Genomic DNA, 115343 nt, shown 5'->3' with positions numbered 1-115343 from the left:
CCAGTTGCACTATGTAGTTTTCCAGGCTTTCGGCCATGTGCAGCTTTAAAATATCCTGACGGGCGGCAAAAATATCGGCCTGACTGATAGGGCTTAATTTGGCTTTTTCGTGAGCTAAAGCTTCACCCCGGGTTAAACGCAAAATAGCCAGTTCAGTGGCTGCATCCGGATAATCCACTTTCAGATGTAATAAGAAACGGTCTAACTGAGCTTCAGGTAAAGGATAAGTACCTTCCTGCTCCAGTGGGTTTTGGGTGGCCATCACTAAAAACAGCTCAGGCAACGCATAAGTTTTTCGGCCTACAGTGATTTGTTTTTCCGCCATAGCTTCTAACAAAGCTGACTGCACTTTAGCTGGTGCGCGGTTTATTTCGTCCGCCAGGATAATATGGTGAAACAAAGGGCCTGCCTGAAATTCAAATTGACCTGTTTCAGGACGATAGATATCTGTGCCTGTTAAATCGGCTGGTAATAAGTCGGGAGTAAACTGAATGCGATGAAAACGACCTTCTACCCCATGTGCCAACGCATTGACTGCTCTGGTTTTTGCTAAACCCGGTGGACCTTCCACCAACAAATGACCATTGGCCAATAAAGCTAACAAAATACCTTCCGTCAGCGCATGCTGACCTAAGACCTGACCGTCCAGATAGTCTTTTAACGCGGAGAATGCCTTTACCATAATGCTCACTGCTACTTGTAAGTTATTGTCTTCAGTTAATGTTGTTTATTTTCCAAGCAGTTAGCTTGAAAAAAAGCTAGGCTAAGACCACTTGCTTTTATATAAGGTTCAACACCTTTTAAAACAAGTGTTTTAATTTGCCTGATCTCTGGTTACAATCGAATTATCTACAGGTCAGACCTGTCACGGTAAACACAGAAAGAGGACTTTTATGGCCGCGCCAATACAACTTACCACACGTCAGGGAGACCGTATCGCCATAGTGCGTGGTCTGCGTACTCCATTTGCGAAACAAGCGACCGAATTCCATGGCATTTCAGCGCTGGAACTGGGCAAGCTGGTGGTCAATGAACTGCTGATCCGTAGCGAATTGTCGCCCAAGTTAATAGATCAATTGGTTTTTGGTCAAGTTGTACAAATGCCGGAAGCGCCCAACATAGCCCGCGAAATAGTCCTGGGCACTGGTATGAATGTGCATACTGACGCTTTTAGCGTGACCCGTGCTTGTGCCACCAGCTTCCAGTCTGTGGTCAGCGTGGCTGAAAGTATGATGGCAGGCCACACTGAAATCGCAATCGCCGGTGGTGCAGATTCAAGCTCAGTATTGCCTATTGGTGTCAGCAAAAAATTAGGCCGTGCTCTGGTCGATTTAAACAAAGCCAAAACTTTTGGTCAGAAACTGGCGATCTTCCGCCGTTTAGGTTTAAAAGATTTGTTGCCAGTGCCACCAGCAGTGGCTGAATACACCACAGGCTTGTCTATGGGGGATACGGCTGAACAAATGGCTAAAACTCATGGTATCAGCCGTGCCGATCAGGATGCGCTGGCGCACCGTTCACATAGCCTTGCTGCACAAGCCTGGAAAGATGGCCTGTTAAAAGATGAAGTGATGGCCGCTCATATTGAGCCGTACAAAACCTTCCTTGAAATCGACAACAATATTCGGATGGATTCCAAACTGGAATCGTACAGCAAGTTAAAACCAGTATTCGACCGTCAGTTTGGTACTGTCACTGCAGCGACCAGCACGCCTTTAACTGATGGTGCATCCGCTGTACTGATGATGACGGAAAGCCGTGCTAAAGCTATGGGTTATGAAGTGCTGGGTTATATCCGCAGTTACGCTTTTGCCGCTATCGATGTGTGGGAAGATATGCTGATGGGCCCATCTTATGCGACGCCAATCGCTTTAGATCGTGCCGGTTTGAAGTTATCTGATTTAACCCTGATTGAAATGCACGAAGCTTTTGCCGCTCAGGCGCTGGCCAATATGAAAATGTTTGGTAGCAAAACTTTTGCCGAACAAAAACTGGGCCGTGCTGAAGCTATAGGTGACATTGATATGGCGAAATTTAACGTGATAGGTGGCTCTTTAGCTTACGGCCATCCTTTTGCGGCTACAGGTACCCGTTTAATTACCCAGACGTTAAATGAATTAAAACGCCGTGGTGGTGGTATTGGTTTAACCACAGCTTGTGCTGCCGGTGGTTTAGGTGCAGCTATGATAGTGGAGACTGAATAATGAGCCAGCCGACTCTTGATTCAAAGCCAACTTTTAGCTTAAGCATTCGCCCTGATCATATTGGTGTGATCAGCATGGATGTGGCAGGCGAGAGCATGAATGTGCTCAAAGCTGCTTTTGCTGATGAAATTAAATCTCTCCTTGGCGAAATTAAAAACAATAAAGACATCAAAGGCTTAGTTATTATCAGTGGTAAGCCTGATTCTTTTATCGCAGGTGCCGATATTTCGATGCTTGATGGCTGCACTACAGCTCAGCAAGCCGAAGACATAGGTCGTATGGGCCAACTGGTGTTTAACCAGCTTGAAGCTTTATCTATTCCGTTAGTGGCTGCTATTCATGGCCCTTGTTTAGGCGGTGGTTTAGAGCTGGCTTTAGCCTGTCACGCCCGGGTTGCGACTACAGACAACAAAACTGTATTGGGTTTACCTGAAGTGCAACTGGGTTTATTACCAGGCAGCGGTGGTACTCAGCGTTTGCCTCGTCTGGTCGGTATCCAAAAAGCTCTGGATATGATTTTAACCGGCAAGCAGTTGCGTGCCGCTCAGGCGAAAAAAATCGGTTTAGTGGATGCCGTGGTACCTAAAAGTATTTTGCTGGAAGCCGCAGTACAACTGGCGCTTAAAGGCAAACCGGCAGCCCGTGAAGTCAAACTGAACTTTGTTGGTAAAGTGCTGGAAAAAACGCCTTATGGCCGGGCTATTGTATTTAGCCAGGCAGAAAAACAAACCTTAGCCAAGACTCATGGTAATTATCCGGCACCGCTGAAGATCCTCAAAGCCATTAAAGCTGGTGTGGACGGTGGTTTTAATAAAGGCCTGGATGTGGAAGCCAAAGCTTTTGGTGAGCTCTGCATGACCAATGAGTCCAAAGCTTTACGTTCGTTATTTTTTGCCACGACTCAGATGAAAAAAGAGACTGGGGCAGGGGATGTTCAACCCCGTAAAGTACGCAAAGCCGCTATTTTAGGTGGTGGTTTGATGGGCGGTGGTATCGCCAACGTTACAGCCACTAAAGCTGGCGTGCCGGTGCGGATTAAAGACATCAGCCAGCAAGGTATTTCCAATGCAATGAAATATAGCTACAGCCTGCTGGAGAAAAAGCTGCGTAAACGTTTTGTCACTAAGACTGAAGTACAAAAACAAATGTCTTTACTGACAGGCACGACCGATTACAGTGGTTTCCACGATGTGGATTTAGTAGTCGAAGCTGTGTTTGAAGATTTAAATTTAAAACAGCAGATGGTGGCTGATATTGAAGCAAATTGTTCAGAACATACGGTCTTTGCCAGCAATACCAGTTCATTGCCAATAGGTCAGATCGCGGCCAAAGCGGCTCGCCCTGAAAATGTGATTGGTCTGCATTACTTCTCTCCTGTGGATAAAATGCCACTGGTCGAAGTCATAGCTCATGACAAAACCTCGGCTGAAACTATTGCAACTACTGTAGCTTTTGCCCGTAAGCAAGGCAAAACGCCTATCGTCGTCAAAGATGGTGCAGGTTTTTATGTCAACCGTATTCTGGCGCTGTATATGAATGAAGCCGCCAATATACTGCTTGAAGGCGAACCAGTTGAAGCGCTGGATAAAGCGCTGGTGAAATTTGGTTTCCCTGTAGGTCCTATTACCTTGCTGGATGAAGTGGGTATAGACGTAGGCGCTAAAATATCCCCAATTCTGCTGAATGAATTGGGTGAGCGTTTTACTGCACCAGCTGCATTTGACCGCTTACTGTCGGATGGCCGTAAAGGCCGTAAGACTGAAAAAGGTTTTTACCTGTACGGCGCCAAAGCCAAAGGCAAAAAGCAGGTCGATGCTTCGGTTTATACAGTGCTTGGTTTAAATCCTGCAGCTAAGCTCAGTGGCGATCAAATAGCGTTGCGCTGCGTGGTGCAAATGCTGAACGAAGCAGTACGCTGTTTAGAAGAAGGCATTATCAGCAGCGCCCGTGACGGTGATATAGGCGCCATCTTCGGCATAGGCTTCCCGCCGTTCTTAGGCGGTCCGTTCCGTTATATCGATCAGATGGGTGCCGCCACTTTAGTAGCGCATCTGCGCAGCTTTGAGAGCCGTTTTGGCGCACGTTTTGCCCCAAGCAAGCTGTTACTGGAAAAAGCAGAACAAAACACGACTTTTTATTAAGTTATGTTTTGACTTTAAAAAGGCTCCTGCAGGTTAGGGGCCTTTTTTGTTATTTTCTTTGCCTCTCGCATTTTAGGTTCTGACACCGTCTTTTTTTGTTACATCTTATTCGTCGCATAAGTACGCTCCTGCTGTGGTTGTGAAATCCTCGTTGTGTTAACGTTTTGTTGTTTTTTAACCACCGAATCCATACACAGAAGAGAGAGAAACATGCCCAATCCGGTCCGTATCCTTGGTTATGGAGTTGCTATGCTCACCAGTTTGCACATTATGGCTGCGATGCCTGCATCAGCGCCTGTCGCGCCTATAAAACCTTATGTCGTGAAGTCAGAACATGGCGACAGGCAAGACCCCTATTATTGGTTGCGGGACGATAAAAGGCAGGCGCCCGACGTATTGGCTTATCTGAATGCTGAAAATCAGTATTATCAGCAGTATGCAGACCAGTATAAAAGTTTGAGTAAAAGCCTGGCCGATGAAATTATTGGCCGGGTCAAACAAGACGACAGCACAGTGCCTGTGGTGAAAGGCGATTATTCCTACTACACCCGCTACGAGCAAGGCAAAGAGTATCCGATTTATGCGCGTAAGCCCAAAGCAGGTGGCTCTGAGCAAGTGATGCTGGACGTCAATAGCATGGCAGAGGGCAAAGATTTTTATCAGATAGGCAACTATCAGGTGAGTCCCAATCAGCAGTTGCTGGCTTATGCTGAAGACAGCACCGGTCGTCGTAATTACAACCTCAAAGTTCGTGACCTGCGTACAGGCAAAGACTTAACCACCACTATTACAGGTGCGGAAGCCTCTATCGCCTGGTCGGCTGATAACAGTCAGTTGTTTTATATTGAAAAAGACCCGCAAACTTTATTAGGGACCAAAGTTCGTCGTCATACCTTGGGTCAGGCTGTGGCGCAAGATGAAGTGCTGTACGAAGAAAAAGACAGCAGTTTTTATATGGGCGTCGGCAACACTTCGGATGATCAATACGTGGTGATTTGGCTTGGCAGCACAGTATCCAATGAAATGCTGGTGCTGAAATCTGACGATAAAAAAGGCAAATTTACCGCCATAGCACCCCGTCAACGCGATTTTAAATATGAAGTGGAACATATAGATAACCGCTGGGTGATCATGACCGACTGGGATGCGCCAAACTATCGTTTAATGACGGTTAATGACGACAAGATAGGGGATCGCAGTCGCTGGCAACCCTTGCTTGCGCATAACCCCGATGTGTTTATTGAGTCCTTCCAGCTCTTTACCGACTATCTGGTGATTAACGAGCGCAGCAATGGTCTGGACAGAGTGCGTTTGATGCCATGGTCTGATTTAAGCAAAGCACAGTATGTAGAATCCGATGAAGCCGCTTATGTGGCCAAAACCGACAATAACCCGGAGCAAAACAGCCTGTGGTTGCGTTACAGCTATACCTCTTTGACGACTCCACCTTCCGTCTATGAAATGCATATGAAAACAGGTGAAAAACGTTTATTGAAACAACAGGAAGTCTTAGGTGGTTTTGATAAAAACAACTACCAGACAGAGCGGGTTTGGGCCACAGCCAAAGATGGCACCAAAATTCCGGTTAGCCTGCTGTATAAAAAAGGTCTGAAAAAGGACGGCACTGCACCTTTGTATCAATACGCCTACGGCTCTTACGGTATATCCAGCTCTCCATCTTTCCGTAGCACAGTCTTGTCTTTAGTAGATCGTGGTTTTGTTTATGCTATAGCTCATATTCGGGGTGGTCAGGAAATGGGCCGCAGCTGGTATGAAAACGGCAAGTTGCTGAAAAAGGTCAATACCTTCACCGACTTTATCGATGTGACGGACTATCTGGTGGCACAAAAATACGCTGCGAAAGATAAGGTCTTTGCGATGGGCGGCAGTGCAGGTGGTTTGCTAATGGGTGCTATTGCCAATATGGCTCCGGATAAATACCGTGGCCTGGTGGCTCATGTGCCTTTTGTCGATGTAGTCACCACTATGCTGGACGAGTCTATTCCTCTGACGACCAATGAATTTGACGAGTGGGGCAATCCAAAACAAAAAGTCTATTACGACTACATGTTGTCCTATTCACCTTATGATCAGGTCAAAAAGCAGTCCTATCCGGCCATGTTGGTTACTACAGGCTTGCATGACTCACAAGTGCAGTATTTTGAACCGGCAAAATGGGTGGCTAAGCTGCGTACCGTCAAAACCGATCAACACCCTCTATTATTTCGCACCAATATGGAAGCGGGTCATGGCGGCAAATCCGGGCGTTTCTCGCGCATGATTGAAATTGCTGACGAATACGCTTTTATTTTGTCTTTGTTGCCAGTAACACAAACAACACCAGCAACTCCGGCTTCTTAGTCTAAAGCTATAAAATGGCGGCGCTGCATTTGTGATGTGCGCCGTTTTTTCTTTTTTAGCACCATGACTCAGACTTTCGTCGCATTTGTTGGTGTTTTTCGCAGTCAAGAGGTTATCTGTCTGGTATAGTGCGGCGGTTTTTTAAGCAGAGTTACTAAGCGGGAGTTCAGTGTGGTTTTTATCCTGAGTCTTTTATGTCTGAGCAGTGTCAGTGTTTATATTGCGGCTTTACGTGCCGGAATGGCGGCTAAACGCTGGGCTTTGGCGGCTTTATGTTTAGGACCTTTAGTGCTTCCTCTGTTTCATAATCATAAAAGACTGACGCTACGCCGTGCCTTTGGTCGTTTTTCTAATTACTTTTAACATTGATCCTGCCTGATATTCATTACGTATCAAAATTTGCAATTTGGACGGATTAAAAGGGTTATTCGTCAACCAGTTGCGATTGTTTTCTGAACAAAATGCGGCTTCTGTGGCATTCCAAAATCATTTCTTTTGACAAAGCAAAATTTTTGTTTGACGAGTCTGATTTTGTTTACCATACTGCGCACAGTTTGATTCGGATAGCTGTAGATACAACAAAATTAGAGGAAAAAAGTGATGCAGCAAAGTTTTGTCGCTAATCGTCGCTTTTTCGATGACCAGAATTTCCCTAAGGGATTCACCAGGTCCGGGCGCTTTACTCTGGCAGAGGGTAATCTGCTGGAAAAACATGGCAACGCCATGCAGGAACTGGAAGCAGGCTCACGCCAGCCAGTCAATGAAGAAGAACAACGTTTTATCGCTGTTTGCAAAGGCGAACAGGAAGCAGCCAGCCAGTATGAAAAGGTTTGGTTGAAGTACAAGCAACGTTTGCAGGAAAAACGCAAATTCCATACCGTGTTCGGTAAGAAGCGTATTGCAGATGGTGGCGAAGACTTCTCTTTTGTAGATAACGACGCAGATTAAAAGTAATACGCTGAAAAGAGGGTTAGTACAGAGCCGGTACTTGGTATTGGCTCTGTACTAACCCTTTTTTTGTTTTGTGTTATTGATGCTACCCAGCCGAAAGACCAGAGCCTTTTTAACCTGGCACAGCTGTTAGTTTTGGTTTTTGTTGTTTTTGTTGTTTTAAGAACAAACCAAAATCATGGGCTGACAACGGTTTACTGTAGAAATATCCCTGAATAATCTCACAGCGCAGCTGTTTAAGCTGCTGCAGCTGCTCTGCTTGCTCTACCCCTTCGGCTACCACGGTCAGGTTCAGGTTGTGCGCTATGGTGACTATAGTGTCTACCATATTGCGGCCACGGGCTGTGTTCATATCGTCGATAAAAGCTTTGTCGATTTTAAGTGTATTGAGCGGAAACTGCTTTAAATAAGCTAAAGACGAGTAGCCGGTGCCAAAGTCATCCATGGCTAAATGAATACCGCGAGCCCGTAGTTTCTTCATGGTATCTATAGCCAAAGTGGGCGATTGCATCACTGTGCCTTCGGTGATTTCCAGCTCCAGGTGATAAGAGGGCAGCTCAGAGCGCTGCAGTATGTCGTCTATCTGCTCACACAAAAATGGCAGCATAAACTGCTTGGCTGATAAGTTCACGGCAACGCGGCCATGAAACAGACCCATATCTATCCAGCGTTTGACGTCTTCACAGGTTTTTTGCAAAACCACTTCACCAATTTCAAGAATTTGGCCTGTCTCTTCTGCCACAGGAATGAAAGAGGCCGGGCTGATTAAGCCTTTTTTCGGTGTGATAAATCGCACCAAAGCTTCCATACCCACGAGCTGACCTGTGACTATGTCCATCTTGGGCTGATAGAACACCGTAAAATAATCTTCTTTTAAGCCATGACGGATCAGGTTTTCCACCTGCAATCGTTTAACCGCCAGCTTGTTCATCGAATCATTAAAAAACAGGTAACGGTTGGCGCCTTCGTGTTTGGCATGATACATGGCCGTATCAGCGTTACGCAGCAGTGCCTGAGGGTCGTGACCATCTTCCGGATACAGTACTATGCCAATACTGCTGGTGATCGCCAGTTCATGCTGTTCAATAAAAAATGGCAGGTTAATTTGTTTCAGTAAGTCTTTAGCCAGGCTGGTAATGCTGTGAATATCATTGGTGTTTTCCAGCACTACTGCAAATTCATCTCCGCCTAAACGATAGAGTTTGGCTTTAAAGCGGGTAAAAAGGCTTAAACGTTCCGACAACTTACAGAGCAAAGTATCGCCAAGTTCATGCCCAAGTGAGTCGTTAATTTTTTTGAAGTTGTCTAAATCGAACACCAAAAGTGCATGTTCGACCTGCTCTCGCACTAACTGGCTTAAATGGCTGGAAAAACGAGCTCTGTTTGGTAAGCCAGTTAAGGTATCCGTATCGGCCAGACGATTAAGCTCAGCTTCGCGTTTTTTTCGCTCACTGATATCAGAAATCACACCAACAAACTGCTGCACCTGGCCCAGTTCGTCTTTAATCACATCAAAACTCAATTCGGCCTGATAGAGCTCACCGTTATGTCTTTTATCTTCAATTTCACCAGCCCAATAACCTTGCTCTAATAAGGATTGCCGGATTTCATGTAAAAAGCGGGCAGGGTAGAGGGAAAGTTCAAACACGCTGTGCAACACAGATTCACGGCTTTTACCTGTCATGCTGACAAAGGCCGGGTTGACTTCTAACAAAGCGAAATGGGTATCACAGACCATCACCGCATCTGAGATGTTATCCAGACAGCGGGCAAATAAGCTTAAGCGCTCTTCCGTTTCTTTGAGCTGTTGAATATTTTTTAAGGTACCGGTCATACGAATGGCCTGACCTTGTTCATTCAACTGCACCACTTTGCCACGATCCAATACCCAGACCCATTGGCCATTGGCCGCTTTAATACGGTAGCTGGCTTCAAAAATTGGGGTCATGCCATGCATATGCTGTTGCAGCGAGCTGGTGACCCGTTCTACGTCTTGTGGATGGATTTCAGAGCGATTCGGCGGAAATTGTTGACTATCGCCCGGTTTTTCAAGAGGTTGATGCCAGGAGCTGGAGCGATACAGCTGGCCTGCCTGCATGTCCCAATCCCATAATTCATCTCCGCTGCCCCATAAGGACAAACGTAAACGCTCTTCACTTTGCTCCAGTTTGGACTGATAACGCCGCATCCGTACTATGCTCAGATGAGCCAGCGTCAGGGCGACTATAGAAAGGGCGGAGATGACAGTCAGCACATAAGGTTGCAATTGTTCCCAACCTGCGGCTAAGGCAGGCGAAGGTACAATAAACACAAGGCTTAATGGCAGTGATAAAACAGGAGTCAGGCGCACAGTCAGACTTTTTTAATTGATATCAATTCACGGTAACCAATGTCATCCACACTGTCAAAGCCATTCCGCTAATAAAGGTAATTTCTCTAATAATTTGAAAGGGTTTTGTTCAGTTAAATGACTGTGATCCGGTTTATCTCCTGTTGCAAGGAAAATTGCATCGTAATCCGGTGCCAGCAACTGGTAAAAAAACGCAATAAAGTCTTTCAGGCTCAATTGTTCCAAAGCTAGTTCTATCTGCTCGTTTAAATCAAACTGATGATCTCCCTGGCCTATCGCCAGCCACAAGCGTTTGGCCCTGGCGCCTAAGCTGCTGTCACGCTCTTTTATTTGAGTAGCGAGACCTTGTTTCATCTGCACAAACTCTTCTTCATCCAGTTCTTCCAGTTCGGACAGAAAGTTTTTATAAAAAGCCAAAGTGGCTTTATACAAATCGGCGCAGGAGGCTGCAGGGCTTTGAATATAAAAAGCGATGCCGGGCAGCAGGTTCATAGGCACATAACCTGTACCCACCAGGTAACCCAATTGCTGTTCGGTGCGCAGCACATGGAAATATTCAGGTGAGAGTAAATGATTGGCCAGCATAAAAAGCGCCATATCCACAGGTTGTTTTTGCCGTGACGGCAAATAAATCACCAGCGCCTGATCGCTGTGTTCAACCGGAACCTTAACCCAGACCGGACCTATACCCTGCGTATTGTAACGCTGGCGGGGTAAGGCTTCGCCCTGGTTCTGCTCTGAAAGCCAACCTTTTAATGCCTGACTTAACTGAGTAGCATCCGAAGCCTGCCAATTGCCAACCATAAAGGCATCCAGATGCACTTGTTGCAATAATTGATGGTGAAACTGAATAAAATCGCTGTAGCTCTGTTGTTGCAGGGCCTCTGCCAGTTGGTCGATATCCGGATTTAACGGTTGCAGTAAAGAAGACAATTGGCTAAAGAGTTTGGACACTGGTTTATTTTTGCTGTGGTTTTGCCAATGCCGGATCAACTGACGTTTAATTTCATCAAAACGTTGTTCATCAAACTGACAAAAGGCCATCTGAGCCAGTAAATCAGCCACTAATTTAATCTGATTGCCTGCCAAACCACTGCTGTGCAAGCTAATGCCATTGTGCTGCACATGCAAATGGTAGGTTAAACCTGCTGTAGTGGCGGCATAAAAACTTTCGTTGATCTGATCCTGAAACAATTCCAGCCATAAACGACTACTTGCCATTTGTGTCACAGACCGGATGCAATTGGGCAAATTCAACTGAACAAAAATATGACCTTTTGGTGTTTTAAAGTCAGTGTCGGCTTTAAACCACAACTTAAAGCCAGGGTCTTGCACCAGAAGTTGTGGTTTGGCCATATGGTCAGCATCAGCCAATAAACTCAGCTCTGTCACCAGATAAGGGTTACTTTGCGGCAGATGGTTGCCTTCTGGCACCTTCGCCTGCAGGTAATTATCGATCCGGCTTTGTTCCAGAGGTTGCACACTATAAGGAGTCTGGTACCAGCGGGCTTCACGGTTGGCTTGGATGTCCGGGGCAATAAACATCACCCTCATATTGTCGGGACGGAAATGCCCCAGCAATTCACGGTAAAGCTGCTCTGGTGGTACATCCATGCGGTAGTCACCATAGACATAATCATCGACCGGATAATGCTGCATATTGACTGACAAATCGCAGGCGCCTTGCAAGGCAGTGCTGGGCTCCTGATATAAGTAGCTCCATTGCACTAAACGCTGACGCTCCAGAAACAAATGCTCTGGAAATGGCGACTGCCGTAGTAAGTGCAACTGACCAAACATAGCCTCTAAAATCTGCTCTTTGGCAAACACGCCTTGCTCTGTTAGCTCAAACGACAAGGTGAAATCTTTATAGTTGCTGCCGTCTATACCACCACCGGCGCTTAGCTGGTTCACCCAGCCCTGGTCTTTTAAATAAGCTAATAAAGAACCGGAGCCTTCATCGCCTAACAAATGCGCCAAAAAGGAAATTAGCTTGTATTTGTACCAGGGCTGGATATCGGGTAAGGCGAAACTGGCGACCAGACGCTGGCTGAATTTGTGTGGGGCTATATCCAGTTGTAAGGCCTGATGTTCAGCCAGGTATAAAGGTTCTGACAAAGGGGCTTTGGCACAGACATGATTCGGCAAAGCAGCAAAATACTGATGCACCAGCTGTTCCAGTTGCTGCAGCGGTAAAGGCGACACCAGACACAAGGTCATACGGCGCGCGCCATAATGGCTATCAAAAAATTGCTGCACTGCTTGTTGTAGACTTTGTTCTGGTGTGTCACACAAGGTCAGTAAATTACCGACTGAAAACTTAGCAAAAGGGTGGGCCGGATTGACCGTTTCTTTGTGCACCTGATAAATACGTCTGCTGTCATCTTTAAGTTTTAAAGAAAATTCAGCTTCAATAGCCTGACGTTCTTTTTCAATATAATCGGCGTGAAACAGCGGCGCACGGAACATATCGGCAAACCTGTCCAAAGCCTGTTCAAAGTAGTCGGTATCTATATCAAAGAAAAAACTACTATGTTCAGTGCCCGTCCAGGCGTTGTGGCTGCCACCATGATGATTGATAAAATGCTGGTACTCGCCAGCGTCTGGATATTTTTCAGTGCCTAAAAACAGCATATGCTCAAGAAAGTGTGCCAAACCTTGGCGTTCTGCCGGATCGTCAAAGTGTCCGACGTTGACCGTCAGCGCAGCGGCACTTTTTTCTGCGTCTTGTTGATGCACTAAGAGTACAGGCAGATCGTTCGATAAGGTCAGCGCCAAATACTGGCGCTTATCGTTAGGGCTTTGCATTAACTGGCTTTTTTTCAATTTATGCCTCGTGACGGGAACCCTGAAAATACGGAATGCGAGGGTTCATCATAGCGATTAGGAATATAGTAACGCAATTTTATGCTTTATTAGCAGTTACTGTCGGCATTAACTTTCATTATCATAGCGCACTCTTTTCGCGAGCGTCGCGAAGTTGTAACTGGTAGCAACAATGGTTAATTTGGTTATTATGCGGCACGGTGAAGCTGAACCGCAGTACTTGAGCGACAGTGAACGACAATTAACAGCAGCAGGTCAGGCCGAAGTCAGTCAAATGGCTGAGTGGCTGCATCACCACTATAGTGCATTTGATCAGATTTTCTCCAGCCCTTATCGCAGGACTCAGCAAACCGCCGCACTTTTAGTGCAAAAAGGGCTGACAGCCCAAGCTGTTGAACTGAATACGGATCTGGTCCCTGAGGGAAATTCGCAGCTGGTGGTCGATTTTCTCGATACGCTTTACGCTGAAAATCCGCACGCCAAAATTTTATTGGTTTCTCATATGCCATTGGTGAGCTTTTTAGTCGAAGCTTTTACCCGTAGTGGCCAGACCCCAATTTTTGATACTGCTGGTGTGGCTTGTATTGATTACCATCAACACAGAGGTGTGTTATTGGAATATGCCTGTCCCAGTTTGATCCATCTTGTTAAGTCGGTGTCTTAAGCAACACCAATAAAGCACCATCCCGGCCCCATTCTGTTGGGGCTGTATGAAAAGCCCGGACATTAGGGTGTTGCACCAGCCAATTTGGCACTCGTTTTGCCAGAATGCCCAAACCTTTACCATGCACCACACAAGCGCAGTTAAAATGTTGTTGCTCGCAATAAGCCAATAAACCAGCCAGTTCGGTTTTGGCTTGTTGTTGGGTTAAACCATGTAAATCCAGCACCACGGCAGGGCGGAATTCGCCACGTTTCAGTTGCCTGGCTAAGGTTGGATCGTCTCCGCTCTGCACAAAAGCCAAAGTTGAGCTTTCGCTGAAAAAACCTTCGTACTGGTCTGAAAAGTAAAACAAATGGCTATCTGGACTGCTATTTGTTAAAGTGGCCGCCATTCTGACCTTGCCGGGTTGGCGGGCAAAAGGTATCTTGTCCTGCTGCAAGGGGCGTGCGCCTGTTACCGAGTCACGGAACAGCTGTTTTTCATCATCTGGAAGATCTGGAACTGGTGTTTTTTTTCGCATGCCCGAAGTCTAACCAATCACTAGAGTAAAACACAATGACAGAGCATCAAAGCAGCCATCTGACTGCGGAAATTATCGACGAAGCTATCCGCGAGCTGCATTCCATCCATGACTGGTTACGCTGGTCTGTCAGCCAGTTTAATAAAGCCCATATCTATTTTGGCCACGGCACCGACAATCCATGGGATGAAGCCGCCTTGTTGCTGGCTCATAGTCTGGATATGGCGCGTATTACTGAAAACCTGTTGCCGCTGCGTATGACCAGCTCTGAAGCCAAAGTTTTTTGTGATTTGTTACTGCAACGTATTGAACAACGTATTCCGGCCGCTTATTTAACTCAGCAAGCCTTTTTCTGTGGCTTAAGCTTTTATGTGGATGAGCGGGTGTTAGTGCCACGTTCTCCTATAGGCGAGCTGATTAGCCGAAGCTTTGAGCCCTGGTTTAAAGAACATGAACCGGCGCGTATTTTGGATTTGTGCACAGGGTCTGGTTGTATTGCTATTGCCTGCGCTAAACAGTTTCCGAATGCCGAAGTGGATGCGCTGGATATCAGCGAAGATGCATTGGATGTGGCGATATTTAATATCGAGCAGCATGAGCTGGAGCATCAGGTGTTTCCTATGCTGTCTGATGGCTATAACGCCATTAAAGGCCAGACCTACGATTTGATTGTGACTAATCCGCCTTATGTGGATGCAGAAGATATGGCCGACTTGCCGGATGAATACCATCACGAGCCTGAATTAGGTTTGGCTTCTGGCCATGATGGTCTGGAGCTGACCCGCCGTATTCTGGCGCAAGCCGCAGAGCATTTAAACGACGGTGGCTGGCTGATTTGTGAAGTAGGCAACAGCATGGTCGCACTGCAAGAGCTGTATCCGGATTTACCATTGCAATGGCTGGAATTTGAACGTGGTGGTTTAGGTGTATTTGCCATCAGCAAAACCGATTTGGTGAAACATCAGGATAGTTTGGAAGCCTAGTTTAGAAACATAGGTTAGAAGCATAATTTAGAAGCTTAATTTTCAGAAAATACAAAGATACGCAGAGGTGAAGGATGTCGGGTAATTCTATAGGCCAACTCTTTAAAGTGACCACCTTTGGTGAAAGCCATGGCCCGGCCATTGGTGGCATAGTGGATGGTTTGCCGCCCGGCTTAAAGCTCGATCTGGAACAAATTCAGCTTGAGCTGGACAGACGCAAACCCGGCACTTCACGCTACACCACAGCACGTCGCGAAGACGATATCGTCAAAATTTTATCTGGTGTGTTTGAAGGCTATAGCACAGGCGCGTCTATTGGTTTACTGATTGAAAATACCGATCAGCGCTCACAAGATTATTCCGCTATTAAAGACTTGTTCCGGCCTGGTCATGCGGATTACACCTACTGGCATAAATTTGGTATTCGTGATTACCGTGGGGGTGGACGTTCATCCGCCCGTGAAACTGCGGTTCGTGTGGCCGCTGGGGCTATTGCCAAGCAGTACTTAAAAGCCAAGTTTGGTATCGAAATCCGTGGTTATCTGGCACAGCTTGGCCCAATCAAAGCGCAAAAGCTGGATTGGGATCAGGTCGAGCAAAACGCCTTTTTCTGCCCTGATGTTGATGTGCTTGAGCAGTTAGATGAGTACATGCGTCAACTGAAAAAAGACGGTGACTCAGTCGGTGCCCGCATTAATGTCGTGGCGTCCGGTGTGCCTGTGGGGTGGGGAGAGCCTGTGTTTGACCGGATTGATGCAGATATAGCCCACGCCATGATGAGTATCAATGCAGTTAAAGCCGTCGAAATTGGTGATGGTTTTGCTGTGGTCGAGCAACGTGGTTCTACCCATCGCGATGAACTGCGCTTAGCTGGCTTTAGTGCTAACCATGCAGGTGGCACTTTAGGTGGTATTAGCTCAGGTCAGGATATTAATGTCAGCATTGCGTTAAAACCAACGTCCAGTATCAGCATTCCTGGTAAAACTATTACCACCAGCGGTGAAGAAACAGAAATGATCACCAAAGGCCGCCACGATCCTTGTGTCGGCATTCGTGCAGTGCCTATTGCTGAGGCGATGCTGGCGATAGTGCTGATGGATCATTTCCTGCGTCACAGAGCACAAAATGCAGATGTGATAGTAACGACACCAGATATAGCCCGACAGCCGTAACGCTTTGGGATAGAATAGAAACGTCGCTTTATGCGGCGTTTTGTTTTTGTACATCGCGGTGATGTGCTTTTAATTTTGTAGTGGAAATCTGATGAAACTTGCCACCACCCCAGCCCTGGGACTTGCTTATTTTGCGTATTTTGCTGTGTTGGGCATTTTTGTACCTTACCTACCCATGTTTCTCGATGGCCGCGGTTTTAATTCTCACGATATTGGCTTGCTGCTGGCGATAGTCACCACCACTCGTATTATTGGCCCTAGTCTGTGGGCTATGGTGGTGGAGCGTAAAGGCGATCCAATCAGCGTCATGCGCTTTGGTGCTGTGCTGGCATCCATTGGTTGGTTAAGCAGCTATGTTGATCTGGGTTATTGGCCTTTGGTATTTGGTCTTGGTTTATTCAGCTTATTCTGGACTGCGATTTTGCCGCAGCTGGAAGTCAGTGCTTTTCATTATCTGAATAATGACAGCAGCGTTTATGGTCGGGTCCGCAGTTTTGGCAGTGTGGGCTACATAGTGGTCGTCATGCTGGGGGGGTTGTTGTTGCAGTATTTTGGCTCCGAATTTTTACCTTGGGGCGCCACTGTGTTTTTGGCTCTGCTGCTTGGTACTTTGTTTTTATTACCCTCTTTTACGATGAAAAACACCGAAGGGCAGCAGTCTATACGTTTTCGCACCTTATTTAAGCACCCGGTGTTTTTGCGTTTTATGGCAGCGACTTTTTTAATGCAAATCAGTTTTGCGCCTTTTTACGGTTTCTTTATTTTGTATTGCCGCGACTTAGGCTACAGCGGTGTCACCTCTGGTTTGATGATAGCGCTGGCTGTGCTGGCGGAAATTATCGCGTTTTTTTATGCAGGCAAAGTGCTGAACCGCTTTAGCTACCGTGTACTACTGACCTTTTGTTACGGCCTCACTATAGTGCGCTGGCTTATTGTGGCTTATCTGGCAGAGCACTGGTACTGGCTGGCTTTTAGTATGTTATTTCACGCCGCTAGTTTTGCCCTGGCGCACAGCTGCGCTATGCAGTTTATTCAGAGCTTTTTTGCACCAGCGCAGCGCAGCCGTGGTCAAGCCTTATATGCTGGTGTGGTCTACGGCGGCGGTGGTGCTATAGGCGCTTATTGTGCTGGCGTATTATGGGCTGACGGACCAGGCGCTACTTTAACTTTTGTCAGTGCTGCAGTGGCGGCTTTAGGCGCCACCTTAATGGCCTTTTCTTTGCCAAAAACCTTGCGACAACAGCAAAACCTTTAGTGCAGTATTGAGTTCCCGCTGGGCATTGCAGGCTTAAAAGGCTACAATGCGGCGTTTTTTTTACGCTGTAGAGGGTGTTGTGGCCAGTCTGTTTCGTTTAGGTTTAATTATCAATCCTGTAGCCGGAGTAGGTGGTGCTGTTGCGCTTAAAGGCAGCGATGGCGTAGTGGAACAAGCTCTGGCATTAGGGGCTGTGCCTCAGGCGCAGAATAAAACTGCTTTAGCCTTAGAACAGCTGTTGCCTCTGAAAGAACAGCTACAAATACTGACGGTTGCTGGTGCTATGGGTGCTGATTTATTGGCATCTTTAGGCTTTCACTTTCAGATTTGTTATACACCAGGATCCAGCCACACCTCTGCCGAAGATACAGAACAAGCAGCTGCTGCCATCGCAGAGCAGGGCGTAGATTTATTGTTATTTGCCGGTGGCGATGGCACAGCCCGCAATATCTGCGCTGCTGTTGGTGAACGCGCTACTGTGCTTGGTGTGCCAGCAGGGTGCAAAATTCACTCTGGTGTTTATGCCATCAGCCCATCGGCAGCTGGCAAAGTCATAGCTCAGTTGGTCAAAGGCGAATTAGTCACCTTAACTGAAGCCGCTGTGATGGATATAGACGAAACCGCTTTTCGCCAAGGCATAGTGCGCGCTAAACGTTTTGGCGAAATGCGTATTCCAGCCGAGCTTCGTTATATCCAAAGTGTGAAAAACGGTGGTAAAGAGTCTGAAGAGCTGGTGCTGGATGATTTAGCGGCTTATATAGCCAGCTCCATGGACGATGATGTGCGTTACGTGATGGGCTCGGGCTCCACTGTAGCTGCCGTGATGAAAGAACTGGATTTACCCAATACCTTATTAGGTGTAGATGTGGTTGAAAATGGCCAGCTGATTGCGTCCGATGTCACAGCCACAGAATTGCTGGCGCTGGTGCAGGATTATCCAAGCAAGCTGGTGATCACCTTAATAGGGGGGCAGGGCCATGTGTTTGGCCGGGGTAATCAGCAGTTAAGTCCTGCTGTTATTCGCGCTGTGGGCCGCGCTAATATTTGTTTAGTGGCGACCAAAACTAAACTACAGCAACTCGAAGGCCGGCCTTTATTGGCCGATACCGGGGACGCAAGCCTTGATCAGCAATTGCAGGGCCTGATCCCTGTGCTGGTCGGTTACAACGATTATGTGATGTACAGACTAGGTCTGGAGGAGTAAAAATGCAGGACGTTCAGGCCTATATTCAGCAGGTTGCCCAGTTTTTAGATGCCATGGTGCAAAAAGCCAGTGATGATGAATTATTTGCCGGTGGTTATTTGCGTGGCCATTTTGATTTAGCTGTAGGTCGTTTAGAACTGACTGAACAGCAATTTGAGCGCTCTGAGCTTGCGGCTTCTGTACAACAAAGTTTAGATCTGGCTATTGCAGGTGGTGAACTGACAGAGCAGGATCAACACTTAGTGTTAGGTCTATGGCAGCAGCTACAACAACTTTCGTGATCTGATGATGCATCAGGTTGAAACTGAAGCCGAATTTGATTTGCGCTTCTACAACGCGCTTTGTGCGCCAAACTACAAGTGAACTTTATGTCTACTAAATTTACCAGCTTAGAGCAACACGCCAGTTATGGCATAGGTCTGCAAATGGGTCAGCAACTGGCTGATAACCCGTTTGACGGTTTAGACATTCTGGCTGTAGCCGCAGGTTTAGCTGCGGCTTTCCAGGGTGACGAACCAGAAGTATCTGAACAGCAAATTGGCGCTGCATTCCAGGTGATCAGCCAGCGTATGCAGGAACAACAGGAAGAACAAGCTAAAGCTTTAGCTGGTGCTGGTGAAGCTTTCCTGGCTGAAAATGCGAAAAAACCAGGCGTGACAGTCACTGCCTCTGGTTTACAGTACGAAGTATTAGTACAAGGTGAAGGCGAGAAGCCAACTAAGGCTTCTACAGTGCGCACGCATTACCATGGCACTTTAATTGACGGTACTGTGTTTGACAGCTCGTATGATCGTGGCCAGCCAGCTGAATTCCCTGTCTCTGGCGTGATTGCCGGCTGGACTGAAGCGTTGCAGCTGATGCCTGTTGGCACTAAATTACGTTTAACTATCCCACACAATCTGGCTTACGGCGAGCGTGGCGCTGGTGGCAAAATTGCTCCATTCAGCACTTTAGTCTTTGACGTAGAACTGTTAGCTATCGTTGGTTAATAGCTCGTTTTATAAAGAAAAAGGAGCCTGTGGGCTCCTTTTTCTTTAGTCGTATGGATTGTATTTTTTCTTCTTAAACTGGCTGAAAATTAACATCAGTGACAGCAGGGTATAAACCACAAAAATAACGCGAGTCCAGACTGGCATGGACAGATCCATAAAACGCCAGGCTATATCACCACACATACCTGTTGGATTAAATACTTCCGGAAACCATTTATCTAAAGGCAAACCCAGTGGAAACTCAGGAAACAAACTGCAGGTATATAAGCCGCCGGACTGCACCAGTTCCTCTACACCTATGTGTTCCTGGGTGATCATAAAACCCCAGACGGAACTTGCCGCAAAAGTGAATAAAGCTATCCAGCGCAATAAACCATTGGTTGGAGAGATTAACGCTATCAGGGCTGCTAAAATCACACCTGTTAATGCCGCTCTGGCGTAAACACATAACATGCAAGGTTGTAAATTCATCTGATATTGAAAGTACAACGCCAGACCTAACAACACCGTGGCTGACAGAGCTAAGACGAGCCATGCCGATCGTTGTTTTGACCATTTTGCCAGACTGGATAACATTCGGATCCCTTTGTTTGATAAAACAAAACTATAAGTCGGTCAATCTAAGGCAAAAACAGTTGAAAGACAACCCACAGCGCGCTGAACAGCTATTTTTAATCCATAGCTTGTTAACTGCTTTGTCTCTGGTACAATCAGTGCCATTTATCTGACATTATAATAATGACAACGGGCCCCTCCGCATGACTATGAATTTAATTAAAGCACAAAGCCCAGCTGGTTTTGCTGAAGAATATATTGTTGAATCTATCTGGAATGGCAAGTTTGCCCCAGGTTCCATTCTGCCGGCTGAGCGTGAATTGTCAGAGCTGATTGGGGTCACACGTACGACGTTACGTGAAGTATTGCAGCGTCTGGCCCGTGATGGCTGGCTGACTATTCAGCATGGCAAACCAACCAAAGTAAATAACTTCTGGGAAACCTCAGGTTTAAATATTCTGGAAACGCTGGCTCGTTTAGATGAAGAGCGTATGCCGGAATTAGTAGACGAGCTGCTGTCAGCCCGCACCAATATCAGCGCTATCTATATTCGTGGTGCCATCAAAACTCATAAAGACCAGGTGATTGCTTCTTTTGCTGGTGCTGAAGATTTAGCGGATACAGCAGAAGCCTTTGCTGCTTTTGATTACAACCTGAACCATGAAATGGCACTGCATTCATCGAATCGTATTTATGTGCTGATTTTAAATGGCTTCCGTGGCTTGTATAACAAAATAGCGCGTTTTTACTTTTCATCGCCTGAAGCCCGTGAGCTGGCTCGTCAGTATTACAATCAACTGAAGCAATACGCTGAAGCTGGTAAACATGACGAAGTGGTGTTTGCTGTGCGTAAGTACGGTAAAGAAAGTGGCAAAATCTGGGCTGGTTTACGCTCTCAAATTCCAAAAGATTTGATCGAATAATTTAAAACCGCCGAAAGGCGGTTTTTGTTTTTTGCATCCATGCAAAAAACTCCTGCGGAGCCTGCTCAAGCAGTCCAAAAACATTCCTGATGTTTTTGTATTCGCCGCCATTTAACAAAGCCTAGCCTTGTCACAGCAGTTGCGGCTGGTTATTATATTGCTATATATAATATAACCTTTAGTTATATGGGGCGATCCATGCAAAAGCCTGACATCCGGCCACAAGAAATTTATCTGGATAATAATGCTACCACTGCTGTATTAAGCTGTGCCGCAGAAGCTGTGCAACACACCATGCAGCAGTGTTTTGGTAATCCAAGCAGTAGTCACAGCACTGGTATTAAAGCCAAAGTCGAGCTGGAAAATACCAGGCAATTGGCTCGTCAACTGATTGGTGCTGGTTCTGGCGATATCGTCTTTACCTCTGGTGCAACTGAAGGTATTCAGAGTTCCATTTTCTCCGCGTTGTTGCATGCCCGCCTGTCTGGAAAAACCGGACCAGCCTTTAGCTTGTTGTACGGCGCTACTGAACACAAAGCCGTGCCTCAGAGTCTGGAACACTGGAATCATGTATTGCAGCTGGGCGCCACCATTAAAGCTATTCCTGTGGATCAGCATGGCCTGCTGGATTTTGAGTTTATCCGTGCTGAATTACCCACTAGCTTGTTGATTTGCACTATGGCTGCGAATAATGAAACGGGCGTCAAGCAGGATTTAACCGCTTTGCAGCAGCTTATTCGCGCTGTATCGCCGCAGGTACTGTGGATGGTGGACTGCGTACAGGCGCTTGGCAAAATGCCATTACAGCTTGAACAGATGACCATAGACTACGCACCTTTTAGTGGTCATAAGCTTTATGCGCCAAAAGGTATTGGTTTTTTATATGTACGTAAGGGGAGTCCTTATCAGCCGTTGTTGGCAGGCGGCGGGCAGGAGAGCGGCTTACGTTCCGGCACTGAGAACTTGCCCGGTATTGCGGCTTTGCAGGCTATTTTCCAACAACTGAAATTAAAAGAAGGGTCGGTATTTCAGTCTGAGCAACAACTTTGGACTTACCGTGATCAACTGCTGTCCGCATTACGTCAGGTTTTTCCTGATTTAGTTCTGAACAGCGACAAGCCTTACATAGTGCCAACCACCATCAATTTTTCTGTGCCGGGTTTTGCCAGCAAAGATATTATGGATTTGTTTGATGCAGCAGGTATTCGTGTCAGCTCGGGTTCGGCCTGCAGCTCTAAAATCCCGACCAGCTTTGTGCTGAATGCGATGGGCTTGCCGCTGTGGCGCAGCCAGGGCGCTATTCGTTTATCCTTTGGCCCTGCGATGACTGTGGATGAGTGTCAGCGGGCTTGTCAGGCTATTTTGGCATTAAAAACTGTGGTGAACTCTTGTTGTTTGGTATTAAGTGACGCCAGCAGCACAGAGCTTCAGCCTGTGACTGGTTTAGTGCAGTTAAAACAAGAAGATTTATGCAGTTATTTATTGGTATCTGCTGATACGTCGGAAGTCATCATTATCGATGCTGTGTTGCCTTTGGCCAGCCGTATTGCGCAGTTAGTGCAGGGGCACCAGTTTAAAGTCCGGGCTATTCTGGATACCCATTTACATAAAGATCATCCTTCAGCACGACCTGAACTGGTGACTTTATTGGCTGATTTAATGGTTCCTGTACATACCAATGTACTGGGTTGGCCTCTGAACGAAACCAGGTTGCCAATGGGGGCTTATCAGTTGGAAACTCTGGCCACACCTGGCCATAGTCCTGAAGCTGTGACTATTCTGGTCAAACAGCAGCAACAGCAAAAATTCGCTTTTGTTGGTGATTTTATTTTACCCGGTGGCACAGGGCGCCTCGATTTAGCTGGTGGCGATAGTCAGGAGTTCCGCCGCAGCTTACGAACCTTAAGTCAGCAGCTTGCCCCTCAAACTTTGTTGTTATCCAGCCATGACTATGCTCAGCGTTTTTTCACCCGCTGGGATCTGATGCTGCAGGAACAACCTGCACTGCAGCAGGTGCTCCATACAGAAGATACGCCAGAGCTGTGGCTGAGCGAATTGCAACGTCAGACTGACTGGCTGCAACAGCAATCCGGGCATTTTTGTGGTGTAGTGGAGGTCTGTGCTTCTGATGCGACCGCTGTGATTGATAAACATCAGATCGCCGCATTGATACAACAGCACCCACACTTACAAATTTGGGATGTACGCGAACCTCATGAACAAGCTGCTGGCGCTTTATCTGTGTATTTACCTGACTTAGTTTGTAAGGAAGTTCCTTTGTCTGCGCTGGTGCAGCAGGTTGCTGATCAACAAACAGCAACGCCTCAACCTCTGTTACTGGTTTGTCGGTCTGGTAATCGCAGTTTATTGGCGGCAAAGGTGCTTAACAGGGCAGGGTTTGAGCTGGTTTTTAACCTCAAAGGCGGCGTTGCGCTTTTAGCCTGAACCAATATTTTTCGTACTTAGCTTCGGCAGATAGACGGGCGACCATAAAGGTCGCCCCTTGTATGCGCCTGTTTAGTAAAACAGATGCTGCAATGGGTTTAATAACCGCGTTAAGCCTTTTTTAAACTTCAATGGCGCAGTTAAAACTGACAAACACAAACAATCTTCACTCATGGTGCGTGGCGTGTGCGTATGATCCGGCGTGTTAATCAATAAATCACCTTCGCCATAACAGCCTACCTCATCATAGATTTTACCTTTGAGTACCAAAGTGATTTCCAGACCTAAGTGAGTGTGCTGCGGTACTTCGCTGTCTTTGCGGATATAAAGTAAAGACACATTATGCTGATCTTCACCAGCCAGTTTGGCTGTGCTAATGCCACCTAAATTGAACCACTTCAGCTTGTTTTGCAGTAATGGTTTTAGTGAGGCTGGTAATAAGATTTCGCTATTCTGAATTTGCACAGCAAAAGGCTGACGTTTTGCCATTTTTGCTGCCACTTCAGGTTGAGCCGTAATAAAATCCAGCATCTGTTGCCAATCTGTTTCAGTGCTTTGCTCTTCAGGTAAGCTTACCAAAGCAGCTCCGGCTTCAGCTTCTAAATCCATTTTTATCCGTTGACAATGTGGGCACAGATCCAGATGCGCAGCTATAGCCAGACTTAATTCAGGGGCCAGACTGGCTTCAATATATTGTTCCAGCAATTCCAGCGCCGGGTGATGTTTAACTGCGTGGATCATCAATGGCCTCTCTTAATCTGTCTAGCGCCAAACGAATACGGGATTTTACTGTACCTAACGGGATAGACAGTTCTTCCGATACTTCCTGGTGCGATTTCTCTTCTAAATACACTTTTTCCATCACGTCACGTTGTGCCGCAGGCAGCTTGGCAAAATGGGGGGCTACCTTTTCTGCCAGTAACCACAAATCCCATTCGTTGCTGTCTGTGCCTTCCTGCTCCGGGTAATCACCGTCAAAAAACAGATCGTCTGCGCTCAACTCATCTTTGCGGCTTTGTTTTTTACGCAACATATCAAAACGTACGTTACGGGCTATGGTGAAAATCCAGGTCGAAGCACAGCCGCGGCTGGCGTCAAAAAGCCGGGCTTTTTGCCAGACATTCAACATAGTATCCTGCACCATCTCCATGGCCTGTTGCTCGTTACCAAACATTTTCAGACCAAAAGCCTTTAGCCGTGGCGCAAAATAGCTAAATAATTGCGAGTAGGCTTGTTTATCGCGGTCTACTGCAATAAAAGTTAAAGCTTGTTCCCACTGTGCATTGTCTTGGGGTTGTACTGACATAGATCCTTGAATACCGGCCCTTTGATAATTCCTGCCATCATGCCTTTGAACTGATGTTGGATCCAACATTATTCCAATCCTGTCTGTATCGTTTGTTAGATGCTTAGTTTTACGCGGCCGCTTGAGCTTTAGATTGGTTCAAAAAATAGAAAGGTTTGTGTGATTTATTCTGATTTATTGTCTAAAAAATTATAGTTATTCTGTCATTACTAACTCGACAGGAGAAATTACCATGGCACATGTATTAGTAATCAATAGTTCTTTAAGCGGCGACAAAGGTCAATCGACTCAGTTAAGCCAACAGTTTTTAGCTTCATTACCAGCAGGTTTTACTACTGAAACTCTGGACCTGGTACAAGATAGCTTTACTCACTTAACCATGACAGAAATTGGCGCCTGGATGACTCCAGAGTCGGACCGTACTGATGAACAGAAAGCTTTAGCTGCTTTATCAGACGACGCCATTGCTCAAATTCAGAAGGCTGACGCTATTGTTATTGGCGTACCTATGTACAACTTCGGTGTACCAAGCCAGTTAAAAGCTTATTTCGACCGTTTGGCTCGCGCTGGTATTACCTTTAAATACACTGAAACAGGCCCTGTAGGTCTGTTACAAGACAAGCCGGTGTTTATTTTTGCAACCCGTGGTGGTTTATATCAGGGCACGTCAGCAGACTCACAAACTCCGTTTGTCAGTGCTTTCCTGAACTTCATCGGTTTAAAAGATTTAAACTTTATCTACGCTGAAGGCTTAAATATGGGCCCGGAAAGCGCAGAGAAAGCTTTAACTGCTGCAAAAGCCCGTATTGCTGAATTAGCGCCAGCTGTAGCTGCCTAATAGCAAAACCCGCTTTTTCCTCTGAAGGCATCCTCCTTCCTGCAAGCTTTGGCCACTTTCTTAAGTGGCCTTTTTTCTTTATGTTAACTTTTCTGTTGTTATTTAAAGACTTTATGTAGTTAAGGTTTTGTATCTGCTGCGCTTCTGAATTATGCTAGGTAAAACTTATGCCTCAGGGAGAGCAAGCTTTGGCAACTATTCAATCTCAACATAAATGGCGTTTTTTCCGATCTGGCGGTTTTGATCAAGTCGCTTTGGATTCAGCAGCAGACTTGCAGCACTTACACGAACTGGATCCAAAACTCTGGACAGTGCTGAACTGTCCTACCACAGGACTTGAATTTGATCACCGAACTGCAGCCTTATTAGATGCAGATGGAGATGGTCAAATCCGCGTGCCAGAAATTCTTGCCGCAGTGCGCTGGTGCTGTGAGCGTTTGCAAGACGCGGAAATTATGTTTCAAGCACCGGGTTTACCACTGGCCGTTATCCATGATCAGGATGCTGAAGGTGCGAACCTCAAAGCTGCTGCGCTTCGTGTGCTCGAAATTACCGGTAAAACTGAAACAGACTCACTACAGGTTGCCGATTTGGCTGATATGACGCTGCTGTTTTCTCCGCATCATTTTAATGGTGACGGCGTGGTGATGGCTGAATTGACCTCTGATGCTGAACTGGCACAACTGATCTCTGAAATTATTCAGACTCAGGGGGGGCAACCGGATCGCAGCGGTGGTGAAGGTATTCACAGCGACAGTCTGAATGCGTTTTATCAACAGGCCGTAGCTGTAGTGGAGTGGCATGCCGCCGGAGGTTCTGACGATCTGCTGTTTAGCCCTTTAGGTGATAAAACCGCTGAAGCTGTTGCTGCTTTTGATGCTGTGAAAGCCAAGGTAGATGATTTTTTTGTCCGTTGTCAGCTGGCAGCTTTTGACAATCGGGCCACAGATGCACTCAACCCTGCGGTTGCTGTGTATGAGCTATTAAATAATAAGGCCATCAGTAGCAGCGATATGGATGTGGCCGCTTTACCTTTAGCTGCTATTACGGCTGGGCAGTCCTTGCCGCTGGGTGATGGAGTTAACCCGGCTTGGACCAGCGCTATCACAGCTTTTAAACAACTGGTGGTAGAACCTTTATTGGGAGCAAAAGGCAAACATAAAGCCGGGCATTTAACTGCAGAGCAGTGGCAGCAGATTTGTGAACAGTTAGAGCCATGGCGTTTGTGGCAAGCAGCTAAACCTGATACCAGAGTGCATCAACTGGAGCTGAGCCGTTTGCAGGATATTGTCGCCGGTGATGGCAAAGAACGTCTGGAAGCGCTTATTGCTCAGGACATTGCGGCCTCTACTTTTGCCGATAATGTCGATGCTGTGGAACGTCTGGTGCGCTATCAGCGCGATTTAGTCACTTTGCTGCGTAACTTTGTGTCGTTAAGTGATTTTTACCAACGTAAACACAAAGCTATTTTTCAAATCGGTACCTTGTATCTGGATCAGCGCAGCTGCGAGCTGGTGCTCAAAGTTTCTGATATGGCGCGTCATGGCACTATGGCACCTTTTAGTGGCTGTTATCTGGTGTACTGCACCTGTGAGCGACAAGGCGAAGCCCCATTACAGATAGTGGCCGCCCTGACAGCTGGTGATGTGGACGAACTCATGGTGCCAGGCAGAAACGGTGTGTTTTACGACCGACAAGGCAGGGACTGGCGCGCTATGGTCACCAAAGTGGTGGTCCAGCCTGTCAGTATTGGTCAGGCCTTCTGGTCTCCCTATAAAAGAGTGGCCGCTTTTATTGAAGCCCAGTTGCAGAAGTTCGCAGCCTCACGCGATAAGGACATCGAGGCAAAAACAACCACTGGTGTCACTACAGCGACTGTGCCAACTCCGGCTGTAGCTCCAGGGGCAACAGCTGCCGCAGCTGGTTTTGATATCGCTAAATTTGCCGGTATTTTTGCCGCTTTAGGTTTAGCTGTAGGCGCTATTGGTACTGCGTTGGCGGCTGTGATGGCCGGACTTTTTTCGCTGGTCTGGTGGCAAATTCCGTTGGTTGTTGTTGGAGTGTTGCTGCTGATTTCAGGACCTTCAATGCTGATGGCATTTTTGACCCTGCGTCGCCGAAACCTTGGGCCGTTGCTGGATGCCAATGGCTGGGCCGTGAATACCAGGGCAAAAATTAATGTGCCTTTTGGTGCCGCTTTAACTGGCTTAGCCCGTCTGCCAGCAGGAGCAAAACGCAGTTTAGCCGACCCTTTTGCTGAGAAAAAACGGCCGTGGGGCAGCCTGCTGATTTTGTTACTGGTTTTAATAACCGCTGGTCTATTCTGGTGGTTCAGACTGAACTAAAAGCCAGTTGATACAAAGCCTGCGAAGCTATTTCGCAGGCTGTTTCTCACCACAACTTACCCACTTATCGCCTGCCAGCCACCATTAAACCTAAGCAGTAATAGCAGCTCTTGGTCTTTTGCTGATTTCTTTGTATAAAGAGCTTACAACCACCACTAAAAAAGAACATCAATGAAAACAAAACCATGGTTCATAGCGGCCTTTGTCGCAGCAAGTTTTATTGGTTCTGCTATTGCAGCTGAACCTCAAACCTATCAGCTCACGCCCGTCAGTGTCAAAGCACCTGAAAATGCAGCCCATGCGCCTTTTACTATGGAGCAGATTATGGCGCATCCGGATTGGTTAGGCCGTCCGGCAGAAGGGGCCTTTTGGGCAGATAGCAACAGTCAGTTGTATTTTCAGCAAAAACGTCAGGGTTCAGAAATCCGTGACTGGTATAGCTTAAAGGCAGAGCAGGGCGCTGTTGCGGCCGCAGTGCCTATGGCGGACTGGCATTTAATGGGTTCCGCACAGACAGTCTATAGCGAGAATGGTAAATCTCTGGCTTATCTGTTTGAAGGCAATGTCTTTGTTAAACATCAGGGCAAGTTAACCCAGGTGACCCGCAGCTCGACCCGTTATGACGAAGTGCAGTTTTTAGCCGACGGTCGTCTGGCATTCCGCTCTGGCTGGACTTATCAGGTACTGGATTTGAATAGCGGCGCTGTGACTGAACTGGTTAGTTTAAAAAATGCCGATAAGCCTGCAGCACCTAAAGTGGGTGAAACTTATATGGCGCAGGAACAACACAAACTGATTGAGTTTGTTGCCCTGACCCATAAAAACAAAACGGAGCAATTTAAACAACAAGAGTTGCTGGCGTCGCAAAACCCTGCGCTGGCAACGCCTGCTGTCTATCTGGATAAAACGAAGCGTATAGCTTCAGCCAGTTTGTCACCCAAAGGCGATATGTTACTGGTTGCTTTGGCGGATAAGAGTGAATGGCGCGATAAAACCGACATTATGCCGAACTACATTACAGCATCAGGTGATATAGCAGCAGAAGAAGTGCGTCGTCGTGTTGCCGATCAAAAACCTCAATCGCAGCAGCTGTTTTTAGTGGATGTAAAAACCCAACAAGCAACAGAGCTGAAATACGACACTTTGCCAGGTTTTGATGAAGATGTATTGGCTGACGTAAAAGCTGAAAATGCTAAAGCTCAAGGTAAAACCTACCAGTCGAAAAAGGCGCCTCGCGCTATCGAATTGATTAACGATTGGAGCTGGAACCAGTCGGCAATTCAATGGCATAACTCAGGTTCACAGGTTGCTGTGATGCTCAAAGCCTGGGACAACAAAGACCGTTGGCTGGCGACTGTCGATTTTGCTAAAAAGCGTTTGGTTAGTCAGCACCGTTTGCATGACGATGCCTGGATCAATTACAGCTTCAATGACTTTGGCTGGTTAAGCCAAAAAGAGACCTTGTATTACCTGTCTGAAGAGTCAGGTTATGCACATTTGTATGTCAAGCCATTAAAAGGCGAAGCGAAAAAACTGACTGCCGGTACTTTTGAAGTCAGCAACCCTCATTTAAGTAAAAACGATCAATACCTGTATTTTAAAGGCAACATGAGCCACCCAGGTATTTACGAAATTTACCGTGTTGCTTTAAGCTCTGGCCAACTGGAGCAAATGACCGCCTTAAAAGGTGCAGCCGACTATCAGTTATCGCCGGATGAACAAAAGCTGTTGCTGACCTGGTCAAACTCTGTGACACCGCCAGAATTATACCTGATGGACAACAAGCCAAAAGCCAAAGTAACCCGCTTAACTTATACCGCTTCAAAAGAACTGACTGCATTAAATCTGGTAGCGCCACAAGTGATAGCTGTGCCAAGCAGTCATGGTAAACAGCCGGTATTTGCTAAGTTGTATTTGCCAAAAGATTATCAACAAGGCGAAAAACGCCGCGCTGTTATTTTTAACCACGGTGCTGGTTATCTGCAAAACAGTGATTTGGGCTGGTCTGGTTACTTCCGTGAGTATCTGTTCCACAACCTGCTGATCCAAAAAGGTTATGTGGTACTGGATATGGATTACCGTGCATCAAAAGGTTACGGCCGTGACTGGCGCACAGCGATTTACCGTCAAATGGGCACGCCAGAAACTCAGGATTTAGTGGATGGCGTTAAATACCTGGTAGCCAATGCTCATGTCGATGAAAAGCGGGTTGGAACTTATGGTGGGTCTTATGGTGGTTTTATGACCTTTATGGCGCTGTTCACTGAACCTGATTTATTCCAGGCTGGTGCGGCCTTGCGTCCTGTGGGTGACTGGGCTTATTACAACCATGGCTATACCTCAAATATTCTGAATACACCTGATGTAGACCCTATCGCCTATCGTCGCAGCTCACCGATTTACTTCACAGAAGGCTTAAAAGGCAAGTTGTTGATTAATGCGCCAATGGTTGATGACAACGTCTTCTTCCAGGATACAGTGCGGGTGGTGCAGCGTTTAATTGAGCATGAAAATGCCAATTTCGAAACTGCGATTTATCCGGTAGAACCACATGGTTTCCGTCAGCCAAGCAGTTGGCTGGATGAATATAAACGTATCTTCCGTTTATTCGAGCAAGAGCTGTAATTCGTTGATCCGAATGCTTGTGCGATTGGGTGAAAGTCACCCGATCACACAAGCTTTTTTTGCCGATACATAATTTTGTAATTTTCCGTAACCCTGAAAAACACCCGCTTATCCCTCGTTTTCCTGCAAGCCAGAGTTGGCAAGCCCCGCTAAAAGACCCTCTGTTCAGACTGAAATGATTTCTGACATTTTGATACAACCGACATTCGCTGGTCGTTTTACTTTAGGCGGGTCAAAACAACCAGGGAACATCAATGAAACAAAAACTACTGACAGTGGCTTTGGCTGCAGCTTTATTACACATTTCTGTTGGGGCCAGGGCCGAAGGAGCCGCGCCTGCAATGCCGGATTTACAGCAGGTTATGGCTAAAGCCGGCACTATGGGCTCTAAGCTGGTGGCCTTAACTGAGGCCTATATCGATGAACAGGAGCCTCGTAATCCAATCAATGCGATGTACAGAGGGGATAACCGCTTTAATCACAGCTGGCCGAACTGGATTTCTAAAGAATTTATCGCGCAAGGACTGGCGATCGATCAGCGTTATAAGCAAGCTTTGACTCAGATAGATAAAACTCAGCTTAAGGGACAGGATCTCTACACCTACGACATTTTTGCCAATACGTTGGAACAAAATACTAAATTCAGCCAGTTCCCGTTTGAGTTGCTGCCTTTAAACCAGTTCGTCTTCAGCCCTCATAATGTGTTTATGCAGCTGGCTTCTGGCAAAAGTGCCCAGCCTTTTAACAATGCAAAAGATTTCGATAATTTCCTGCGTCGTTCTGAAGCTTTTGTGCTGTGGATGGAACAAGCCATAGAGAACATGAGACTGGGGATGAAACAAGGGATAGTGCAACCTAAAGCTGTGGTCACATCTATGTTGCCGCAAATAAAAGCTCAGATTATAGAGAATGCGCAGGAAAGCACTCTGATGCAGCCACTGCAGGCCGCGGGAGATAAGCTCAGTGCGGCAGAAAAAGAGCGTCTGACCAAAGAGTACAGTGAATTTATCACTAAGCGCTTGACGCCAGTCTTTAAGAAAACCAGCGAGTTTCTTGAAAAAGAATACTTGCCGATGGCCCGGGATTCTTATGGATTAGGTGGGCTGCCTAAGGGCAAAGCCTGGTATGAGTTGATGATTGAGTTGAATACAACCTTGCCACTGACAGCAGAACAATTGCATCAGACGGGCTTAAGTGAAGTGAACCGCATTCATAGCGAAATAAAAAAAGTGATGCAGCAGGTTGGTTTTAAAGGGGATTTAAACCAGTTTTTTAGCTTTATTAAAAAGGATCCGCAGTTTTATTTCACCTCAGAGGACGAAATTATTCAGGCTTATCAGCAAGTAAAGAGCCGGATGGATCAACAGGTAGGTAAAGTGTTTGGAGTCTTGCCTAAAGCGGACTATGTAGTACAACCTTATCCTGAGTCTCAGGCAAAATCAGCACCCGGAGCCTCTTATATTCCTGCTGCAGCTGATGGTTCACGTCCAGCCGTGTTTTTTGCTAATACTTACAACTTGCGCGGACAGCCTAAATACGGCGTAGAGACTTTATCTATACACGAAGCAGTACCAGGTCATCATCTACAGTTAAGTTTGCAGAATGAAGTCAAAGGCTTACCACGTATTCGTAGTCAGACTTTTTACACTGTGTTTGCCGAAGGCTGGGCTTTGTATGCCGAAAGTCTGGGCAAAGAACTTGGTTTCTTTCGTGATCCTTATCAGTACTACGGTATGTTAAGTGCCGAATTGTTCCGCGCTATGCGTTTAGTTGTGGATACAGGACTGCATGCCAAAGGCTGGACTCGTGAACAGTCGATTCAGTACATGCTGGACAATTCCACCATGGAAGAGTCTGATGTAGCCGCAGAGGTTGAGCGTTATATGGTGATGCCTGGTCAGGCATTGTCGTACAAAACCGGACAGCTAAAAATTCGGGAGCTGCGCACTTATGCAGAACAGGCTTTGGGTGACAAGTTTGACGTTAAAACTTTTCATAATTTAGTCTTACTGGAAGGTATGTTGCCGATGCCATTGTTAGAGCGAAAAATTAAGGAGTGGGTGGCACAGCACTCTGCAAATCTCTGATGAAAAATATGCTGCATTATGTATTTGATGCGAACCTGTGGCAGGTCCCAGGGAAAGGGGGTTGGCATATGCTGAATTTACCATTGCAGCTTTCATCGGAACTCAAACTCCTTTTTACACACCAGTGTGCAGCGAGGGGCAGATTAAGTGTTGAGGTTCAGATCGAGGATCAGCTGTGGCAGACATCGTTGCTTCGCGATGACAGCGCTTCAGTTTTTTTATTACCAGTGAAGTTTGAGGTGCGTAAAGACTTGAAGCTAAAAGCTGGCGATCTATGCACAGTGCAGTTAAAACTAAAGGCTCCGTGACGGATAATAACAGCCCAGAGTTAGGGGCTCCGGGCTGTTATTCAAAATCGGGTTCAAGCTCAAAGCGCAGTAATTGCGACGAGTAGGGCTGGTACACTTCTAAACACAAAGCCTGCAACAATAAACGTGGCGCTGCAGCATAAGCTTCATTATGGGCGTAAAAGGCATCGCCTAAAATAGGATGCCCCAGACTTTGCATATGCACCCGCAACTGATGCGAACGTCCGGTGACAGGCCTAAGCTCCACCAAACTACTTTGACCATCAAAACTTAAACGCTGAAAATAAGTCAGCGCAGCTTTGCCGGTTTTCTGACAGATTTTTTGCAGAGGAGGCTGAGTACTATCGGCAATTAACGGTGCGCTGACCATACCTTGTTCGGCAATCTGACCCCAGACGCGGGCACGATAGATTTTTTTTACAGAGCGCGACGCAAACTGCTGTTTTAACGCAGCTTCTGCTTTACGGCGAAGGGCAAATACCACTAAACCTGATGTACTCATATCAAGGCGATGCACTAACTGAGCTAATGGGAATTGTTGCTGCACCCGGCTTAATAAGCAGTCCTGCATATCTTCACTGCGGCCTGGATTGGTTAATAAGCCACTGGGTTTATTCACCACCAGAATGTCTTTATCCAGATACAAAATGTCCAGCAAGGGGTCTGCTGGTGGGTTATACACAAAAGGCCTTTGCATCCACTTACTCTTATTTATACAAATGGTTAGTACAGATATAGCTACTGCAGTTATACCCCTAATTCTGGCATACTAGCGCCAACTTTGTATCTAGTTATTTAGGTCATGAAAACTGCTATTGATGATTTGGCGATTTTACCCGCCACAAAAGAGGCCTGGACTTTAGTTTATCAGGACGAATTCCTGCTGGTGGTGAATAAACCGGCCCATTTGCTTACTGTGCCAGGCCGCCATCCAGAGAATCAGGATTGTCTGATAAGCCGCGTACAACAAGAGTTTCCTTCTGCGTCTGTGGTGCACCGGCTGGATTACGATACCTCAGGTTTGCTGGTGTTGCCTTTAACCAAAAAAGCACTGTCGACTATCAGCAAAGAGTTTCAAAGCAGAGGGACAAAAAAGATTTATCAGGCTGTGGTGTCTGGTGTGCCTACTCCTTCATCAGGCACTGTGGACAAAGCCATAACAGCAGATACTGAAAACCGGCCTTTGTATAAAATAAGTCTGGATGGCAAAGCCTCTGTAACGCACTACAAGGTGTTAAAGCTATTGCCTGAACACCAGGCCTCTTTGGTGCAATTAGAGCCTGTGACAGGGCGCTCACATCAGCTACGTTTACATATGCAAAGCATAGGACATGCGATTTTAGGCGACCCTTTTTATGCAAACTCAGAGCAACAACAGCAAAGCGGCCGTTTAATGCTGCATGCTGCTGAATTAGAGTTTACCCATCCACAAAGTGGTGAGCTGACGAGTTTTAGCGCTGAGCCTGATTTTCTAAAGGCTTTGCGCTAATCACAAACACAAATCCAAGCAACAGACCACAAATCACGCCATATAAATGAGCATCTATGGCTACATTGGCATCAATTAATTTGGCCAGTTCTGCATCTGGGCCTTGCCATTGTTCATAGGCCACCTTGGCGATCACACCGAGCAAAATAAGCCAGCCGGACAGGATTTTATGTTTGATATCGAGCAAAGCACCGACGGTAATAAAACAATGCAACCAACCGGATAAACCGACATAAATCTGAATGTCAGGACTGAACAGATACAAAAGTACGCTGATACCTATACAACCAGAGAGCAGCAAAAGGGCAAAAGAGTTCAGGCTGTAATACAACTGATGCAACATCAGTATCAACAGCAAAGCGCCCAGATTCATCACTAAATGCCAGTGGTTGCTGTGTAGCAAATGGCCGGTGACAGCGCGCCAGACTTGCTCTGGTTGAGATCTGTGATATTCCAGTACAGAGCGCAGGTTCTCAGGTAGGAAATGCAGTATGACCAGCAGCGCTACAAAAAACAGCAGGCTCCACTGAAAAGACGAAAAGGTACGGAAATTCATCAAGATCATCACCAACAGAATCAAATTGCTGCTATGCAAAAGCATTCGTCGCTTCAGGTCAAGGCTTTTAACGTGAAAAGGCAGATCAGTCATTGATCCAACTGGCCCGACTAGGTAAGGTGAAGGTCTATTGAATGCAGGAAAAATAATGATAACAACTCAATTTAAGTTTCGGGTCCTGACAGCGGCGTTGCTGTTCAGCAGCACCACTTTATTTGCCGCAATTACCGACCCTGAAGCCACCACAGGTATAGAACACAAACAACTTGCCACAGCCAAACATTATATGGCTTCTGCAGCGAACCCTTTAGCGGTGAAAGCTGGTGAGCAGGTTCTGGCCAAAGGTGGCAGTGCTGTCGATGCAGCGATAACTATGCAATTGGTGCTGGGGCTGGTGGAACCACAAAGCTCTGGTATAGGTGGTGGTTTATTTTTACTGCACTGGGATAAACAAAAAACCAGCTTAACCTCTATTGATGGTCGTGAAACCGCGCCTTCTGCCGCAGGGCCAGACTTATTTGTGCAAAACGGTCAGGTGATGAGCTGGCGTGATGCCTTTGTTGGCGGCAAATCTGTGGGTGTTCCGGGCGTTATTAAAGCGCTGGAGCTGGCGCATCAGCAGCATGGTGTATTGCCATGGGCAGAACTTTTTGCTCCTGCTATACAAATCGCAGAGCAGGGTTTTGTGGTTTCGCCCCGTTTAGCTGGTTTACTCAATGGCGGCTGGACTCCGGGTGTAGATAAATTCAGCGCCAGTCAGGCGTATTTCAAACCTGAAGGCCAGTGGCTTAAAGCAGGTTTTCTTCGAAAAAATCCAGACTATGCCGCTTTACTGAAAAAGATTGCTAAAGAGGGTAGTAAGGCCTTTTATCAGGGCGATAATGCCAAAGCTCTGGTGGCTGCAGTGCAGCAGGCTCCTATTAACGCGGGCAAAATAAGCCTTGCTGATTTAACGGCATATAGGCCCAAACAGCGTGATCCGCTCTGTATTCCATACCGACAGTTTAAAATTTGTAGTATGGCTCCACCAAGCTCAGGTGGTTTAGCCGTATTACAAATGATGGGGATGCTGGCATATCAGCCGATGGCCAAGCTCAAACCTAATTCGGTCGAAGCTATTCATTTAATCAGTCAGGCAGGTAAATTGGCTTTTGCCGATCGCGAGCGTTTTGCTGCTGATCCGGACTTTGTCAAAGTACCAGTGCAAGGTTTGTTGGCAGCAAATTATCTGAAACAGCGTGCTGCCTTGCTGACCGCAGCAGAAGGTGCGCCAGCGCTAGCGGGTGAGCCGCAAGGAGCTGAACCTCTGGCGTCAGGCAACGCCATTGAATTTGCTAATACCAGTCACTTATCTGTGGTGGACAGCAAGGGCAATGCGGTCAGCATGACCACCAGTATTGAAAATGCCTTTGGTTCGGGTTTATTCGTCAACGGCTACCTGTTGAATAACCAATTAACGGATTTTTCGCTGCAGGCTAAAGTCGACGGCTATTGGGTCGCCAACAGAGTTGAAGCGAACAAAAGACCACGCTCTTCTATGGCGCCTATGATGGTGTTTGACGAGGATGGCAAGCTGCTCTATATCACAGGCTCACCAGGTGGCAGCCGCATTATTAATTACGTGGCGCAAAACTTAGTTGCAGTCCTCGACTGGAAACTGGACGCTCAACAAGCGGCCGATTTACCGCGTTTTACCCACAGAAATGACGGTTTAGTGCTGGAGCAAAATACCAACTTAAGCCAGCTGGTTCCTGCTTTACTTGAATTAGGCTATAAGCCCAAATTAGCAGATTTAAATAGTGGTATTCATGCCATTGAAATTAAAAAAGATCACTTAGAAGGCGCTGCCGATCCACGTCGTGAAGGCATAGCTGCTGGTCACTAAAACAAAAAGAGTCAGGACAACAGATGAGTATTGAAGTATCGACAGATCAGAGCGTATTAACCCTGACTCTGAATAGGCCAGATAAAAAAAATGCACTGAACAAGCTGATGTACCAGCAGTTGGTGCAACAACTTCAGCAGGCAGCGCAAAATGACGACGTCAAAGTGGTGTTGCTGCAAGGCTCTGCTGAATGTTTTTCATCCGGCAATGATTTAGCGGATTTTTTGCAAAGTGGTGAGCTCAATGACACTCATCCAACAGTGATGTTTTTGTATGAAATGGCGAAGTTTCCAAAACCTGTAGTGGCCGCAGTGGCTGGTCTGGCTATAGGTATTGGTACTACAGTGCTGCTGCATTGTGATTTGGTATACAGCACAGCTGATTGTCGTTTTCAGCTGCCTTTTACGCAGCTGGGATTATGTCCTGAAGCGGGTTCTAGTCTGTTGTTGCCTTTATTGATTGGCCATCAGCGTGCCAGCAGTCTATTACTGCTGTCTGAAGCTATAGATGGTAACGAGGCCTGGCGTATCGGCATAGTGAATCAACTGGTGGCGAAAGAAGATTTGCTTGAATTTGCTTTTAATAAGGCGAAAAAACTGGCGGCTTTGCCGGCAGATGCTGTGCAAAGCAGTAAAAAACTGATGAAAAGTGGCAGTGCAGTACAACAGGCGATAGGTTTGGAGTTGGCTGATTTTAGCCGTTTACTGAAAGGACCGGATTGCCAGCAGGTAATTCAACAGTTTTTTAAACGTTAACTCACAACCAGAAAACGTAGGGGCGACCTTTATGGTCGCCCGTCTCTCGCCTGACTTGATATCTAAAAGGCTATCAGACCTCAGTTCGTGAATAAGGATTAGGCTTCACCCCTTCCACCAGCCAGCGGCCATCCTCTTTCACCATTTTAACAATACGCAGCTCTATCTTCTTATTGCCGTTGCTTTTGCCTTCAAACAACATGGTGATCTCTGCATGGTTACCGTATTGTTCGCGCAAATTTTTGCCTGTGCGGTCAATGCTGATATTTACTTCATCAAAACTCATATTGTACAAAGTACGCACCACTCCACGGGTGTTGCCGTAGGCATCCAGAATGCGGGCATAGGACTCAGTGCTCAGGGCTTTGGCCCGCTCTAAATCTTTAGTGGTGTACAACGAATGAAAAAATTCACCTGCAGCAAATTCGGGCGAACCTAAATCCGCATTAACTTTTGGTGCATCTTCAGAGCAAGATAACAACAGCAGTGAAAAGATCAGCACGAAAAATTTTTGCATTAGCCCAATCCGCATTAGCTCAGTCCATTAAAAACAAATCTGATGACAGTGTGATTTTTTTCCGGCTAAAAGTAAAGAAAACCCTGCATTGGGCACAGGTTTTTGCAACTTTGTCGCAACACTAATACATTGACCTGCAAGGTATTTAGCTGCGGCTAAAGCGGTTGCGAAATGCACTGGGGCTTAGTCCTGTAATGTGCAGAAAAGCCTTACGAAAGGCGCTGGCGTCCTCATAACCTACCTGAAACGGCACTTGACCTATAGGGGTTAAAGGTTGCTCCAATAATTCGCAGGCTTTTTGAATACGCAGTCGTTGCAGGTAAAGGCTGGGTTTAAAGCCTGTAGCTTTGACAAAACGCCTTAAAAAAGTACGTTCTGTTAAAAAACAAAAAGACGCCATAGCGCTAGCGCTGAGTGCTTGCGCATAGTGTTGCTGCAAATGCTGCTGTAGTTTGACGATTTGTTTATCACCATGATCCATCTGTGGGCTAAAACGTTGGTAATAACGTTGTTCACGCCGTGCTGTATCAATAATCAGATAAGCGCCAACCGGATGAATAAGTGCAGGGGAAGCCAACTGACCTATCAGCTCAAGTCCTAAATCAACCCAGGCCATTAAGCCGCCGCTACTTAGGATATCGCCATCATTAATCAGGTTTTTCTCAATCTGTAGTGTCACCTTGGGATGCTGCTTTTTAAACAGCTCTGCCAAATCCCAGTGGGTGGTCATCTGTCGTTGTTGCATCAGGCCGGTGGACGCCAGAATAAAAGCACCGGCACAAGCGGAGCAGAGCAGGCTGCCGTTGCTGTGGGACTGTTTTAACCACTGCAGCACTGAAACTTCGGGCTTTAGATAATAATCTCCCTCAATGCAAGGCGGCAGAATAATAGCCTGAAAAAACTGAGTGGGGGTCGCTAATGCATCAGGTGCCAGTTGGTGTAAGACAAAATGCTCCGGCCTGCCTTGTTCTGCACAAATTCTGTTGCAAATGCCGAGCATTTCACTCAGACCAAATACAGCACTTAACATAGCTCCGGGGTAGCTCAGAATAGCGATGTGGATCTCTGTACGCATTTGTCAGTTTGTGCCTCCTATATGTCGGTTCAGACATTCAGTCTAGCAGAAGTTTTTTCGTAGACTGTGTTTGTCGTCAAACAAAGCAGTTCAAATCAACCACAGCCTGACTAAATGAAAAAACGGAGATAAATCATGAGCAAAACAGCATTAGTGTTAATTGACTTTCAAAACGATTATTACAGCAGCTATCCAGGTGCCAAATGGCCACTGGTGGGTACTGAACAAGCCGCAGCCAATGCTGCTTTAGTACTGCAGAAGTTTCGCCAGCAGGGGGATTTAGTGGTGCATGTGCGTCACGAGTTTGCGTCAGATGACGCGCCTTTTTTCCGCCCAGGTTCAGAAGGTGCACAAATTCACCAAAGTGTGGCGGCTCTCGCTTCAGAACCTGTGGTATTAAAGCAACAAATCAACAGTTTTAAAGGCACCAATTTAGCTGAAATCCTGCAAAAAGCCGGAATAAAAAAGCTGGTGATCGTAGGCGCCATGAGCCATATGTGTATTGATGCGATGACTCGCGCCGGTAAAGATTTTGATTATGACTGCACCGTATTACAGGATGCCTGCGCTACGTTGGATTTAGAGTTTAATGGTGTCAAAGTACCGGCTGCTCAAGTACACGCCGCTTATATGGCCGCTTTAAGTTTTGCTTATGCCAAAGTGATTGATACCAAAGTTTATCTGAATAGCTAGGTGAAAATCAGACAAAAAAAACGGCTCAATAGAGCCGTTTTTCCACTAAGCAGAATGCAGGTTAAGCTTGCAATTCGCTTTCGGTGAAGAAGTCTGCAAACAGCGCGCTGGATAAATAACGCTCTGTTGAACTAGGGATAATCACCACAATGTTTTTACCGGCATTTTCTGGCAGCTCTGCTAAACGTTTAGCGGCAACTACGGCTGCACCAGACGAAATACCGGCCAGAATACCTTCTTCTTTCATCAGACGGTGCGCCATTGCAATGGCATCGTCATTACTGACGGTTTCTACCGCATCAATGATGGATAAATCCAGGTTGCCCGGAATAAAACCAGCGCCTATGCCCTGAATTTTATGTGGACCAGGTTTAATTTCCTGACCAGCCAGCGCCTGAGTGATCACAGGTGAATCCACAGGCTCTACTGCCACGCTAATCAGCGGGTGTTTTTTCTCGTGTTTAATATAACGGCTTACACCAGTAATAGTACCGCCTGTGCCTACACCAGCCACGAAAATGTCAACCTTGCCATCTGTGTCATTCCAGATCTCAGGGCCTGTAGTGTCAAAGTGAATTTGTGGGTTTGCCGGGTTTTCAAACTGCTGTAAAAACACGTATTTGTCAGGATCTGACGCCAGAATTTCTTTGGCTTTTTCGATAGCACCTTTCATGCCTTTCGCGCCTTCGGTCAGCACTAAGTTGGCGCCCAGAGCTTTAAGCAGCTTACGGCGCTCTAAGCTCATAGTGGCTGGCATGGTCAAAGTTAAAGCGTAACCACGGCTGGCGGCAACAAAAGCTAAGGCAATACCAGTGTTACCAGAAGTAGGCTCGATAATTTCTTTACCTGGGCCTAACAGACCTTTTTTCTCAGCGTCCCAAATCAATGCAGCGCCTAAACGACATTTCACAGAAAAACTAGGGTTACGGGATTCGATTTTGGCAAATACATTGGCACCTGAAGTGACGCGCTTTAAGCGCACCAGAGGGGTATTACCAATAGAGAGTGAGTTATCTTCATAGATCTTTGACATAATAAAAAACCTTCAGGGTCTGTTGAATGGTTATAAGAATACTCGGGCCTTGTTAAAACGAAAGAAAAGATTTGATATAAGATATTCCCATCTTAAGCCTGCACTCTAAAAAAAGAAGTAATAACAGATGATTTTTCAAAGTACAGAACACTATATTTTATCGCCAGAGCTGGCCTTGGCAGTAAATGCCGCCGTCACCTTAGAAAAACCTTTATTGATCAAAGGTGAACCTGGTACTGGTAAAACCCGTTTAGCTGAAGAGCTGGCAGCAAGTTTAGGCACTGATTTGATTAACTGGCAAATCAAATCCACCAGTAAAGCTCAGCAGGGTTTGTATGAATACGATGCAGTATCGCGTTTACGTGATGGTCAGCTTGGTAGTGAGCGGGTGGCCAATATCAGTAACTATATCAAGCCGGGCAAACTCTGGACTGCTTTTACCGCAGAAAAACGCCCTGTGCTGCTGATTGATGAAATCGACAAAGCGGATATTGAGTTCCCAAATGACTTGTTGCATGAACTCGACCGTATGTCCTTTGATGTGTACGAAACAGGTGAGCGTATTAGTGCAAAGCAACGGCCTATAGTGGTGATCACGTCGAATAACGAGAAGGAACTGCCAGATGCTTTTCTTCGTAGATGTTTTTTTCACTACATACGTTTTCCGGACAAAGACACCTTAACTCAAATCGTTTTGGCGCATTTCCCGACTTTGCAGGCCGATTTACTGACCGCTGCACTGGAGGTGTTTTTTGACTTGAGGGCAGTGGACGCTTTAAAGAAAAAGCCGTCGACCTCTGAGTTACTGGATTGGTTAAAACTCTTGTTAGCCGAACAAATAGCGCCGTCGGTATTACAAGATAAGCAGCATCAAGGCGGTTTAATGCCGTTGTATGGCGCCTTACTGAAAAACGAGCAAGATGTAGCTCTGCTGGAAAAACTGGCCTTTATGGCCCGTCGCGCTGGCCGTTGATATGCTGATTTCGTTCTTTTTAACCTTGCGAAAATATGGCCTCAAATCCAGCATTACGGAGCTGCTGGATTTACTCAAGGCGTTGCAGCAGCACCTTATTTTTGCAAGCCTGGATGACTTTTATCTGCTGGCCCGTTTGTGTCTGGTCAAAGATGAAAGCCAATACGATAAATTTGACCGTGCTTTTGCGGAGTATTTTGAAGGCGTTGAAAGTCTGGATTTAGCCTCACTTATTCCGGATCATTGGCTACTGCCTGGGCTTATTCGTCAGTTAAGCGAAGAAGACAAAGCCAAACTGGCCTCTTTAGGTGGGCTTGAGCAACTGCTTGAGCAATTTAAGCAGCGTTTAAAAGAGCAGCAAGAAAAACACGCAGGTGGCAATAAATGGATAGGTACAGGCGGCTCGTCACCTTTTGGGGCTTATGGCTTTCACCCTGAAGGTATCAGAGTGGGCCAGCAGGGCAGTGGCCAGCGCCGTGCGGTCAAAGTATGGGATAAGCGTGATTTTAAAGATTTTGATCAAAACGCTGAGCTTAATCACAGAGCGATGCAGCTGGCACTGCGACAATTGCGGCGTTTTGCCCGCACCGGACAAGCCACAGAACTGGATTTAAACGGCACTATTAAAGCCACAGCTCAGCAAGCGGGCTGGCTGGATTTAAAGTTTCAGGCGGAGCGGCATAATGCGGTTAAAGTGCTGATGTTTTTTGATATAGGCGGCTCAATGGATGATTATATTCATGAATGCGAGCAGCTGTTTGCAGCGGCCCGTACTGAATTTAAGCATCTGGAGTTTTTTTACTTTCATAACTGCCCGTACGAGCAGGTATGGCGCACTCATCAAAGACGCAGTGCAGATGCGGTATCCATTACTCAGCTGTTGCAGACTTACCATAGTGACTACAAAGTTATTTTTGTAGGGGACGCCACTATGGGGCCCTATGAAATTACTTATCCGGGTGGCAGTGTCGAGCATTTTAATCCGGAGTCAGGTGAAGTCTGTTTAAAACGGCTGTTGGCGCATTTCCCGAATGCGGTCTGGTTAAACCCACAACCTCAAGCCTGGTGGAACCACTATCACTCTATTGAAATACTGCAAAAGCTGATGCAAAACCAGATGTATGGCATGACGCTGGACGGTTTAAGCGGTGCCATCCGGCATTTATCAAAGCGGCATTGAAAAGGTCAATCGAACTGATTAAAGTGGTTTATTCATCAGGCATTTACGGGAAATTTAATGCAGCACGAACAGCCGGACCATCAGGATATCAGAGAAGTAGCGCCTGACACTTTTGTCGACGAGACAGGGCATCAACTGACCAAAAAAGAAGTGCGGCAAATAGTCACGCCTCATGCCTTTACGGTGGCTGATGAGCTGATAGGCCAGCCTTTGGCCAAACCTCTGCGCCGCGGTATAGCTATGGGCATTGATGGAGTGATCATTAGTGGTTTGGCATCGGCCAGCCTGGTTTTTGTTTTTCCGGCTATGTTGTATTTATGCTGGAACAGATACAAAGCCCAAAACAGAAATCATCTGCTACTGATGGTGTTTGCAACCTTATGTATGTTAGGTACTTTAAGTTGGACGCCGCAGTTGGTGCAAGAGCAAGAGACTACTTCGGCTGCCGATCTGGATCTGACGCCAACGGCTGCTGCTGCGCTGGCACAAGTATCCTTAGAGCTTTCGACCAAAGAATGCGATGCGATTTGTGCTGAAGAGAACACTAAAATGCTGGCGCTTGAGTTGCAAAATTCTGGCGTTAGCATGAAGCAGCAAAAAGATGTGTTGGACGGATTACTGGAGTTAACTGAGCTCAAAGGTACAGAAAAACGAGCTTTACTGGCGAAGTATGTAGCACAACCAAAAGTGGTTGCTGTGGCTGCAGTAAAAGAGCCAAAGGAAGAGTCATCTTATTCAGTACTGGATAAACTAAAAAACTCCGATTACAGCCTGATCAAATGGGTGAAGGGGATACTGGCCGACTTTGGTTTAGGTTTTGGTTGGGCCATGGTCTATTTCACCTTTTATATCAGTTGGAACAATGGCCAGACTATAGGCAAGATGCTGACCCGTATCCGTGTAGTACAGTTGGACAATCAACCTTTAACTTTATGGGCTTCGTTTAGCCGGCAGGGCGGTTATGGCGCTGGTCTTGCGACAGGTTTGATTGGCTTTGCACAGATTTTATGGGATCCCAACCGTCAGGCGATACAAGATAAAGTCGCCAGCACAGTGGTGATTTATCAGCCTTGATCCGACAAAAAATCTCGGCAGGCGTTGGGGTTATTAAGCTAGAATAGCGACCAATTCAGCAACTCATTAAAAGAAGTTGCACTTATGACAAAGGTATTCTGAATGAAAAATGTGCTGATCAGCGGCTCAGGCCTGTTTACACCAACCGAAACTGTCACCAACGAAGAGTTAGTGGCCAGTTTTAATCAGTATGTCGATTTGTTTAACGAGCAATATGCTGCCGACATTGAAGCCGGTGAATTAGCCGCATTAGAGTATTCCAGCTGCGAGTTTATTGAAAAAGCCTCAGGCATTAAATCTCGCCATGTGCTGCACAAAGAAGGTATTTTAGACCCTGCTGTGATGATGCCTGTTTTCCCGAAACGTGGCGAAGATGAACACCCTGAAATGGTCGAGATGGCCATAGTAGCCGCACAGGAAGCTATGGTTCAGGCTGGCAAAACGGCGGCAGATATTGATCTGATCATTTGTGCTGCGTCCAATATGCAGCGGCCTTATCCGGCTTTGTCTATTGAGCTGCAACAGGCTTTAGGTGCTACTGGTTATGCTTTTGATATGAACGTGGCTTGTTCATCTGCAACTTTTGCCATCAGCAATGCAGTCAACGCCATTCGTGGTGGTATGGCCAAAGTGGTGCTGGTGGTCAATCCTGAATTTGCGTCGCCGCAAGTCAATTACACCAGCCGCGACAGCCACTTTATTTTTGGCGATGTCTGTACTGCCACTATTATTGAAGCGGAAGACACTGTTACCTCCGACAATGCTTATCGTATTCTCGGCATGAGTTTAAAAACTGAGTTTTCTAATAATATTCGTTGTGATGTAGGTTATACCGAACATTGTCATCCGGAAACTGATCCGGACGCGCCATTTTTCAAACAGCAGGGCCGCAAGGTATTTAAAGAACTACTGCCGATAGTAGCGGAAGTGATTTTAAATGAGATGCAGCGTTTGGCTGTTGAGCCTGATGATTTAAAACGTTTATGGCTGCATCAGGCCAATATTAATATGAACCTGTTTGCTGCGAAGAAAATCTTAGGTCGTGACCCTTTGCCTGAAGAGGCTCCACTGGTGTTGGATACCTATGCCAATACGGCGTCTGCAGGTTCAGTTATTGCATTTCACAAAAACAAAGAAGGCATTCAATCCGGCGAAAAAGCCATTTTATGCTCTTTTGGTGCAGGCTACTCAGTAGGTTGTCTGGTGCTGGAAAAACGCTAATTAAAAACAGGGGTCAGTTCAGATTATTTACCTGACAAATAATCTGAACTGACCCCCGGTTATTTTTACAGTTGGACTACTGAATTCTGGTCGTAGCTGACCTGAGTCGGCACATACGCATCCGCTTCATCATCATTGAGCCATGTCTGGCCATCTACCACATATCTGAATTGATACTGCTTTTCTTTATCCAGATTTAAGCTGGCAGTGAAATCGCCCGTTTTGGTCTTTTTCATTAAAACTGCTTGTGGGTCCCAGTTATTAAATTCTCCTGCCAAAGCCACACTTTGGGCTTGAGGATACTGATGACCTGCAAAAGTAAAAGTCACTTTGCATACTGGTTTGGTTTTTAAATACTGTTTACTAATACTCATAGCCGCTTCCTTCCTGAATTACTTTGGGTATACATAAAACTACAGTGTATTGCTTTGTGATGACAATAAAGTGTCTAAAAAACAACCAGACTTTGGTCTTATCCACCATAACTAAGCAGCAGCAGTCCCCAAAATAACTTTCTGGAATTTATATAGACGAATTAGCTATTTACATATCGCGTAAGTGCAGAAGTTGTAACTAAATATGTCTGAACTTCACATAACTCTGTCTTATAGACCACTATTTACAGGTGGACGATCTTCTGTAAGGCCTTTGGCTTATGGCTTTGGCATGCAATGAAGCCAAAAAATACAAAAAACAGTTGGTGGATTAGACACTGCATAGATAAAAAAGCTAACAACTATGGATACTGTTACATACTAACGAACTGTAAGATAGCTTCAGATAAATTTGTGACCAAAGGACTAAAAATGGCAGGCAAATGGGTTAAAGCAGGGGTACCGGTATTGATTGTGGTGGGCGCAGTCATTCTCGCTTCTGCTTTTGTAGCGGGAAAAAAGCCACCAGAGCAAAAAAAGGAAGAACGAAAAAATCTCTATGTTGAAGTCAAACCTGTCAACAGACAAAACCTGACGTATCAGGTCTGGTCTCAGGGCTCAGTGCAACCTAAAGTCATTACCAGCCTGACCTCTGAAGTCAACGGCGTGATCGTTAAAGTAGCGGATAATTTTATTGAAGGTGGTTTTTTCCGCGCTGGTGACCTACTGATCCAGGTTGAGCAATACGATTACCTGACAGCGGTAAAACTGTCTGAAGCAAATCTGGCTCGTGCTCAGGCGTTATTGGAGGAAGAAAAGGCCAGAGGCAAAGTGGCTGCTGAAGAGTGGAGTTCATTTAGTGCAGGTAAGGCACCTGAACTGGGTTTACGTCGTCCTCAGCTGGCACAAGAACTGGCTAATGTGCGTTCTGCCGAAGCTGAACTGGAAAACGCCCGACGTAATTTGATCCGGACTGAAATACGTGCGCCTTACGATGGCATAGTCAAAGTCAAAAACGCCAATATAGGCCAGTTTATTAGTCGAGGTTTTGACTTAGGTACTATTTACGGCACTGATGTGGCGGAGGTTCGACTGCCATTGTCGGACAACGATGTAGGCTATTTAAATATGCCTGGTTTAACTCCCTCTGAGCAGCAGCAACCCGAAGTATTGTTATCTGCCGAAGTAGCAGGCCAGCAGCTGAATTGGAATGCCAGACTGGTGCGCACCGAAGGTATGCTGGATGACGAAAACCGTGTTATTTATGCGGTGGCTGAAATTAAAGACCCGTATCGTTTAAAAGCGGACGGTCAGGCGCCTCTGCGTTTTGGACGTTTTGTTAAAGCCCGTATCGATGGTAAAAATGCTGACAATCTGGTGTTGGTTGAACGGCATTTATTAAAACCGGATCAAAAAGTACTGACGATCAGTAAGGATAATAAGCTGCATATCCGTTCTGTCACAGTACAACGCATGGATGAAGAGTATGCCTACATCAGCGCAGGTTTAGATTCGGGTGAGCAGCTGGTATTAACTGCCATCGCAAATCCATTGGAAGGAATGGCGCTGCGCACAGCAGCTGATACTGTGGTCGATGACGCCGAAAAGGAAAAATCTGCCATAGCCGCTACTGAATCCGGAGAGAAACGCTGATGCAGCCGTTGGATCAAACCCATAAAGGCTGGTTAGCCTGGTTTGCCCGCAACAGCGTGGCATCTAACTTACTGATGGTCATTTTACTGCTGGCTGGTATCGCCAGTGTGTTTACTATCAAAAAACAAACTTTCCCTGAAATCCAATTGGAACAAGTGACCATTCGGGTCGCTTATTTAGGCGCTGCGCCGCAGGAAGTCGAAGAGGGGATAGTCGACAAAATTGAAGAATCACTGCGAAGCCTGAACGGCATCAAAAAAATTCGCTCTAACGCCGTTGAAGGCTTAGCCACTGTCAATGTGGAAATTCAGTCTGGCTATGATATTCAGGAAGTGATGAATGAAATTAAGATGCAGGTGGATTCCATCTCATCTTTCCCGGAACAAACTGAACGTCCTGTTGTGTACAACACTAAATTCCAAAGTAATGTGCTCTGGTTATCTGTGTATGGCGATACCGACCAACGTGGTTTAAAAGAGTTTGCTAAAGACGTAAGGGATGAACTGAAAAAGCTGCCCGGCGTCAGTAAAGTGGAAGTAGTGGGTGCTTTAGACTACGAAGTTTCGATAGAAGTGTCTGAGCATAAACTGCGTGAATACGGCTTAACCTTTGATCAAATGGTAGCTGCAGTTCGTGGCAGTTCAGTGGATTTACCGGGCGGTTCTATTAAAGCCGACAACGGTAATATTCTGTTGCGTGCCAAAGGTCAGGCCTACCGTCAGCAGGATTTCGCCGACATAGTGCTGATCAACAGAGCAGACGGCACCCGTTTATTATTGGGCGACATTGCCACAATCAAAGACGGTTTTGTTGAGATGGAGTCTTACTCTACCTTTAACGGCAAACCTTCCGTGTCGATTAAAGTAGATGCTGTGGGTGAAGACAACACCTTAAAAATTGCTGCTGTGGTGAAAGATTATGTCGTAAAGAAAAAGACTGACTTACCAGACAGCATGAACATAGATTATTGGGGCGATTCCAGTTATTACCTGCAGGGCCGTCTGGATCTGATGACAGACAATATGTTGATGGGCGCCTTGCTGGTGCTTATCAGTTTGACCTTGTTCCTGGAATTCCGTGTCGCCTTTTGGGTGATGGTGGGGATTCCTGTCTGTTTCCTTGGCACCATAGCTTTAATGCCACTGGCTATGTTTGATGTCTCGATCAATATGATCAGTCTGTTTGGTTTTATTCTGGTGCTGGGCATACTGGTCGATGACGCCATCATCATAGGGGAGAGCGCCTACACCGAAATTGAGAAGTACGGTAAGTCGGCTGAAACTGTGATCCGTGGTGCGCAGCGTGTTGCTATGCCGGCCACTTTTGGTGTAATGACCACTATTGCCGCCTTTATTCCTATGTTGATGGTGGGTGGACCACAAGGGCCTATCTGGGAGTCTATTGCCTGGGTGGTCATTTTATGTTTGATTTTTTCTATGGTCGAATCCAAGTTTATTTTGCCTGCGCATTTAATAGCGATGGACAGCAAACCTTGGGACCAACAGCGTAAAGGCCTGTTTTACGGCATGGGACGAGCCTGTAGCAATGGCTTAAAATTTGTCCGTCTTAAAGTGTCAGGTGCCACGGATCGTTTTGTCTTTGGCCGTTATCAGCGTGCTGTTGAATGGTGCATTGAATACCGCTACATCACAGCGACCAGTTTTTTTGCCATGATGGTGTTGATGATAGGTTTAATGGCTGGCGGTCATGTGCGCTGGGTATTTTTCCCAAATATTCCAAGCGACTTTATCAACGCCAATTTGACCATGATGGAAGGTTCATCCGGTAAAGCGACAGTGCAGGCGATGCAACAACTGGAGGCGGCTTTAGTCAAAACCAATGAACAGATTGTGGCTAAAGGTGAAGACGGTCTGGTGAAGCATCGCTTAACTTTTACCGAATCAGACACCAGAGGCGAGTTGGTGATTGAACTGGAGAAAAGCGAAGGTCGTACTATAGATGCCAATGAATTTGTACGTTTGTGGCGAGAGCAAATACCAGAAATCGCTGGCGTAAAAACACTGCAAATTTTTTCCTCGACCAGCGGTGGAGGTGGCGGTGATATCTCATTCCAGCTCAAAAGCAAAGAGCTGGATCAGCTGCGTTTAGCCACAGAAGAGTTGAAAGCCGCTATGGTTGCGTACCAGGGCGTCTATGATATCGAAGACAGCATTAGCGGCGGTAACGACGAAATAGTACTGAAAATCAAACCTCAGGCAGAAGCCTTAGGCATTACTTTGTCTGATTTAGCCACCCAGGTGCGTCATGGTTTCTATGGCGCGGAAGCACAGCGTATCCAGCGTGACGGCGAAGAAGTCAAAGTGATGGTGCGTTATCCCAAGGAAGAACGTCGCTCAGTGGGCAATCTGGAGAATATGAAAATCCGCACTGCGACAGGCGCCGAAGTTCCATTCTCTCAGGTAGCTGAATACAAAGCACAGCCAAGTTATTCTGCAATCAACAGGGTTGATGGTGAGCGTTCTGTCACTATCAGTGCTTCAGTAGATAAAGCTTTGGCTGAGCCGATGAAAATCACCAAAGAGCTGCAGGAAAAAGTGCTGCCGAAACTTGCGGAAAAATACGGTATTGAAACCGCATTGGAAGGTGCAAGTCTGGAAGAAGCCGATGCGATGACGGATCTGGCTTTGGGTTTCTTGCTGGCGTTATTTGTGATTTATGCGCTGCTGGCGATACCACTGAAGTCCTACAGTCAACCCCTGATCATTATGTCGGTGATCCCTTTTGGTTTAATCGGCGCCATCTTAGGTCATATGTTGCTGGGGCTGAGTGTCAGCATTATGTCTTTGTTTGGGCTTATTGCTTTGGCTGGTGTGGTGGTGAACGACTCGCTGGTCATGGTGGATTTTGTTAATGAATCCCGTCGCAACGGCATACCGTTAAAAGAGGCGGTAGTTGGGGCTGGTACCAGACGATTCCGTCCAATCATGCTCACTTCTCTGACGACATTTTTAGGTCTGGCGCCCATAGTGCTGGAAAAAAGCTTACAAGCGCAAATTGTAGTACCTATGGCGGTTTCACTGGCGTACGGTATTTTGTTTGCAACAGTGATCACCTTGATTTTAATACCAGCTTTGTATGTGATTTTGGATGACTTTTTAGCTTTATTCAAAAGCAACATGCCTGAAGAAACCACTTATCCGGTGGATGAGTTGCCGCTGCAGAAATGATATGACTCAGACAAAAAAACCGCCGAAAGGCGGTTTTTTTATGGGCAATGCAGCCAACAAAGCTGCGGCTTCAAGAACGCAGGGTAATCCCCAAAGTAATTGATGTTGCAGCGAGGCGGCAAGTGAGCGAGACCCCAGGAACATAGTAGTCCTATGTGACTGGGGCAAGTAGCGCAGCCAACAACGCTGCGGCTTCAAGAACGCAGGGGACTTAACATTCGATGATGTTGACTGCCAACCCACCACGCGACGTTTCTTTGTATTTACTTTGCATATCACGGCCTGTATCCCACATGGTTTTAATCACTTTATCCAGAGATACTTTGTGCTCGCCTGTACCACGCAAAGCTAAACGTGATGCGTTGATGGCTTTTATAGAACCCATAGCGTTACGTTCGATACAAGGTACCTGAACTAAACCACCTACAGGGTCACAAGTTAAACCTAAGTTATGCTCCATACCAATTTCGGCAGCGTTTTCTACGTGATCAACAGAACCACCTAAAATCTCGGTTAACGCACCTGCAGCCATAGAGCAAGCCACACCCACTTCACCCTGACAACCCACTTCAGCACCTGAGATAGAGGCATTCTTTTTATACAAAATACCAATAGCTGCTGCTGTTAACAGATAACGGCAGTAGATATCCGGTGTGACAGGCTGAATATATTTGTCGTAATACATCAAGACCGCAGGAATAATACCGGCAGCACCGTTAGTTGGGGCTGTGACTACCCGGCCACCTGCGGCGTTTTCTTCATTGACCGCCAAAGCAAATAAATTCACCCAGTCCATTACTTGCAATGGGTCTGAGCTTTTTTCCGCCATTAACCTTTTATGCAGAGCAGGGGCACGGCGTTTTACTTTTAAGCCACCAGGTAAAATGCCTTCAGTGCGAATACCACGTTGTACACAGTCGTACATGGTTGACCAGATTTTACCCAGCTCGTCCTGAATTTGTTGTTCGTTGCGAAGGACCTTTTCGTTTTCCATCATCAAGCCTGCAATGGATAAACCGTTTTCTTTACATAGCTTCATCAGCTCTGCGCCACTTTCAAAAGGGAAAGGCGGCGGATTGTCTGCGGCAAACTGACTGGCGGCTTCTTTTTCTTTGGCAAAGTCTTCTGCTTTAACGATAAAACCGCCGCCTATCGAAAAATAAATTTCGCTGAACAGCACTTCATGGCCAGCGAAAGCTATCAGCTCCATGCCGTTGGAATGCTCTTTTAAAGTTTTGCGACGGTGAAATACAATAGCGCCTTCCCGCGGGAAAGCCACAGAACGTTGTTGATCCAGCTGTATCTGCTGGGTTTCATCTACAGTTTTTAATAAAGCAGGTATGGCATCAGGGTTAATGTTTTCCGGTAAAAAACCGGACAAACCTAAAATCACCGCTTTACCTGTGCCGTGACCAATACCGGTTTGGCCTAAAGAACCAAAGAGTTCAGCTTTAACACTGGTGACTTGATCAAACAAGCCCATGGCTTGCAGGTTTTCACAGAATTTTTTGGCAGCACGCATAGGGCCTACGGTGTGAGAACTGGATGGGCCAATACCAATGCTGAACATATCAAAAGCGCTAATAATCATTCGGATTCTGCTTTTAGTTATAAGAATTGGGCGCCATTCTAACGGAAGCGAATTAATTTCGTAACTCACCTGGTAACTGGTCGGTGCTTATTACAGCAGATGTGTAAGCGGTAGTGTGCCGAATTGATTACAGCAAGACGGGCAGGCCCTTACGAAATTAATAATGTAGCTGCTGTTTGAGCGAATAGAGGATAGCCGCTGTCGCCCCCCAAATCAGATGAGGGCCATAGGGCATAAAGTGCACCAGATGCGACTGGCCATGCATGGCAAAGTGTTCGCTGTGGGTATTTTGTGGATCAAATACAAAAGACAAAGGCAACCAAAAGGCCGACTCTACTTCAGAGGTCTGCAATAGAAGTTCAACTTCTTCGGTTAGAAACGCAATCCAGGGCTGAATTAAAAAGCCTGTGCCTGTGGCGTAACTCGGCAACTGTCCAATCAGTTGTAGCTGCTCTGGTGCTATACCGGTTTCTTCGTGGGTTTCACGCAAAGCCGCTTGCTGGCTTTGCTCATCGGCTTCAATTTTGCCGCCGGGGAAACTGATTTGGCCCGGATGATGGCGTAAATCAGAGCTGCGTTTTGTCAGCAGTAATTGCAATTCACCCTGGTGTTCCCGCATGACTAATAATACTGCAGCAGCTTTACTTTTCTCCATTTGCAATAACACAGAGTGCCTGGCTGGCTGGAGAAAAAAGCGTTGTAAAAACTGCTGTCGGTTCATGCTGTTATTCCGTTGCTGCAGAAGGTTTTACCTGACCCAGCAAAGGTAAAATTTTATTCACCTTATGAAAGGTTTCTTCGTATTCAGCATTCACTTCTGAATCAGCCACTATGCCACCACCAGCCCAACAAAAGGCTTTGCTTTGCGCCATCACCAAAGTACGGATAGCAATATTGGTATCCATATCGCCGCTGCTATTGATATAACCTACAGCGCCACAATAGACAGAGCGGCTGTTGGGTTCTAATTCCGCAATAATCTGCATAGCCCGTACTTTAGGTGCTCCTGTGATAGAGCCACCCGGAAAAGCGCCGCGCAATAAATCACAGGCATCGGCGTTGGGACTTAAGGTGCCGGTAATAGTGCTGACCAGATGATGTACGGCTGGAAAAGACTCAATAGCAAACAAAGCCGGCACTTTGACCGTGCCTGGTACACAATGTTTGCCCAAATCGTTTCGCAGTAAATCCACAATCATTACATTTTCAGCTCTGTCTTTGGGCGCAGCCTGCAGCTCTTCTGCACTTTGCTTATCAAGTTGTGCATCAGCAAAACGCGGTCTGGTGCCTTTTATCGGTTTGGTTTCAACCTGGCCTGCTTTGAGTTGTAAAAACCGCTCTGGCGACAAACTTAAAACGGCGCCTTGTGGCAAACGCAAAAAGGCTGAAAAAGGGGCTGCATTTTTACTGCGTAAGGTTAAATAAGCCTGCCATTCATCACCGCTGTAACTGGCTTCAAAACGCTGGGCTAAATTAATCTGATAACAATCACCACTTTGCAGATAACTTTGCACCTGATCAAACTTCTTGCTGTAACTGGTCTTGTCCATATTGGCTTGCCAGTCAGAGGTTAATTCAAAAGCTTTGCTTTGTGCTGCAGCAGTAAAAAGTGTGGATGTTTGTGCCCAGTGGCTTGCTGCATCACCCCGGTAATCTACATACCAAAGTTGCTGTTGTTGTTTGTCCAGAATAAGCGCCCACAAATAAATCCCCATCGCCATATCAGGCAGCAAAGCGCCTGTATCTGCTGCTTGTGGCACAGGTTCAATCACTGTTCCCAGGTCATAGCCAAAATAACCTAAAGCACCACCGACAAAAGGTAAATCAGGGGTGTCTGATAGCGCTGGTTTATCCGGAAAATAACGGCTGGTCAGTTGCTGCAAAGCGCCAAAAGGGTCCATTTGCAGCAGTTGGCTTTGGCCTTGTTCGGTTTGGATTAACTGACCCTTCTGATAGACCAGGGTCGCAACAGGACGAGCCACCAGAATATCAAAGCGGCTATTGACGTGGTTGCTTGCAGCTGAGTCAAGCAACATGGCCCATGGCTCTGCTGCTATGGCAGAAAAATACTCCAGCAGATGCGGCTCTTTGGCATCTAACTTCAAAAACTGTGACATAAGTCGTCTCATAAAACGGGCTAATTCCGGCAAAAATACGGTAAGTGGCTAGCCGCTGGATCTGTTGCGCTGTATCATATCAGCCCAACTGACATTAGTTAACCTGAACACAGGAAAAGCCTTTTGGTTTGGATGCAGAACAGCCAACAGGAAAATTCACAATCATAGAACTTATATTACCCTAAGTAATTGGAGTTGCAGCGCGACGACAAGCGAGTGAGTCCCCGGGAGCATAGGCCACTATGTGACTGGGGCGAAGAGCGCAGTCAACAAAGCTGCAGCTTCAAGAACGACGGGGAATAATGGAAGGGCACAGTATGACCGTCATTCGCCAGCAAGACTTTATCGACAGCATCGAAGATGCGTTGCAGTACATCTCTTTTTATCATCCGCTGGATTTTGTGCAAGCGCTGGAAAAAGCCTATCACAAAGAACAAAACCAGGCCGCTAAAGACGCCATAGCCCAAATTCTGATCAACTCCCGTATGTCGGCTGAAGGCAATAGACCTATCTGTCAGGACACTGGTATTGTCACTTGTTTTGTTAAAATCGGTATGGATGTCAAATGGGATAAAACCGATATGACAGTGCAGCAAATGGTGGATGAAGGCACACGCCGTGCTTATCTGAACCCGCATAACCCGCTGCGCGCCTCTATTGTGGCTGATCCTGCAGGTGCTCGTAAAAATACCCAGGACAACACACCTTCAGTAGTGCATATCGATATGATTGCTGGTCATCATGTGGAAGTGGCTATTGCGGCTAAAGGCGGCGGTTCTGAAAACAAAACCAAGATGGTGATGCTCAACCCATCAGACTCAGTAGTTGAATGGGTGCTGGAAACTCTGCCTAAAATGGGTGCTGGCTGGTGTCCGCCAGGCATGTTGGGCATAGGCATTGGCGGTACTGCAGAAAAAGCAGCTGTACTGGCTAAAGAAGCATTGATGGAGCCTGTAGATATTCAGGACTTGCTGGAAAAAGGCGCTGAAACAGCCGATGAAAAACTTCGTGTTGAGCTGTACGACAAGGTCAACAAACTGGGCATTGGTGCTCAGGGTTTAGGTGGTTTAACTACTGTTGTTGATGTAAAAATCAAATCTGTCGCTACTCACGCTGCATCAAAACCAGTGGTCATGATCCCCAACTGTGCCGCGACCCGTCACGTGCATTTCCATTTAGATGGTTCAGGCCCAGCAGTACTGACTCCACCTAAGCTGGAAGATTGGCCAGAAGTAACATGGGAGCTTGGCAACAACGTGCGCCGTGTGAATCTAGATACAGTCACTCCTGCTGATGTGCTGGAATGGAAAGCCGGTGAAACTGTATTGCTGTCGGGCAAAATGCTGACTGGCCGCGACGCTGCGCATAAACGTATTGCCGATATGCTGGCCAAAGGCGAAGCGCTGCCTGAGGGCGTTGACTTTAAAAACCGCTTTATCTATTACGTAGGCCCTGTGGATGCAGTGGGGTCTGAAGTGGTAGGCCCGGCAGGTCCAACAACGGCCACTCGTATGGATAAATTCACCGACATGATGTTAGGCAAATTTGGTTTGCTTGGCATGATAGGTAAGTCTGAACGTGGTGACAAAACCGTTGAAAGTATTAAAGAGCACAAAGCTGTGTATTTAATGGCGGTAGGTGGAGCAGCTTATTTAGTCTCCAAGGCTATCAAAAAATCCCGCGTTGTCGCTTTTGCCGATTTAGGTATGGAAGCTATCTACGAGTTTGACGTAGAGGACATGCCAGTGACTGTGGCGGTTGACAGTCAGGGAAATAACGTGCATAAACAAGGACCTGCTATTTGGAAAGTGAAGATAGCTGAACTTGCCAATAACTAAAAATGATTAACAACGCCCTGGTTCTCAGGGCGTTTTTCTACTGGGAGACATTATGAAAGCCTGGATCTTTCTCACCGCAGCTTTGTTAAGCGGTGCAGCAGTTGCAAAAACCCCGCTCACCATTGAACACCTAAATAAATTAAATAAAGTCTATGATGTAGTCGTATCCCCTGACGGCCGTTATCTGGTCTATGGCCAGAAAAATGGTGGCCTGGCTCCTGCTGATACAAGTGCCGATTTATATTTGATGGATTTGCAGCAGGGTAATAAAGTCAGTCGTTTAACCTTCGGCGATGATAAAGAACACTCTGTAGCCTGGAGTCATGATGGCAGCGCTTTGTATTTTATCGCTGGCCGCTCGGGCAGTTCACAGGTCTGGCGTTTGCCTGTTGCAGGCGGCGAAGCCCAACAAATTACCGACTTGCCATTAGATGTGGATGGCTTTTTAGTCTCAGCTGACAGCAGCAAAATAGTGCTGCAAATGGCAGCAAAGCCAGGCTGCGAAACTTTATCCTGTACAGTCGAAGCCAAACAGGTCAAAGCCGGTCAACAAGACAGCGCTATGGTGTACGACCAGTTGATGGTTCGGCACTGGGACACCTGGGCGGATGAATTCAGAAGTCATTTATATATTGCTGACTTGGCTGGTAAAAAAGTCACAGATGCCAAAGACTTATTGCCTGAATGGAATACCGACATTGCTGGTATCAAAGAAGTGTCATTTACGCCAGACGGTAAAAATCTGGTGTTCAGCGCGAAAATCCCTGGCGTCGATCAGGCCTGGCATACTAACTTTGATATTTTCCAGGTATCAGTCAAAGGTGGCGAAAAAATTAACTTAACCCGTGACAATGCTGCATGGGATGCTAAACCTTCGTTCTCCAGCGATGGTCGCTTTATGGCCTATTTAGCCATGAAAAAACCAGTGTATGAGGCCGATCGTTTTGGTTTGATTTTACTGGATATGGTGACAGGTCAACGTAAAGAGCTGTCGCCAGAGTGGGACAGATCCATCAGCGATTATAAATTTGGTGCGGACAACAGAACCATTTATGTCACAGCGCAGGACACAGGCCAACACGGCATTTTCTCTATTAACACCAGCTTCGGTGATATCAGCAAAGTCTATGCAGACGGCACAGCCGGTGACTTAAATGTGGCGGGTAACAAACTGATTTTTACCAATCACAGCCTGGACAAGCCAACAGATATTTACCAGATCACTGCTGAAACAGGTGCGCCAACGGCCTTAACTCAAATCAACAAAGAGGCTTTGGCTGATATTCAATTTGCTGAATTTGCCCAGTTTAATTTCCCCGGCGCCAATGACGAGACAGTGCATGGCTACTGGATGAAACCTGTAAATTACAAAGCAGGCAAGCAATACCCTATCGCCTTTATTGTGCACGGTGGCCCGCAAGGCAGCTTTGGCAATATGTTTAACTACCGTTGGAATGCTCAGTTATGGGCAGCTCAGGGTTATGGCGTAGTGATGATCGACTTCCACGGCTCTACTGGCTATGGCCAGGCCTTTACTGATTCAATTGCCCGTGACTGGGGTGGTAAACCTCTGGTTGATTTACAAAAAGGTTTGGCTTTTATCACTGAAAAAGAAAAATGGCTGGATGGCAAAAACGCCTGCGCTTTAGGTGCGTCCTACGGCGGTTACATGATGAACTGGATTGCCGGTAACTGGCCTGAAGGTTTTAAATGTTTAGTCAACCACGCTGGTTTATTTGATATGCCAAGCTTTTATGGCAGTACTGAAGAGCTATGGTTCCCTGAGCATGACATGGGTGGTCCGGTCTGGAATAAAGAAGGTGATTATCAAAAGTTCAATCCGTCGGCTTTAGTGGACAACTGGAAAACGCCTATGCTGGTGATCCATGGCTTAAAAGACTATCGTGTGCCTTATGCTCAGGGCTTAGGTGCTTTTACTACCTTGCAGCGTAAGGGGATTGAATCCAAATTGGTAATCTTCCCGGATGAAAACCACTGGATTTTAAAACCACGTAATGCAGAGCGTTGGTACAACGAAGTGTTTGACTGGATGAACCTGCATACCCGTAAATAATCTGTGTCGCAGAAGGCTGCATTCGCAGCCTTCTTTATTTTTCGATACTGTTCTTGCATCAATCCCGGGCGAACTAATGCAATTTTCCGATGTACGTGACTACTGCCTTGAACTGATGGGCACTGCAGAAGATTTTCCTTTTGGTCCTGATATCTATGTCTATAAAGTAAAAGGCAAAATCTTTGCTATCCTTGGCACAGACCAGGGTGAAGCTCGCTTAAATTTAAAATGTGATCCGGACGAAGCACTGGCGTTGCGTGATATTTTTCCTGCGATCATTCCTGGTTACCATATGAATAAAAAACACTGGAATACTGTGCGTTTAAACAACACAGTGCCAGAGCAGGAAATAAAACGACAAATCGATCAGTCCAGATTTTTGGTCATATTATCTTTACCCAAAGTGCAGAGACAGACGTTACTCAATTCAAATGATTAGAACAACAAATTGACACGGATATACATGGCTAAACCTGCTTACCCTCTGACTGCTATTCGTATTGTACTGCTGTATTGCAGTTTTGCGTTGCTGTGGATTTTTGGCTCCGATCATTTGTTGCATTTAACTGTTTCCGATCCAGAAGCGAATTCGTTATTAGGTACTGTCAAAGGTGTCGCTTTTGTCTGTATCAGTGGTTGTTTAATTTACTTACTGCTGGCCACCTGGCGTAAACAACAGTTTTTTGATTCTGAAGTCACAGTGCGCTACAAACAGCTTCGGGTGGTTGTGCTTATTCTGGCTTTTTTGCTGGCTATACCAGCTATGGCTTTTATTACTAAATGGGTGCATGGCAATCAGCTCAAAGCTGAAGCTATGGCTGACTTGCGCACTGTGACTGATATTAAAAAGCAGCAGTTAGAGCTCTGGTTAGCTGAGCGGCTGTACGATATCAATGGCTTATCCCGCGACAGCTCATTCCGGCAAAAACTACAACAGTATCTGGAGTTTGGCGATATAACTCAGCAGGCGGATGTGCGTAACCGACTTGCTTCAATGATAGCGGAGCATTCTTTCAGTTCAGTCCTGTTGTTCGACTCCAAAGGCCAGCAACATCTTGCGTTGGGGGCAAGGCTCAAGTTTGATGCCTTGGCTGGAGGGCAACATCTGCCGCAGCCTGCCACACAATGTGACAGCAAAAGAACAGACAGGTATTGCCAACTGACCTGGTATCTGCAAATTGCAGTAGGCCAAAAGGTTTACCAATTGGTGTTTAGTGTCGATACCAGTATTTATTTATTTCCCGCTATTCAGAACTGGCCTGTGTCCAGCCCTACAGCCGAAGTCTTGTTAGTGCAGCGTAAGGACAGGGCCGTAGTATTCTTAAACCCATTTCGCCATCCACAGCATGCAGTGCTTGATGACCTGGATATAGATGGCCCTTTACTGGCGGCTAAGGCATTGCGACAGCGTCAATTTAATACAGCCGAAGAGCTGGATTATCGCAACCAGCCAGTGTTAGGCGCTTATACGCCGATACGACAAACCAACTGGATGCTGGTCAGTAAAATTGATGTGGCGGAGGTGCTGAAACCTCTGGAGATCTTGTTGTTATGGTTGTCGGTGATCTCAGGCACTTTGCTGATGTTGCTGGTGCTTGGTGCTTTATTTTACTGGCGAGAGCTTATTCAGTCCCACCAACTGGCGTTAGCCGCTAAGCAAACGGAACAAGACAAAACAGTTCAGGCGTTTTTTGATTTACCTTTTTCAGGTATGGGTATTTTATCCCGTACTCATCAGCCTTTTATCCGGGTCAATAAAAAGCTGCAGTCTGTGTTGGGATACTCAGAAGCAGAACTGCTGGCTTTGTCGCTGCGGGATCTGGCTCAAAACCCTGAACAATTTATGGCAACCAGTTTTGTGTCCAGGGAACAAAACTCTGCGGAGTCTGATATCCAGCTACGTCACAGTTCAGGACGTGTGTTAACTATCAAATTAATGATGCAACGATTTAGTCAGGAAGGGCAGGCGGATCTGCTGTTGGCAACCTTTGACGATGTCACAGAAAAACGTCAGCTGTATGCCGACTTAAACCGCAGCCACCAACAACAGCTGCAAAACTCTCAGCAATTGGACGCCATCTTAACCGCCAGTTCTACCGTATTGCACCGTATTGAACTGGACGGAACCAGTTGCCGAACCAGTTGGGTCAGCAGCAATATTGAACGTTTATTGGGGTACAGTGTTGAACAATCTTTGTTGGATCACTGGTGGGAAAACGGCGTTCACCCTGAAGATGAAGCTTTAGCGGGTTCAGCGCTGGAGCAGACGCTATTACACGGACACTACCGCCACGAATACCGGTTTTTTGATGCATCAGGCAGCATTCGATATATCCGCGACGACCTGAGATTGTTACCAGCTTTGATAGATGGTAAGCAACAAATCATTGGCGCCATGGTTGATATTACCGAACTCAGACAAGCCAGATTAGAACAGGAAGCCAGTAACGATAAACTGAAAACCTTGTTTAATACCATGTCTGAGGGTCTGGTTCTGCATGACAGAACGGGCGCTATTGTTGATGCAAATCATGCTGCTGAGAAAATCCTCAACCGCAGCCTGCAAGAGATGCGTGGTCTTGTCCCCACTGTTGAAGACTGGAAAACCATTTATGAAGATGGCTCACAGTATCCGGCCGAACTTTACCCAAGTAATCAGGTGCTGCGTGCAGAAGTGCCTCAGCCTATTCGTGATGTAGTGATGGGCATTGAACATGGGCAGGTGCAACGTTGGCTAAAACTCAATACAGAACCTTTATTTGAACAAGAGCAGTTATCCGGCGTGTTAGTCACCATAGATGATATCAGCGCACAAGTTGAGTATCGCCGCGAGCTGAAACAACGTGCGTTAGTGATGTCAAACCTTGCGGATATGGCTGCGCGTTTTTTACAGCACAGTGACTGGCTGCAGTTATTGCGCAGCATGATGCCTTCGGTTAGCCGGGCTTTAGCTGTGGATGCTATTTATCTGTATCAGAACAGCATGCAGCAGAATGTCGTCACAGGTTCTTTATTAACCCAGTGGCGACGTGATCAAAAAGAGCATATCCGCACCTTTAAAGAATTGAATAACAAAGTTTCCCGTTGGTATCCGGCTATTCAGCATTTGGCTAAAGGCACTATGGTGGCCGGGCTTGCTGATGAGATGGATAGTATGTTGCAGCCGATGCTGAAACGTTTCCGTATACAAGCTATAGCTTTGATGCCAGTGATGGTTGATGGGGTTTGGTGGGGCTTACTTGGCGTGGAGCAGCATCATAGCTGTCGTGAATGGAATCAGGTGGAGTTGGATGCATTAAAAATGCTGGCAACAGCTTTAGGTAATGCAGTCAAACGTCAACAGTTTGAATCCTCTTTGCAACAGGCTGCGGCTGTATTTGAGAGTACCCGTGAAGGCATTATGGTAACGGACGCATCTAACCGCATCATTCAGGTTAATCAGTCGTTATTACATATGTTGGGTTATGAAGAGTCTGAAGTCATAGGCAATACGCCAGCTATGTTTTCATCAGGGCGGCATGATCAGGCGTTTTACACTCAAATGTGGCAGGAGCTGGCTGAACAAGGGCATTGGCAGGGCGAAGTCTGGAATAGACGCAAGAACGGTGAAATTTACCCTGAACTGCTCAGTATCAATACCATTCTCGATGCCAGCCAGCAAGTGAGCCACTATGTGGCTGTATTTGCAGATATTACCCAGTTAAAGGCGTCAGAGCAGGGGTTGGCGTATCTGGCGCATCACGATGTGCTGACCGACTTACCCAATCGTTTACTGATGAGTTCACGGCTACAAAATGCGGTCGATTTAGCGAAACGGGATCAGCACCAGTTTGCTGTATTGATGATGGATTTAGATCGCTTTAAGTACATCAATGATAGCTTTGGTCATCCAGCGGGAGATGAGCTGTTAAAGCTGGTGGCCGCTTCGCTGAAACATCGGCTGCGGGATATTGATACAGTGGCGCGTTTTGGCGGTGATGAATTTATTATTCTACTTGAACAGTTACATCAAAGTGAAGATGCAGCCCGTTTTGCCACACAATTGATCAATGATATGAGTCAGCCATGGCTGTTAAGTAACAATGCAGAAGTCCGGATCGGCGCCAGTATTGGTATTTCGGTTTACCCGGATCACGGCACTGAAGGCGAAACACTGCTGAGCAACGCCGACGCAGCTTTGTACCGTGCGAAAGAGCAGGGCCGGGGTCGTTTTGCTTATTATTCGGATGACTTAACTCTCTATGCCCGTCAGCGTATTGATTTAGAGGCCCGCTTGCGTGGAGCTTTGGCGCAGAACCAGTTTTTAGTCTACTACCAGCCACAAACCGATATTAAAACAGGCCGTATTGTGGGTGCTGAGGCTCTGGTGCGCTGGAACGATCCCGTGGAGGGGTTGATACCACCAGGACGTTTTATTCCTATTGCAGAGGACACAGGGCTGATTGGGGCTATTGGTGATTGGGTGCTGGCACAAACCTGCCGTCAGGGGGCTTTGTGGCGCAAAGCGGGTTTACCTGATTTAAAACTGGCCGTGAACTTGTCTTCGCATCAGTTCAGTCATGGCGATATTGGCGCTCAGACGGCGCAAATATTAAAAGACACAGGTTTTCCTGCGGAACTGCTGGAGTTGGAACTGACCGAAAGTGCCATTATGTCGAGAGAGCAACAAGCAGAGCTGGTGTTATCTGATTTACACAATATGGGGGTAAATCTGGCCATTGATGACTTTGGCACAGGCTATTCGTCTTTTGCTTATTTGCAGCGTTATCAGTTGGATGTATTGAAAATAGATAAGAGTTTTGTGGATGATGTGGCGGATAACAGCGAAAGTCAGGCCATAGTCACAGCTATTATTTCGATGGCGCATATTCTTGGCTTAAAGGCTTTGGCGGAAGGAGTCGAACAGCAAGCTCAGCTGGATTATTTAGCTTTACAAGGCTGTGATTATTATCAGGGGTATTTATGCAGCAAACCTCTGCCAGCTGACGATTTTGAACAATTGATCCGCAGTCAGAACTCCTGACTGCGGATCAATCCGGCCTTTATTTAATGATGGATTTAATAGTGGCTTTAGTGCGTGAATTCGTCAGGGCTCACAGGCACTTCGAGCAATAAAGCTAAAGCGCGCAACAGCATGTCTTCTTGCTCGTTCAACAACTCGTCTGCACGCACTGCCGCTTTGAGCATCAGCCAAATCTGCTTTTTAAGCTGTGGTGTGCTGTGCATCAGTTCTGGCAGATGTTGTTTTAATTGCTCAAAGCTGACGACTGGTTTTGTCGTATTTGCATCCATTCCCACTTTGTCCAAACCTGCTTGCCAGGCTTGTTGTTGCAGTTCCTGATGTTCTGCCTGAATGGCGCACACGGCTAACAACGCCAGAACGGCTGGTTTTATCGCTGAAAGATCGCTGGCTTTATCTTGTTTGTGCAGCAACATAGAGTCAAATTGGCTGCCGACACAATGTTGGAGCCAGTTCAGTAAAGTCCACTCCAACAAATCCTCTTCACCGTCAGCCTGACTTAAGGCCTGACACAGCTGCTGAAAATCCTCAAACTGTTGTTTAGACAGTTGTTTTAAACCCGGAATTGCCAGTTGCACCAATTGTAATTTCTGCCTTGGAGCAAGTTTACTGACTTCGTCATACAACTTATCTACATCCTGCAATAGACCAGCCTGGCCCTGGCTTTTAATTAAATTCCATTGTTTAGCCAGATGTTCAGGTTGTACCAGACAAGCACAACACAAAGCCGGAGCTGAGGCAGCGTGGCGGCTGCTATGCAATAATAACGGCGGCAAAGCGGCGAGCAAAGTTGCAGCTATATCTGCTCCCGCCTGCTGGTGCTGGTTCGTTGTGCTCTGATGTTCAGATGAAGGAGCCGTACTTTGACGCATCAATTCTGCTTCTGTTGGAAAAATACCGGCCCAACTGGGATCAATACGTTTTATCCGTTCTTTTAACGGCGGATGAGTCGCAAACAAACCGCTCCAGCGACTAATGGCTTCACCAAAAAACAAGTGACTCATTTCATCCGCATTCGGGTTTTTCACTTTACTGCCAGAATGAGCGCCGCCTATGGCTTTGAGTGCGCCAGCTATACCAGTCGGATTACGGGTAAATTGCACTGCGCTGGCATCGGCTAAAAACTCACGCTGACGACTGACGGCCGCTTTAATCAGGCTACCAAAAAAGGTGCCTAAATAACCCAATACCATCAAACCCAAGGCTAAACCTAAAATACCGCCACCGTTGTCTTTTGACTTAGAGCTGCTAAGAACCACAGCTGTTCTGCGGCTGCCGCTTCGAAGCAGGAAATAACCGGCATGGCCTATAAATTCAATACCATGCAACAAAGCAATCAGGCGAATATTCATCCGCATATCGCCGTTTAAAATATGACTGAACTCATGCGCTATAACACCTTGCAGCTGATCGCGGTTTAAAAGATTCAGGCTACCCTGAGTGATGCCTATCACCGCATCGGCCGGCGAATAACCCGCAGCAAAGGCATTGATTGAGGATTCAGGCAACAAATACACTGGCGGTACAGGCACACCTGAAGCTATGGCCATTTCTTCCACTACATTCAGCAGTTGCCGCTGTTTTGCATCAGCAACGGCGTGATCAAGACGGCTGCCACCTAAAGCTTTCGCCACCACCTGACCTCCCTGACTCAGTTCTACCTGCTTAATGGATACCACAGCGGCGATCACTACAAACACAGCTAAGCTGACCCAACCCATCATCGACCAAGGCAAGTTGCTCAACCAGTCTGGATGCTGCGGATTTAACAACAGCTGATAGTGTTCCGGCTCCATAAAACCTAATGTCACCAACAACAGAACATTCGTCAGCACCAGAAGACAAAACACAGCAAGGCTGAACAACAGCACCAGTAATTTGGTATTACTGCGCGCTTTGTCCTGAGCGGCAAAAAAATCAACAGCCATATCTGTAATACTCAAAGTAATTGACGCTGCAGGGCGGCGACAGCGTAGGGGCAGGGTTTATCCCTGCACGTGATCCCCAATCCAGGTTGGATGAGGTGAAAAGTGAATTCAGCAAAGCCGTATCTTCAAGGACGAAGAGTTAGAAGCTCACTTTAGGTGCGGCTTGAATGGCTGCACTGTCAGCAAACTCAAGTAATTTGGCATCTTGCTGATGACCAAATAAACCAGCAAAAATCACCGGCGGGAAACTTTGTTTATAGCTGTTGTATTCAGTCACAGCGTCATTAAAGGCCTGACGGGCAAAAGCTACTTTATTTTCAGTACTGGTTAGCTCTTCTGTCAGCTGCATCATATTCTGATTGGCTTTTAAATCAGGGTAGGCTTCCATCACCATGCTGAATTTAGTCATGGCACCTTGCAGTGCAGATTCAGCACCGGCCAGTTGGCTGATAGCAGTTGCATCTCCGGGCTGAGCAGCAGCTGCTGTTAATTGAGTCATGGCGCTGTTACGTGCCGCAATGACGGCTTCGAGTGTTTCGCGTTCATGCGACATATAAGCTTTGGCAGTTTCAACCAGATTAGGAATTAAGTCGTAGCGGCGTTTTAACTGCACTTCAATTTGGGCAAACGCATTTTGGAAACGGTTTTTCAGCTTCACCAGTTGGTTGTAGATACTGACGATAAAAAACAGGATAACTACGGCAATCACTAAGGTAATGATGGTGGTCATGGGTTTTCCTTTTACCAATGATAAGATTAAACAAACACCACTGTAGCATTGTAAAAATTAGTTGAATAGCGCCAATAAGCTGTGGTTGTCTGGTGAGCTGGCATCCGCTGGAGCATCGTCTGATATTGTATAATTTTAATGTTCAATAATTTTGAACTAAAGCGTCAGTTTTATCCGTTTTTCGTCCCGTCTTTTTAACTCTATAGTGACTGTATTGAAGTTTACTCAAGTTTATTACAGGGTTAAGGGGATGCAAAATGTTTGAAATTATCCGTTCAGGCGAGCGCGGCAGAGCGCACTTCGGTTGGTTGAAAAGCCAACATACCTTCTCTTTTGGTGATTACTACAACCCAAAACAGATGGGTTTTTCAGAACTTAGAGTGATTAATGACGACGAAGTATCGGCAGGTGCTGGTTTTCCTACCCATAGTCATAAAAATATGGAAATTATCAGCTATGTACTGGAAGGCAAAATTGCCCATAAAGACTCAGCAGGTAATGAAGAAATATTGCCTGCAGGCGAATTTCAATTGATGAGCGCAGGTAAAGGTATTTCACATAGTGAATACAACGCCAGCAATAGCGAGAGGTTGAAGTTTTTACAAATTTGGATCCAACCGAATCAATTGAATGGCGCGCCGGGTTATCAGCAAAAAGAATTTGGTCAATTGCCAGGTTTAACTGAAGTGATTACGCCAGATGGCCGCAACGGTACCTTAATCATCAGACAGGACGCCAGCTTGTCGCAGTTGATTTTATTGGCGGCAGATCAGCACCTGATGCCGGTAAAGCCGGGCAGGGCATACTACCTGCATCTGATTAACGGCGAGCTAAGTATTGCTGGTCAGCAGTTAAATCCGGGGGATGGTATCAAGTTGACTCAGTTCACAGAGTTAACAGCGAAAGCAGGCTCTGAACCTGTCAGAGCTCTGTGGTTTGATTTGCCTGCGTGATGAACGCCTGATTATTTTTTATAAACAATAAAAGGATGCTTTCAACGCATCCTTTTATTTTGGGAAAAACTACAATACTTCCTGTCTTTCGAAGCCTTGTAGCCTAAAAAGTGTCCTGCTACCTGTCAGTGGTATGACCAAACCGCCTGAACCTCACCTAACTGTTAAGATGCAAAGGCCGCAAGGTTGAGCAATGTACAATTAATTACATAAAAAGACCGGGTATTGCCTCATGATCCGGCGACTTGTAGCCGCTTTGGTTAAAAGCGACCTCACTCTGTTGTTTTGTTCAAGGGGTGAAATTTTTGGCTGTGTCATTGTGGAGTTATTGGTATGAATCCTTGTTCTGTTGTTCAATCAGGTGAAAACAGGTTAAAGCGAAAGCGTTGGTTGATTGTGCCTTTGTTAGCATTATCCGTTGCAGCCTGCGGCGGTGGCGGTGACAGTAGTACAGTGCCTGATGACTCAGGTTCAGGGAAGTCACCAGTAGTCACTCCTCCTGTAGTGACACCACCTGTGGAGACTCCGCCTCCAGAAGATCTGCCTCCGCCGGATGAAACGCCGCCACCACAAGACACTCCACCTACAGAAGAGTTGCCAGAGCCTGAACTTGAGGCTCTGCCTGAAGTGAAAACAGCTAATCTGCCTAAAGTGGGGGCTCCTTCTTTACCTCCATTACCTGCATCCTTAAGAATACCGGACAATTTTCTCAGAGTAGCCGCCGCTCAGCCAATTTCTGTCGCTAATGCCAGTTCTTCCGGCGATGAGAACGGAAATAATACTGCTGCCAAAGCGATAGACGGAGACCTGACCAGCAGATGGGAAAGTGCCTGGGGTGATGATATTACTGATGCTGACAATGCCTGGCTTCAGTTTGACTTTGGCGTGAAAACGGCCATAGGTATGATGACTCTTCATTGGGAAAATGCTCATGCTGATGAGTACGCTGTTTACGTATCAGATGACGCGCAGAACTGGTATCAGCTCCGTTATATAGTCGCGTCGCAAGGTAAGACAGAGGAGTTCTTTAATCTGGGCATATACGCCCGTTACCTGCGCATTCAGGGCATCACCCGTAAAACTCAGTATGGTTATTCTTTGTTTGAGGCCGAATTTAAAGCGCCTGATAGCTCAAACTCAATGCCAGAACTGAGCACCTCAGTTTTATCTTACCCTTTAAGCGGTGCTGGACGTACGCCTTTACCAGCACCTGCAGAGCCAATTGAGATGGTTAGCTTCACCTTAGCAGATGGCACATTGGTGACCCGTTTTGGTATGGTTGGCCGCTCCCGTCATGCCCGTGAACGGGGCGAAGACTGGAACGAAATTGGCTATGGTGTCAATGACACTGTAGATGCTGCTGGTAAACCAAGAAACAAGGGACCTGGCGCACATTTGAATTTTATCGCCAACTACTTTAAAAACCGCACCTGGGGTGTGGAGTTTATTGATAACAGCAATGTCCCTGGTGTGACAGAACCCCGTATTGTAGTGAATCAGTATTATCAGCAAGCCCAAAAGGGCGGCGGGCACTCTTTTGTCCGTCGTTTTGATGAGCCTGGCGTCACAGGTTTTGGCTGGATGAGCCCTGGGGATTTATTGGATGACTCGACTTATCAGGATCCTGGTGCAGCCTGCCCTGTAGTGGCTAAACCAGCCAATGGTGTATTGTTGCGTCCGGACAGTGGTTATAACGGTGTGATTGGTGCCAATGACGGCTGTAGTGTGGTGTTCGACCGTTATCCCGGACACAGAGCGCTTTCCGCCAACGCGGATGGCGTCTTGGTACCTAATGGCAGTTATGTGGACTCCCGTGTGCTGAAAAAAGGCGACGTGATTGAATTTACCGGCTCGTTTTTCTCTACCCGCGAAGCGATGGACGCTATAGGTGACAACGGGGCTTTCCGTTATTACACCAATGAGCTGACGTACGTGATGGGCAAAGGCTTAAGGCCCTGGTACGGTGTGCAGCCGCGCCTGATGAATGAACCTTTGCCCGAAAGCGCGCTGCAAGGTGGTCTGGGTTCTATTTCTTTTGATTATGCCGACAACCCAACCTTTATGTTCCAGCAGCCGCATAACACTATAGGCATGCAGAATATGCAACGTTTTATGGAAGGGCGCCGTTGGTTGCATACCAACTTATGGACAGGAGATCATAACGAAGATGGCAATGATCGCAATGACGCAGGCCGTCAATTGCAAGGCCCGCGTTTTAACCAATCCTCCTGCTTTAACTGTCATGTCAATAATGGCCGCAGCGTGGCGCCTACTGTGCGTAACCAGAAACTGGATACTATGGCTGTGCGGGTTGGCGCTACAGGTACTGATGCCAATGGCCATTACCTGCCTCATCCGATTTATGGTCAGGCGCTGCAAATGAATTCCCGCTCTATCGAAACAGGAGCAATACAAAACTGGGGGAACGCGGCCTGGGTTTCTGATTTTGTCACCAGTAACGTCAGTCTTGCCGACGGCACACAAGTTGAACTGCGTAAAGCCACTGTTGCGTTTGAAGGGGCTGAACCTGAAGTGTATTCCATACGTCAGGCGCAGCCATTGATTGGTATGGGGTTATTGGAAGCGATTTCTGATGAAACTATTTTATCCAGAGTACGCAGTACACCAGATGCCGACGGTGTGTTGGGGACAGCGAACTATGCGTATGATCCTGAAAGCGGAGAAGTACGGTTAGGTCGCTACGGCTGGAAAGCAGGTAAAGTCAGCTTGCGTCATCAGGTGACCAATGCTGCTCTGCTGGATATGGCGGTGACTTCTTCTGTTTATCCTAAACTGGCTTGCCTGGCTGGCCCACAAAACTGCGACCCGGCTACAGCAGAGCCTGGTTTACCAGATGAAGCTGTCACTGCTATGACGCAATACCTGCATTTATTGGGTGTGCCGGCACAGCGCAGTGTAGTCAGTGGTTTCCCTAAAGGGGTATCACCTTTGACTTATCTGGATGTTGATCCTGCCAAAATAGCGGCTGGCGAAAAAGTCTTTAAAGATATTCGTTGCGTGGCCTGTCACGTTAGTGAAGTGAAAACCAGCGAGCGCTCTGAATTTGACGAAGTGCGTAATCAGAACATTAAACCTTACACCGACCTATTGCTGCATGATATGGGACCTGGCCTTGCTGATAACTTCGCCGAAGGCCTGGCTAGCGGCAGTATGTGGAGAACATCAGCGCTGTGGGGCATAGGCTACACCCAGTTTGTGGCTGGTGGTACTCCGGCTGGGTATTTACATGATGGTCGTGCCCGTACCTTAACCGAAGCTATTTTATGGCACGGCGGTGAGGCTGAAGTGATCAAAAACCGCTTTGTGAACCTGCCTACAGCCGAACGTGAAGCTCTGCTGGCTTTCCTGAAGTCCTTGTAATTCGAATAGGGATCAAAAAAGCCCGGCGCAGATAAACTCCGCCGGGCTTTTTTTATTTAGTTATTTAATACTGTTTTGGGTTTTTGCCTTCAGACTCAACCACTCGCGGATATTTTACCCGGGGCAGTTTTTCAGCTTTTCTGCGTAATTTTTTAAATTGAAATAACCAGCAATCACCAAAATCAAACAGATAAAACACCTTAGTTCCCACTAGCGGATACACCTCGTTCAGCATTTTTCCATCATCAATACGCTGAGTGTTCCGACCTGGTGTTTTGGCGGTATGAAATTCGTACAAGTGGTCATTATCAAACTTCACCATAGTCTGGATAAAATAGTGCAATTCAAAAAAGGGCGTGTCGTCTTCTACTTCAATCACACGGCGCCACGGTGTTTTGGCTTTTAGGGGAAGGGTGATTTCTATGGTGTATATTTCCAAACGGACTGTCCTCTTTATGACGAAGTTTGTTTTGACCTTTGTTATGCCTCATCTGATACGCAAGGCATTATAGCTGTGGACTTGATCCCGGAAAATAAGCAGACAACAAATCAAAGCGCGCATCCAGATGCTGTGGAACATAAAAACTCCAGCCATCGGACTGCAAAGAACTAATAGTCAGCCTCAAGGTTTCAACCGCCAGACATAAAGCCTGCAGAGAATCGACACCATAGGCATACTTTTCGAATGAAATGCCCTGAATTTCAACCTTGCAGCGGTAATCTCCCTGTTCAGACAATGGATCAGGTTCGGGTAGGTGCAGGCTCAACACCACAGGCATTGACTGACCTGCAGGATTTGTTGCTATGTATTCACTAGTGGCTAAATGCATGTATTTTCCATCGTGCTATTTATCGCGCTTAAGCCTGGAAGATAAGGCTGATGATCAGATTAGACCAAGCTTCGAGAGCACTTTTTTAAATTAACGGCACTACGTAGCTGTTTCAAAAACTTTCTATTCAAAAAGATAAAATGCTGGTGGTTCAGGCTGGTTAGTAAAGTCTGTTCAAGGTAAATGCATAAAAATCAGACACAAAAAAGCCAGCCTTGCGGCTAGCTTCTTTGGTATAACTTCAGTTTGATAAACAACTCTTCCACTTGAGTTCTGGCCCAGGGCGTTTTACGTAAAAACGTCAGGCTGGATTTGATGCTGGGGTTGGAGCTGAAGCATTTGAGCGGTATTTGCTTTGCTAAAGCTGCAAAGCCGCCTTGCTGTTCAACGAGCAACTCCAGAATTTGCTGCAGGGTAAAACCGTGCAACGGGTTATTTTGTTGTGGCTGGTTTGGGGCTTGGGTTGCCATAAGGGCTTTGCTCTGTAGTCGCTAAGGGCCGGAATTGGCCGTGGTAGTTTTCGTCATCTGTACCAATCATCAGGGCTGAACCCGGGATCAATGGGCTTGGGCTGGCTAAAGCTTCTACTTTAAAGCCGTCGATTTGCCACAGCACTGGTCGCTCCGCCATTAAGCTGATCGGCTGTTTTGCTGCAGGGTTCACCAGCGCAAGCGGATACACTGCACTGGTGAAAGGACCATTGTCTGAGCTATCGAGCACTGCGCTGGCCCAAAGTACATCTCCTTCCAGATGTAAGTCGGCTATCACTCTGTTGTAGTTGCGGTTTTTAAGGGCTGTTGGGCCAGTGACCTGAATTTTCTGGCCATTCCACTGAATACTGGCAGCGGCCATATCCAGTTCACCCCATTGTAAAAATCCGGCTGCTGTCGCTGTGCCACGTTCACCTAAAATCACCAGATAACGATTCACATCTTTTTTAGCACAGGCCAAACCTTCAAAGTTATCGCCATCTTGCTCCGGACTGTTGTCGCGCTCTACAGGCAACTCAAAGGTATTCAACACCTGGGCGTAAGTGGGGAATACTTTGATATGAAAGAGCCGGCCAAATGAGCCTTGCCAGGTGCCACTCTCTGCTATTAAAAACTCGCCATTTTGGCCAGGCAAAGCGCAGACGGCCTCTAAATCATTGGATGCCTGACCAGCAGGCCAGTTGGTCACAAATAAGTTCTGGGCAGTCAGTTGCTGATCCTGATTCACCTGAATTAAGGTAAGTCTGTCGCCCTGACGCTGAATTTTTTTATCCTGCACAGCCAGATAGTGATTTTGATCCAAAGCAGCTAAGCCGCTGATCGCAGGTAAGGCTGTTTGAGTTTTAGGCCGGTATGGCGTGTACCAGCGTGGGTCAACCGGCATTTTAAACAGCAGCGGTGACATACGTTTAAATTTATCGGTATGAGTGCCGCACTGAATATTATCAGCGTAATGCTGTTTCCACGGGTCGTTAATTAAATACACAGTACCGTTGTTGATAGTCACTGCTTCCAGCGCGGTTTGCACCAGCTTGTCATAGGCAGGGCAAAGACCACTGTCGTCTGTGCTGACATAAAAGCTCAACTTTTGCACATAAGGCGGAATACGGTTAGTTAAATCGAACACCCATAACTCGTCATCATTACGCGCCACCGCCACTAAATAACCCGGGTGGCCTAAAATGGGGCTGGGTAAAAACTCTATGCCATTAATAGGATGGTCGTTGTCATCCAGCACCGGCAAGCTCAGGTTTGCGTCTATGACTTTGACAAAGTTATCGCGTAGCCAGAAGTCCTGAGTTAAACGGGTTTTAAATAACTTAGGTTTGTTGGCAATGTCCTGCTCCAGTGCCAGATATAAGTTCTGGTGATCATCAACAGCTAAACCTTCAATGCCATCATTCGGAAAATTACCTACTTTGGCCTCAAGCGGAAATTGCACGGGCCGTACCGCTACAATTTCTGCGCGGGTTAAGGCACTGTCGACCTGAATTTTTAACAGCAGAGTAGGGTAAGCCGTGGAATTGGACTGGTTAAACTTTTTAGCGCACTCGTTGCTTAACTGATAAGCCGACGCATCTTCAGTCACAGTAATTAAAGTGGTGTCGTCCAGTCTGTCCCATGTTAAGGCTTCTAAATCGGGCTTATCTGCTAAATAGTTATAAAAACAGCTGTTTTTTAAGCTTTCAGCTACTGTGATTTGGATCGGCTGAGTAATAGCCGCGGCCGTGTTTGGGTCAATCCGGAACAGCTTCATCCTGTTAGTTTCATGCGCACTTTGATCGCCCACCACCACCAACTCACCTTTACGGAAGGTGACGCCTGAGGTTTGCGGGTCGAGTAAAGTTTGCTTTTCTAAGTCGGTCAGCCATTGACCTGTCAGAGCCGTTTCTGCATTCAGATCCCCACTGATGCTGGCAAACAGCAATACAGTGAACAGGGATTTGGATAAATTGATCACAGTCTTAGATCCATAATTCAGGGCATATTCAGATGGCGCCTAACATACGATCTACCGGACTATTTCGCCAGAGAAACCCGATAAAAACGCATTATTCGCCGAAAAAAAATACAATCAATTGAGGAATAGCAGAGGATGAAAAGAAAAGCCACAGAAAAGCAGTACTTAAACTCAAGATGGAGTCAAGTGTAGGGGCCGCGGCTTGTCCCGGCCCTTCCATCAGTACCCTGGTATTTTCGAGTAACATCGCGGTATCACAAGACGGGTGGGGACAAGCCCCACCCCTACAGTTTTGAACTCAGGTTACTACCCAAAGTAGTTGATGTTGCAACGAGGCGACGTGTAGGGGCACGGTTTATCCGCGCCCGTTCTGAAAAAAAATATGGACTGAACGCTGTCAACAAAGTTGCAGCTTCAAGAACGCAGGGTATTTTAATAACCTTGTTCGTGAACGTCCCGCACTGCACGCCCTGACGGGTCTGTCATTTGCGCCATTTTCGCATCCCATGCCAAAGCTTCAGGGGTAGAACAAGCCACCGACTTACCACCAGGTACACAGGAAATTGCGCCTGTATGTGGGAAATGTTCTTCAAAGATCACCCTATAGTAATAAGCTTCTTTGCTATCCGGGGTGTTGACCGGGAAGCGGAAAGCTGCTGTTGCCATTTGCTGATCCGTCACTTCTTTTTCAGCATGAGCTTTTAAGCTGTCAATCCAGCTGTAGCCTACACCGTCTGAGAACTGCTCTTTTTGGCGCCATAAAATTTCGTGCGGTAACAAACCATCAAAGGCCTGACGCAAAATGTGTTTTTCCATTTTGCCTTTGCCACACATTTTAGCTTCAGGATTTAAGCGCATGGCGACATCCATAAACTGCTTGTCGAGGAAAGGCACACGGGCTTCAATACCCCAGGCCGACATGGCTTTGTTAGCGCGGTTGCAGTCAAACATATGCAACCTGTCCAGTTTACGTAAGGTTTCTTCATGGAATTCTTTGGCGTTTGGCGCTTTGTGGAAATACAAATAACCACCAAAGATTTCATCTGAGCCTTCGCCAGACAACACCATTTTGATACCCATGGCTTTGATTTTACGGGCCATTAAATACATAGGGGTTGAAGCACGAATAGTGGTGACGTCATAGGTTTCGAGGAAATAGATGACGTCACGCAGTGAATCTAAACCTTCCTGCACAGTAAACAACACTTCGTGGTGCACTGTGCCTATGCTGTCGGCTACTTTACGCGCAGCCACTAAATCAGGTGAGCCTTGTAAACCTACGGCAAAAGAGTGCAGGCGAGGCCACCAGGCTTCGGATTGACCATCATCTTCCACACGATTACGGGCAAATTGCTGGGTAATAGCGGAAATCAGTGATGAATCCAGACCACCGGATAACAATACACCATAAGGCACGTCGGACATTAAGTGGCATTTTACGCTTTGCTCAAGTGCTGCGCGTAATTCGCCTAAATCTGCCGGGTTGTCTTTGACTGCATCAAAACTTTGCCAGTCGCGCTGATAGTACTGCACCAGTTTGCCAACTTTGCTGTCAAAGTAATGGCCTGGTGGGAATTCCTGCATTTGTTTACACACAGGCACCAGAGCTTTTAATTCAGACGCTACATACAGCTGACCATGTTCGTCGTAACCGTAATACAGCGGGATAATGCCAATATGGTCACGGGCAATCAGGTAACGGTTTTGCTCCGCGTCATACAGAATAAAGGCAAACATACCTTGCAGCTGATCGATAAAATCAACGCCGTGCTGTAAGTACAAAGGCAATATCACTTCGCAGTCCGATTTGGTCTGGAACTGATAGTCGACTGTTAAGTTTTTCTCTAAATTCTTGTGATTATAAATCTCACCATTCACTGCCAGAATGTGATTTCGATTTGGATTAATCAGGGGCTGGGCGCCATTTTCAGTATCTACGATAGCCAGACGTTCATGCACTAAAATGGCATTGTCGTTGTTCCATACGCCTGACCAATCTGGTCCACGGTGGCGTAATAATTTAGATAACTGTAGCGCCTGCTGGCGCAAGGCTTTAACATCAGTCTTGATGTCAAGCACCCCAAATATCGAACACATGATGAGTAACCTCTAATTAATTAATCAATATCATTGCCCTAAGTTATTGGCGTTGCAGAGAGGCGACAAGCGAACGAGTCCCCATGAACATAGTTGTCCTATGTGATTGGGGCGAGCGAACGCAGGCAACAAAGCTGCGGCGTCAAGAACGACGGGCAAACAAATTTTGGCAGTATGTACGTCTATACGTACTCTTTGAATTTGCCAGCTTACAGGAAAATTGCAAGAGGTTTTTTCAGGCTTTTGACAGGTAATTGACAAGGTATGCTTTCACAACAACAAACGGTTTTTTCATATCGATGCAAAAAAGTAATCTAAATTCGAGATTCACTGCACCCAAAGAATGGCAGCCAGAGCTGTTTTCTAAGCCCGGCCTATTCAGTGCTTTGGCCGCTGTTTTTCCTTTAGCTGAGCAGACTGATTTCCCATCACCACAGCTGCTGACGTTATGGTTGCATCAGCACACTGCATTGCATAATTGGAGTTTTGTCGATAGCACAAAGCTTGACGAGGATGGCCGTTATTACGAAGACTTTATTTCACAAAGTCAGCAAATTCCAATGCGTGCAAATAACTGGCATGACTTATTTGGCGCTTTGATTTGGTGTTTGTTCCCCAAAAGTAAGCAATTGATGAATCAGCTGCATATGGCGCAAATTCAGCAGTTTGGCAACAAAGAGCGCACTAAAGTGCGGCATAAACTGACTTTGCTGGATGAATGCGGGGTGCTGCTTTGCATAAGGCCTTCACAGCGTTTTGTGCTGGATTTATTGCGGGATCATCAATGGCTCGATGCGTTTTATCAGCATAAAAAACAGTGGGAAGAGCTGAACCCGCTGATTTTTGGTCACGCCAATTATGAAATGGCAACAAAGCCATTTATTGGCTTAACCGGCAAATTATGGTGTATTGAACTGCCGGAACAGACACAGATACCAGAGGGGATAAAAGGTTACAATTTTGTTGATGAATTATTGGTGAAACAGCTTGTGCAGGCTGAACTGCTACTTGATAATCAACAGCTTAGTCCGTTACCTTTGTTGGGTGTTCCGGGTTGGTACAAAGAGCAGGAAGCGGCTTTTTACGCCGATACCAGCTACTTCAGACCAAAACGACATAAACCTGACTCATCCGAAGCAACAGAAGCATCAGCAGGGAATAAGGCATGATAAAAATAGAAGCGCTGGCTAAATCTTTTGCCATCAGTCGTGGCCAAAAGTTGTCGGACAGTGAAAAACAAGATGTGCGCTATAGCAAAGAAGCTTTCCATTCGGTACGTAACGTCAGCTTTGATTGTGGCTCCGGCGAGGTATTAGGTTTATTAGGCCCCAATGGCGCAGGTAAAACCACCACCTTACGTATTTTATCGACCGCCTTGCAGCCGGATTCAGGTTCTGTGCTGATTGAAGGTGTGGATGTATTAAAGCAACCTGTTCTGGCGCGGAAAAAAATCGGTTTTTTATCCAGCAGCACTGGCTTATACGGCCGTTTAACTGCCTATGAAAACATCGCTTATTTTGCCCGTTTGCATGGTATGAGCGAAACCGCATTAAAACAGCGGATTGAAGAGTTGTTCACCTTGCTGAATATGCACGACTTCGCCAACCGTAAAGCCGATGCCATGTCCAGTGGTATGAAGCAAAAAACTGCGATAGCCCGTGCTGTGGTGCATTCGCCTAAAGTAGTGATTCTGGACGAACCTACTACCGGGCTGGATATTATGACCACTCAAACTGTATTGGATTTTATCCGTTCGTTAAAACAACAGGGTACTCCTGTTATTTTCTCTACCCATCATTTGGATGAAGTGGCCTCTTTGTGTGATCGGGTGGTGGTGATTGACAAAGGCATCAGCGCCTTTTCCGACAGCTTTGAGGTCTTTAAAGCCTTAAGTGCGGATGGTGATTTACGTCAGTCCTTTATGAATGTGATTAATCCGGCAGGACAGAACAAGGAGTACAACTAAATGTGGCAAGTGTATTTAAAGGAACTCACAGAACTGCTCCGTGATAAAAAAACCATGTTTTTTGTTATTTTACTGCCCATTATTGTCTTCCCTGTGCTCTTTGGCATCATGGGGTTGGTGGTGGCGAATGTGGCCAAACAAGCCGAAGCTGAAGAACATCGTTATGTCATTATCAATGCAGATAAAGCACCAGAGCTGACAGAAGCTTTGTTTTATCACAAAAACTTCAAAAAGGTGGAATCTGATCTGACGGAGCCTGAAGCGCTGAAGCAGGCTATTCGAGACGATAAATTTGATTTAGCTATTATCATCGCTGACGACTTTAGTGCTGATGCTGGCAACCTTTCGCAAAGCCAATGGACAGTGATTTATAACATGTCATCCCAGCTCGATATGATTGATAAATACTTCAATCAGTTGCTACGGGATTACAGCAAAAAACTGCAACTGGCGAAGCTGGATAGCTTAGGGGTCAGCGCAGAAAAAGTAGATGCATTATTGCAGCCGGTGAAACTGGAAAAAGTTAACACCGCCGAAAGCCGTGAAAATTTAGGTGAGAAGATTGGTGGTTTAATTGCCTATATCCTGATCCCATTGTGTTTAGCCGGCTGCTCTTACCCTGCTATTGATATTGGCGCTGGTGAAAAAGAGCGCGGCACCTTAGAAACCTTATTAATATGCCCGATCAGCAGAACTTCTATTGTGTTAGGCAAGTTTCTGACGGTGTTGACCACAGGATTGGCCTCAGCACTGATAACCGTTACCAGCTTTGGTGGCTGGGGTTATGTGATTGGCTCTTTAATGGGCGTGGATATTGTCGCTAAAACTATGTCCACTTTAGGCGTGGCTGATCTGTTACTGATCCTGATGATGCTGATCCCATTGTCTGCCATTTTTGCGTCCTTACTGCTGTCCTTGTCGATTTATGCCCGCAGCTTTAAAGAAGCTCAAAACTACATTGGTCCTTTGAGCATGATCATCTTTATGCCATTAATTTTGGCGTTAATGCCAGGTGTTGAGTTGACCTGGAGCATGGCTATGTTGCCTGTTGCCAACGTAGCACTGGCGATTAAGGAGCTGATCAAAGGTACTATGGATCTGGGTATGCTGCTGGCGATTTTTGGATCGACAGTGGTGATTGCCACCGCATTACTGGCCTTTTGCGTCAGCTGGTTCCAAAAAGAAAAAGTATTGTTCAGATAAAATGTTTGCGCATGTTCGCTGTAGGGGCGGGGCTTGTCCCCGCCCGTTTCGTCTCTTGGTTAATGCAGAGTGTTTTTCCAAATGAAGTTATTTGATGCACTGGTAAATCCCTACAACGGAGTTTACATAGGCCCGGAACAACTGCCTGATACGGTAGCTGAATTTGCCGGACGTTTAGCTGCGTCGGTTGAGGCCTGGCATCATCATTATTCTCTAGTGTGGCTGGAGTTACCCGCCTCCCGGTCTGAGCTGATTTCTGTCGCTGTTGAACTTGGCTTTGCCTTTCATCACTGCACAGCTGACAAATTAATGCTGAGTAAAAAACTGCAAGCCGACAGCTATTTACCTTCAGCTGCAACTCATAGCATAGGGGTTGGTGCTGTGGTGTTATCCGCATCAGGAAAAGTATTGCTGGTGCAGGAAAAACCTTTGGAAGGCCGCAGCCCTGGTTATTTTAAGTTACCAGGGGGCATGGTTGACGCCAGGGAGCACTTAGTAGATGCCGCCATTCGTGAAGTGCTGGAAGAAACCGGTGTTGCCGCCCATTTTGATAGCTTTTTAGGGCTACGCCATCATCATCAGGGCCAGTTTGGTGCTTCTAATTTGTATATGGTGTGCCGCTTAACCGCAGACGAAACAGAACCTAAACCTGATCCCCGTGAAATTCTGCAGGCCCGTTGGTTCGACTGCGCTGAATATCTGGCCGACTCAAACGCTAGCTTTTACAATAAGTTACTGGTACAAACTGCATTAACCGGCCAGCGGCTTTCCAGTCAGAAAGTACCGGGCTATATGAAGGGCCCGGATGAGTATGAGATTTTTATGGGGTTAGTGTAGGCATTTTTAACGAAAACTATCCACCGTCGATTATTGCCTACGGCGATTGCATCCTACTTGTCTTTTACAATGCTTCGCTGCTGCCATCTTCAGATAAGCGGAAATACTGCCCGTCTTTAATTAATAATCCTTCACTGACGCGAAGTGGAAAACTGGTCAGATAATCTTTGGGGTGCCTTACATCGATGGCAAATACCTTATGGTTATACAGAGCTTTCACTTCGCTTTGTAAAGTATGACCCACCACTACAGCGTTTGCATTGACGGCTTTTAAGCCTTGCTCTATTTCAGCCTGTGATAAATCATCTTTAAAATAGCCCCTGTACCAGGCAGGCCCTGTGGTACTGGATTGAAGAAAAGATTCTTTAGTCACTGTGGCGGGAGTGTAATAAAGAGTTCTGTAGCCTCTGCGTACTATTTGATTGATTTCATCCGCTGATAACTGATACTTAGCGATATCAGGATGCAGCCCACCATGCACAAAAGCCACACCATTAATTATTTCCAACACGTTTTTTGCAGCCAACCAACGGCCCAGAAGCGCATGATCATCAAATAACTGAAATTGCTGTTTGCCAAGAATACCTGCGATATAAAAGTATTTTTCATTGGCTGATTGAAAGTTACCCTGCAGGTTTTTGATTTCGTGGTTGCCTATCACAAAATGTACTTGTCCGCCCGATTGCCTCGCGGATTGCTCCAGTTTATAGATACCCCACAACACTTGTGTAGTCGAAGCGCCCCGATCGACAAAATCACCCACTAAAACCAGATGACCTTTACCAAAGGTCCAGTTTAGCTGCTTATCTGCAATGCCGTGGCTGACTAAAAACTGTCTGAATGCGCCAAAACCACTTTCGATATCAGAGAGTGCAACTATAGGCTCGCCGTCGTTATAAATGGTATTCGGAGTCTGGATATCTTCAGCAATCTCTAGCGTAAAACTGCTATTGTCTTGCGGGAACTGCACTTTGATTCTATTGTCAGCCGCCGTAGAAAAAGCTTGCTGCTCAACACTAAAACCACTGTCATTGTCACCCTTAATACGAAGGGCGATAGCCTGATTATCCTGATAAAAAACATGTACTTCACCATCAAGCTGATAGGCTAGTTTGTCCTCAAACAGATGTGCATCAGCGCCGATAAATAAACCAAAGCAGACCAGCGTCACCAGCAATAATAAAAAGGTGACTGTAAAGTGTTTTAAATTGGTCAGAATAAGAGACATCACTAGCTCCTTGTGGTTGATGTTTCACAGATGCATTTTTAAGATGCGGGCGATTTGGCGGGTCAGATACAGTAGGCCAGCGCCGAGCAAAGAGGCGACAGGGATAAGCCATAATGCTGGGATCTCACTAGCTTGCGGCTCAAGCTGACTAAAGGCTATCACCAGACTATTGCCATGCTCTGCAACCCAAACTCCGAAACTTGATGGCAGCAGTAACTTAAGTAGTGCCACCAGCAACAGGGCGGCGCCACAGCCGTATCCTAAGATGCAGATCAGATAATAAAGGCTTTTACTGATGCCTTTTTTGACTCGCGACAGTGGTTTTAATCCTTTGGGCGGTGCAACGCCTATAGTGATGTGGTCTATGTAACCAGCCGCCAGTTCCCGTGCTGTGCCAAGCCGTGCCAGAATAACTTCTACGGCGGAGTCTTCTGCTCCTTGTTGCATTGCCAGGGTATCGTAAATATGGCTTTCTATTTCCTGAACCACTTCCTGCGCTTGCACTTCACTGACTCGCGACAGGTAAATTTGAAGTTCAGCCAGATAGTTATGTATTAATTCACTTCGTGCCATTGCGCGTTCCTTTGATAGTGTCAGTACGTTTTTGTGATCAGCGTGTTTTTGTCGCCAGACCACTTTGTTCAAACAAGGCATAAATATCGTCGACCGATTGTTGCCAGCGTGCTTTTAATGCATTGAGTTTCTCTATGCCAAAAGCCGACAATTTGTAGTATTTACGAGGTCTGTCTTCGCCTTCCTGCAGCCAGAAACTATCAATCACGCCTTCCCGTTTCAGCCTGTCAAGTAAGGGGTATAAGGTGCCGTCGGTGATTTGCAGACTTTCAAACTGATGCAACTTGTGCAAAATTTGCAGCCCATACTGTGGTTCCTGATGCAACAGCGCCAGAATCGCCATTTCCAGCGAGCCTTTACGAAACTGCACATCCCATTTTTGTTCTGAAGATTCCACTCTGTACTCCTGTTTTAAAATGCGATATGCACAGCAAGTGTTTTATGCACTACAAATTAGTCTTGTATTGCAAGGTTAACTTGTAGTGCAAGTTTCGAACAAAAACAAGTAAAGTAAGGAGTTAAGGTTTCAATCCTCTTTGAGGATGGCTATTGTCGAAATGCATCTAAAAATTTGCGGCAGCTTCTATGAAACATCCCCCCCGCTAGAGTGAGACATCGCAGGGGGATTAGGTGATTAACGCACTACAGCCTGGCCGTAGAAGGTGCCTGTAGCACAGAGGCTGACATTTTCCCAGGTGTTGTCTGAGTAAAGAACCCGTGTGACGCAGGCTGTCGCCTGAGAAAAGCCAAAGTATTCCGGGCCTCTTGGATAAGTCACGCTACATTGGTTCTGGCTGCCACAATTCCAGTTGCCTTCAGGTTCTGCCCCGTAACTCCATTGCACTTCAGCTACAGGTTTATCAGCGACCAGACGGAAAAATACGCCTGGTGGAGAATTGATCTGGCTATCGCAAAAGCCTTCTGTATAGCTTTGTTGAGTTGGTGTACCACTGATCACACATTCAACATGGGCAGCATAAAGGTTGTTGCTGATACTTAAAGCCAGCAGCGCAAGTACTATCAGGATAGTTTTCATCTTAATTTTCCTTATTGTGAATTGTCCTGTTTGGACCTTAATAAGGTAACTTGATGTTTGTTTTTTGTAAATAGTTTTGATTGTGGGAACATTAGTGCCTGGTGAGCTTCAGTTTGATTAAAAAAAGCTGCCGGAGTTTAAGATTCAACTTGCTACATCAGTAGCTCTCATAAACACTGTAGTCACTGCTTTTGAAGGACCATCAGAGCGTTATGATTAGTTTGTTATATGCCCATCCTTATGCCCACCATGCCCGCCTGGAGCAGATGATGCTCAATGCTGTGCAGCACTGGCCTGGGCTTGAACTTCGCGAGTTATATCAGTTGTATCCGGATTTTTATATTGATGTGGCGCTGGAGCAAAAAATGCTGGCGCACAGCAGCGCAATTATTTTGCATTACCCCATGCAATGGGGCTTGCCGCCTGCTTTGTTAGTGCAGTACCTGCATAAAGTATTTCAGTATGGCTGGGCTTATGGCAAAGACGCTTCTGCACAATCAGTGATGTCACTGAAAGGTAAAAAATTCTGGCTGGTGACTCATGCAGTCGCCAGTCATCACGAGCTTGACCCTTGTTATCAGCAGACCATGTTTACGCCTTTGCGTCAGCTGGCATTGTCCTGCGGTATGGAGTGGCAACAACCTTTAATGTTACCGGAATTGAAAGACAGCATTATTGCGACTCAGGCAGCTGAATTATTTCGTCAGGGACTGGAGCAACTTTCCGTGACTTTAGAGCAACAAGGAAGCGGCCATGCATCTTAATGTACTTACTTATCTGATGATTTATCTGGCTGCTATGGTGCTGGTGGTACCTTTGGCCAAACGTTTTGGTTTAGGTGTGGTGCTGGGTTATTTATTGGCGGGTATTGCCTTAGGTCCGGCGGGTTTTGCTATCGCCAGCAATACTGATGATATCAAGCTACTGGCTGAGCTTGGTGTGGTCCTGATGCTATTTAGCATAGGGCTTGAACTTGATGCGAAAAAGCTCTGGGCCATGCGCCACAGGGTGTTTTTATTTGGTTCCTTGCAAGTATTCGTTTGCGCTTTGGGCATAGCGATAGCTACTTTTTTATTGGGACTGTCTTATGCCTTGTCAGTGTTTATTGGCCTGGCTTTAGCTCTTTCATCCACAGCTGTGGCTATACAGCTGATGAAGGATCGCAATTTAATGGGGACTCATACCGGCCAGTCGGTATTTGGTGCCTTATTGCTGCAGGATATGGTCGCTATTCCGTTATTGATTGGTGTCAGTTTAATTGCCCCTTCGGCCGATACAGCTGAGTTTAAAGCTTTGCCGGCTTTGGCAGCAGTAGTGGCTGTAGTTTTAACGGGTCGTTACCTGATTGGCTATTTATTGCATTGGGTGGCACATCATGGTTCCCGTGAGTTGTTTGTAGGCCTGGCTTTGCTGCTGGTGATAGGTGTAATGGAGCTGATGACGGCAGTTGGGGTTTCCGCTGGCTTAGGGGCTTTTATTGCAGGCGTATTATTGGCCAGCTCTGAGTTTCGTCACCAGTTAGAGGCCGACTTAGAACCTTTTAAAGGACTGTTTTTAGGACTGTTTTTTATCACCATAGGCGCCAGTATTAATATGCAGTTGCTGAGTTCTGAGTGGCAACTGATCAGCATGTTGTTGCTGCTATTTGTCGGTTTAAAACTACTGTTGTTGTATGGGGTTGCCAGCGCTTTAAAAATTGCCGCACCTGAACGTTTCAGCTACGCAGTATTACTGGGGCAAGGCAGTGAGTTTGCTTTTGTATTGGCGGCTTTAGCGACAGCTGGAGCTCTTTTAAATGCGACCGAAGGCGCTATGCTGAACTTATTGATCGCTTTATCTATTGCTGTTTCGCCTTTGCTGATGAAACTGCAGGATGCCTGGTCAGCTCGTCAGCTAAAACAACAACCAGAGCAGAGTACGGACGTAGAGAATACTGACAGCCCGGTGATTATTGCTGGTTTTGGTCGTTACGGCCAGATCCTGGGCCGTTTGTTGTTATCCAACGGCATAGTGCCTACTGTGCTGGATCATGACTCAGACACTATTCAAACCATGACCAAATTTGGCTTTAAAGTCTATTACGGCGACGGCAGCCGGATGGATGTGCTGGAGGCTGCTGGGGCGGCGCAGGCAAAGATTCTGGTGATTGCAGTGGATGATGTGCAGGCGATCAACGCTATCGTCAGTAACGCTAAACAGCATTTTCCGCATTTAATTCTGATGGCGCGGGCCAAAGATGTGGCGCATATGTATCAGTTGCGCCAGTTAGGGGTTGAGCATATAGAGCGTGAGCTTTTTGAAGCTTCTTTGCGCCAGGGCCGTGATGTGTTGTCAGTATTGGGCATGGGGCATTATGAAGCCAAAGAATTGGCGGACAGGTTCAGGGCGGCCAATTATCAATTGCTTGATAAAATGCAGCTGGTTCGTGAACAACAAGATGAAAAGAATTACATTCAATTGCTTAAACAAAGCAGGGAAGAGTTACAGCGTCAATTAGAACGGGAAAGCCGTGACGCACCCAAACGATACCAGGGGGGGCATCTGGCTACTGAAGATGGGAATAATCCGAAGGAGTAGTGCGTGAGCTATAGCAACAAATTGCGCTTGATGGAAATTCTGGCCAGGATCCCTTTGTTTAAAGACTTACCGCCTGCAGATCGGGAGCTGATATTGCAAATGCCAAAAGCCTTTGAGGTATGCAGTCAGGGCCAGGCATTGATTAAAGAGGGTGGATACGAGCCGTTTTTTTATATCATCCTATCTGGTCAGGCGCTGGTTTATCACAGACATCATCAGATTGGACAATTAATGCCCAGCCAGTTTGTCGGTGAAGTCGGTTTTATTTGCAACGAACCACGCAGCGCCACAGTGATTGCCGAAACCGATATGGTGCTGATGAAAATTGACAGCGACAGCTTTCAGCAGTTGCCAGACAGGGTTCGCTCGGCTATTAAAGACAAAATCATTTTTGGGCTGACACAAAGAGTCAGTCAGCTGAGTGAGCGTTTGATTGAACTGGAGGGGGTGTTACCTGTTCCCCGATTATTGTCTATTGATGAAGAAATACAATTGAGCAATGAGAGTTAAACTGCATAAAACGACAGCTCAAGTTGTTTGTAAATATGAAACGCAAAGGGCTATACTGCCGAAATAATGAGACATCGGAGTATTTAGTCATTAATTTTCATGGATTTGAACTGCATTTACCTACGCTGATGCTGTTAACCCTGGTGGTCAATCTGATGATTGGTTGCTACCTCGCCATGGTGTATATGCTGCGCCGTCATGATAAAAGTTTTCTGCTGTGGTCCATTGCCTGTTTTGTATTTGTGGCGGGTGGTTGCGCTGCGGGTGCCAGAGCTTATATTGACCAGCCGCTGCTCACTTACTTTCTTGCTGATCTGTTGTTATTGATCTCTCCGGCTTTAGTGGTCACTGGTTTAGTACTGTTTTTACGTGGTCAACTCAGTGCGCGTTCCAGGCAGCAGGTGGTGTTGTTACTGACCTTGTATGTCTTACCTTTGAGCATCTTACATCAGGTCAATAATGCCTCTACTGCGTTAACTTCATTCAGTATTGCGGTGATATTTGTTTACGCCATTGTGCTTTTAAAAAGAGCCCGTTTAAAACCAGTTTTTCCGGTCTATACATTACAAGCCTTTTTTGCTGTGCATGCGGCTTTAATGTTGCTTCAGGTGGTATTAGTTCTGCCGTTAATTGGTGAAGACTACAGAGCCTTTAGCTTGCCCAGTTTGCAGTGGGTGTTATTAGGTCATGTGTTGTTAACCATTGGCACAGGCTTTATGTTGCCGCTGCTATCCTTTTCTCATACTGAAAATCAATTGATGCGCTTAGCAGAACTGGATGATTTAACTCAGCTGTTGAACCGTCGTGAGTTCTTAAAAAGAGCCAATCTGACGTTATTGCACAGCAGGCATCAGCAACATAGTGTGGTGGTGTTAATGATTGATCTGGATCATTTCAAACAAATTAACGATAAATGGGGTCATGCGATAGGTGATCTGGCGCTGAAAAAAGTGGCAGATTTACTCAAAGTAGGGTTAAGGACTTCAGATTTAATAGGCCGGCTGGGCGGGGAAGAGTTTGCGGTATTAATGCCAAACACCAGTGCAGAGCAGGCCGCTTTAATTGGCCAGCGTTTATGTGAACGTATTGCTCATCACGCCTGGGAAATTGAAGCCAGACCGGTGAAATTAACTGTCAGTGTAGGTGGTTCCAGTTCTGTTGGGGCTTTGCGGGATTTAAAAGAGTTATTGGCTGATGCAGATAACGCCTTGTATCAGGCAAAGGCTGATGGGCGAAATCGTATTGTGTTTGGTCCACAGCTTTCTTAAAAAATAAAAAACGGCCACCAGGCCGTTTTTTCGTATAGTCATGGACTACTCAGCCCACTTATTCGGCTAAGCTGCCCCATAAATCGTATTCGTCTGCTTCTTCTACTACTACATCGACCAGATCACCTGGTTTTAATGAGGTTTCGCCGTTTAAGTACACAGCGCCGTCAATTTCCGGAGCATCTGCGAAGCTGCGGCCAATGGCACCTTCATCGTCTACTTCATCAATTAAGACTTTGATGGTGCGGCCAATTTTGCTCTGCAAACGTGCTGCGCTGATGCGCTGCTGAGTTTCCATAAAGCGGTGGTAACGCTCTTCTTTAACTTCTTCAGCAATTTGATCAGGCAAGTCGTTGGCTTTTGCGCCTTCGACCGGACTGTATTTAAAGCAGCCAACACGGTCTAATTGCGCTTCTTCTAACCAGTTTAATAATTCCTGGAACTCTTCTTCAGTTTCACCTGGGAAACCGACAATAAAAGTAGAACGAATGGTCAGTTCAGGGCAGATTTCACGCCATTTTTTGATGCGCTCTAATACACGGTCAGACTGACCAGGGCGTTTCATCAGTTTTAAAATACGCGGGCTGGCATGCTGGAATGGAATATCCAGGTAGGGCAATAACTTACCTTGAGCCATCAGTGGGATCACATCATCCACATGAGGGTAAGGATAAACATAATGCAGGCGAACCCAAATGCCTAAATCGGCTAAGGCTTCACACAAAGACTGCATGGAGGTTTTGACCGGCTGACCATTCCAGAAGCCAGTGCGGTGTTTTACATCCACACCATAAGCGCTGGTGTCCTGAGAAATAATCAGCAGCTCTTTGACGCCTGCTTTTTGTAAACGCGCAGCTTCATCCAGCACTTCGCCAATAGGGCGGCTGACTAAGTCGCCACGCATCGAAGGGATAATGCAGAAAGTGCAACGGTGGTTGCAGCCTTCAGAAATTTTTAAGTAGGCGTAATGCTTAGGCGTTAATTTAATGCCGTGATCCGGCACTAATTGCATAAAAGGGTCGTATTTTGGTTTAGGCACAAATTCATGCACCTGCTTTAACACGTTTTCATAAGCGTGTGGGCCTGTGATACCTAATACATTCGGATGCACTTCACGGATTTCGTCTTCACGTGCACCTAAACAGCCGGTGACTATCACTTTGCCGTTTTCAGCTAAAGCTTCGCCTATGGTATCTAAAGATTCCTGCACTGCGCTGTCGATAAAACCACAAGTGTTAACGATGACCAAAGCTGCATCGTCGTAGCTTGGAACTATTTGATAACCTTCAGTTTTTAACTGAGTCAGAATACGCTCTGAGTCCACCAGGTTTTTTGGACAACCTAAGCTTACAAACCCGATTTTTGCGCCTGAACCATTGGCTTGCGCCTGAGCCGTCAGGCTTTTCACTGGCGTTTCCAGTGTGGTGGTTTGTGATGGGTCAAAGGTTTCGACTGTCATGTAAATCCTGCAAAGTAAAAGGGCCGGAAAAAAAGTGCGCGGATTATACCTGAATCGACTGGAAGATACAGTCCTTGCTGTATAAAAAACACTCAATAGACGGGCTTATCTTTGTCTCTGTTCGCGGATCCAGACAAAGTTGCTAAAAAGCCGGAAAAATATAGCGGATCTCCCTGCCAGTTTGTTGATCATCGCCAATACTCTTGGCGTAGCTGATGTTCATCAATAGGTCGTTTATTAATCGGGAGATGATTTTATGATCAAAGCTTATGCAGCATTAAAACCTCATTCACCCTTATCGGTGATCGAGTTTGAACCTGGTCCTTTAGGTCGTCAGGATGTGGAAATTGATGTGGATTATTGTGGTCTGTGTCATTCAGATTTATCCATGATTAATAACGATTGGGGGATGTCGGCTTACCCTTTGGTTGCAGGTCATGAAGTTGTGGGGCGTATTGCCGCACTGGGTGCTGATGTCAGTCATCTGAAAAAAGGTCAGGTGGTCGGGCTTGGCTGGCATTCGGGTTATTGCCAGGTCTGCAGTAGTTGTGGCAGTGGTGATCATAATTTATGCGCTACAGCAGAAGGCACCATTGTCGGCCGTCATGGCGGGTTTGCCGATAAAGTGCAGGCTAATGCGGCTAGTGTAGTCGCCTTGCCTGAAGGCATAGATGCAAAAACCGCAGGTCCTTTGTTTTGTGGCGGTATTACTGTGTTTAACCCTATGGTGCAGTTTGATGTCAAAGCGACTGACAAAGTGGCGGTGATAGGCATAGGTGGTTTAGGCCATATAGCGCTGCAATTTTTACGGGCTTTTGGTTGCGAAGTCACAGCTTTTACCTCCAGCGAGAGTAAAACTGCCGAAGCCAAAGAGTTAGGTGCACATCACTGTATTAATTCCAGAAATACCGATGAAATAGCAGCGGCGGCAGGACGGTTTGATTTTATATTGACCACGGTGAATGTGAAATTAGACTGGAATCTGTACCTTTCAACCCTCAAACCTAAAGGCCGCTTGCATTTTGTCGGTGCTACGCTGGAGCCTTTGGATCTGAACGTATTCAGCTTAATTATGGCGCAACGTTCAGTGTCGGGCTCTCCTGTCGGCAGCCCTGCGACCATCAAAAAAATGCTGGATTTTGCAGTGCAACATAAGATCCAGCCTGTGGTGGAACTATTTAAGTTTGACCAGATTAACGAAGCCATCACGCATTTGGAAAGCGGCAAAGCTCGTTATCGGATTGTGCTGGAGAGGTAAGCTTGTTTCTTAAAGAGGCCGGGGCTGCAGTCCGGCCTTTTCCCGCTGTCGCGAACTACAGTTTCGGTAATAGTGACAATGTTAATAAATGCGTTCAGATGCAGATTTTTAACGTCAGGCACTCGCTATCTGGCTGGTTGCTTTGCCGTTGCTTAGGTATAACTAGGGATAACCAAATAAGAACAGTCACTTAGAAGAGAAACAAATGGCAATTCAGCTCTCCCGTCCTGTAGCACTACTCTTTATTGTCCTGAGCTGTGCTGCATCAGCACAGACGGTGTTGTTAGAAAATATCACGCTGGTTGATGTAAAAAACTTAGAGCTGAAAGTGGGGCAAACTGTTGCGCTTGATGGTGACCGCATAAGCGCCATCTATGACACAGGCAGTAAAAAACGTCCGGCTGACAGCACTGCGCTGGATATGAAAGGTTTGTATCTGCTGCCGGGGCTTATTGATGCTCATGTGCATCATGCGACTGAACCTGAAGGGGGCGATAACGCTACTGTCACACAGCAAAGACTCAGCGCTTTGTTAAGAGGTGGTGTCACCACAGTGCGGGATATGGGTGGTGATGTGAGAGTGTTGACAGGGCTTAAACGTCAGGCCGAACTGGATTTAATTCAGTCGCCTGATATTTATTATTCGGTCATTATTGGCGGACCTGAATTTTTCAGTGATCCACGCACTGTAGCCTCTGCCCGTGGCAAAACCCCTGGCGATACCGACTGGATGCGTTCGGTGAATGCGCAGACCGACTTTGACGCACTCATGCTGCGCACTTTAGGAACCGGTGCTACTGGCATCAAAATTTACGCTAAAGTACCAGCTGAATTAATGCCAAAGCTTTCCGCCGCCGCAAAGAAACATGGCGTAAGAGTATGGGCTCATGCTTATGTAGGACCAGCTAAACCTGCAGATGCGGTGCAGGCCGGAGTTGAGGTGATTTCGCATGCGCCTGATTTAGCCGCTACTGTCATTTCATCCTATGAAAACTGGCGCCGTAAAGATTTACCTGTGTCAGACGATGTAAAAAAAGCCTCCTTTGACGGTGCTAATTACCTGCCATTGCTGACGCAAATGAAACAACAAGGCACCATGCTGGATGCCACTTTAACTATTTTCCACCAGTTACAACAACGTAACCTGAATGCGGCCACCATTTATCAGCATGGGGTTTTGTTAACCCGTTTGGCACATCAGCAAGGCATTAAAATTGTAGCGGGCACAGATTATTTAACTGATAAAGCCGGGCTTGATTACCCTATGGTGCACCAGGAAATGCAGTTGCTGGTTGAGCAAGCGGGGCTAACTCCGCTGGAGGCTATTCAGGCCGCGACTTTACATGGCGCAGAAGCTATTGGAATAGTGGATAAAGTAGGCAGCATAGAAGTTGGGAAAAAGGCCAACCTGATGATCCTGTCCGCTGATCCGACAAAAAGTATCAGCAATAGCCGTCAAATCAGCCATGTGATTAAAAATGGTCAGTTTGTATATCGTGGTGATGACAGTCGTTTACCCTTCAGCAGCGCTCGTGTAGTCAATGGGGTGTTGTATTTGTCAGGTCAATTGGGCAATTTCCCAGGCACTATGGCACTGAACGGGCAGACAATCGAAAGTCAGATGCAACAAGCAATGCAGAACATTGGTTCGGTGTTGCAAGAGCACAAGCTGGGTTTTGAAGCAGTGTTTAAATGTACTTTAATGCTGGCAGATATCAAAGAATGGCCAGCGGCCAACAAGGTCTATATTCAGTACTTTAAGGCGCCTTTACCGGCCAGAAGCGCTTTTGCTGCCAGCGGGTTGGCACTTGGGGCCAAAGTCGAAGTGGAATGTATGGCGCAGCTTTAATTTTGCTTACAAATATAAAACCATAACAGCTTCAGACGGCAGGCTGTTATGGCGTAGTATGCATTTGAAATGCATTCATTCAGGGAAAGCTTATGCCAGAGCAACAACGTCGTGAACAGTTACAGCAGGAATTCAAACGTACAGATGCAGTAGCACCAGGCATCGACCCTTTGCTTATTAAACATCAGAAAATGGCGATGAACCCCTTCCGGTTTCTACGGGGGAGTTCAGGGCTGTTTTATGCGGATATCAAAAATTCTGTGCTGAAATTGCCGGAACTCCTCACCACAAAAATTCCGCTGACGACAGTGATAGGGGATTGTTATTTATCTAACTTTGGCTTTTTTACCGAAGAAGGTTCGTCCGGTGACAGAGTCATTTTTGCACCTAATGACTTTGACGATGCCTGTGTTGGTCATGCGGTTTGGGACTGGAGCCGTTTCGCTGTCAGTATTTTATTGGCCGCGGATTATTGTCAGGGGGTAAAGCAACGGCGTTATGCCAATGAAGAAGGCCTCGCGTTGGATGGGGTGCAGGTCGTGACAGCAAAAGATGCAGTAGCGGCAGTGCGCTGTTTTTTAACGGCCTACACAAAACAATGTCAGTCTATCTTAGACGAGCCGGAGCTTCGATATTCAGTGCTGGATGATTTTCCGAAAAACCATGTATTAAAACCTGTGCTGAAAAAAGCCATTAAACGCTCTGCCAAAGGCGAAGACTTTTTACGCAAAAGCACGCTGGCCAAAGTAGCTGATTTAGCAGCGCGCCCTCTGACCTTTAAACAAGACCCTGTGAAATTCAGCCGCTTAAGCGAAGAGTTGTACAAAGAGGTGGAGTTCACTTTCCGGCCTTATGTCAGTGACGATATTTTAGATATTGTCACCCGCCAGGGCGCTGGAACCGGCTCGTTAAATATGCAGCGTTATTATTTGTTAGTAGGTCCAAAAGACATCCATTCAGAAGAAGATTTGGCTTTGTGCCACCTGATTGAAGCTAAACAACAACGTGATTCTGCACCTTTGTATTTTTTCCAGGATTTAAGCCCTATTAACCGTTTAAATGCCGCTCATTTAACGGTGGACTGTCAGCGGTTAATGCAGCGTCGTCCAGATCTGGTATTGGACGAACATTACTGGAATGGTGCTCATTATCTGGTGCGCTCACTGCATCACGCCAATGTGGATGTGGATCCTGAAGATGTATGTTTTGCTGAAAAAGCGCCGGGTGAAGAGCTGGCAGAATATGCAGAGGCCTGTGGTCGTACTTTGGCTTTATCACACAGCAGAGGCGACAGACGGTCATTGCGCTTTGAACAAGCCGTCGTGAAGTATTTACCTAAAGCTACCAATGAACTGGTACAGGCTTGTATTGATTATGCAGAGCAGCAAAAAACAGACTGTGAGTTGCTGGGACAATTGTTGGGTCAGAACTTAGGTTCTGACCCACAAATCGAAACGGCCTAAAGCTTTGGAAACTGTAGGGTCAGAGTCAAGACTCTGACCCTGGTGCTTAGCCTTTGCGGCTGCGAACCAAATACACCAAAGCAACCAGTACTAAAACCGACTGTAGAATGACACCCTGGGTATTAGGGTAGAAACCTAACCAGCTGATGGTCGGCAGGTTTAACTGACTAACCGATAAAGTACCAGCTTCTTGCAGTGCAGCTATGCCTTTGCCTGCCATGACGATGGCCAGAACCAGCATCAGCAGGGCTGTGCTGCCAAAAAAGGTTTTTAGCGGTAATTTCAATGCAAACTTAAAGACCGCAACACCTAAAATGGCCAGCAGTACCAGAGCTGCAGCTATACCAGCCACAAAGCTTTGCTGCGCCTGTTCGCCGCCCTGTAACCACAAGGCCTGATAAAACAGAATAGTTTCAAAGGCTTCACGGTATACCGCTAAAAACACCACCAGACCTAAACCAAAATAAGCGCCGCCTGATACTGCGTTTTGTACTTTGTTCTGAATAAAGTGGCTCCACTCTTTGGCGCTGGTTTTGCTGTGCATCCAGAATCCCATATAGAACAGAATAGCGGCTGCTATTAAGGCCGTGTAACCTTCTGTCAGCTCACGCGAAGCACCTGAGATATCAATCACGAAGCTTGAAACAAACCAAGTCACAACACCTAAAGCCAAAGCACCCACCCAGCCGATATGCACTGTGTGACGCAAAGCCGGTTTGTCAGTTTTTACTGCCACACTATAAATTGCAGCCACCACCAGTAAAGCTTCTAAACCTTCACGTAATAAAATCAGCAGCGCCGCTAAAAACACATTGATGCCACTCAATTGGGTTTCTGACAGTTCAGTTTGAGCTTGTTTTAACAAGGTCTGAATTTCAGCGATACGAGGTGCAACTGCATCTTTTTGTGCCGGATCTTTAAGTAACTGACGCAGGCCCATCATGCTGTGTTCGATTTGGTCACGCAGTTCTACATTGACTGTGCCCAACGGGTTTTCTACCAGTTCAAAACCATCCAGATAGGCAGAAACAGCTTGATCGTAAGCGGCTTGTGGGTTTTGCGCATACAAGTCCGCAGAAAGTTGTAATTTTTGCTGAGCTATTACCAGCGGATCTTTACTCTGTGCCTGGAAAAAACGCTCCGGGTTGCTTCGGAACAGGCTCATCAGCTCTGCACCAAAATCAGGATAAAGCTTGATCAAATCTTTTGGTGTCGCTGTTAATAAATCTTTTACTGCGCCGCTTTCAATCATGGCGTCCGGTACTTTGCTGGTATCCAAACCTTTACCTGCGATATGGCCGACATAAAATGCCAGGTCCCAACGGCTTTGTTCGTCCAAATGCGCAAAAGACGCCATGCCTGTGTCCGCAACACCTAAGGTTATCGTATTAAATAAACCATAAGCACTGCGGGCCTGATAACGTTCTACTTCATGGAAATTAGTAGGGCTTGGATCCATCTGAGCGCCGGCCGGGCCATCACCCATAGCTGTTGCGCCATGACAAGCTGCACAGTTGGTGGCGAATAATGCTTCACCGCGTTTTAAATCCGGGCTTTGTTTAGGTAGTGGAATCGAAGGCATGGCAGCAATGACGCTTTGACGCATCAGTGCTGTTAAGGCCTGAATGTCTTTTTCTGCAGCTTTATCAGCAATCAGTTGTTTTAACTGAGCAGATTGTTGCTGTAACTCTTGTGGTGCTGTAGTCACTTCTTCTGCTATTAAAGAAGAAAACTCCTGCATTTCGCCATATTCAGCGGAGCTTACAATCTTGCCATCGACCACTGCGGCACTGTAGTCAGCGCCTATATATTCAATGTATTGGATTAATTTATCTGAAGCTAAAGCTGGAAAAGCCAGTAATGCTATCAACGCCAGAACAACACGAAATGCCATAATTCACCTACTGTATAAGTACTCTAACAAGAATTATTCTCATTATACGGAGAGCTTACCAAAAAGCCTAGTCTCGTTTTTATTTGAACCAGATGATGGTGGGGAATGACAGTAGGTCATTGGCGCGGATTTTGTGAACTGAACTTAATCTAAAAAAAAGGGGCCTTGCGTTTAAGCAGGCCCCAACTTCATCCAGGTAGAAGAAAACTTAGAACTTTATTGAGTAACGCACAGTCCAGTGGCGCCCTAACCAGTCGTGCACTGAGCTGGCGTAACCATTGGTTGGAGACGAGGCGTAAGGTGGCTCTTTGTCGGTCAGGTTACGGATACTCAGTAACAGGCTTTGATTGTCGGTAATGTCATACCCCAGACTGGCGTTGTAGGTCAGCCATGAAGATACAGTGTCATTATCGAATTTAAAGTCACCATCACCTAAAGAGCTAATGTAATGTGCGCCTAAGCTTGCATTCCAGTTTTCTAAACGCCATTCAGTGCCGGCATCTGCGACAAATTCAGGACGGGCTGTTTCGGAGGCTCCACTTAGTTTTCCTAACAAATCTTCAGCAGGGCTATCTGCTGTGACCTGACGCTCATAAGATAAAGTGCGGGTACCGGCAATGTTGAACTTAAACTCACCCGCGTTTTGGGTCAGCAGTTTATAGTTCAGTTTAAAGTCGACACCATCCGTCTCCTGGCTACCCACATTAAAGAAGCCAGTGCGCAGGAAAACTAAATCGTTGCCGCCATCAATCACACAACCAAATTCACCATTTAAATCCGCTTCGTCACTGACCACTGGTGCCGTGCCTGCGATACAGGCGCGTAAGGTGGTGTTTGCATCCACATCTACAATGTCTTCGTGAGTGTATTTCCAATAATCGATGGTGAATTGTAAATCGTCAGTCAGGTTCCAGGAGGCACCAATATTGATGGCTTCTGAACTTTCAGCATCCAGGCCTTTGTTACCCAAGGTCTCCTGATCAAATTCCAGCTCGCCCGCTGTGCCACCAAAGTCGCCACAAAGTGCATTAAAAGGCTGATCAGCGCCACAGTCGATGTAGTTTGCCGTTAATGAAGTACCAGCTCCCAATTGTGATAGGGAAGGGGCGCGGAAACCTGTGCTCCATGAGGTCCGTAAAATAAGATCCTCAGTTGCGCGGTAACGCAGTGACAATTTCGGATTGATATCACCGCCAAAGTCGCTGTAGTGGTCGTAACGCAAAGCCGCAATAGCGTCTAACTTGTCCGTCAATGGGATATTAAACTCGTTGTAAAGTGCATATTGAGTGCGGTCTGCAGCTGCATCACTGGCGCCTAAACCAAAAATGCCATAACTTTTTGCCACTTCAGACGGACTGTCGGAGATTTCTTCACCACGGAATTCACCACCAAATACAGCGCTGATATCTTCAAACAAGGTACCTGAGAAGTTGAAATCTACCGAGTACACATCAGACTCACCGATACGCGGCGCTATTTCACGCAAACCTGCAATGACAGACTCTGAGTTATCGCGGCCAAGGTTAAATGGATTGAAGCTGCCATCTACCAGTGCATCTGCCACTTTATCTATGCCCATGTAACCTGAAACATGGGTAATTTCATTATCGGTTTTGCCATAGGTTGCAGCAGTTTCCCAGGACCAATCTCCCAGCTCGCCGCGTAAGCCTGCCAATAAACGGTAACTTTGGCTGTCATAATCCTGAATACGACGCTCAGGAAAACGGGAACGAATACGGATTTGATTGACTGCACCATCTTCGGCATCTATGTCTCTTGCCCATTGCGGCACAAAGCTGGCATTGCCTGGCACACGCGCATCAAAAGCCGCTGCTGAATCATAAGCAGAACCGGTATTTTGTTGCAGCATAGCTTCGGCAAAAAACTCACGATCATTGCCTAAACGGTAGATGTGATTGAGTGTGGCACCTACAGCTTTACTGTCTGGCTGGATAGCACGCTCGCTGACATAGTCGTACTGGCAGCGAGTGCCACCGTTGCTGGTTGCAGTGCCACACCATGGCTCGGCGTAATCGCTGCCGTCTATGGTGACACGGGTACTGGAGGTAAAAGTCACGTCTATAGGACGGTCTGTGTTAAAGAGCGCGTCTTTATCAAAGTAGTCAATCACCAGCGTGGTATTGCTGTTGTCCGTGCTAAATCCACCAGTGTACGTCAGGTTGTATTTGCGAAAGTCACTGCTGGCCGTGTCATCACCATAAGAGGCCGTGAGCTCTTGCCCTTCGTAGTCTTTACGCAAAATAAAGTTGATAACACCGGCTATAGCGTCTGAGCCGTATACCGAAGAGGCACCATCAGTCAGAATTTCAACCCGTTCCAGTGCCGACATAGGAATGGCATTGACGTTCACAAAAGAGTCAAAACCGTTGGTAAAGGAATCCACAGCCACGCGGCGACCGTTCACCAAAACCAAAGTCGAACTTGAACCTAAACCGCGTAAGCTGACGCCAGCAGCGCCCGCTGGTGTACCGTCATTACCTGCCACACCACCGTTTTCAGTGAAAGTACCAGCGCTTGATGCCTGGGGTAAATCACGTAAAAAAGCGCTGACACTGTCGTAACCTTTTTTTGCTAAATCATCCCGGCTAAAGATCTGTAGCGGGTTGGCGCCTTCCATATCCACACCCTTAAGGCGTGAACCTGTAACTTCAATTTTTTCGATCGTTGCTTCGTTTTGCTCTGTTGCTTCAGCCTGTTGTTGTGCATAAGCCTGCTGACTGCCAAACAAGGCAAACAGTGTGGCTAGTCCTACTTTACTAAGCTTCATTTTTGTATGATGTGACATAGTGCTTCCTCTGGTTTTGGTGTTGCCTGATGGCAATCTGTTTTTTTCGAATAAAAAAGGGCGTGCCAGAGCGAGAAGCGCAGCAAATTAAACAGCCACAGCAAAAATCAGACGGATCTAGGCCTGAGAGATGATGTCAGCATGCAAATAAGTGTGGTGTTAGTTGTAGCTGTAAAACACAGACAAACAGAACACACTTCTGGCTATGGCAGAAGCTGTTCTAATTATTGAACCACTCGGAAAGGTAATAGGTAGAGCAGTAGTAGCTGTTTGGGTTTGCAGCACAACGTTGCATTTTGCTCTCCTATAAATTGAGTAGTGTTGGTATGCCTCAAAATTGTCTGATCCTGCTATTGATGTCAAGCGCTTTTTTTAAGCAATGAGCAGTTACAGCATTTTGCACCTTTAAGGGGCGAAGTTTGTCTCTATTTTGCCTTTTTATTGTAAATGATATGTGATTTCTTCCGCTCGTCTGACCAGAATGGTGTTTTTATCTCTTGCTCGCTTGACAGTGTTTTTTTTCAAACGTACATTTCAAACAAGTGTTTTAATTTAGTCAGGGCTATGGTGAATAAAACAACAACTCAGGACAAAATTCTGGATGCAGCTGAGCAGCTTTTTGCGTCCACTGGTTTTGCTGACACCTCATTACGCCAAATCACCAGCATGGCTCAGGTGAATCTGGCGGCGGTGAACTATCATTTTGGCTCAAAAAAAGAGTTGATTCAGTCGGTATTGCAGCGATATTTGTCGGTGTTAATGCCACGTTTAGATCAGGAGTTTAGTCAGCTATTATCCAGTCAGAAGCAAAATGATTTAACGGCGGTGCTGTCGGTATTTATCAAACCGTTGCTGGAGCTGAATAAAGTGCAGCATCACGGCACCCGGATGTTTTTGCAGTTACTGGGGCGGGGTTATACCGATGTGCAAGGTCATTTGCGTTGGTTTTTCAACCATCATTATGGCCGTACTCTGGACAAATTTGTCTTGCTGGTGCAGCAGGCTTGTCCTGATTTACCCGCCAGTGAAATCTTCTGGCGCCTGCATTTTTCGCTCGGCACTGTGGTCTTTACCATGGCGTCGAATCAGGCGTTACAGGAAATTGCGGCAGCAGATTTTAACGAAAATGTAGAAATAGAAGGCGTGATCCACAGGCTAATCCCTTATTTAGCTGCTGGTATAGCGTCACCTTTAACTTTAGCAAGTCAAACTCACTAAATCCTCAAGGACCTTATTATGTCAATTCTGATCCTGCTGTTGGTTGTGTTGATTGTTGTGCTCGGTGTGGCAGACATTCGACGTAACCTGATCACCAAACCTGTGTTTGGCATCTTTAAGAAAATTTTACCGCCGCTGTCGGATACAGAACGTGAAGCTATGGAAGCAGGGGATGTCTGGTGGGATGGTGACTTGTTTCAGGGCAAACCAGACTGGAAAAAGCTGCATGCTATTCCTAAAGCTGAATTGTCTGCCGAAGAACAGGCTTTTATGGACAATGAAGTAGACACCCTGCTGAAGATGCTGGATGACTACAAAATTGTGCAGGAACAGCGCGATTTACCGCCTGAAGTCTGGCAATACATCAAGGACAACGGCTTTTTTGCGATGATTATTCCAAAAAGCTACGGTGGCCGCGAATTCTCTGCTATTGCCAACTCGACTATTGTATCGCGCATTGCAACGCGCAGCTTAACTGCTGCTGTGACTGTGATGGTGCCTAACTCTTTAGGCCCTGGCGAGCTTCTGATGCACTACGGTACACAGGAACAAAAAGACCGTTGGTTACCAGGCTTAGCCGCAGGTAAAGAAGTGCCTTGTTTTGCTTTAACAGGCCCGGAAGCGGGTTCTGATGCTGGTGGTATTCCTGATACGGGCGTGATTTGTAAAGGTCAGTTTGAAGGTCAGGAAGTCTTAGGTATCCGCCTGAACTGGGATAAGCGTTACATCACGCTGGCACCAGTGGCTACTGTATTAGGTCTGGCCTTTAAGCTGTATGACCCGGAAAATTTGCTGGGTGAAAAAACTGAGCTGGGTATTACTTGTGCTTTGATCCCAACCAGTCATGAAGGTGTTGAAATTGGCGATCGTCATTTCCCAATGAATATGGCCTTTATGAACGGTACCACCTACGGTAAAGATGTATTTATTCCTCTTGACTGGATTATCGGTGGTCCTGACTACGCAGGTCGCGGCTGGCGTATGCTGGTGGAGTGTTTATCAGCAGGTCGTGGTATTTCTTTGCCAGCTCTGGCGACAGCGACAGGCCATTTAGCTACCCGTATGACTGGCGCTTACTCTTATGTGCGTCAGCAGTTTGGTATGGCCATAGGTAAGTTTGAAGGTGTGCAGGAAAGTTTAGGCCGTATTGGTGCTTACACCTATAGCTTAGAAGCGATGCGTGTGATGACAGCTGGTGCTATCGACTTAAACCTGAGCCCTTCTGTAGTGACTGCTATTGCCAAGTATCATATGACAGAAATGTCCCGTACTTTGTTAAACGACGCTTTTGATATTCACTCAGGCCGCGCTATTCAGGTCGGTCCTAAAAACTATCTGGCGCACGGTTATATGGGCATTCCTATTTCTATCACGGTAGAAGGTGCGAATATTTTAACCCGTAACCTGATGATTTTTGGCCAGGGCGCAACCCGTTGCCATCCATATGTATTGCAGGAATTAGAAGCTGCGGCGAATCCAAATGCTGAAGAAGGCTTACAGCAATTCGACAGCCTGCTGATGAAGCACATAGGTTTTGCGTTGGGTAATACTTTTGGTGCGCTGTGGCAGGGTTTAACTTTAGGTCGTTTTAACTCAAGCCCTGTGTCTGGCGAGACTGCAAAATACTACAAGCAGTTAAGCCGCATGAGCCGTGCTTTGGCGTTAAGCGCTGATTTCTCCATGCTGATGTTAGGTGGTGATTTAAAACGTAAAGAAATGCTGTCTGCCCGTTTAGGCGACGTATTAAGCCACTTGTATATAGCTTCTGCCGTGCTGAAGTTTTATGAAGACAATGGCCGTCAGGTAGCAGATTTACCTTTCGTGCGTTACTCCATCGAGCGTAACCTGTTTGAGATTGGTAAAGCCTTTTCTGGTTTCTTCCAGAATTTCCCAAGTGCTGTGGTCGCGCGTTTACTAAAAACTCTGGTATTCCCATTTGGTATTGGCTACAAAATGCCAGCCGATGCGGTTACTCAGGAGATTTCAGACGCGCTGTTAAAACCAGGTGTGATTCGTGACCGTTTAACGCACTTATGTTTTATTGGTGAAGGCGATGAAGACCCAACAGGTTTAATGGAATCGGCATTTATTGCAGTGCATGAAGCTCAGCCTGTCATGAAAAAGATTTACGCCGCACAAAAACAAGCCACTCTGCCACGTAAAATTCCTATGGAGCAGTTGATTGCCAAAGCTCTGGAACTGAATGTGATTAACGCAGATGAAGCTAAGCAACTGGTTCGTATGAACGAACTGCGTTTTGCTTCTATCAGTGTGGATAGCTTTAAGCCTGGCGTATTATCAGATAACGCAATTTAAGTCGCTGTTTAAATAGAAAAAGCCAGGCATTAGCCTGGCTTTTTGCTTTCTGGTCGTCGGTATCTGATCCTTGAGTTTCGTTTCCGGTTGATTAGCGGCTTTGTTGAAAAAGTTCAGCCAAAGTGCAGGAGGCTCCTCTGGTTTTTAGTTGTGCCAGCAACAGCTGAGCGCAGGCAAAGGCATCGGATAAGGCATGATGTTCGGTCACTTCAGGCAATTGGTAACGGGCCAGGCAGGCAGGCAAACTCAATGAGTTTTGCGCAACGGGTCCACCTTTGAGCTGCATTTTGTAGAGTTCAAGTTTTAAAGTGTCGACAGCTTTAAAGGCTGGGGATCTGCCAAAGCAGTTCTGGCAGCTTTGTTTTAAGAAGTTAAGCTCAAGTGCGCTGTGATGCGACACCAGCACAGAACTTTTTAGCTCGTTAAGCAACAGGCTTAAGAAGTCCTCCAGCTCCAGGCCTTGTTGCACTTCGTTATTATGCAGACCATGGATCACCGCACTTTGGCCAACGGATGCCGGGCTTTTTACCAATAGGTACTGCGCCGAATTTAGATGAATTCTGCTGCCGGAGATTTTTACCCAACCTGCACTGACAATATGATGTTTTTTAGCATCCAGCCCTGTGGTTTCAAAGTCCAGTACTAAATAAGTGGCCTTACTGGCCAGACTTTGTTTATCCAGACTGTACTCATTTTCGTAGTCCAGCACCAATTGATGTACTGCCACTGGTTTTTTTAGCCAGTTCCACATTTAAATTTCCCGGCAAAAACGTTGTCTGAGTATTTGTTGCTCGTCACTTAATACAGCAAAAGCATCTTTTAACTGATGGCGTTGCAGCAAGCTCAGTTGGGCAGGGTCCAGCAAATTGGATAAGTGTCTGCCGCGTTTCAGATCTTGTGCCTGCAATTGCCAGCGCAGATTAGCCAATACGTCAAAAGCACCTTGTAAGTTCTGCTGCTGGCGCTGAGTCAGCACAGCCTGTTGCTGCAATAGAGCCAGGCGCTCTCTGGTGTTGACCGCATGAATGCCTGCAGATAAAGCATAAACCCGGACTAAATCTGTGATGAGGCTTACACCACGCTTTTTTAAATCCAGTCCTTTGCGCTGACGGCCATCTTGCTCCAGCAAAAAGTGTTTAAAAAATCCAAGTGGAGGCTGGCGCTCAGTAGCATTTTTAGCGAGCTGATATAAAAATAATTCGTTATTTTTGCAGCGTGCCAGCACGTCTTCCTGCAGCACGTTAAATAAGCCTTTACTGCCATGAACAAGGCGCATATCAAAAAAGATACTGCTGTTTAAAAGAGCTTGCGGGTCCGGCGTATTGAGCCATTTGGCAAAACGGCCTGACCAGCCTTTCAGGCTTAACCGCAATTCCGGGTTAGAGGCCATAATATGGCCCTCACAAAGCACCTGGCCTGAGGATGCCAAACCATGACAAACAATATCTGACAGTGCTGAAAAGTAATCAGCGACTGCACCACTGGGCTCTTTTTCCAGCAACAGGGCATTATCCTGATCGGCACTGGGTAACATATCGCGCCTGGCCTGAGAGCCGAACACCATCCAGCTATAGACACAAGGGGCAGGGCCTAGTTGTTGTTCTGCGATCTGTAACCAGCTTTGGGCTAAGGCATCCATAATGCTGGTGAGTACGCTGCTGACTTCATAAGAGGGGATTTGCTGCTCAGCCAGTTGTATTGCCAGTTGCTGCACTTGTGGAGTAATGGCATGCAAACCTTCAGCTTTATGCTGACGGTGAATATGGCTGATAAGAAATACCGGGTGTTCCTGCTGACTACGGATTAAATCCGTGGTGGTGAGCACTCCCACAGCTTTGCCTTGTTCTTCTACGGGTAAATGATGAATATTGTGTTGGCTCATCTGCTGTATGGCTTCAAACGCAAAGCGGTCGATTTCTATACTTTGAGGTGTTTTCGTCATTACCTGGGAGACCGTGGTTGACGCGGGCAAGTTTTTAGCCAGCACACGACTTCGCAAATCTCGGTCGGTCAGAATTCCTACCAGTTTTTCGTCTTTTTCAATTAATACACAAGAGACCCGTTGCTCTGTCATCAGCATGGCGGCGTGCTGTACTGTGCTGGAGCTTTCAATAGAGACTTTACGTCTGGTGACTAAATCGGCAACTTTTAAAGTCGAGGTTGTTTGTTGTTGACTGCTTTGATACAGATGCAAGCGGCGACTAAATAAGCGCTGGAAAAATAAATCAAAATTTTTGTATTGATGACGTAATTTATCAAAACTTTCCTGGGGTAAAAAATACACCAGCCCATCTTCTTCACATCGGATGGTGTCGGGGTCGGCAAGGCCTGTCAGCAGTAACTGATAACCATAAAAATCACCGCATTGTAAATGCGTGATGCGCTGCTGTTCGGTATGCAATGCAAATAAGCCTGAGCGTATCAACAGAAGTTGTGGTTCGGGTTGCAGTTCTTCACCTGCTGCCAGATAGAGCACAGTTAAATCCCTGCTCAGCGTTTCAAGCGCGTGAGGCGCTAAGTCGTCAAAAGGGGGCGTTTGCTGCAAAAAAGAAACAACTTCCTGAACCTGCATACAACCTTCCTGCTTTGTCAAAAAATAAGGCGTGTTACCACGCCTTATCAGGTCTGTTTTTTCTAGCCTAACTTAGTGAGACTGAGCTTCACCTGCACCTTTTGGAAAGCGGATTTGTTCAACAATATCCTGCACATCCTGCGGCACTTCTTTGGTGAATTTGCTGACGGCGTAAGCTACAACAAAGTTCACTACCATACCTACGGTACCTATACCCTCAGGAGAGATACCAAACAACCAGTTCTCAGGTTTGTTTTCAGCAAATGGGGTGATAAAAATACCCTTGAAGTACAGGATATAACCCACAGTGAAAATAATACCTGCCAACATACCGGCGATAGCACCTTCCTTATTCATTTTCTTGTAGAAAATACCAAGAATAATGGCAGGGAAGAAACTCGCCGCTGCTAAGCCGAAGGCAAAAGCCACCACCTCCGCAACAAAGCCTGGTGGGTTAATACCTAAGTAACCCGCCACTATGATGGCCACAGCCGCTGCCAATCGCGCAGCCAGCAATTCCTGCTTATCAGTAATTTTGGGCATCAGATTTCGTTTAAGTAAATCGTGCGAAATCGACGTCGAGATCACCAGTAACAAACCTGCAGCTGTAGATAAAGCTGCGGCTATACCACCAGCTGCGACCAGCGCAATCACCCAATCTGGCAACTGAGCTATTTCCGGGTTTGCTAACACCATGATGTCACGGTCAATGGTCATTTCGTTGCGCTCATCACCTGAGTAGAACATACGACCGTCGCCATTTTTATCTTCGTGTTTAATCAAGCCGGTTTTTTCCCAGTTTTTAATCCAGGTTGGAGCTTCTGCCACTAAAGTACCCTGAGCGTCAGGACCATTGATGGTGTCAATCATGTTGTAACGGGCAAAAGCACCAATGGCTGGAGCAGTTGTGTACAAAATGCTTATAAAAATCAAAGCCCAACCCGCTGAAATACGGGCATCTTTTACGCGTGGTACTGTAAAGAAACGAACAATAACGTGAGGTAAACCTGCTGTACCCACCATTAAGGCGGCGGTAATAGCGAAGATATCTGCTGTAGATTTAGTCCCTTCCGTATAAGCAGCAAAACCCAATTCAGCGGACAGTCCATCCAGTCGTTCAAGCAAGTGCATGCCTGAACCATCCAATAAAGTGGCACCTAAACCCGTTTGTGGTAATACATGACCTGTGATCATGATAGAGATAAAGATAGCCGGAACCATATAAGCAAAAATCAACACGCAGTATTGAGCTACCTGGGTGTAGGTAATACCTTTCATACCACCTAATACAGCGTAGAAAAATACCACTGCCATACCTATGATCACGCCGGTTGTGATATCCACTTCAAGGAAACGCGAGAACACCACACCAACACCACGCATCTGGCCTGCCACATAAGTGAAGGAGATTAAAATGGCACAAATAACAGCAACGGTACGTGCAGTTTGGGAGTAGTAACGATCCCCGATAAAGTCAGGCACAGTAAACTTACCAAACTTACGCAGGTAGGGGGCTAAACACAACGCCAGCAGCACATAACCGCCTGTCCAACCCATCAGGTAAACTGAACCGTCGTAGCCCATAAAAGAAATTAAACCGGCCATTGAAATAAATGACGCGGCAGACATCCAGTCAGCAGCAGTAGCCATACCGTTTGCTAAAGGCGATACACCGCCACCAGCTACGTAGAACTCTTGTGTTGAACCAGCGCGGGCCCAAATGGCTATGCCGATGTACAACGCAAAGGTTGCACCGACAATAATGTAGGTTAACGTCTGTAAATCCATCATCTACCCCTTAATCTTCGTGGACGTCGTATTTACGATCAAGCGCATTCATCTTGATCACGTAAATAAAGATCAGCAGAACGAAGGTGTAGATAGAGCCTTGCTGCGCGAACCAGAATCCGAGCTTAAAGCCAAAAAACTGCACCATATTTAATTGGTCTACAAATAAAATCCCAGCTGCGAAGGATACTGCAAACCAGACCGCCAGCAGTTTGAGCATCAGCGAGATATTCTCCCGCCAATAGGCTTTGGCTAATTCATTTGTTTGAAATGCCATCGTTGTCTTCCTCTTGTTGTTTTTTGTGGTTGTTATAGAAATTCTGTTGACTTGCATGCTTAATCTAGCAGCAGGTGCGGGAAGCGATAGCCCGACTTTAGTCGAAGCCGAAACGACAGAGCATTGACTTTCTGGCGCTTTCTGCCAAAAGTAACGTCAGAAATTAAAGGGGAGTGTGCTTTGTCAGCCTGGATAGTGGCCTTATTGGCCTTGTTGTACGTAGGTTTGCTGTTTTTTATTGCCAACTGGGGCGAACGCCATGCCGGTGATCAACTACTACGAAAGTATGGTGGCTTGCTCTATAGTCTGGCTTTGGCTGTGTATTGCACTTCCTGGACTTATTATGGCGCTGTAGGAACTGCTGTTACGCAGGGCTGGGATTATATTCCTATTTATCTTGGCCCTATTTTGGTATTCCTTTTTGCTCAGCCCTTCTTATTTAAGCTTTTGTATGTCGCCAAAAAACAAAACGTCGCCTCCATCACCGACTTTATCAGTGCCCGTTATGGCAAACGCAAAAATATTGCGTTGGTCACGGCCTTGCTGTGCTTAGTGGTTGTTATCCCTTATATCGCTTTGCAGCTCAAGGCTGTCGCTAGTTCGTATCAGGTATTGCTGGGGCATGACTTGTCCGATGAATCCTTGCCCTGGTGGCAAGATACGGCCTGGTTCAGTGCTATAGCGATGACAGTGTTTGCCATTTTATTTGGTACCCGCAAAGTTCAGTTGACGGAGCAAAACCGCGGCGTAATGGTGGCTATAGCTTTTGAATCTGTGGTGAAGCTATTTGCTCTGCTCTGTCTGGCTTTGATGGCCTATTGGTTGCTGTTACCGCAAGACATCGGTGTTAGTCAGTTTGTTGACCATGCCAGTCATTTGCAATACAGCACAGACCATAACAGCTGGTTGTCTTTTGCTGTAAAAACAGTGCTGGCGATGAGTGCTATTTTTTTGTTACCACGCCAGTTTCATGTGGCTTTTGTTGAGAATGTGGATCATCGGCATTTGCGTCATGCCAAACGCTGGTACAGCAGTTATTTGCTGTTAGTGACCTTGGTCGTGATCCCTATAGCATTAGCTGGCATGCATTTATTTCCAGGCCAAGAGCATCTGGCGGATAGTTTTGTGTTGCTGATCCCGGAAAAGTCCGGTTGGCATACTTTAAGTGTGCTGGTGTTTATTGGTGGTTTTTCCGCCGCGACTTCAATGATTATTATCTCTACTCTGGCGTTAAGTACCATGATCAGTAATGACGTGGTGATGCCCACTATTTTACGCCGGCCTGGTCATGGTCAGCGCATCAAAGACTACAGCAGCCTGATTTTGCTGGTACGCCGCACCATGATTATTACGGTCATGCTGCTCTCTTATGGTTACTACGCATTGTTTGCCCGTAATTACGAGCTGGCTGAAACAGGTCTTTTGGCTTTTGCCTTGGCTATTCAACTGGCCCCTGCTGTAGTGGGGGGCTTGTATTGGCGTCACGGTAATGCTTTTGGTGTCTACGCAGGCCTTGCCGTTGGTTTTACCTTGTGGTTTTTCTGTCTGATGGTGCCGCAGTTGGCTGCAGTAGGAGTTCTGGAGCCTACTCTGTTGCAACAGGGGTTATTTGGTATTGAAGCTCTGAAGCCTACGTCACTTTTTGGCGTGCAACTTGATACTTTAAGTCATGGCGTGATCTGGTCTTTGGGACTAAATCTGAGTTGTTATCTGCTGTTTTCCTTGCTGGTCAAAGTGAATTTAAAAGATCGCTTGCAAGCGGCGGCTTTTGTCAAACCCACTTTGCCACTAGAGCACAAAGAGGCACCAGCGCGACGGGGTCGGGTGCGTCGGACTGATATTACCATGCTGTTGGAGCGTTTTATTGGCGCGCAGCGCTGTAACGAAGCCATGGCTGAATTTCAGCGCCGCTTCCCCGATCTGGATTTACAGGACAGCATTGCAGGGCCAGAGCTTATCGCTTTTGTTGAGCGGGAGCTTGCCGGTGTCATAGGCGCAGCTTCGGCCTTGGCTGTGGTGAGCGCTGCAACGGAAGGCAGGCAACTGGAACTTGAAGATGTCGTGACCTTGTTTGACGATACCACCCAGGCTATCCAGTTTTCCCGCAAAATTTTGTTTTCGACATTAGAGCACTTAAGTCAGGGCGTCAGTGTAGTAGACCGTGATTTAAAACTAGTCGCCTGGAACAAGGCGTACCTGCAAATGTTTGATTACCCTGATGGCATGATCCGAATTGGTCGTCCTGTCGCGGATATAGTGCGCTTTAATGCTGAGCGTGGACTTTTTGGTGAAGGTGCTCCGGAAGAGCATGTCGCCAAACGTATTAATCATATGCAAAACGGCACCTCGCATGTATTTCAACGGGTAAGACCGGATGGCACTGTGATAGAAATGCGCGGTAATCCTATTCCTGGTGGTGGTTTTGTTACCAGTTTTACTGATATTACTGAACATGTGCGCGCAGTGCAGCAACTGGCTGAAGCCAAACAACATCTGGAACAGCGGGTGCAGGAACGCACCCACAGAATCAGTGAAATGAATCAGGAATTAGTGGAAGAGGTCGCACGACGCAGCACCACTGAGTTACAACTGCTACAAGCCAAAGCTGAAGCTGAAGCCGCGAACTCGTCTAAAACCCGCTTTTTGGCGCTGGCCAGTCACGATATTTTGCAGCCTTTAAATGCCGCCAGACTATTTACCGCTGCTTTACAGGATCAGACACCACAAGTGAGTCAGCAAAAAATTATTCACCAATTGGATAACTCCCTCAAAGCAACGGAGGAGTTGATTGCCACCTTACTGGATATTGCCCGCCTGGATGATGGCCGCTTGCAACCTAAAACTCAGGCGTTATCGGTTAGTGGGATCCTCCAGCCGTTATCTGATGAATTCAGACTGCTGGCGGAACAAAAGCAGCTCAGGTTGCGCACTCACTTTGGCGACTGGCAAGTGCAGACTGATGGCACTTACCTGCGCCGTATTCTGCAAAACATTTTAAGTAATGCGATTAAATACACTCCTTCCGGTCAGGTGCTTGTCTCCTGTCGTAAGAGAGGCAATCGGTTGTTGATGCAGGTGTGGGATACAGGCCCTGGTGTGGCAGAACACGAGCTTAAACGTATTTTTGATGATTTTTACCGGGTTGACAGCACTGCCCGTGGTCAGCAAGGGGTCGGATTAGGTTTGGCTGTTGTACAACGTATGGCTCGTTTGCTTGGACACCAACTGGAAGTCCGGTCTGTAGTTGGTAAAGGTACTGTGTTCAGTCTGTATTTACCTCTGGCAGCAGAGCAGGCTGTGGACGATCAAAAAACAATGTTGGAAAGCCAGAGTTCGGCGTTGCCGCAATGGCAGGTCCTTTGTGTGGACGATGACAGCTCTAACCTGGCTGCGCTTCGGATATTGCTGGAGCAATGGCAATTGGGTGAAGTGAAAAGTTATGTGTACGCTGAGCAGCTGCTACAGCATGCTGAGACTATGAACAAACCGGACCTGCTTATTCTGGATTATCAGTTGGGCCAGGGGCTCAATGGATTAGAGTTGTATCAGCAGTTACAACAGTACTGGGGTAATGTGCCTGGTATTTTAGTCTCAGCTGCCCCTGAACCTGATTTAGCTCAGCGCGCCAAAGCGGTGGGTTTATTGTTTTTGGCTAAACCCATTAAACCTGCGGCGCTGCGGGCAGGTATTAATCATTTAAAAAATCAGCGTTCGTAACGCATAGTCTGGCTGCTTTGGCGTTGCTGTGGTTAAATGCCTGACATATGAAAATTGTTAGCAAAGGAGGGCTGAATGCTGGCCAAGTTGGAAGAGCGGGTTTTTTTAGCCATGTTGATTATTGTCACCCTGGCTTTTGGTTTTGTGCTGGAACCTTTTTGGGGCTGTATTTTCTGGGCGTGCGCCATCACCGTCATTTTTTATCCTGTCCATATCAAAATTAAGCGCCGTATTGGTAATAAACCCAATAGAGCGGCTTTATTAACTTTGCTGCTCTGTGTGCTGATGGTGATATTGCCCGTGCTTGCCATTGGTGCCGCCTTTATTCAGGAAGGGATCTCTTTTTACGACAAAATCGAAAAGGGTGAAATTAACCCTGACGGTTTTATCGAAGCCATACGACAAGCATTTCCTGTTGTCACTGAGTTTTTAGGCCGCTTTGGTATTCAAACCGATGGACTACGTGAAAAATTATCATCCGGTGCTGTTGAGGCCAGCCGCTTATTAGCCAAAGAAGCCCTGTCGATTGGACAAAATACCTTCGGCTTTATCCTGAGCTTATGTCTGATGCTGTACTTAACTTTTTTCTTATTGCGTGAAGGCCCGCGGTTAGTCGAGTTAATGATCAAGGCTTTGCCTCTGGGTGATCAGCGTGAGCGGATACTTTTTGCCAAGTTTGCTGAGGTTACCCGGGCGACCATTAAAGGTAATCTGGTAGTTGCGGTAGTACAGGGCGCTTTGGGTGGCTTAATTTTCTGGTTGCTGGGTTTGCCGGCCCCTATTTTATGGGGCGTGGTGATGGCATTTTTATCCTTATTGCCTGCAGTGGGCGCTGCATTAGTCTGGTTGCCAGTGTCCTTGTATTGGTATGCCACTGGTGATTGGGTGATTGCTACTATTTTGGTGGCTTACGGTGCTTTGGTGATTGGTTTGGCCGACAATATACTGCGTCCATTACTGGTAGGGCGTGATACCAAGTTACCGGATTATCTGGTGTTGTTTTCCACTTTAGGTGGCATTACCTTGATGGGTATTAATGGTTTTGTGTTAGGCCCTATGGTGGCAGCGCTGTTTTTAGTGTTCTGGCAAATATTTATCGATGAGTTCCAACAGCCCCAAAATAAGAATAGTAAGCCTGAGTAATCAGGCCTGCTGTTCTTCTTAGTGTGCGACCAGCGTCTTGTCAGCCGGAGCTTCGAGTTGCAGACGCTGAGCCTGGATCACCACCTGCGTTCTGTTGGTGACCCCAAGCTTGCGAAAAATCGCCGTGATATGAGCTTTTACCGTCGCTTCGGAGATATGTAAGTCGTAAGCGATTTGTTTATTTAACCAGCCCTCAGTCAAATAAAACAAGACTTTATATTGCTGCGGAGTCAGTTCTGCCACTTTGCTGGCGAGATCTAAATCCGGCTGGTGTTGATGTTGATTCATAACCTGACTGCGGATCGCTGGCGGTACCCAAAGCTCTCCATCTATCACTGCGCTTAAGGCTTTGCCAATTTCTGCAGGATGGGCTGATTTTGGAATAAAAGCTGATGCTCCAAACGCCATAACACGTTTAATCACATCCACGTCATCACTGGCAGAAATCACCACTATAGGAAGTGTTGGGTACTGCTTGCGCAGTTGAATAAGCCCTAAAAAACCGCAGTTACCAGGCATATGCAAATCCAGCAGCAATAAGTCTGCATCAGGATGCTCCAGCAGTGCTTCACAGGTCGCCTCAAAGCTGTCAGTTTCTATAGTGGCTTTGGTCACAAAGGTATTACTGATCGCATGGATCAGCGCGTTTCGAAATAGTGGATGGTCATCTGCGACAATTAACTTTGCCATATAAACTCCTAACCCGGCCTCTGTTATACGAACAGAGGCCGGGTTCAGCTAAAGTGTTGTTGCTATTAATTAAACATTAGCAACTTATTGTCAACAGATTAGCGGTTTAATCTGTTTTGGATCAAGTTCTCTACAACGGACGGATCCGCCAGAGTAGAAATATCTCCTAATTGATCGTATTCATTGGCGGCAATTTTGCGCAGAATACGACGCATAATTTTACCTGAACGGGTTTTAGGTAAGCTGGGTGTCCACTGAATAATATCCGGCGCAGCAATAGGGGAGATTTCACGACGTACCCAGTCACGCACAGCTTTAGTCAGCTCATCACTTGGCTCTACACCCACACGAGGAGCAATAAAGACATAGATGCCTTGACCTTTAATATCGTGCGGATAACCCACCACAGCGGCTTCGGCAATCGCATCATGCGCTACCAGACAGCTTTCTATTTCAGCCGTGCCTAAACGGTGGCCGGAGATATTTAACACGTCATCGACACGACCTGTCAGCCAGTAATAACCGTCTTCATCGCGTTTCGCGCCATCACCGGTAAAGTACATGCCCTTATAGGTGCTGAAATAAGTTTGTTCAAAACGTTCATGATCACCAAAGACAGAACGCATTTGGCCTGGCCAACTGTCGAGGATCACTAAGTTACCTTCGGCTACGCCATCAACCAGTTCACCTTCATTGGTGACGATAGCAGGTTTTACGCCAAAAAATGGTCGCGTGGCAGAACCTGGTTTTAAAGCTGTTGCGCCAGGTAAAGGCGTAATTAAAATACCGCCTGTTTCTGTTTGCCACCAGGTATCAACAATAGGGCAGTTGCCTTTGCCGTAACTCTGATGATACCAGTTCCATGCTTCAGGGTTAATAGGTTCACCTACACTGCCCAAAATAGTCAGCGAGGATAAATCGGCACCATCGACTGCCACAGTGCCATGCGCCATTAAAGCGCGGATTGCTGTTGGTGCTGTATACAAAATATTGACTTTGTATTTATCGACCACCTGAGCAATACGTTTTACGCTTGGATAAGTAGGTACGCCTTCAAACAAAATACTGGTCGCGCCATTCGCCAACGGGCCATAGACTATATAAGTATGGCCTGTGACCCAGCCGATGTCGGCGGCACACCAGTAAATATCACCTTCTTTATAGTCAAACACATACTGGTGCGTCATCGAAGCCCACACCATATAGCCACCTGTGGTATGCAGCACACCTTTAGGTTTGCCGGTTGAACCCGAGGTATAAAGGATAAACAGCGGATCCTCAGCATTCATCACTTCAGGTTCACAGTGTTTTGGCTCTTTCGCCAGAATTTCGTGATACCACTGATCGCGGCCTTGGTGAAAATCGATACTCTCACCCACATGTTTGACCACAATGACATGCTTAGCCGGATTCGCATCACCCAAATGGGCTAAAGCCTGATCGGTGTTGTCTTTTAAATAAGTGAGGCGACTGCCACGGGCAGCCTGATCTGAGGTGATCACCAGTTTGGAATCACAATCCTGAATGCGGCTACCTAATGCATCGGGTGAAAAGCCGGCAAATACGACTGAGTGTATAGCACCAATGCGGGCACAGGCTAACAAGGATACGACAGCTGCTGGGATCATAGGTAAGTAGATAGTTACACGATCGCCTTTGCCCACTCCTAAAGTGCGCATGGCATTGGCCAACTGACAAACTTCGTCATAGAGCTCCTGGTAAGTAACAGCTTTCTGTACGCCAGGCTCATCACCTTCCCAATAATAAGCCACATGGTTGGCTTTGGCTGGTAAGTGGCGATCCAGGCAGTTATAACTGGCGTTTAAGCTGCCGTCGCTAAACCAGTTCACATGCACATTACCTAAATCAAAACTGGTATCTTTTACCTTGGTAAAAGGCGTAAACCAGCTGATGCGTTTGCCATGCTCTGCCCAAAATTTTTCAGGTTGCTTCACTGACTCTTCATACATCGCCAGATACTGCTCGTTGGTCACCAAAGTTTTGGCTTTGGTGTGCTCTGGTACCGGATAAAGCTGGGCGTGACTCATTTTTAATTTTCCCCTGTCTTGTAGGCTCGATGGCTTAGTCCAATAGCGACTACCACCTGTTATGGCTGTGTTTGTTCTACCTTTTTTAAGGTGCTAACAACATTAGACCTTAGTCTAGCCAATCCAGCCATCGCCGTCTGCGTTACCACTGAATAAAAAACAATCTGCGACTAAAGGCTAATTGTCGCTTTGCCAAAAGCGAACCAAAGTTGAGTCGTGGTACAGACAATAACAACATTTTAACTTGGACCAGGAGAAAACAATGCTGACGAAAAAACCTCTTGCCAGCTTAGTGGCTTTAGCCGTTGCAGGACTATGCGGACAGGCTCAGGCTGCAGTCACCTTTGGTGATACTGAATTGACTTACGGTGGTTACATAAAACTGGATACGATGTGGACTGATACCTCAGATGGTCAGATCCCTACAGGTATTGGTCGCGATTTTTATGTGCCAAGCCTGACCCCTGTTGGTGGTGAAGGTGAATCCGCTACCTTTGATGCCCATGCCCGCCAATCACGCTTCTTCTTTAAGACAGCGACAGCACTCGACAATGGCAAAAAGATAAACGGTACTATTGAGTTTGACATGATGGCAACACCTGATGGTGATGAACGTGTCACCAACGGTTATAGCCCTGAAATTCGCCATGCGTTTTTGACCTATGACAACTGGCTGATGGGTCAAACCTGGTCCACTTTTATGGACGTAGCTTCATTACCTGATAGCCTCGATTTTATCGGTAACACAGACGGTGCTATTTTCGTGCGACAAGCTCAGGTGCGTTATACCAATGGTGGTTGGCAAGTCGCATTGGAGAACCCTGAAACGACAGTGACGCCAAATACGGGTGGTGCCCGTATTGTCACTGACGATAATTCGGTTCCTGATGTGGTGGTTAAATACAACCATACTGCGTCCTGGGGTTCTTTGGCTTTTGCTGTGATGGCGCGTCAGCTTTCTATTGAATCTGCCACACTGGATGACACAACTAATGGTTATGCGGCGTCTTTTTCCGGTAAGTACAATGTTTCAGCCACTGACGATATACGTTTCACCGTAAACAGCGGGGAAGGTATTGGTCGTTACATTGGTCTGAACGCAACAAATGATGCGGTAATTGATGCGACTGGCCAGCTCGAGGCTATTCAAGCCACGGGCTATGCGCTGGCGTATAAACACAGTTGGGATAATAAATGGCGTTCGAGCTTTATTTATTCTGCTTTAGATATAGATAATGATGCCGAACTGACAGGTCTTGCCGTCACTGACAGCACTAGTAGTTATGCGGTTAACCTGATTTATCAGGCTGCCAGTAAGTTGATGTTTGGTGTTGAAGTGCGTCATGCAACCCGGGAAGTACTATCTGGAGCTGAAGGCGATTTAAATCGCGTCCAGTTCAGCGCTAAATACGACTTCTAATTCATACCTTGTGTATCTGACTGGCGACTTAGGTCGCCAGTTGTATTTTGAAATGAACACATCCAGAACTAAGAACGCCTCGTAGAGTAATAAGGTAACTCAACGGAGAGACGTTCTATGCACAGACTTGAACATTTAAACCGGCAAGACGTGGTGATTAGCGAGTTGGTGATCTATTCAGTTGAAATGGGGATCTATCTGGCACAGGTTAGCTACGATGACAGAGTTGGCTTTCTGGTGGATGCAGATAGCAGACCTCAACGTTTTTTAAGCGTCGAGCAAGTAAAGCAATCTTTAGCCGAAGCCACTATTAAAAAAGCCTGGTTACAGCATCAATCAGCGTACGATGAAATGATCGGTGGGCCGGAAAAGGTCGATAACAGCCTACGGATCCCTGTTTAAGGTAGAAAAGTCTCTTTTTTGCCCGTTTTGCTTTTTTTCTGAGCGAACGATCACGGATATCATCAAATTGTCATTTTAGGGGTTGTGCAGGATT

General features: G+C 46.5%; 88 protein-coding genes (1 of these 88 running past the window's edge). 52 read left to right on the top strand and 36 right to left on the bottom strand.

The window, feature by feature from the left end; all coding sequences use genetic code 11:
* Nucleotides 1–682 carry the 5' portion of an AAA family ATPase gene (locus tag LSG34_RS14360; protein WP_233009783.1) on the bottom strand. The gene continues 272 nt to the left of window position 1, outside the view, so 682 of the gene's 954 nt are visible here — the first part of the coding sequence; the start codon lies at nt 680–682; its stop codon lies off the left edge, out of view.
* Nucleotides 683–893: 211 nt separating this feature from the next.
* Here LSG34_RS14360 and fadI point away from each other — a divergent pair, with 211 nt between their 5' ends.
* From fadI to maoP, 5 genes are all read left to right on the top strand, one after another.
* Nucleotides 894–2204, top strand: coding sequence for an acetyl-CoA C-acyltransferase FadI (gene fadI / locus LSG34_RS14355; RefSeq protein WP_233009782.1), 1311 nt, complete (start codon nt 894–896; stop codon nt 2202–2204).
* Nucleotides 2204–4345 (top strand): fatty acid oxidation complex subunit alpha FadJ, encoded by a 2142-nt coding sequence (gene fadJ, locus LSG34_RS14350; RefSeq protein WP_233009781.1) that lies wholly within the window; start codon nt 2204–2206, stop codon nt 4343–4345. The genes fadI and fadJ overlap by 1 nt, the downstream gene beginning before the upstream one ends.
* A gap of 210 nt (nt 4346–4555) precedes the next feature.
* Nucleotides 4556–6706 carry a S9 family peptidase gene (locus tag LSG34_RS14345; protein ID WP_233009780.1) on the top strand — a complete coding sequence of 717 codons (2151 nt, stop codon included), beginning with the start codon at nt 4556–4558 and terminating at the stop codon, nt 6704–6706.
* A 171-nt stretch (nt 6707–6877) separates the two neighbouring features.
* A complete protein-coding gene (locus tag LSG34_RS14340) occupies nt 6878–7069 on the top strand; it encodes a hypothetical protein (RefSeq protein ID WP_233009779.1) in 192 nt (63 codons plus the stop codon).
* A gap of 237 nt (nt 7070–7306) precedes the next feature.
* The gene (gene maoP / locus LSG34_RS14335; protein ID WP_127023839.1) at nt 7307–7654 is read left to right on the top strand and encodes a DUF413 domain-containing protein; all 348 of its coding nucleotides are present in this window, start codon (nt 7307–7309) and stop codon (nt 7652–7654) included.
* Nucleotides 7655–7769: 115 nt separating this feature from the next.
* On the opposite strand, the gene LSG34_RS14330 is transcribed toward maoP, so the two are convergent.
* Together LSG34_RS14330 and LSG34_RS14325 are read right to left on the bottom strand one after the other, a co-directional pair.
* Nucleotides 7770–10007 carry a putative bifunctional diguanylate cyclase/phosphodiesterase gene (locus LSG34_RS14330; RefSeq protein WP_233009778.1) on the bottom strand — a complete coding sequence of 746 codons (2238 nt, stop codon included), beginning with the start codon at nt 10005–10007 and terminating at the stop codon, nt 7770–7772.
* A 54-nt stretch (nt 10008–10061) separates the two neighbouring features.
* On the bottom strand, nt 10062–12833 hold the full coding sequence (locus LSG34_RS14325; RefSeq protein WP_233009777.1) for an insulinase family protein: 2772 nt from the start codon (nt 12831–12833) through the stop codon (nt 10062–10064).
* A gap of 172 nt (nt 12834–13005) precedes the next feature.
* On the opposite strand from LSG34_RS14325, the gene sixA reads away from it, so the two are divergent.
* Entirely contained in the window at nt 13006–13497 is a 492-nt protein-coding gene (gene sixA, locus LSG34_RS14320; RefSeq protein WP_233009776.1) for a phosphohistidine phosphatase SixA, read from the top strand.
* Here the strand turns inward: sixA and smrB are convergent.
* A complete protein-coding gene (smrB, locus tag LSG34_RS14315; protein WP_233009775.1) occupies nt 13481–14017 on the bottom strand; it encodes an endonuclease SmrB in 537 nt (178 codons plus the stop codon). The two genes, sixA and smrB, sit on opposite strands and share 17 nt — an antisense overlap.
* Before the next feature lie 35 nt (nt 14018–14052).
* On the opposite strand from smrB, the gene prmB reads away from it, so the two are divergent.
* The 6 genes from prmB to LSG34_RS14285 all read left to right on the top strand — a co-directional run bounded on the left by prmB (nt 14053) and on the right by LSG34_RS14285 (nt 19620).
* Entirely contained in the window at nt 14053–15000 is a 948-nt protein-coding gene (prmB, locus tag LSG34_RS14310; RefSeq protein WP_233009774.1) for a 50S ribosomal protein L3 N(5)-glutamine methyltransferase, read from the top strand.
* 74 nt (nt 15001–15074) lie between these two features.
* Nucleotides 15075–16172: a chorismate synthase gene (gene aroC, locus LSG34_RS14305; protein WP_233009773.1), complete on the top strand. Its 1098-nt coding sequence runs from the start codon at nt 15075–15077 to the stop codon at nt 16170–16172.
* Nucleotides 16173–16263: 91 nt separating this feature from the next.
* Entirely contained in the window at nt 16264–17427 is a 1164-nt protein-coding gene (locus tag LSG34_RS14300) for an MFS transporter (protein ID WP_233009772.1), read from the top strand.
* Nucleotides 17428–17506: 79 nt separating this feature from the next.
* Complete coding sequence (locus tag LSG34_RS14295) at nt 17507–18631, top strand: ATP-NAD kinase family protein (RefSeq protein WP_233009771.1); 1125 nt, start codon at nt 17507–17509, stop codon at nt 18629–18631.
* Between the two features lie 2 nt (nt 18632–18633).
* Nucleotides 18634–18912: a YfcL family protein gene (locus LSG34_RS14290; RefSeq protein ID WP_233009770.1), complete on the top strand. Its 279-nt coding sequence runs from the start codon at nt 18634–18636 to the stop codon at nt 18910–18912.
* A gap of 87 nt (nt 18913–18999) precedes the next feature.
* Entirely contained in the window at nt 19000–19620 is a 621-nt protein-coding gene (locus LSG34_RS14285) for an FKBP-type peptidyl-prolyl cis-trans isomerase (RefSeq protein WP_233009769.1), read from the top strand.
* Between the two features lie 45 nt (nt 19621–19665).
* Here the strand turns inward: LSG34_RS14285 and dsbB are convergent, their stop codons facing one another.
* Nucleotides 19666–20199, bottom strand: a complete 534-nt coding sequence (dsbB, locus tag LSG34_RS14280; protein WP_233009768.1) for a disulfide bond formation protein DsbB — start codon at nt 20197–20199, stop codon at nt 19666–19668.
* Between the two features lie 182 nt (nt 20200–20381).
* Here dsbB and fadR point away from each other — a divergent pair, with 182 nt between their 5' ends.
* Together fadR and LSG34_RS14270 are read left to right on the top strand one after the other, a co-directional pair.
* Entirely contained in the window at nt 20382–21101 is a 720-nt protein-coding gene (gene fadR / locus LSG34_RS14275) for a fatty acid metabolism transcriptional regulator FadR (protein WP_127023810.1), read from the top strand.
* 198 nt (nt 21102–21299) lie between these two features.
* On the top strand, nt 21300–23546 hold the full coding sequence (locus LSG34_RS14270) for an aminotransferase class V-fold PLP-dependent enzyme (protein WP_233009767.1): 2247 nt from the start codon (nt 21300–21302) through the stop codon (nt 23544–23546).
* Nucleotides 23547–23618: 72 nt separating this feature from the next.
* Here LSG34_RS14270 and LSG34_RS14265 read toward each other — a convergent pair whose 3' ends face one another.
* Both LSG34_RS14265 and LSG34_RS14260 read right to left on the bottom strand, forming a co-directional pair.
* Nucleotides 23619–24287, bottom strand: coding sequence for a ChrR family anti-sigma-E factor (locus LSG34_RS14265; RefSeq protein ID WP_233009766.1), 669 nt, complete (start codon nt 24285–24287; stop codon nt 23619–23621).
* Nucleotides 24271–24852, bottom strand: coding sequence for a sigma-70 family RNA polymerase sigma factor (locus LSG34_RS14260; protein ID WP_233009765.1), 582 nt, complete (start codon nt 24850–24852; stop codon nt 24271–24273). The genes LSG34_RS14265 and LSG34_RS14260 overlap by 17 nt, the downstream gene beginning before the upstream one ends.
* 232 nt (nt 24853–25084) lie before the next feature.
* On the opposite strand from LSG34_RS14260, the gene LSG34_RS14255 reads away from it, so the two are divergent.
* The 5 genes from LSG34_RS14255 (at nt 25085) to LSG34_RS14235 (ending at nt 33055) form a co-directional block, all read left to right on the top strand.
* Nucleotides 25085–25690 carry an FMN-dependent NADH-azoreductase gene (locus LSG34_RS14255; RefSeq protein ID WP_233009764.1) on the top strand — a complete coding sequence of 202 codons (606 nt, stop codon included), beginning with the start codon at nt 25085–25087 and terminating at the stop codon, nt 25688–25690.
* A gap of 188 nt (nt 25691–25878) precedes the next feature.
* Nucleotides 25879–28035 (top strand): hypothetical protein, encoded by a 2157-nt coding sequence (locus LSG34_RS14250; RefSeq protein WP_233009763.1) that lies wholly within the window; start codon nt 25879–25881, stop codon nt 28033–28035.
* A 171-nt stretch (nt 28036–28206) separates the two neighbouring features.
* Nucleotides 28207–30660: a S9 family peptidase gene (locus LSG34_RS14245; protein WP_233009762.1), complete on the top strand. Its 2454-nt coding sequence runs from the start codon at nt 28207–28209 to the stop codon at nt 30658–30660.
* Nucleotides 30661–30914: 254 nt separating this feature from the next.
* Nucleotides 30915–32747: a DUF885 domain-containing protein gene (locus LSG34_RS14240; protein WP_233009761.1), complete on the top strand. Its 1833-nt coding sequence runs from the start codon at nt 30915–30917 to the stop codon at nt 32745–32747.
* Entirely contained in the window at nt 32747–33055 is a 309-nt protein-coding gene (locus LSG34_RS14235) for a DUF1905 domain-containing protein (protein WP_233009760.1), read from the top strand. Before LSG34_RS14240 ends, LSG34_RS14235 begins: the two co-directional genes overlap by 1 nt.
* Nucleotides 33056–33092: 37 nt before the next feature.
* On the opposite strand, the gene LSG34_RS14230 is transcribed toward LSG34_RS14235, so the two are convergent.
* The gene (locus LSG34_RS14230; protein WP_233009759.1) at nt 33093–33752 is read right to left on the bottom strand and encodes an RluA family pseudouridine synthase; all 660 of its coding nucleotides are present in this window, start codon (nt 33750–33752) and stop codon (nt 33093–33095) included.
* A 105-nt stretch (nt 33753–33857) separates the two neighbouring features.
* Here LSG34_RS14230 and LSG34_RS14225 point away from each other — a divergent pair, with 105 nt between their 5' ends.
* Nucleotides 33858–34544, top strand: a complete 687-nt coding sequence (locus tag LSG34_RS14225; protein ID WP_233009758.1) for an RluA family pseudouridine synthase — start codon at nt 33858–33860, stop codon at nt 34542–34544.
* Here LSG34_RS14225 and rrtA read toward each other — a convergent pair.
* Nucleotides 34507–35100 (bottom strand): rhombosortase, encoded by a 594-nt coding sequence (gene rrtA, locus LSG34_RS14220; protein ID WP_233009757.1) that lies wholly within the window; start codon nt 35098–35100, stop codon nt 34507–34509. The two genes, LSG34_RS14225 and rrtA, sit on opposite strands and share 38 nt — an antisense overlap.
* A gap of 148 nt (nt 35101–35248) precedes the next feature.
* On the opposite strand from rrtA, the gene ggt reads away from it, so the two are divergent.
* Both ggt and LSG34_RS14210 read left to right on the top strand, forming a co-directional pair.
* Nucleotides 35249–36985 carry a gamma-glutamyltransferase gene (gene ggt, locus LSG34_RS14215; RefSeq protein WP_233009756.1) on the top strand — a complete coding sequence of 579 codons (1737 nt, stop codon included), beginning with the start codon at nt 35249–35251 and terminating at the stop codon, nt 36983–36985.
* A gap of 23 nt (nt 36986–37008) precedes the next feature.
* On the top strand, nt 37009–37740 hold the full coding sequence (locus LSG34_RS14210; RefSeq protein ID WP_233009755.1) for an enoyl-CoA hydratase: 732 nt from the start codon (nt 37009–37011) through the stop codon (nt 37738–37740).
* Nucleotides 37741–37813: 73 nt separating this feature from the next.
* Here the strand turns inward: LSG34_RS14210 and LSG34_RS14205 are convergent, their stop codons facing one another.
* Together LSG34_RS14205 and LSG34_RS14200 are read right to left on the bottom strand one after the other, a co-directional pair.
* Entirely contained in the window at nt 37814–38257 is a 444-nt protein-coding gene (locus tag LSG34_RS14205; RefSeq protein ID WP_233009754.1) for a hypothetical protein, read from the bottom strand.
* A gap of 145 nt (nt 38258–38402) precedes the next feature.
* Entirely contained in the window at nt 38403–39332 is a 930-nt protein-coding gene (locus tag LSG34_RS14200; protein ID WP_233009753.1) for a GlxA family transcriptional regulator, read from the bottom strand.
* Between the two features lie 135 nt (nt 39333–39467).
* Here LSG34_RS14200 and LSG34_RS14195 point away from each other — a divergent pair, with 135 nt between their 5' ends.
* Complete coding sequence (locus LSG34_RS14195) at nt 39468–40025, top strand: cysteine hydrolase family protein (RefSeq protein WP_233009752.1); 558 nt, start codon at nt 39468–39470, stop codon at nt 40023–40025.
* A 61-nt stretch (nt 40026–40086) separates the two neighbouring features.
* Here LSG34_RS14195 and cysK read toward each other — a convergent pair whose 3' ends face one another.
* Nucleotides 40087–41058, bottom strand: a complete 972-nt coding sequence (gene cysK, locus LSG34_RS14190; protein ID WP_233009751.1) for a cysteine synthase A — start codon at nt 41056–41058, stop codon at nt 40087–40089.
* Between the two features lie 127 nt (nt 41059–41185).
* Between cysK and LSG34_RS14185 the strand changes: the two genes are divergently transcribed.
* The 4 genes from LSG34_RS14185 (at nt 41186) to LSG34_RS14170 (ending at nt 45506) form a co-directional block, all read left to right on the top strand.
* Nucleotides 41186–42031 carry an AAA family ATPase gene (locus LSG34_RS14185; RefSeq protein WP_233009750.1) on the top strand — a complete coding sequence of 282 codons (846 nt, stop codon included), beginning with the start codon at nt 41186–41188 and terminating at the stop codon, nt 42029–42031.
* Between the two features lies 1 nt (nt 42032).
* Nucleotides 42033–43211, top strand: a complete 1179-nt coding sequence (locus LSG34_RS14180) for a vWA domain-containing protein (RefSeq protein ID WP_233009749.1) — start codon at nt 42033–42035, stop codon at nt 43209–43211.
* A gap of 57 nt (nt 43212–43268) precedes the next feature.
* Nucleotides 43269–44285: an RDD family protein gene (locus LSG34_RS14175; protein WP_233009748.1), complete on the top strand. Its 1017-nt coding sequence runs from the start codon at nt 43269–43271 to the stop codon at nt 44283–44285.
* Between the two features lie 102 nt (nt 44286–44387).
* Nucleotides 44388–45506 (top strand): beta-ketoacyl-ACP synthase III, encoded by a 1119-nt coding sequence (locus tag LSG34_RS14170; protein WP_233009747.1) that lies wholly within the window; start codon nt 44388–44390, stop codon nt 45504–45506.
* A 65-nt stretch (nt 45507–45571) separates the two neighbouring features.
* Here LSG34_RS14170 and LSG34_RS14165 read toward each other — a convergent pair whose 3' ends face one another.
* On the bottom strand, nt 45572–45880 hold the full coding sequence (locus LSG34_RS14165) for an isoamylase early set domain-containing protein (RefSeq protein WP_233009746.1): 309 nt from the start codon (nt 45878–45880) through the stop codon (nt 45572–45574).
* 432 nt (nt 45881–46312) lie between these two features.
* Between LSG34_RS14165 and LSG34_RS14160 the strand changes: the two genes are divergently transcribed.
* Together LSG34_RS14160 and LSG34_RS14155 are read left to right on the top strand one after the other, a co-directional pair.
* Nucleotides 46313–47533 carry an efflux RND transporter periplasmic adaptor subunit gene (locus LSG34_RS14160; protein ID WP_233009745.1) on the top strand — a complete coding sequence of 407 codons (1221 nt, stop codon included), beginning with the start codon at nt 46313–46315 and terminating at the stop codon, nt 47531–47533.
* Nucleotides 47533–50721, top strand: coding sequence for an efflux RND transporter permease subunit (locus tag LSG34_RS14155; protein WP_233009744.1), 3189 nt, complete (start codon nt 47533–47535; stop codon nt 50719–50721). The genes LSG34_RS14160 and LSG34_RS14155 overlap by 1 nt, the downstream gene beginning before the upstream one ends.
* Before the next feature lie 211 nt (nt 50722–50932).
* On the opposite strand, the gene LSG34_RS14150 is transcribed toward LSG34_RS14155, so the two are convergent.
* The 3 genes from LSG34_RS14150 to pabB all read right to left on the bottom strand — a co-directional run bounded on the left by LSG34_RS14150 (nt 50933) and on the right by pabB (nt 54429).
* Nucleotides 50933–52312 (bottom strand): L-serine ammonia-lyase, encoded by a 1380-nt coding sequence (locus tag LSG34_RS14150; protein WP_269822911.1) that lies wholly within the window; start codon nt 52310–52312, stop codon nt 50933–50935.
* Between the two features lie 157 nt (nt 52313–52469).
* Nucleotides 52470–53033, bottom strand: a complete 564-nt coding sequence (locus LSG34_RS14145; protein ID WP_233009743.1) for a CoA pyrophosphatase — start codon at nt 53031–53033, stop codon at nt 52470–52472.
* Between the two features lie 4 nt (nt 53034–53037).
* Nucleotides 53038–54429 (bottom strand): aminodeoxychorismate synthase component I, encoded by a 1392-nt coding sequence (gene pabB / locus LSG34_RS14140; RefSeq protein ID WP_233009742.1) that lies wholly within the window; start codon nt 54427–54429, stop codon nt 53038–53040.
* A gap of 317 nt (nt 54430–54746) precedes the next feature.
* Between pabB and LSG34_RS14135 the strand changes: the two genes are divergently transcribed.
* The 4 genes from LSG34_RS14135 (at nt 54747) to LSG34_RS14120 (ending at nt 63364) form a co-directional block, all read left to right on the top strand.
* Entirely contained in the window at nt 54747–56267 is a 1521-nt protein-coding gene (locus LSG34_RS14135) for a fumarate hydratase (protein ID WP_233009741.1), read from the top strand.
* 52 nt (nt 56268–56319) lie between these two features.
* Nucleotides 56320–58341 carry a S9 family peptidase gene (locus LSG34_RS14130; RefSeq protein ID WP_233009740.1) on the top strand — a complete coding sequence of 674 codons (2022 nt, stop codon included), beginning with the start codon at nt 56320–56322 and terminating at the stop codon, nt 58339–58341.
* Between the two features lie 76 nt (nt 58342–58417).
* Nucleotides 58418–58780 carry an MmcQ/YjbR family DNA-binding protein gene (locus tag LSG34_RS14125; protein WP_233009739.1) on the top strand — a complete coding sequence of 121 codons (363 nt, stop codon included), beginning with the start codon at nt 58418–58420 and terminating at the stop codon, nt 58778–58780.
* Between the two features lie 24 nt (nt 58781–58804).
* Complete coding sequence (locus tag LSG34_RS14120; RefSeq protein ID WP_233009738.1) at nt 58805–63364, top strand: EAL domain-containing protein; 4560 nt, start codon at nt 58805–58807, stop codon at nt 63362–63364.
* Nucleotides 63365–63411: 47 nt separating this feature from the next.
* Here the strand turns inward: LSG34_RS14120 and LSG34_RS14115 are convergent, their stop codons facing one another.
* Both LSG34_RS14115 and LSG34_RS14110 read right to left on the bottom strand, forming a co-directional pair.
* Nucleotides 63412–65289: a M48 family metallopeptidase gene (locus LSG34_RS14115; protein ID WP_233009737.1), complete on the bottom strand. Its 1878-nt coding sequence runs from the start codon at nt 65287–65289 to the stop codon at nt 63412–63414.
* Nucleotides 65290–65428: 139 nt separating this feature from the next.
* Nucleotides 65429–66019 (bottom strand): LemA family protein, encoded by a 591-nt coding sequence (locus LSG34_RS14110; RefSeq protein WP_233009736.1) that lies wholly within the window; start codon nt 66017–66019, stop codon nt 65429–65431.
* 257 nt (nt 66020–66276) lie between these two features.
* Between LSG34_RS14110 and LSG34_RS14105 the strand changes: the two genes are divergently transcribed.
* Together LSG34_RS14105 and LSG34_RS14100 are read left to right on the top strand one after the other, a co-directional pair.
* Complete coding sequence (locus LSG34_RS14105; RefSeq protein ID WP_233009735.1) at nt 66277–66972, top strand: pirin family protein; 696 nt, start codon at nt 66277–66279, stop codon at nt 66970–66972.
* A 333-nt stretch (nt 66973–67305) separates the two neighbouring features.
* A complete protein-coding gene (locus tag LSG34_RS14100; RefSeq protein ID WP_233009734.1) occupies nt 67306–70353 on the top strand; it encodes a di-heme oxidoredictase family protein in 3048 nt (1015 codons plus the stop codon).
* A gap of 64 nt (nt 70354–70417) precedes the next feature.
* Here LSG34_RS14100 and LSG34_RS14095 read toward each other — a convergent pair whose 3' ends face one another.
* The 5 genes from LSG34_RS14095 to asnB form a co-directional block, all read right to left on the bottom strand.
* On the bottom strand, nt 70418–70792 hold the full coding sequence (locus LSG34_RS14095; RefSeq protein ID WP_233009733.1) for a plasmid pRiA4b ORF-3 family protein: 375 nt from the start codon (nt 70790–70792) through the stop codon (nt 70418–70420).
* A gap of 67 nt (nt 70793–70859) precedes the next feature.
* Nucleotides 70860–71183: a DUF6968 family protein gene (locus tag LSG34_RS14090; protein WP_233009732.1), complete on the bottom strand. Its 324-nt coding sequence runs from the start codon at nt 71181–71183 to the stop codon at nt 70860–70862.
* Nucleotides 71184–71404: 221 nt separating this feature from the next.
* A complete protein-coding gene (locus LSG34_RS14085; protein ID WP_233009731.1) occupies nt 71405–71653 on the bottom strand; it encodes a VF530 family protein in 249 nt (82 codons plus the stop codon).
* On the bottom strand, nt 71616–73634 hold the full coding sequence (locus LSG34_RS14080) for a hypothetical protein (protein ID WP_233009730.1): 2019 nt from the start codon (nt 73632–73634) through the stop codon (nt 71616–71618). The genes LSG34_RS14085 and LSG34_RS14080 overlap by 38 nt, the downstream gene beginning before the upstream one ends.
* Before the next feature lie 432 nt (nt 73635–74066).
* Nucleotides 74067–75731, bottom strand: a complete 1665-nt coding sequence (gene asnB, locus LSG34_RS14075) for an asparagine synthase B (protein WP_233009729.1) — start codon at nt 75729–75731, stop codon at nt 74067–74069.
* Nucleotides 75732–76030: 299 nt separating this feature from the next.
* On the opposite strand from asnB, the gene LSG34_RS14070 reads away from it, so the two are divergent.
* The 4 genes from LSG34_RS14070 (at nt 76031) to LSG34_RS14055 (ending at nt 79737) form a co-directional block, all read left to right on the top strand.
* On the top strand, nt 76031–76900 hold the full coding sequence (locus LSG34_RS14070; RefSeq protein ID WP_233009728.1) for a DUF3025 domain-containing protein: 870 nt from the start codon (nt 76031–76033) through the stop codon (nt 76898–76900).
* Nucleotides 76897–77697 carry an ATP-binding cassette domain-containing protein gene (locus LSG34_RS14065; protein ID WP_233009727.1) on the top strand — a complete coding sequence of 267 codons (801 nt, stop codon included), beginning with the start codon at nt 76897–76899 and terminating at the stop codon, nt 77695–77697. Before LSG34_RS14070 ends, LSG34_RS14065 begins: the two co-directional genes overlap by 4 nt.
* Nucleotides 77698–78900 carry an ABC transporter permease gene (locus tag LSG34_RS14060; RefSeq protein ID WP_233009726.1) on the top strand — a complete coding sequence of 401 codons (1203 nt, stop codon included), beginning with the start codon at nt 77698–77700 and terminating at the stop codon, nt 78898–78900. It begins immediately after the preceding gene.
* 81 nt (nt 78901–78981) lie between these two features.
* Nucleotides 78982–79737: an NUDIX hydrolase gene (locus LSG34_RS14055; protein ID WP_233009725.1), complete on the top strand. Its 756-nt coding sequence runs from the start codon at nt 78982–78984 to the stop codon at nt 79735–79737.
* Between the two features lie 64 nt (nt 79738–79801).
* Here LSG34_RS14055 and LSG34_RS14050 read toward each other — a convergent pair whose 3' ends face one another.
* From LSG34_RS14050 to LSG34_RS14035, 4 genes are all read right to left on the bottom strand, one after another.
* Nucleotides 79802–80965, bottom strand: coding sequence for a metallophosphoesterase (locus LSG34_RS14050; RefSeq protein WP_233009724.1), 1164 nt, complete (start codon nt 80963–80965; stop codon nt 79802–79804).
* Between the two features lie 24 nt (nt 80966–80989).
* Nucleotides 80990–81538, bottom strand: coding sequence for an HAAS signaling domain-containing protein (locus tag LSG34_RS14045; RefSeq protein WP_233009723.1), 549 nt, complete (start codon nt 81536–81538; stop codon nt 80990–80992).
* 37 nt (nt 81539–81575) lie between these two features.
* Nucleotides 81576–81935, bottom strand: a complete 360-nt coding sequence (locus LSG34_RS14040) for a PadR family transcriptional regulator (protein WP_233009722.1) — start codon at nt 81933–81935, stop codon at nt 81576–81578.
* Nucleotides 81936–82172: 237 nt separating this feature from the next.
* Nucleotides 82173–82574, bottom strand: coding sequence for a hypothetical protein (locus LSG34_RS14035; protein ID WP_233009721.1), 402 nt, complete (start codon nt 82572–82574; stop codon nt 82173–82175).
* Nucleotides 82575–82786: 212 nt separating this feature from the next.
* Here LSG34_RS14035 and LSG34_RS14030 point away from each other — a divergent pair, with 212 nt between their 5' ends.
* The 4 genes from LSG34_RS14030 to LSG34_RS14015 all read left to right on the top strand — a co-directional run bounded on the left by LSG34_RS14030 (nt 82787) and on the right by LSG34_RS14015 (nt 86929).
* Entirely contained in the window at nt 82787–83338 is a 552-nt protein-coding gene (locus LSG34_RS14030) for an NAD(P)H-dependent oxidoreductase (RefSeq protein WP_233009720.1), read from the top strand.
* Entirely contained in the window at nt 83328–85151 is a 1824-nt protein-coding gene (locus LSG34_RS14025; RefSeq protein ID WP_233009719.1) for a monovalent cation:proton antiporter-2 (CPA2) family protein, read from the top strand. Before LSG34_RS14030 ends, LSG34_RS14025 begins: the two co-directional genes overlap by 11 nt.
* Nucleotides 85152–85154: 3 nt before the next feature.
* Nucleotides 85155–85661 (top strand): cyclic nucleotide-binding domain-containing protein, encoded by a 507-nt coding sequence (locus tag LSG34_RS14020; protein ID WP_233009718.1) that lies wholly within the window; start codon nt 85155–85157, stop codon nt 85659–85661.
* A gap of 128 nt (nt 85662–85789) precedes the next feature.
* Nucleotides 85790–86929 (top strand): GGDEF domain-containing protein, encoded by a 1140-nt coding sequence (locus LSG34_RS14015; protein WP_233009717.1) that lies wholly within the window; start codon nt 85790–85792, stop codon nt 86927–86929.
* Nucleotides 86930–86987: 58 nt separating this feature from the next.
* Here LSG34_RS14015 and rimO read toward each other — a convergent pair whose 3' ends face one another.
* Entirely contained in the window at nt 86988–88388 is a 1401-nt protein-coding gene (gene rimO, locus LSG34_RS14010) for a 30S ribosomal protein S12 methylthiotransferase RimO (RefSeq protein ID WP_233009716.1), read from the bottom strand.
* A gap of 256 nt (nt 88389–88644) precedes the next feature.
* Here rimO and ahr point away from each other — a divergent pair, with 256 nt between their 5' ends.
* The 3 genes from ahr to LSG34_RS13995 all read left to right on the top strand — a co-directional run bounded on the left by ahr (nt 88645) and on the right by LSG34_RS13995 (nt 92958).
* Nucleotides 88645–89646, top strand: coding sequence for an NADPH-dependent aldehyde reductase Ahr (gene ahr, locus LSG34_RS14005; RefSeq protein WP_233009715.1), 1002 nt, complete (start codon nt 88645–88647; stop codon nt 89644–89646).
* Between the two features lie 205 nt (nt 89647–89851).
* On the top strand, nt 89852–91495 hold the full coding sequence (locus LSG34_RS14000) for an amidohydrolase family protein (protein WP_233009714.1): 1644 nt from the start codon (nt 89852–89854) through the stop codon (nt 91493–91495).
* Nucleotides 91496–91587: 92 nt separating this feature from the next.
* Nucleotides 91588–92958 (top strand): DUF2252 family protein, encoded by a 1371-nt coding sequence (locus LSG34_RS13995; protein ID WP_233009713.1) that lies wholly within the window; start codon nt 91588–91590, stop codon nt 92956–92958.
* A gap of 46 nt (nt 92959–93004) precedes the next feature.
* On the opposite strand, the gene LSG34_RS13990 is transcribed toward LSG34_RS13995, so the two are convergent.
* A complete protein-coding gene (locus tag LSG34_RS13990) occupies nt 93005–94852 on the bottom strand; it encodes an FTR1 family protein (protein WP_233009712.1) in 1848 nt (615 codons plus the stop codon).
* 208 nt (nt 94853–95060) lie between these two features.
* Complete coding sequence (locus LSG34_RS13985) at nt 95061–97658, bottom strand: TonB-dependent receptor plug domain-containing protein (protein ID WP_233009711.1); 2598 nt, start codon at nt 97656–97658, stop codon at nt 95061–95063.
* Between the two features lie 564 nt (nt 97659–98222).
* Here LSG34_RS13985 and LSG34_RS13980 point away from each other — a divergent pair.
* Nucleotides 98223–98876 (top strand): TetR/AcrR family transcriptional regulator, encoded by a 654-nt coding sequence (locus LSG34_RS13980; RefSeq protein ID WP_233009710.1) that lies wholly within the window; start codon nt 98223–98225, stop codon nt 98874–98876.
* An 18-nt stretch (nt 98877–98894) separates the two neighbouring features.
* Nucleotides 98895–101192 (top strand): acyl-CoA dehydrogenase, encoded by a 2298-nt coding sequence (locus tag LSG34_RS13975; RefSeq protein ID WP_233009709.1) that lies wholly within the window; start codon nt 98895–98897, stop codon nt 101190–101192.
* A 91-nt stretch (nt 101193–101283) separates the two neighbouring features.
* On the opposite strand, the gene LSG34_RS13970 is transcribed toward LSG34_RS13975, so the two are convergent.
* The 4 genes from LSG34_RS13970 to LSG34_RS13955 form a co-directional block, all read right to left on the bottom strand.
* Nucleotides 101284–101943 carry a 3'-5' exonuclease gene (locus LSG34_RS13970; RefSeq protein ID WP_233009708.1) on the bottom strand — a complete coding sequence of 220 codons (660 nt, stop codon included), beginning with the start codon at nt 101941–101943 and terminating at the stop codon, nt 101284–101286.
* The gene (locus LSG34_RS13965) at nt 101944–103764 is read right to left on the bottom strand and encodes a putative nucleotidyltransferase substrate binding domain-containing protein (RefSeq protein ID WP_233009707.1); all 1821 of its coding nucleotides are present in this window, start codon (nt 103762–103764) and stop codon (nt 101944–101946) included.
* Between the two features lie 72 nt (nt 103765–103836).
* On the bottom strand, nt 103837–105552 hold the full coding sequence (locus tag LSG34_RS13960) for a sodium:solute symporter family protein (RefSeq protein WP_233009706.1): 1716 nt from the start codon (nt 105550–105552) through the stop codon (nt 103837–103839).
* A 10-nt stretch (nt 105553–105562) separates the two neighbouring features.
* Nucleotides 105563–105829 carry a DUF4212 domain-containing protein gene (locus LSG34_RS13955; protein ID WP_233009705.1) on the bottom strand — a complete coding sequence of 89 codons (267 nt, stop codon included), beginning with the start codon at nt 105827–105829 and terminating at the stop codon, nt 105563–105565.
* Between the two features lie 180 nt (nt 105830–106009).
* Here LSG34_RS13955 and LSG34_RS13950 point away from each other — a divergent pair, with 180 nt between their 5' ends.
* Together LSG34_RS13950 and LSG34_RS13945 are read left to right on the top strand one after the other, a co-directional pair.
* Nucleotides 106010–109546: a PAS domain-containing hybrid sensor histidine kinase/response regulator gene (locus tag LSG34_RS13950; RefSeq protein ID WP_233009704.1), complete on the top strand. Its 3537-nt coding sequence runs from the start codon at nt 106010–106012 to the stop codon at nt 109544–109546.
* Between the two features lie 75 nt (nt 109547–109621).
* The gene (locus LSG34_RS13945; RefSeq protein WP_233009703.1) at nt 109622–110689 is read left to right on the top strand and encodes an AI-2E family transporter; all 1068 of its coding nucleotides are present in this window, start codon (nt 109622–109624) and stop codon (nt 110687–110689) included.
* 18 nt (nt 110690–110707) lie between these two features.
* Here LSG34_RS13945 and LSG34_RS13940 read toward each other — a convergent pair whose 3' ends face one another.
* Nucleotides 110708–111379: a response regulator transcription factor gene (locus LSG34_RS13940; RefSeq protein ID WP_233009702.1), complete on the bottom strand. Its 672-nt coding sequence runs from the start codon at nt 111377–111379 to the stop codon at nt 110708–110710.
* Nucleotides 111380–111477: 98 nt separating this feature from the next.
* Nucleotides 111478–113427 (bottom strand): acetate--CoA ligase, encoded by a 1950-nt coding sequence (gene acs / locus LSG34_RS13935; protein ID WP_233009701.1) that lies wholly within the window; start codon nt 113425–113427, stop codon nt 111478–111480.
* A 262-nt stretch (nt 113428–113689) separates the two neighbouring features.
* Here acs and LSG34_RS13930 point away from each other — a divergent pair, with 262 nt between their 5' ends.
* Together LSG34_RS13930 and LSG34_RS13925 are read left to right on the top strand one after the other, a co-directional pair.
* The gene (locus LSG34_RS13930) at nt 113690–114847 is read left to right on the top strand and encodes a DcaP family trimeric outer membrane transporter (protein ID WP_233009700.1); all 1158 of its coding nucleotides are present in this window, start codon (nt 113690–113692) and stop codon (nt 114845–114847) included.
* Nucleotides 114848–114964: 117 nt separating this feature from the next.
* Entirely contained in the window at nt 114965–115249 is a 285-nt protein-coding gene (locus LSG34_RS13925; RefSeq protein ID WP_233009699.1) for a DUF6482 family protein, read from the top strand.
* Nucleotides 115250–115343 lie beyond the last annotated feature (94 nt).

Source organism: Rheinheimera faecalis (assembly GCF_021290965.1).
GTDB classification, from domain to species: domain Bacteria; phylum Pseudomonadota; class Gammaproteobacteria; order Enterobacterales; family Alteromonadaceae; genus Pararheinheimera; species Pararheinheimera faecalis.
Note: the sequence above shows the minus strand (reverse complement) of the source record. Positions and strands in the feature narration are given on the sequence as shown.

Excerpts from the sequence above, each read along its gene's own strand:
- fadI (WP_233009782.1), top strand. The coding sequence starts at position 894 with ATGGCCGCGCCAATACAACTTACCACACGTCAGGGAGACCGTATCGCC.
- fadJ (WP_233009781.1), top strand. The coding sequence starts at position 2,204 with ATGAGCCAGCCGACTCTTGATTCAAAGCCAACTTTTAGCTTAAGCATT.
- LSG34_RS14345 (WP_233009780.1), top strand. The coding sequence starts at position 4,556 with ATGCCCAATCCGGTCCGTATCCTTGGTTATGGAGTTGCTATGCTCACC.
- maoP (WP_127023839.1), top strand. The coding sequence starts at position 7,307 with ATGCAGCAAAGTTTTGTCGCTAATCGTCGCTTTTTCGATGACCAGAAT.
- sixA (WP_233009776.1), top strand. The coding sequence starts at position 13,006 with ATGGTTAATTTGGTTATTATGCGGCACGGTGAAGCTGAACCGCAGTAC.
- smrB (WP_233009775.1), bottom strand. The coding sequence starts at position 14,017 with ATGCGAAAAAAAACACCAGTTCCAGATCTTCCAGATGATGAAAAACAG.
- prmB (WP_233009774.1), top strand. The coding sequence starts at position 14,053 with ATGACAGAGCATCAAAGCAGCCATCTGACTGCGGAAATTATCGACGAA.
- aroC (WP_233009773.1), top strand. The coding sequence starts at position 15,075 with ATGTCGGGTAATTCTATAGGCCAACTCTTTAAAGTGACCACCTTTGGT.
- LSG34_RS14300 (WP_233009772.1), top strand. The coding sequence starts at position 16,264 with ATGAAACTTGCCACCACCCCAGCCCTGGGACTTGCTTATTTTGCGTAT.
- LSG34_RS14290 (WP_233009770.1), top strand. The coding sequence starts at position 18,634 with ATGCAGGACGTTCAGGCCTATATTCAGCAGGTTGCCCAGTTTTTAGAT.
- LSG34_RS14285 (WP_233009769.1), top strand. The coding sequence starts at position 19,000 with ATGTCTACTAAATTTACCAGCTTAGAGCAACACGCCAGTTATGGCATA.
- dsbB (WP_233009768.1), bottom strand. The coding sequence starts at position 20,199 with ATGTTATCCAGTCTGGCAAAATGGTCAAAACAACGATCGGCATGGCTC.
- fadR (WP_127023810.1), top strand. The coding sequence starts at position 20,382 with ATGACTATGAATTTAATTAAAGCACAAAGCCCAGCTGGTTTTGCTGAA.
- LSG34_RS14270 (WP_233009767.1), top strand. The coding sequence starts at position 21,300 with ATGCAAAAGCCTGACATCCGGCCACAAGAAATTTATCTGGATAATAAT.
- LSG34_RS14265 (WP_233009766.1), bottom strand. The coding sequence starts at position 24,287 with ATGATCCACGCAGTTAAACATCACCCGGCGCTGGAATTGCTGGAACAA.
- LSG34_RS14260 (WP_233009765.1), bottom strand. The coding sequence starts at position 24,852 with ATGTCAGTACAACCCCAAGACAATGCACAGTGGGAACAAGCTTTAACT.
- LSG34_RS14255 (WP_233009764.1), top strand. The coding sequence starts at position 25,085 with ATGGCACATGTATTAGTAATCAATAGTTCTTTAAGCGGCGACAAAGGT.
- LSG34_RS14245 (WP_233009762.1), top strand. The coding sequence starts at position 28,207 with ATGAAAACAAAACCATGGTTCATAGCGGCCTTTGTCGCAGCAAGTTTT.
- LSG34_RS14240 (WP_233009761.1), top strand. The coding sequence starts at position 30,915 with ATGAAACAAAAACTACTGACAGTGGCTTTGGCTGCAGCTTTATTACAC.
- LSG34_RS14235 (WP_233009760.1), top strand. The coding sequence starts at position 32,747 with ATGAAAAATATGCTGCATTATGTATTTGATGCGAACCTGTGGCAGGTC.
- LSG34_RS14230 (WP_233009759.1), bottom strand. The coding sequence starts at position 33,752 with ATGCAAAGGCCTTTTGTGTATAACCCACCAGCAGACCCCTTGCTGGAC.
- LSG34_RS14225 (WP_233009758.1), top strand. The coding sequence starts at position 33,858 with ATGAAAACTGCTATTGATGATTTGGCGATTTTACCCGCCACAAAAGAG.
- rrtA (WP_233009757.1), bottom strand. The coding sequence starts at position 35,100 with ATGAATTTCCGTACCTTTTCGTCTTTTCAGTGGAGCCTGCTGTTTTTT.
- ggt (WP_233009756.1), top strand. The coding sequence starts at position 35,249 with ATGATAACAACTCAATTTAAGTTTCGGGTCCTGACAGCGGCGTTGCTG.
- LSG34_RS14210 (WP_233009755.1), top strand. The coding sequence starts at position 37,009 with ATGAGTATTGAAGTATCGACAGATCAGAGCGTATTAACCCTGACTCTG.
- LSG34_RS14205 (WP_233009754.1), bottom strand. The coding sequence starts at position 38,257 with ATGCAAAAATTTTTCGTGCTGATCTTTTCACTGCTGTTGTTATCTTGC.
- LSG34_RS14200 (WP_233009753.1), bottom strand. The coding sequence starts at position 39,332 with ATGCGTACAGAGATCCACATCGCTATTCTGAGCTACCCCGGAGCTATG.
- LSG34_RS14195 (WP_233009752.1), top strand. The coding sequence starts at position 39,468 with ATGAGCAAAACAGCATTAGTGTTAATTGACTTTCAAAACGATTATTAC.
- cysK (WP_233009751.1), bottom strand. The coding sequence starts at position 41,058 with ATGTCAAAGATCTATGAAGATAACTCACTCTCTATTGGTAATACCCCT.
- LSG34_RS14185 (WP_233009750.1), top strand. The coding sequence starts at position 41,186 with ATGATTTTTCAAAGTACAGAACACTATATTTTATCGCCAGAGCTGGCC.
- LSG34_RS14180 (WP_233009749.1), top strand. The coding sequence starts at position 42,033 with ATGCTGATTTCGTTCTTTTTAACCTTGCGAAAATATGGCCTCAAATCC.
- LSG34_RS14175 (WP_233009748.1), top strand. The coding sequence starts at position 43,269 with ATGCAGCACGAACAGCCGGACCATCAGGATATCAGAGAAGTAGCGCCT.
- LSG34_RS14170 (WP_233009747.1), top strand. The coding sequence starts at position 44,388 with ATGAAAAATGTGCTGATCAGCGGCTCAGGCCTGTTTACACCAACCGAA.
- LSG34_RS14165 (WP_233009746.1), bottom strand. The coding sequence starts at position 45,880 with ATGAGTATTAGTAAACAGTATTTAAAAACCAAACCAGTATGCAAAGTG.
- LSG34_RS14160 (WP_233009745.1), top strand. The coding sequence starts at position 46,313 with ATGGCAGGCAAATGGGTTAAAGCAGGGGTACCGGTATTGATTGTGGTG.
- LSG34_RS14155 (WP_233009744.1), top strand. The coding sequence starts at position 47,533 with ATGCAGCCGTTGGATCAAACCCATAAAGGCTGGTTAGCCTGGTTTGCC.
- LSG34_RS14150 (WP_269822911.1), bottom strand. The coding sequence starts at position 52,312 with ATGATTATTAGCGCTTTTGATATGTTCAGCATTGGTATTGGCCCATCC.
- LSG34_RS14145 (WP_233009743.1), bottom strand. The coding sequence starts at position 53,033 with ATGAACCGACAGCAGTTTTTACAACGCTTTTTTCTCCAGCCAGCCAGG.
- pabB (WP_233009742.1), bottom strand. The coding sequence starts at position 54,429 with ATGTCACAGTTTTTGAAGTTAGATGCCAAAGAGCCGCATCTGCTGGAG.
- LSG34_RS14135 (WP_233009741.1), top strand. The coding sequence starts at position 54,747 with ATGACCGTCATTCGCCAGCAAGACTTTATCGACAGCATCGAAGATGCG.
- LSG34_RS14130 (WP_233009740.1), top strand. The coding sequence starts at position 56,320 with ATGAAAGCCTGGATCTTTCTCACCGCAGCTTTGTTAAGCGGTGCAGCA.
- LSG34_RS14125 (WP_233009739.1), top strand. The coding sequence starts at position 58,418 with ATGCAATTTTCCGATGTACGTGACTACTGCCTTGAACTGATGGGCACT.
- LSG34_RS14120 (WP_233009738.1), top strand. The coding sequence starts at position 58,805 with ATGGCTAAACCTGCTTACCCTCTGACTGCTATTCGTATTGTACTGCTG.
- LSG34_RS14115 (WP_233009737.1), bottom strand. The coding sequence starts at position 65,289 with ATGGCTGTTGATTTTTTTGCCGCTCAGGACAAAGCGCGCAGTAATACC.
- LSG34_RS14110 (WP_233009736.1), bottom strand. The coding sequence starts at position 66,019 with ATGACCACCATCATTACCTTAGTGATTGCCGTAGTTATCCTGTTTTTT.
- LSG34_RS14105 (WP_233009735.1), top strand. The coding sequence starts at position 66,277 with ATGTTTGAAATTATCCGTTCAGGCGAGCGCGGCAGAGCGCACTTCGGT.
- LSG34_RS14100 (WP_233009734.1), top strand. The coding sequence starts at position 67,306 with ATGAATCCTTGTTCTGTTGTTCAATCAGGTGAAAACAGGTTAAAGCGA.
- LSG34_RS14090 (WP_233009732.1), bottom strand. The coding sequence starts at position 71,183 with ATGCATTTAGCCACTAGTGAATACATAGCAACAAATCCTGCAGGTCAG.
- LSG34_RS14085 (WP_233009731.1), bottom strand. The coding sequence starts at position 71,653 with ATGGCAACCCAAGCCCCAAACCAGCCACAACAAAATAACCCGTTGCAC.
- asnB (WP_233009729.1), bottom strand. The coding sequence starts at position 75,731 with ATGTGTTCGATATTTGGGGTGCTTGACATCAAGACTGATGTTAAAGCC.
- LSG34_RS14070 (WP_233009728.1), top strand. The coding sequence starts at position 76,031 with ATGCAAAAAAGTAATCTAAATTCGAGATTCACTGCACCCAAAGAATGG.
- LSG34_RS14065 (WP_233009727.1), top strand. The coding sequence starts at position 76,897 with ATGATAAAAATAGAAGCGCTGGCTAAATCTTTTGCCATCAGTCGTGGC.
- LSG34_RS14060 (WP_233009726.1), top strand. The coding sequence starts at position 77,698 with ATGTGGCAAGTGTATTTAAAGGAACTCACAGAACTGCTCCGTGATAAA.
- LSG34_RS14055 (WP_233009725.1), top strand. The coding sequence starts at position 78,982 with ATGAAGTTATTTGATGCACTGGTAAATCCCTACAACGGAGTTTACATA.
- LSG34_RS14050 (WP_233009724.1), bottom strand. The coding sequence starts at position 80,965 with ATGTCTCTTATTCTGACCAATTTAAAACACTTTACAGTCACCTTTTTA.
- LSG34_RS14045 (WP_233009723.1), bottom strand. The coding sequence starts at position 81,538 with ATGGCACGAAGTGAATTAATACATAACTATCTGGCTGAACTTCAAATT.
- LSG34_RS14035 (WP_233009721.1), bottom strand. The coding sequence starts at position 82,574 with ATGAAAACTATCCTGATAGTACTTGCGCTGCTGGCTTTAAGTATCAGC.
- LSG34_RS14030 (WP_233009720.1), top strand. The coding sequence starts at position 82,787 with ATGATTAGTTTGTTATATGCCCATCCTTATGCCCACCATGCCCGCCTG.
- LSG34_RS14025 (WP_233009719.1), top strand. The coding sequence starts at position 83,328 with ATGCATCTTAATGTACTTACTTATCTGATGATTTATCTGGCTGCTATG.
- LSG34_RS14015 (WP_233009717.1), top strand. The coding sequence starts at position 85,790 with ATGCTGTTAACCCTGGTGGTCAATCTGATGATTGGTTGCTACCTCGCC.
- rimO (WP_233009716.1), bottom strand. The coding sequence starts at position 88,388 with ATGACAGTCGAAACCTTTGACCCATCACAAACCACCACACTGGAAACG.
- ahr (WP_233009715.1), top strand. The coding sequence starts at position 88,645 with ATGATCAAAGCTTATGCAGCATTAAAACCTCATTCACCCTTATCGGTG.
- LSG34_RS14000 (WP_233009714.1), top strand. The coding sequence starts at position 89,852 with ATGGCAATTCAGCTCTCCCGTCCTGTAGCACTACTCTTTATTGTCCTG.
- LSG34_RS13995 (WP_233009713.1), top strand. The coding sequence starts at position 91,588 with ATGCCAGAGCAACAACGTCGTGAACAGTTACAGCAGGAATTCAAACGT.
- LSG34_RS13990 (WP_233009712.1), bottom strand. The coding sequence starts at position 94,852 with ATGGCATTTCGTGTTGTTCTGGCGTTGATAGCATTACTGGCTTTTCCA.
- LSG34_RS13985 (WP_233009711.1), bottom strand. The coding sequence starts at position 97,658 with ATGTCACATCATACAAAAATGAAGCTTAGTAAAGTAGGACTAGCCACA.
- LSG34_RS13980 (WP_233009710.1), top strand. The coding sequence starts at position 98,223 with ATGGTGAATAAAACAACAACTCAGGACAAAATTCTGGATGCAGCTGAG.
- LSG34_RS13975 (WP_233009709.1), top strand. The coding sequence starts at position 98,895 with ATGTCAATTCTGATCCTGCTGTTGGTTGTGTTGATTGTTGTGCTCGGT.
- LSG34_RS13970 (WP_233009708.1), bottom strand. The coding sequence starts at position 101,943 with ATGTGGAACTGGCTAAAAAAACCAGTGGCAGTACATCAATTGGTGCTG.
- LSG34_RS13965 (WP_233009707.1), bottom strand. The coding sequence starts at position 103,764 with ATGCAGGTTCAGGAAGTTGTTTCTTTTTTGCAGCAAACGCCCCCTTTT.
- LSG34_RS13960 (WP_233009706.1), bottom strand. The coding sequence starts at position 105,552 with ATGGATTTACAGACGTTAACCTACATTATTGTCGGTGCAACCTTTGCG.
- LSG34_RS13955 (WP_233009705.1), bottom strand. The coding sequence starts at position 105,829 with ATGGCATTTCAAACAAATGAATTAGCCAAAGCCTATTGGCGGGAGAAT.
- LSG34_RS13945 (WP_233009703.1), top strand. The coding sequence starts at position 109,622 with ATGCTGGCCAAGTTGGAAGAGCGGGTTTTTTTAGCCATGTTGATTATT.
- LSG34_RS13940 (WP_233009702.1), bottom strand. The coding sequence starts at position 111,379 with ATGGCAAAGTTAATTGTCGCAGATGACCATCCACTATTTCGAAACGCG.
- acs (WP_233009701.1), bottom strand. The coding sequence starts at position 113,427 with ATGAGTCACGCCCAGCTTTATCCGGTACCAGAGCACACCAAAGCCAAA.
- LSG34_RS13930 (WP_233009700.1), top strand. The coding sequence starts at position 113,690 with ATGCTGACGAAAAAACCTCTTGCCAGCTTAGTGGCTTTAGCCGTTGCA.
- LSG34_RS13925 (WP_233009699.1), top strand. The coding sequence starts at position 114,965 with ATGCACAGACTTGAACATTTAAACCGGCAAGACGTGGTGATTAGCGAG.